Origin of the sequence: Vibrio sp. CUB2, from assembly GCF_001557945.1 — a bacterium.
GTDB lineage: Bacteria > Pseudomonadota > Gammaproteobacteria > Enterobacterales > Vibrionaceae > Vibrio > Vibrio owensii.
This window is the reverse complement of the sequence record NZ_LNRB01000006.1, coordinates 1-115343: the sequence shown is the minus strand read 5'-3', so window position 1 is coordinate 115343 and position 115343 is coordinate 1. Positions and strand designations below refer to the sequence as shown.

Here is a 115343-nt window from a genome sequence, read left to right as displayed (position 1 = left end):
CGCAATGAAGTAGAAGCACTGAAAGAAGCAGGTAAACCTGTCGTGGTTTCAATGTCGAGTCTTGCAGCATCTGGTGGTTACTGGATCTCTATGAGTGCAGATAAGATCGTTGCTCAACCAACGACTCTGACAGGTTCAATTGGTATCTTCAGCGTAATCACGACTTTCGAGAAAGGTTTCAACAAACTTGGCATCAGCACTGACGGTGTTGGCACATCTCCATTCTCTGGTGACGGCATCACGACGGGCCTCTCTACTGGCGCTTCTGAGGCGTTCCAATTGGGTATTGAGCACGGCTACAAACGCTTTATTTCTCTGGTTGGTTCAAACCGAGATATGTCATTAGACGAAGTCGATAAAGTGGCACAAGGTCGCGTTTGGACAGGCCAAGATGCACTGTCGTTCGGTTTAGTCGACCAAATGGGTGACTTCGATGATGCCGTGAAACTTGCTGCAAAACTTGCTGAAGTTGAAAACTACGAAATCTACTGGGTTGAAGAGCCTCTCTCACCGACTGAGCAATTCATTCAAGAATTCATGAATCAGGTGAAAGTCTCTTTAGGCATCGATGCAACAAGCTTTCTTCCAAAGAGCCTTCAGCCAGTCGCGCAACAGTTTGAACAAGACGCTAGCATGATGCAAAGCTTCAACGATCCAAAAGGTCAGTACGCCTTCTGTTTAAACTGCGAAGTGCAATAGCTTTCCCAGCTTAGCCAAAAAGGGGCATCTCTGTGCGAGATGCCCCTTTTTATTAGATGTCATTTCGCTATAATCCCCGCCACTGTTCCCCCTACATGAAATAAAGTAGAACGATGACTAGAAAACACATCTACATCGCTTACACCGGTGGCACCATCGGTATGCAAAAATCGGATCACGGCTACGTGCCTGTGGCTGGCTTTATGGAAAAACAACTAGCCAGTATGCCCGAGTTCCACCGCCCAGAAATGCCGGAATACACCATTCATGAGTACGAGCCTCTGATCGACTCATCTGATATGACACCGGCAGACTGGCAGCAAATCGCAGATGACATCCGTGATAACTACGAGAAATACGATGGCTTTGTGATTCTGCATGGTACTGACACCATGGCATACACAGCTTCTGCTTTGTCTTTCATGTTGGAAAACCTAGGTAAGCCAGTAATCGTAACAGGCTCACAAATTCCTCTAGCAGAGCTGCGCTCAGACGGCCAAGCAAACCTGCTGAATGCACTGCATATTGCAGCAAACTACCCTATCAACGAAGTGACGTTGTTCTTCAACAATCAGTTGATGCGCGGTAACCGCAGCACTAAGTCTCATGCAGATGGTTTTAATGCCTTTACTTCACCAAACCTTCCACCACTATTGGAAGCGGGTATCAACATCCAAATCAGCAACAACATTGCTGTCGGTGAGCAACCAGAAGGTGAGTTCAAAGTACATAACATCACACCTCAACCTATCGGTGTGATCACCATGTATCCGGGCATTTCGCACGAAGTTATTCGCAATACACTTCGTCAGCCAGTTAACGCAATGATTCTACTGACGTTTGGCGTGGGTAATGCCCCTCAAAATCCAGAGCTACTTGGTCACCTAAAAGAAGCGTCTGAGCGTGGCGTTATCGTCGTGAACCTAACTCAGTGTTTGGCTGGTAAAGTTAATATGGGTGGTTACGCAACAGGCTGTGCTCTGGCTGATTCCGGCGTGATCAGCGGTTTTGATATGACACCAGAAGCGGCACTAGCAAAACTTCACTACCTTTTGAGCCAAGATTTGTCTTACGAAGAAATTAAGCAAAAGATGCAAGAAGTGTTGCGTGGCGAAATGAGCCTGTAAACGGTTATCTTCAACATCCGAATACGAAAAAGCCCAATTTACACAATTGGGCTTTTTGCTTTGAAAGAGGTGTGCTGTTTAGTTCAAGTTTGGGTTCACTCGAACGATGTCTTGCTCTTCTCCACTGAATTGTTTCTTCAATTCTTGCTTAGATTTAAAGCTGATTTCACCACCAGCGGCTACCGTCATGTGCTGCGCCTCGGTGTTATGTTTTGATTGATACAACATCACAGCTTGCATACATGAGTCTCGCTGCTCTTGGGAAAGTGGTGTACCCTCAGGCCATCTTCCTGTCTCTACTGCGTAAACCAATCGCTCATAGACTTCTGGAGTTATCGCATTTAATAATTGTTCTGCGTCCATAATGTACCTTCTTATTACATTCTATTTACAGAACATAACGGTATAGAAAGCAGAGTCAAGAGCTCGAAAATGAATTGGTGTAACGGATCACAAGCAAAACCATGAAACGAACATACTGGTTACTCGCAGGCCTTGCCAGCCTGACATTAACAGGTTGCTTCGAAGGCAACGTCACCACTGAAGAATTGTGCCAAAAGAACCCACAGCTTCGTTGTGAAAACTTAAATATGGACGATGGTCAATGTCGCATACCTCGCACCAATTTGGTTTGGCATCGCTTTGAGCTACTCAAAGATCCATCAGAAGCCAATCAAGTCATCGAATACAGGTTAGTTGCTGAGTATCGCAAATGTTTAGAACTCGCGTCACAGATCACTCCGATTGATCAAAGCGCGCTAAAACGTAAAAGATTTGATGCCTTGGTGCACAGCATTGATGAGCTGGATCGTATCGTCAATAACTTAAAAGGCTCTAATGACCCAGCAACACTTTATTTCTTGTGGTCTCAAACGGGTGACGACCAAGCACGTCGTCAGTTTTTACAAATGGAAGGCAAACCAGAGCTCAATACCGCAGAAATGCAGTACGCACTCGCCACCTTCTATACCAACCGCGATCCACAAAAGACATTAACATTACTTCATAATTCGCTATCAATGTCGAACGAAGACAACTTGAAACCAGAAATTTTGAAGTCATTGGCCAGCATTAACCAAGGTCTAGGTAAGAAAGAGCAGGCTTACTTATGGGCCATGGTTGCAAAGCGCTACGATGTCCCGCTTGCTGATGAGCAACAATTGCAGCGCATGTTTAACTTTGCCGACCCAGAGAAATATGAACAATTAGATGATTTGGCTAAATCTATATCTAAGGCAATAGATAAAGGGAATTATTCACCAAGGATGATCCCTAGCGATTTATAAAATAAAAAACTCCCGTTCATGTCGGGAGTTTTTTATTTCTACAGTAACGGTTCAGTATTTTATTAATTGAAAGGATGAAACATTCTTTCTACCAAAACTGGGGTTATTGATCGGATTTGTTGAAAATTAACGACACCGAGTTGACACAAAAACGCTCACCTGTTGTTTGCGGTCCATCTTCAAAAACGTGACCTAAATGGCTGTCACAAGTGGCACATCGAATCTCAGTTCGGACCATTCCGTGACTCAAATCCTTAAGATAACGCACCGCAGAGTCGTTAATCGGGGCATCGAAACTCGGCCAACCACAGCCAGAGTCATACTTGTTATCGGAGATAAATAGAGGGGTGTTGCAACAGGTACAGGCATACACACCTGTCTCTTTATTATGAAGCAGTTTACCGGAGAACGGAGGCTCTGTGCCTTGCTCGCGACAGACGCGAAACTCTTCCTCAGAGAGCTGCTCGCGCCACTGTTCATCGGACTTCGTTACTTTTCTTCCGCTTTGTTCTACCAATTTCTGTTCCTTATTTCTTATTTTTGGCAATGACTTTTTTAGCAAAAAACTTGCTTCTCGTAACAGTTGTAGCACATACTTTCTCACCAGGACACCATGTGTAATTAATTTGATACGAGTTCTTATCTCGAAAGTTATATTACGCCAACTGGAATGTAGAATAACCAGTTAAAAGTTTAAAAAACGAGCATTTGCGAAGAATTGTTAAAAAAAGCGTCGCTTTTTTTTGACTTTAAACAAGTTAAGTCCGATTATCTGTTGCAGATGTTTACTGGATTTTGTAATTTTACTACCAGTTATCTTTAATCAGAAATTAAGTTGTGGAGCAACTATAATGACTATCAAAGTAGGTATTAACGGTTTTGGCCGTATCGGTCGTTTCGTATTCCGTGCAGCGCAAGAGCGCAACGACATCGAAGTTGTAGGTATTAACGACCTTATCGACGTAGATTACATGGCATACATGCTTAAGTACGACTCAACTCACGGCCGTTTCAACGGCACTGTTGAAGTTGAAGGCGGTAACCTAATCGTTAACGGTAAAACTGTACGTGTAACTGCAGAGCGCAACCCAGAAGACCTAAAATGGGATGCTATCGACGTTGACGTAGTAGCTGAAGCAACTGGTCTTTTCCTAACTGACGAGACTGCACGTAAGCACATCACTGCTGGTGCGAAGAAAGTTGTTCTAACTGGTCCTTCTAAAGACGCAACTCCAATGTTCGTTATGGGCGTAAACGATTCAACTTACGCAGGTCAAGACATCGTTTCTAACGCTTCTTGTACTACTAACTGTCTAGCGCCTATCGCTAAAGTTCTTAACGACAAGTTCGGTATCGTATCTGGTCTTATGACTACAGTTCACGCTACTACAGCTACTCAAAAAACTGTAGACGGTCCTTCTGCTAAAGACTGGCGCGGTGGTCGTGGTGCTTCTCAGAACATCATCCCATCTTCAACTGGTGCTGCTAAAGCTGTAGGCGTTGTTCTTCCAGAACTAAACGGCAAACTAACTGGTATGGCTTTCCGCGTACCAACAGCTAACGTTTCTGTAGTTGACCTAACAGTTAACCTAGAGAAAGGCGCATCTTACGAAGCTATCTGTGCAGCAATGAAAGAAGCTTCTGAAGGCGAACTAAAAGGCGTTCTAGGCTACACTGAAGACCAAGTGGTTTCTCAAGACTTCATCGGTGAAGTTCAAACTTCAGTATTCGATGCTAAAGCTGGTATCGCTCTAACTGATAACTTCGTTAAAGTTGTATCTTGGTACGACAACGAAATCGGTTACTCAAACAAAGTTCTAGACCTAATCGCTCACATCTCTAAGTAATTATTACTTAGCTGAAAAGCAATTAGCGAAGCTTGTGTTTGAAACATAAGATTTGAATAAAAGGCGGCTCTAGAGTCGCCTTTTTTGTATCTGGAATTTGAGAGAATGAAGACTCGACGTTGCACTCAATGTGCGAAGCGCGTCTAAAAAAGCTCTCCCTCCCAGCGATAGGAAGCAACACATGGATTTAAAAACTCTCCCAGCTCTAACCGTGCTATCTGATAACGTCACTATCGTCGAAGTTGATCAGGTTAAAGTCGTTCGCGTTATTCATGAGAAAGCTACGGCAGGTATCGCACTACACGGTGGTCATGTCGTGTCGTTCACACCAGCAGGCCAAGAAGACCTAATCTGGATGAGCGAAAAAGCAATCTTTGATGGCAAAGCGGCACTTCGTGGTGGTATTCCTGTTTGTTGGCCTTGGTTTGGCCGCATTGCAGCGCCAGCTCATGGTTTTGCGCGCACAGCAGAATGGGAATTGGTTGAACACCGTGAGAACGACAACGGCGTGATCGTTGAACTTGCTCTCTTCCCAACCGAAGAAACTCACGACATCTGGCCACATATGTTTGATGCTCGTCTTGTTGTTGAAATCAGCGACGAGCTAAAGGTGACATTGAAAGTCACCAATATTGATGATGCAGAGTGGACATTCTCAGGTGCACTACACACGTATCTAAACGTAGGTGATATCAAACAAGCACAAACAACAGGTATGGGCCCAGAGTACATCGACAGCTTAAAAGCAGGTGAAATCTGCCAAGGTGGTGATGTCCTTCAACTAACTGATACGATTGACCGTGTTTACACTCAGCCAGAAGCGAAAATCTTGGTGAAAGACCCTGTGTTAGATCGCACGTTGAGCGTTGAAAACCAAGGCCATAACTCAGCAGTGTTGTGGAACCCTTGGGCACAAGGCGCACAAGGCATGGGGGACATGGCAGACAACGGCTACGAAACCATGATGTGTGTTGAATCGACAGTGCATGCACCAAGTATCGAGCAAGGCAAGACGTTACAGCCAGGTGAGACACATGAACTTATCACTGTGATTTCAGCGCAATAATCCAGTTTAAAGGCCGGTTCACCCGGCCTTTTTTACATTTCCAAAGCACAACACAAGAATCACTCATGCCATACTAAGGCCAACCACAACGAGTCGAGATAATGGTGTAACGATGAAATACCGCATTTATTCAATATCGCTTCTTACGAGCTTATTGTTTGGCTGTGCCAACACTGAGGTCTCGTTACAAGCCGAAAAGAACGTCGCCGAATACAAGCAATTGTCTCCAACACAATATCAAGTCTATTGCCCCACCGGAATCTGCCGCTTCCAAGTTTCCGCGAACCAGAAAACGGCAATAAGCATTGAGATGTTCTATGCCGAAAATAAACCGTTCAAGAAGATTGAAGGGCTGACCTACGACAATCAAAATCAATATCCGACGTCGAATGTTTTTACTCTTCCCGTAAAATCAGACAACGAGAGAATATCTGTGCAAGTCATCGACTATTACAGATAACCCCACTCCGTTATCGCTTTGAATAACGAATAATCGATTCTCGATAAAGTGAAAGCAGTGTATCGCTTTTCACACCGATCCCAACGTTTTGCGCGGAGAAAGCACGCCACTCATCGTCCATGTATTTGCGTTGATCCGTTTTCTGAATCGTCATCCCTTCGGCAGGTCCATCAGTCACTACTCGGACGGCACCACTGCGCAAAGTAAACAGCTCAGGATCAATGACATACGCAATCGCAGAAGGATCATGGACATGGCAACCATCCATTCCAACCTTCTCGGAGTAAAACTTCAAATAGTAGCGGCTCACATCCCAAATGAACTGCCCTACTTCTCCCGCATCCTCTCGCAGTTGGTCTAGATATTGTCCCGTAAAAAAGCTCTCTTCCGTAACATCCAAACCGATGATGACGACTGGCCACGAAGCCGTGAATACCTTATCGGCGGCATGAGGGTCGTCATGAATGTTTGCTTCCGCAAATGGCGTAACATTGCCTCGATGATCGTTCTCACCAAAAGCGCCGCCCATTACAACCACTTCCTTAACCAAGTTAACGATTTCTGGGTCTGCTTCCAAAGCGAGCGCAAGGTTAGTTAAAGGGCCCACGGCCACCAAGGTGATTTCTCCCGGGTCTGCTCTAACGCTGTCGATGATGAACTGATAAGCAGGCGTATCAATGGCACTTACATCCAGTGCGCTCGGCGCTTTCACATCACCAAAGCCAGCTTCCCCGTGCACAACAACCGTTGCTCCAACCGGCGCTTTTACTAAAGGCTTATCCGCACCTTTCGCAACCAATGCTTTCATACCAAACTTCTGTTTTAGGTAAAGGGCGTTTTGCGTCGCGTTGTTTATCGTTGCATTGCCATAAACGGTTGTAATGGCCATAAGGTCGATATCAGGATGGGCTTCAGCAAAAAGAATGGCCATCGCATCATCGATGCCAGGATCTGTGTCTAGGATGATTTTCTTTGTCATAACAGCTTCTATTAAACGCTTGGAAAGCCCCAACAATACCTATAAAAAACAAGGATAAACGTGACCAAAGCCGAAGGTATGAGCTTTCTTTTAGTCGCTGCTCCTTACTATCACTTCAACCAAACAAATGAAACTTTCACCCACTAGCATCCAATTCATTGGTAGCTCAACTTACTCAACCTTATTTGGTCATTTCATTTCTGCAATAAAATCACCCAGTCAGCGGTCATTTGTTATCTAAGCTATTGGTTGCTCTTATTTTTTGACAATTAACTTAATAAATATCAAAAAAACTCGTCATATAAATCGCTAGCATGCCGATACAACATTTATAACATCTATCAATAATCAGGAAAGACACTACATGCTAGACAAATATCGGAATCAAAGTGTCGGTTTCCAGCTCAAACTGGTCATCACACTGTGTCTGCTTATTGCATTTTCAAGCATTGCTGCGCTTGTTTATCAAAACGCTTCAAACGTACTTTTAGAAAACACGCTGAAAGAACATCAATCTAAAGTGGAATCGATGGCAAAAACCATTGCAGGCCAGTTCAATGCTTATCTGCACACGGCAGAAGTTTTGGAATCAACCTTCCGTAATGGTTATTTGGCGGGTGTCTATGTCGAGAGTTACAACGTCGACTTTCAAGGTCACCAAGTACCAAACATCACCCAATACAGCGAAAGCTTGATTGGTGACACTAAGTTAGTTGATAGCTTCACTCGTGACACTGGCGCTGTTGCGACCCTGTTTGCTCCAATGGGCAACGACTTCATTCGCGTCGCTACTTCACTAAAAGATCCTCAAGGTAAAAGAGCACTTGGCACTACATTGGGGCTTAACCACCCGGGTTACCAAAAGCTTAAAAACGGCCAACCTTACTATGCGCAAATCAAACTTTATGGTGAGCGCTACATCACCTACTACGCACCTTTAAAAGACGCGAATGGTAAGGTCAACGGTATCTCATTCATTGGTTTACCTGTTGAGCGCGCGACCCAAGATCTATTCAGCTCGCTACAAAGCGTAAAATGGGGAGACACTGGTTACACCATCATTCTGGATAACGAGAAAGACAACCAAGGTCATTACCTTCTTCACCCTAAACACGAAGAGAGTGATCCACCGATTCAAGAAGTGTCTGACTACAACGGCAATAAGCCTTTCTACCAACTTTTCGAACAAGAAAGTGGCTTAATTCGCTACCCATTTGAATATCAAGGCACCGTGGGTGAAAAGTACCTGGTTTACACTCAAGTTCCGGGTTGGAACTGGAAACTGTTAGGTGGCACTTTCATCAATGAAGTCACCAAAGGCAGCCAAGCTTTACTTCAACTGATTGCAACGATTTCTCTCATTGTGGCAGCGGCCACTTTTGTGGTGCTTACGCTTGTCCTTAACCGAACGCTAAATCCACTCACCATTTTGAATGGCTACATGAACCGTTTGGCAAAAGGTGAAGTGAGTATCGATATTCCTGCTTCGGGTAAAGCATCGAAAAACGAAATCATTAACTTGAACAACGGCGTTGCCAATATGGCGGGACAACTGAACGAGTTGGTTGGTCAAATTCGCTCGACTAGCGACCAAGTTGAAAGTAACTCGACCAGCGTTGTGGATGATGCAAACCGTAACCTGATGCAATCGGGTCTTCAGCAAGAACAGGTAGAGCAAGTGGTAACTGCAATTGAAGAGATGGCTTCATCTGCTCAATCTGTCGCTCAGCAAGTTGAGCAAATTGCCGAAAATGTTCGCTCTGCAAACACTGACAGCCAATCTGGTCTAGAAGTCGTTGAAGGCGTTTGTATTGATGTTGCACAGTTAAATGATCAACTAGACCAATCTGCGGCAGCTATCGAACAAGTGAATCGTGACAGCGAAAGCATCCAAACCGTGACGAAAATGATTGATGAGATCGCAGAGCAAACCAACCTACTTGCGCTTAACGCAGCGATTGAGGCTGCACGTGCGGGTGAACAAGGCCGTGGCTTTGCTGTAGTGGCTGATGAAGTGCGAACCCTTGCTCATCGTACTCAGACCTCCGTGAAAGACGTCGTCGAGATCATCGAGAAACTAAAAGGCTCCACCAGCAATGCCGTAAGCATGATGACCGAGAGCCAGCAAAACGCGAACAAGGTATTGGATAAAGCACAAGAAGCAGGCACCGCGCTAGAAGCCATTGCTGGGCAAGTTCAGTCTATTGCGTCTCAAGCCGATGCTATTGCTGCAACCTCAGAGGAACAAGCACAAGTTTCTCAAGAGATTGCAGCAAACGCACATTCTATTAGTGAATTGAACCGTGAAAGCCGTGATACCAGCGCTAAAACATCGCAAAGTGCAACCGAGCTACAGCAGCAAGCGCAAAACTTGAAACAGCAAGTGGATTTCTTCCACTAACCCTCCAATAAAACCAATGAAAGAGCCGATAATTCGGCTCTTTTTTGTTTCGCTTGCAGCATCCCTTTTTGATAGAATTTGCCGCCCTACTTCCTGTCCAGAGATCGTCATGAACTATCAATGCCCTCTATGTCACCAACCTCTTGAGCTAACAGCAAAGACGTTTAAGTGTGAAAACAACCATCAGTTCGATTTAGCAAAAGAAGGCTACGTCAACTTGATGCCAGCGCACCACAAACGCTCAAAAGATCCAGGTGATAACAAAGAGATGATGCAAGCACGTCGTCGCTTTTTAGAAGGCAATCATTACGATCCGATGCGCCAAGAAGTGGCAAGCCTGTGTGCCAAATACACCGAAGGCACAAGCCATCAATTGTTGGATATTGGTTGCGGCGAAGGCTACTACACAGACCAAGTTCAGCAGTCTCTGCACTCACAAAATGAAGAAGCAACGGTGTATGGTCTAGATATTTCTAAAGTCGCCATTCGTTTCGCGTCTAAGCGCTACCCAAATTGCGATTTCAGCGTGGCATCAAGCCATCGCTTGCCGTTTGCAGAGCAATCTCTAGATGCGATTTTACGTATCTACGCTCCGTGTAAAGCAGAAGAGCTACAACGTGTGATTAAAGACAACGGTGTTGTTATCACAGTCACGCCAGCAGGCCGTCACTTGTACCAGTTCCGTGAACGTATCTACCAAGAGATACGCTTGCACAACGAAGAACCAGAGAACATTGAAGGGTTCGAACTGGAGCATCAACAAAAGCTCAACTACACCATGGACTTAAAAGACGGCGTCGCATTCGACCTACTGCAAATGACACCATTCGCATGGAAAGCCAGCGACGAACTTCGCGAAGAGCTAAAGTCATCTACACTTTTCCAATGTGAGGCTGACTTTATGTTGCGTGTTTACCGTAAGAAATCGATTCAATCTGAGAATGAAGCATAAAATGTAACGCTAATTATTCTCATTACCATTGATTCATTTATCAGCCTCCATTAATATCATTCGGACATTTTTGGAGGCTTTTTAATGCGCTTTTCTACACTAAGTCTGATTTTTGCAGGCTTGCTTACTGGCTGTGCTTCAAATGCACCGACCGCTCCCAACGCCGCAACTGACGACGTAACCAGTTTCTACGACTACCAGCTTCATGCCCCTTCCGGTGAAGCCATCTCAGTCAACCAGCTAACCCCAGCCCTACAACAAGCCGACGTAATTTTGATTGGTGAATGGCACACACACGCTGGTATCCACCGCTTTCAAACCGACATGCTAAAGCAGTTGTCTTCTGCTAGTCGCCCTCTTGCGCTTTCAATGGAGCAGGTCACACGCGACAAGCAAGCAATCTTAGATTCATACCTAAACGGCGAAATTGGTGAGCAATACTTTATGAAGCAAAGTAATGCTTGGCCAAACTACGAAAGCGATTACCGCCCACTGGTTGAGTTTGCAAAGCAAGCTGATATTCCCGTGATTGCCGCAAATGCACCGAAAAATATTGTGCGTTGCATTGGTCGCCAAGGCATCGATTACTTAGATAAGCTCGGCAGCGATGAGCGCAGTTTTGTTGCGGACGAAGTCAACACCGCAAACAGCCCATACAAAGAAAAGTTCATGGCATCCATGCACCATGGCAAGCCAGAGCAGACCGAAAAGCAGTACGCAGCTCAGGTAACATGGGATGAGACCATGGCAGAATCCATCGTCAAATACCTAGAGAAACACCCAGGTACTCAAATAGTTCACGTCGCGGGCAAATTCCATACTGAAGGTGGTTTAGGGACAGCAGCTTCTATCTTGAATCGCAACCCAGATTTAAACGTTGTCGTCATTACCCCTACTGCTGATATCACTTCTGATGGCTCGGATTACCAACTAGAAGTCCTTGCGCCACCGGTACGTTACGTACAAGACGCAAACCGCATGGCTGCGTACAAGCACCTTGCTAAGCGCAATAGCGATCTTCAGTGTAAGTAATCAGAAAAATCTGACTACGCCTTTAGATAAATAGGCCTGCTTTTTGCTTTAGTTTCCGAATAGTGACAGGAAGCGGCAAAAACAGACCTATTTTAGTTCTGATTGATTCAAGAAATAACGTTTGCCGTCGATATAGATATAACTGGTTTTTATACCCAAGTAACCTCGAGATGTTAGGTTCAGCGAGAATGACTTGGTTTGTAGACGCGGCGGCGATTTAAAGGTTTGGTGGGTCCAAATCAAGAATCGACAACAAAGTATACAAGCCAAGTCAACTCGCCCTTCGGGAGCGTGTCATTGACCCAATTTCTGCGTCAAACAACTTGGAAAGAGCGAGCTATTACGCTGCGTTGTTTTCCTTGACCTCGAATCAATGACAACGCTCTGAATCCTGCATCTTGAAGTCACTTGGGTATACCAGCACTCATAAAGGAGTGTCGTTGTTCGAAGGGGTAACAGATGAATCCAGTAGGAAGCAATTCAGTTAATACATACGCCGCTCAACAAAACAAAGTTGAGCAAGCAAAAAAGGCAGATCAAACTACCGACGCAGCGCCACTAAAGGTTGAGCAAAACAAAGTGACGCTTTCTTCTGAAGGAAAAGCGCTGCTTGCCGCTCTACAGCAAATCGACCATGAGAGTAAAAAAGTCGAAGCGGAAAACAAAACCGTTGGCGATAAGGTTGAATCTTTTGCTCATGGCGCTCTCGGTATGGACCATCCAGATACTATCGAAGAAGAGGAAGACGGCTCCTACTCGGCAGGCCAATATCTTTCAGCTGCACTGACCGTTGGCGGCATTATTCTGGCTCTTGTTTAACCTCACCCGCGTTAAGCAAGAGTTTCTTTCGTTACGATAACCATCCTCATTTGAACGCGTTTTTTGCTCCAGTCCATAATGGTCGACGATTCATTATTGGACGATGGACTATGAAAAAGGCTTTTCAATCTTGCCCTTCTTCAACTCAATTTCTCCATTTTCCTATTAAGTACGGCCGATAAGTTCGCGCCCGACGAATCCCAAATTTCACTGAATTATCTCGATTATGCTGCTGCGTAAGGCGAGTTCTGTTTGCTGTTCATCATTTGTCTTTAGAAGGGCAAGAGGAGTTGCCACTCTATTCAGACAAGATGGTGAGAGCAAAACTGACCAAACTTGGTTCTAAAAAGGCTTCCATGCCTTCCTCAATCGAGTTTGCTCATCGTGACCCAAAGCCCTGCCTACGCGGTGTAGCTTTAGCTCATGACTTTCGACTCCTAAACTTAACTCAAAGCCCACTTCTGTGGGCTTTTCTTATTTTAAGGTCTGTTAACCTTTCGAGCTTATTTTGCAGCAGTTTGTAGGTTGTTTATACAAGGCGGACGCTAAGAATAGTTGGGCGTCCCATCCGAACAAAACTCAACTACGAAGGAGCAACAGCCCCTAGACTTAGTGAATGAAAGTGACTTTCACATGAACCTTTTATGACGGTAGCATTTCTGTAATAAATCCTTGTTTTAATTCGAGCGCTTTTATAAATAAGGAATATACAATGAAGCACTTAGTGACCCCAATCGTAACCGCAGTAGCGGCATCCACACTTTCTTTCAATGCGCTCTCTGCAGAAATCAAAAACGTCATCTTGATGATTGGCGATGGCATGGGCCCTCAACAAGTTGGCTTGTTAGAGACCTACGCCAATCATGCACCAAACTCTATCTACAAAGGCGAAACCACCGCACTATACAAACTGGCACAAGAAGGAGTAATCGGCTCCTCTTTGACAAACCCAGAAGACGCCATCGTTGTGGATTCTGCTTGTTCAGCAACCATGCTTGCGACTGGCATTCCGACCGCTTCTGAAGTGATTGGAATCGATAGCCAAGGCAACCACGTTGAAACAATTTTGGAAAAAGCGAAAGCAAAAGGGAAAGCAACTGGCTTGGTTTCAGATACCCGGATGACGCACGCGACACCTGCCGCTTTTGCCTCTCACCAACCTCACCGCTCGTTGGAAAATAACATCGCTGTGGACATGCTAGAGACCGGCGTGGATGTGATGCTTTCTGGCGGCCTTCGTCATTGGATTCCTAAATCGACCAACGACAAAGGCGACACTTACAAGCAACTTGAGCAACTGACTCAAGGCGACGTCTACCTAAAATCAAAACGTAAAGATGAGCGAAACCTTCTGACGGAAGCGCAGCAGCAAGGTTACAGCCTCGCGTTTAACCGCAACATGCTTGAACAAGCAAAGGGGGAAAAAGTACTGGGACTCTTTGCTTATTCCGGCATGAATGATGGCATCGCTTACAGCCACAGCAAAGACGACCCGAAACGCACCCAACCATCGTTAAAAGAAATGACCGAGAAAGCGCTGGATGTCCTTTCAAAGGATAAAGATGGCTTCTTCTTGATGGTGGAAGGCGGCCAAATTGACTGGGCAGGCCACAGTAACGACGCAGGCACCATGCTGCATGAATTGATAAAGTTTGATGAAGCGGTAAATTCAGTTTATGAATGGGCAAAAGGTCGCGAAGACACTCTCGTTATCGTCACTGCCGATCATGAAACTGGCTCTTTTGGATTCAGTTACTCATCAGCAAATTTGCCAAAACCAGAAAAGCGCAGTGGCGAAGCATTTGCGAACCGCGATTACGCACCAAACTTCAACTTTGGCCAGTTTGATATTCTCGATGGCCTCTACAATCAAAAGCAAAGCTACTACGGCATGATCAGTGAGTTCCAGAAACTCGATGAAGCAGCACAGACGCCAGAAAAGTTGGCTGAGATTGTCAACGCGAGCAGCGACTTCTCCATCACACCAGAGCAAGCTGCGCGCGTATTAGCAAGTAAACCTAACCCTTACCGCCTCGCAAGCCACAAGTATTTGAGTGAAGAGAATGTCCCAGCGGTCAATGACTTTGACGCCTTCTTCCCATACAACGACCGTGGCAACTTGTTAGCTCGTGAGCAAGCGACCAAACAAAACACAGTCTGGGGAACAGGTACACACACGCATACTCCGGTAAACGTTTTTGCATGGGGGCCAGCGGGTACTATTCTTCCGGTTTCGAAAATCATGCATCACTCACAGCTGGGTGAATACCTGATTCAACAAATCAAATAATCCGTAATTTGCACTTACTTTCATCTTTTGGTGAAACCTTCACGCCCTCATTAGAGGGCGTTTTTTTACATAGAAACGGTTGACGCCCCGCACTCAACGTTCCAATATCTGCGGGTTATTTATAAATACGATCAATACCATGTGCGAAATATTTGCTAAGCAACCTCAGGAAAACTACCAATTTATCACCCGCTCTATCCGTATCGATGGCCATGCTACGAGCGTGAAACTAGAGTCCAGCTTTTGGCTGATCTTAGAAGAGATCGCTTCTGCACAAGAGATGACGGTGCCGAAGTTCATCAGTACGGTTTACCAAGAAGCGTTGGAGCATAATGGTGAAGTAAACAACTTTGCCTCCTTGTTGCGTTGCGCTTGTTTAACCTATGCACGCCAACCTCAAGAGACCATGGCACAAGCGTTGAACGAACTGCATTAAACAAAACACCCACACCTCCCCCCAACGTTCATTGTCGTACCTGAGTACTACCTATTGCGCGCGAAAACTGACTAGTCTAAGCGCACAATTAAGGAGTACTCATGACAAAAATGATTCATACCATGATCCGCGTAAGCGATCTGGAGCGTTCTCTAAAGTTTTATCACGACGCACTTGAGCTAGAAATCAAAGACCAATACGTATTCGACGGCTTTTCTCTTACCTACTTAGCGAACCCAGAAACAGGGTTTGAGCTGGAACTGACGCACAATCACGACCAAAGTGAACCTTACACACATGGCACAGGTTACGGCCACCTTGCTGTAAGTGTGGAGGATATTGCGGCGACACACCGACGCCTTAACTCATTGGATATTGAAACCAGTGACATCAAAGTCTTTGACCATCAGGAAAAGCACTTAGCAACCTTCTTCTTCATTACCGACCCAGACGGCTACAAAATTGAGTTCTTGCAGCGTCAAGGTCGCTATCTCTGATAGTAAGTTCTGTCCTAACAGGAACGGCCACTATCCCCTTTAATAACAACAAAGAAGCAAACACAACTATGATTCATTTAACTGCTGCATTTCACGCAAAACCTGACTGCATATCTCAACTAAAACAAGCATTAGAAGCGATGCTAGAGCCAACTCGAAATGAAACTGGCTGCGTGCGTTATCACTTGTTCCAAGACAAAAATGACCCAAGCCAGTTCTTGTTTCAAGAGCAATTTGCAGACCAAACCGCGTTTGACGAACACTGCAAAACAGCACATTTCCAGACTCTACTGAGTGAGATTGATGGTTTACTTGCCAGTGAACCAAAAATCACGTTCTTGGATGAGCTGTAATCTTTACTGCTAAACCGATAAAAAAAGGCGCTCAAATTGAGCGCCTTTTTATTGATTTTGGATTCAAGTAAAAGAAGTTTATGCTTCTTTCTTTTCCACCATGTGCAAATGCACATCTTGTTGTGGGAATGGAATCGAAATGCCTTCACGGTCGAAGCGCAGTTTCACTTCTCGGGTCACATCCCAGTAAACATCCCAGTAGTCATCCGTTTTAACCCAAGGACGAACAATGAAGTCAACTGAAGAAGTGTTCAGTGTATGAAGCTTGATCATTGGCTCTGGAGAACGAAGTACTGAAGGGTGAGAAGTCACGATATCTGCCAATACTTCTTCTGCTTTTAGCACGTCATCTGAGTAACCAATACCAAAAACCATATCGACACGGCGAATGCGCTCATGCGTCACGTTCTTAATCACGTCTCCCCAAATCTTGCTGTTTGGCACGATGATGATTTGGTTATCGAAAGTACGGATTGTGGTGTTCACCAAGCTCATATGGCTTACCTTACCGTCTACACCACCTGCATAAACAAAGTCACCGACATCGAACGGACGGTAGATCAGTAGCATCATACCCGCAGCGAAGTTTGATAGCGTATCTTGTAATGCGAAACCGATGATCACACCAGCAATACCGAAACCGGTCAGGATTGGAGCAAGGTTAAGGCCGATTTGAGATAGGCCAACCATGATACCGATGATCCACACGGCTTTGCCTGACATCGAGATAAAGAAGTCTTGCATCAAGTGTGACAGCTTCAAGTTCTTCGATGCCACCGTCTTGCTAACCACTTTACGCGTTAGCTTCGCCAGTGCGCGGGCAATCAGCAGGATCAGAGCAAACACAAACAACTGGAAGATGTGCTGTGGTGCGTTTTCAGCAAACCAATCCACCATTGAGTTCGACCAATGGCTCAAGATAGACAGGATCACTTTGGTGTTCAGCAAATCATGCGTGATGCTACCCGTCACCTCAAAGATCTGACGCTTGTATTCCGATGTTTCTAGGCCAACTTTATCACCAATGGTTATCAGATTGCGTAGGCTCTCTGTCGCGATATTTAGTCGTTGCTTTAGAATCAGTTGGCTTAGCTGCAGAGACGCTTTTTCTGACTCTGGGCTAGAAGAAATTTGTGAGCCGATGATTTCGCTTTGCTGATTCAAGTACTCAATCGACGCAGACAGCAAGCGCATGCGCTTATCAACGTTGTCTTTGAATGCAGCTTCCGCATCTTCATCTTGCACACCTAGTGTTTTCAGCCAGTTAAGGTTCTGCCAGCTTGATTCGTAGCTTACGTCCAAGTACTGCTGCAATTCACGATAGCTGTTGACTAAAGACAGTTTGTCTTCGTCTTTTGCAGTATTGATTTCTTCATTAAGCGTTTTGACTTTGTCATCTAGGTAAACGACCGCGCCTTCAGAATACTTCTCTTGAGTTTGAACAAGCTCAATCAGCTTCTCATGAGGAATAGACTTATTGCTGATTGCTGTCGCAAGGCGGCTGCGCAGCTCTTCATTTTTTTGGAACAGTTGCAGTTGTAGTGCATCACGCTCATCGCCACTGGCTTGTTTCAAGCTTTCAGACAAATCGATGATGTCTTGGTTGATGTTATCAATCGCTTTTTCAGCGGCAGAAACCTTTGGTACTTCTACGACCGTTTCTGTGCTTTCTGTTGCTCGAACCATAAAGGAACTCATGGTCAAAGCAAACGCCATAAATAACACCACAAATGGTGTAAAACGCACTTTTAGGGGGGATAGTAACGTCATTTTTACCTCGTAAGAGACAATCTTGATCGGGGTGACCAAGCGCCGGAATGTAAATCCTTGAAATTAGATGCTCTAAGTTTACAACACGAATCCGCAAACCGAGCAGCATTTAGTAAATTATGCGTCAAAGTTCCTACAGCGGATCCAAATTTTCTTAATCTAAATATGGAGTAGCAGCTGCCACTTCTTCTGTATTCTTCGCTTAACTCAGCACAAAGTCTGTGCGACAACCCAAACAACGAGTCACAAAATCAACGGCTATAAAAATCTCTGCTACGTTTAATTGGCAGTCAAAACTGTCTTATGAACACCAATCACTACTGATAACAAGCGCAATTGTTTCAATAAGATAAGGGATTTCACATGCCTCTTCATAAAAAATCGACCGTCCGTGGCTCTATTCTCGATGACGTGTACTCATCGAAAGATCTTTCCGTTGTTATGCCCAAGTATCGTATTCCAGATGCAGAACACTCGCCGGAACATGCTTACCAAGTGGTGCACGATGAACTGATGCTCGACGGCAACTCTCGCCAAAACCTCGCCACATTTTGTCAAACTTGGGTAGAAGAAGAAGTACACAAGTTGATGGATGAGTGCATCGACAAAAACATGATCGACAAAGATGAGTACCCACAAACCGCTGAAATCGAGTCTCGCTGTGTTCACATGCTGGCAGACCTTTGGCATGCGCCAGACGCTGAAAACCCGATGGGGTGTTCAACGACGGGCTCCAGTGAAGCAGCTATGCTCGGCGGTATGGCTCTGAAATGGGCATGGCGTGAAAAAATGAAGAAACAAGGCAAGCCGACTGACCGCCCTAACCTGATTTGTGGCCCCGTACAGGTGTGCTGGCACAAGTTTGCTCGTTATTGGGATATTGAACTGCGTGAAATTCCGATGCAAGGCGACCGCCTTATCATGACGCCAGAAGAAGTGATTAAACGCTGTGATGAAAACACCATTGGTGTTGTTCCTACTCTTGGCGTGACTTTTACATGTCAGTATGAACCTGTAAAAGCCGTGCATGAGGCTTTAGATCGACTCCAAGCGGAAACCGGGTTAGACATCCCAATCCATGTCGATGGCGCAAGTGGTGCGTTCCTCGCTCCTTTCTGCGACCCAGATTTAGAATGGGATTTCCGTTTACCAAGAGTGAAATCGATCAACGCTTCTGGACATAAATTTGGTCTATCGCCACTAGGCGTTGGGTGGGTGGTTTGGCGAGATGCGGATGCGTTGCATGAAGATCTGATCTTCAACGTTAACTATCTCGGCGGGAACATGCCAACTTTTGCCCTCAACTTCTCCCGTCCTGGTGGCCAAATCGTTGCTCAGTACTACAACTTCCTTCGCCTTGGGAAAGAGGGATATCGAAAGATCCACCAAGCCTGTTACGACACTGCTCGATACCTAGCAGAAGAGGTCGAGAAGATGGGCATGTTCAAGATTATCTACGACGGGCACGGCGGGATACCTGCACTGAGTTGGTCACTCAAAGAAGACGCGAATCCGGGCTTCAACCTCTACGATCTCTCAGATCGCATTCGATCAAGAGGTTGGCAGATCGCCGCTTACGCCATGCCAGCAGAACGCGAAGATCTGGTGATCATGCGCATTTTAGTTCGCCACGGATTTAGCCGCGATATGGCCGATCTTTTGATTGCCGATTTACAACACTGCGTCGACTTCTTTGCCAAACATCCGATTGTTAACGGCAGTGATGCAGACGAATCGAGCAACTTCAATCACGGTTAACGCTCTCACCTTACACGCAAGAGCGAGGAATATGGGTTGTACCTCGCTCTGCCACTCACTAGGTAACAGGTGACACTATGTCTTTTCTCTTTAGTTACTTGTCAGAAAACCCATTCGTTTTTCTCTTTTTATCTCTCGCCATTGGTTATCCGCTTGGCAGATTAACCTTTAAAGGCGTTAGCTTAGGTACAACAGCCGGAACCTTGGTCGTTGGTGTTGCGCTGGCGCTGACTTCCTTTTCTGTTTACGGGCTAAAAATTGAAGAACCAGGCTTGGTGTCAGACATCTTTTTGATGATGTTCATGTACGCCATCGGTATGAAAGTCGGACCACAATTCTTCTCTGGATTAGCACGGGGCGGCATCGACTTTGTGGTCATTGGGCTCATTGTGGTCTTTAGCAACTTCGCGATTGTGGTGATCGGCGCAAAATTAATGGGGCTAGAACCGGGCTATGCGGCTGGCATCATTTCTGGGAGCTATACTGTGACCGCCGTAATGGGCGTTGCACAATCTGCAATAAGCTCGGGAGCCTTTACCCCTCCTGAAGGCATGAGTATTGATCATGTCAGTGCCAACATCGCCGCCGGATACGCAATCAGTTATGTTCTCTCAACTGTTTTAATCATCCTATTTATTAAGTACCTTCCCTCCCTATTTGGTATCGACCCAGTTAAAGCGGGCAAAGACGCCGAAGCGGAATACTCCACTGGAGACGACAACGAAAAATTGCCAAGTACTTTTGGCTTTTCCGATGTCGGCGTACTTCCGATTGATGTGAGAGCCTACAAAGTTTCGCACCAAGAGCTCGTCGGTCGTTCAGTTCAAGAGTTGTATCAGAAGTTCCCTGATGCCGCGGTACTGAAAGTGGTTCGAGGAGACCAAGTCATTGATGCTTCTGACAATCCAACACTTGAGTTAAATGATGTGATTGGCATTCGAGGGGAATATCACGTGTTGATTGCCGAAGGCGAAGCAGACATCGGCAACGAAGTCGATGAACCAAGAGCAAGAAACGTCGATATCGAAGTGGCTGATATCCACGTAGGCAAATCCGAACACGCAGGGAAAACGGTCGCACAATTGCATGCTGAAGTGGGCTTTGGCGTTTATTTCAAAGCAATATTTCGACAAGGCCACCAGCAGCCTTTGTTGCCGCAAACTAAGGTCGAAGTGGGCGATGTTGTACGTATTGCAGGCTCCCAATGGTGTGTCGAGCAAACCGCGTCCAAACTCAATAGCGTTCCGATTGTAGAGAGCACGGTCACTGAAACCTTCTACCTCGCCCTCTCTCTTCTTATTGGCTATGTCTTTGGCCATTTGAGTGTCACGGTTGCTGGGATTCCTTTTGCGTTAGGTACGTCAGCTGGCTGCATGTTAACGGGAATCGTCTTTTCCTTTTTGCGAACCCGTAACCCAAGCTTTGGCGGCCCGATGAGTGAAGGAGCGAGAAGCTTTTTACAAGACATAGGTCTAAACCTATTTGTCGCGGTATTGGCGGCAACCGTTGGGCCGAAAATCTTAGCGTCATTCCAAGGCATCATCGTGATTAAGATTGCACTCTTGGGTGTGACCGCAGCACTCGTACCACCCCTGTTAGCTTGGTTATACGGCTTGTATTTCCGCAAGATGAATCCTGCGATTTTAGCCGGAGCCTGCGCTGGCGGACGCAATAGTACGCCAGCAATGAAAGGGGCTCAAGATGCCAGCCACAGTGACATGCCTGCAATTGGCTACCCTGTACCTTATGCGCTGACCTCTGTATTAGTGTTGATATTAGGTTACATCGCTATGGTCATCAGCTAACCCATCATGCGTTAACCCGTGACAAGTGAACAAAGAGCAGTTTTAGCGGGATGAACTATGATTGAATCGTAACAGTTGCAAACGGATAGCAGATAGCTAACACAATAATGAGTAAGGAGAAATTATGGGCTTTCTATCTTGGATTATTCTAGGTTTGATTGCAGGAGCACTGGCTAAGTGGTTGATGCCTGGCAACGACGGAGGCGGCTGGATTGCCACTATGGTGCTCGGTATTGTAGGCGCTTTCGTTGGTGGTTTCTTAGGAAGCTTTGTGGGCCTTGGCGGTGCAGACGGCGTAAACATCGGCAGTATCGTCACTGCGACTTTAGGTGCTTTCGTTATATTGTTTGTCTATAACCGTTTCTTAAAAGGTTGAGCACTTTTTACTTCATCCATTAACAAACAAGCCTTTCATAATGAAAGGCTTGTTTACATTCGGCTATGGGCGGTTTGGGTGATTCAAAATGTGGTCTTCCCAGTCCACCACATCGATTTCATACACCACTTTGTTTCGTACACTTTCCCCTGCTGCGTGCATGGCAGACTTAGAGCCAGTGATTAATGGGTGCCACTCTGGTAGTGGTTGGTTTTCTGCCAACAAGCGGTATGCACAAGTGTGTGGCAGCCACGTAAAATCATCAATATCTTCACGTGTTAGCTTGGTGCACTCTTCGCCTGAAGTGAAACGGTTCGGGTAGTCTTTACACGAACATGTTTTGCTGTTCAGCCAACTACACGCCACGTTGGTGTAGTAGATTTCGTCCGTATCTTCATCCATTAGCTTGTGCAGACAACATTTGCCACACCCATCACAGAGAGATTCCCATTCTTCTTCTGTCATGTTCTCTAACGATTTACTTTGCCAAAATGGAGTGCTCATACGCTTACTACTTATTTCTTGAATGGGAATGAATTGGGTGCGTTTTATACCCCCCTGACAACAAAAGTTCAAGTTTTGCCGAATTTCGCCCCGTAATACGAACTATTATCAACGTTTGTCCTGCTTCATCAGCAAGGACACTCAACACTGATATTTTTACTAATAGTGATTCCTATCCTATGGTTTTAGCTCATAGTGTGAATAAAGGAATCAATATTATGAAACTCGCAATGATCGCCATTATCTCTCTTGTTTCGTTCGGAGCTGCGGCGAGTACCGATGCAGAACTTTGTCAGCAATACGGCAAGGATATCGCCTCTAATGTTCAAGAAGGTCAAGCAACGTTTCTAACGGAAATGACCGCTCGTACCGAGGCTGGAACGTGGGGTTTAAGCATGCAAGAGTGCAACCGTTATATACAACAGGCTAAACGCGATCAGAATTTTGAAGTCGCCGATTTACTTAATGATGAGTAAAAAGGGTTAAGTTTGTTGGTGTGAATTCACGCACGCCTCTTCCAATCTGGCGAGAAATGTCCATAATGCCCCCTTCATTTTTACGAGGGCTTTTAGATGGATTGTCGATTAGGTTGTGGGGCGTGCTGTATTGCACCGAGTATCTCTTCCCCTATTCCGGGCATGCCAAACGGCAAACCAGCAGGTGAACGTTGCATTCAACTGAATGACGATAACCTGTGCAAGCTGTTCGGAAAACCAGAACGCCCAAAAGTTTGCCACGATTTCAAACCGTGTCCGATCGTATGTGGCAAAACTAATCAGGAAGCTTTGAGCAACATTACCGAGTTAGAACAGCTCACTTAATCGTTACCCAATTCCCTCAGGTAAAGGTAGATCGTATCACGCGAGATACCTAGGTGGTTTGCCACCATCAATACCGCATCTTTGTATTTGAAAATCCCCAAACCTTGTAAGCGTGTCACCAACTCTCGGTTGCGTTTGGAAGGCGTGATTGCCTCATTCGTCCATACTTCTGACTGAACGGTTTCGATCGTACTAATGATGGTTTCGTCGATGTTGCGTGCAAACGTTTCTGGCGAGCTCGCTCCTGTGCAACAAGGGTTCTGCTGCTGTGGCAAGATTGAGCGCAAAAAGTCCTGCATCGGCACATCCATATCCACATTGATACAAAGTAGACCGATAGGCTTGTTTTTTGGGTTACGAACGATGGTGGTAATCGAGTGCAAGGTCTTTCCGCTCGCGGTTTTAGTCAGATACGAGTCTGACACGTCCTTGCCCTCAAGTAGCTTCATTCTTGCTAAGTTGGTAATTGGAGCGCCTTCTCCACGTTCAGTAACATGGCCATTGGCAATTTTGATGATTTCTGGTGCTTCCGCATCAAGACTGTGAAGAACGACTTCAGTATGTTCACCGTACATACGAGCAATGCCATCGACGACGTTCTTCATCGAATTCAAAATATCTAAATCACTTTTGGTGAGTTTCTTAAGCTGCAATTTACTTCCCTTAGCAAAAACTTTGAGGCTAGGCCGACATGATATCGATAATAGATTTGTCAGTATACGGCATACCAAGTCTAACCATAGAGCCTACGTTTCTTATAGTTTGTTCGACTTCGTCGCCTACTATACCTTGATTCTTCACACTGTGGTTACCCATCGCCATCAAATATGAGCGCACCGCCGTAGTTGAAGAAGTGCAGACTTTCATCGCACATGAGGATTTTGCCCCATCGCACACCATGCCCGAACTATCACTGATAACATTTTGAATCGCATAACATGATTGCTCAAACGTGCCACCGGCTAGGTACACCAACGCCATGGATGCAGCCGCACTGGTTACCGTGTTCCCACAGAAAGCTGACAGAGGTGGGTAGTAAGACTTAATGTATATCGCGCCTAAGTGGCTCATGATCAGAGCTCGAGCTAAATGTTCTTCATCATTTTGGAAAGCTTCCGCTGCGATAACCACAGGCACGGTAGCCGCAATGCCTTGGTTACCACTGCCAAAGTTACTCATAGCTGGTAAGGTTGCACCGCCCATGCGCGCATCTGATGCCGCAGACGTCATCATTTGGATTCTGCTCATCAGGTCATTGCCAAGCAACCCCTGTTCGATATTGCCTTTTAATGTGCGCCCGATTTCTAAGCCGTAACCTCGGTCGATACCCTCTTGCGCTAAGGAAGAGTTGAGTTCCGCCGCTTGCAGAATGAATTTGATGTCATCAAATGGCGCTTGAAGGGCAAAGTCATAAATCTGCTTAATGGAGATATCAACCCCTTCGCATACTGATCCTGTCGCGACTCGCTGCTGCAAAGGGGCATGGAACGTCACCGCTCCATTGCGAGTGATCTGGATAATATTAGTGTGTCCACCACTGATGGTCACAGAGACGGTGTCTTCTCCAGCGCTCATGGTGACACTGCAAAAGATAAATTCTTGTGTATCAATGCGAGCAACACTGACTCGCTCTTCATCAATAAGTTGCTGGGCAGCAGTCACATCGTCTTGATTAATTTTAGCGAGTACTTCCAGTTCTGCGTTTGGGTCTCCCGCTAATGCGCCAACTGACGCCGCGATCTTAAGGCCAATTTTCCCAGTGCCGGGAACGTAAACCCCCATTGAGTTTTTAAATAAGTTATCTGAGACACGTACTTCAATCATGTCCGGGGTTTGGCATCCAAGCTCACGCTTTGCAACTGCTGCCGCATATGCAGCAGCAATGGGTTCTGTACATCCGAGGGCAGGTTTTACAACTTGCTTAATGATTTGGATATATTGGTTCCATTGCTGATTCATACTTCTTCTCCGTATTACTTTTTACTAGCAATCGCTTCAACTTCAATCAAAACACCTAGCGGAAGATCTTTCACCGCAAAGCAGCTTCGTGCTGGGCAATCTTTTTGGAAAAACTCTGCATACACTTTGTTGAATTCAGCAAAGTCGCTGATGTTTGCCAAATAACATGTCGTTTTTAGAACCGTATCTAAACTGCCGTTACCCGCTTCAAGCACATGTTTTAAGTTCGTTAGAGATTGATGACTTTGAGCAGTAATCCCTCCCTCTACTACTTTACCTGTCGCACTATCAACTGGGAGCTGGCCAGAAGTAAAAATCAAATCCCCGTAAGTGGTTCCGTGTGAATACGGGCCAATTGCGGCAGGAGCGTGCTCTGAAGCGATCAATTCTTTCATGTTAATCCTCACATAGTTTTTAATTTTAGTCGTAAAACTCAGCTTTCGCTTTCGTTTCAAAGCTATTCTTTCAACTATATGTGAGCAAAACAACCACTCCAGATCACACAAATCGATCTAAACTCAGATTTTATTGAGTAATTTTGCCGAGATCTCAAATTTATCTGAATTTTCCACAAAAAAATTGTTGTTAATCTTTTTCTCAAATAGATTTGAGAAAAATTCATACTAACAAAGAGAAAACGACAATGAGCGTTACTGTACCTACACAAACTCTTCCAATAACTAAAGAACCACCTCACGTTAAAGCCGGTATGACAGCCACAGAATGGAAAGCGGCGACTAAGTTTGATAGCACTGACTGGGGCTGGGTAATCATGAGCATCGGCATGGCAATCGGTGCTGGTATTGTTTTTCTTCCTGTAAAGGTGGGCGTACTTGGCATATGGGTATTTCTTGCCTCCGCGGTGATTGGTTATCCAGCGATGTACTTGTTCCAACGCCTATTTATTAACACGCTTTCCACCTCTCCGAAGTGTCAAGACTATGCGGGGGTTATCTCAGGTTACCTTGGTAATAAATGGGGCGCTTTGTTAGGCGTGCTCTACTTCATCATGTTGGTGATTTGGGTATTCGTATACTCGACAGCAATCAATAATGACTCAGCCTCTTTCCTACACAGCTTTGGTATCACTGAGGGGCTGTTGTCGGAAAACCCGTTGTATGGTCTAGCATTGGTTTGCGCTTTAGTAGCAATCGCATCTCGTGGGGAAAAGATCTTATTTAAAGTCAGTACGGGCTTAGTGCTAATTAAGCTCTGTACCGTTGCCCTGTTGGGTTTCATGATGGTAGAAAAATGGGATTTAGCTAATGTCGGTACCGTACCAACGGCTGGTGCTGGCCTAAAAGATGCGATTGAACTGCTGCCATTCACCCTTACTTCTATCTTGTTTATTCAAAGCTTGAGCCCAATGGTTATCTCTTACCGTTCAAAAGAGAAGTCTATTGAAGTTGCCCGTTTTAAAGCGATGCGCGCCATGAATATCGCTTTTGGCATTTTGTTTGTGACTGTATTTTTCTACGCGATTTCTTTCACGTTGGCGATGTCTCATGAACAAGCAGTTCGTGCAGCAAACGAGAACATCTCTGCGCTTGCGATGGTAGCACAAGGCATGGACGGCACGACGCTTAAACTGCTTAGCCTGATGTTGAACATCTTTTCTGTAATGACAGCCTTCTTTGGTGTTTACCTTGGCTTCCGTGATTCTTGCCAAGGTCTTGCGATGTTGGCATTGAAAAAAGTGATGCCTGAAGAGCAAATCAACAAAGATCTCGTGACGAAAGGCATCATCCTATTCGCGATTTTGATGGCATGGGGCGCTATCGTACTCAACCTACCGGTTTTGAGCTTCACTTCGGTTTGTAGCCCTATCTTTGGTTTGATTGGCTGTTTGATTCCTGCTTACTTGGTGTATCAAGTGCCTTCTCTACATAAATACAAAGGTGCTTCACTATACCTGATCATCGCGACGGGCATCTTGTTGTGTATCTCACCATTTATTGCTTTTAGCTAACGCTTCATCTCGCCTCGGTTATCAAAATCTATAGCGATAGCCGAGGTTTTCCTTTCAACTCATTCACCTACCCTCTCCCTACTCATTTCGTTTCATGTATGAGACAGAAACGCTCATATCTGGCATTTTGGTTAATTTCCGTGCTTCAACTCACACTTTTCTGACAATTCTCTACTATGTTCAGCGGGTAATCTAAATCCGCAATAGGAAACAATATGAATAAATACATGGCAGAGGTTTTTGGTACTTTTTGGTTAGTGCTTGGTGGCTGTGGTAGTGCAGTGTTAGCGGCTGGCTTCCCTGATGTCGGCATTGGCCTGTTGGGCGTTTCTTTGGCGTTTGGTCTTACCGTACTAACAATGGCATTTGCTATTGGCCATATCTCAGGTTGTCACCTGAACCCAGCAGTAACTATCGGTCTATGGGCCGGTGGTCGTTTTGAGACTAAAGACGTAGTGCCTTACATCATCGCGCAAGTGATTGGTGGTGTTATTGCGGGTGGCGTACTTTACGTAATCGCAACTGGTCAAGCAGGCTTTGACGTGGTTGGTTCTGGCTTTGCTGCGAACGGTTACGGCGCGCATTCTCCAGGCCAATATTCAATGGTTGCAGCTTTAGTGACTGAAGTTGTGATGACGATGATGTTCCTAATCGTGATCATGGGTGCAACAGACAAACGTGCACCGCAAGGCTTCGCACCTATCGCTATCGGCCTATGTTTGACACTGATTCACCTAATCAGCATTCCTGTGACAAACACATCGGTTAACCCAGCGCGTAGTACTGGTGTTGCGGTATTTGTTGGCGACTGGGCGGTTTCTCAGCTTTGGCTATTCTGGGTAGCACCAATCGTTGGTGGTATTCTAGGTGCACTTATCTACAAGAACCTTCTAGGTACAGAATCAAACGATTAATCGATTCTCGAACCTAAAGATCAAAAAAGCCGCTGAATTCAGCGGCTTTTTTATTAAATCTTGTGTCGACCCAGAAGGGAGTGTGACAAGGTAGTCCCGTCCACGAGCTCAAGCTCGCCACCTACTGGTACACCGTGTGCAATCCGGCTGGCTTCCACTTGGTGTTCTTTACAAAGTTCTGCGATGTAATGAGCCGTCGCTTCCCCTTCTACCGTTGGGTTGGTAGCGAGAATCACCTCAGAGATATCTCCGCGGCGCAGACGGTAATCCAATACATCTAGACCAATATCACTTGGACCAATTCCGTCCAGCGGTGATAAATGTCCCATTAGTACAAAGTATCGACCCGAGTATTGACCCGTTGCTTCAACTGCTGCGATGTCTGCCGGACTTTCTACCACACAAATCTGACCATTTTCTTGGCGTTTTGGGTTAGTACAAATATGACAAACTTCTTCTTCAGTGAAAGTACGACACTCGGTGCAATGGCCAATTTCTGTCATTGCTTGGCTCAGCGCATCTGCCAGTTGCAGACCGCCTTTTCTATCACGCTGTAACAAATGAAAGGCCATACGCTGCGCCGACTTGGGGCCAACCCCAGGTAGACAACGTAAGGCCTCCATCAATTGTTCCAGCATATGACTGGTACGCATTGAAAATCCGCTTAGTTAGAATTCAGCAGATTAGAATGGCATTTTCATGCCTGGTGGTAGTTGCATACCGCCAGTTACTGAAGCCATTTTCTCTTTTTGAGTTTCTTCAACGCGACGTGCTGCATCGTTGAATGCTGCAGCGATAAGATCTTCTAGCATCTCTTTGTCGTCTTCCATCAGACTTTCATCGATTTCTACACGACGCACACTGTGACTACCAGTGATTGTAACTTTAACTAGACCAGCACCAGACTCGCCAGTTACTTCCATATTCGCGATTTCTTCTTGAAGCTTTTGCATGCGATCTTGCATTTGCTGGGCTTGCTTCATTAGGTTGCCCATACCGCCTTTACCAAACATGTTTATCTCTCTGGTTTAATTAGGTGTTGCATCTGTTAATGGGGTTGTCACTTTGGGTTTTCAACCCCATTCCGTTCAATTTTTAGATAGGGCGTACACTATCTTTATCAAGCTCTGCAGCGAATCGACGTTCGATGAACTGAACGTGTGGATCGTTTTCTAAACTGTTCAGCGCTTGCTGTAATTTCTCTTGGTAGAGTCTATCTCTCAACTCTAGTGGCGTCTCACCACTTTCGCTAACATCAATACTCAGATGACACTCTTCACCCAACACATGGTTCAGTGCACTGTGCAGCTCACTTTGCGCTCTGTCGGTGTTCAAGTGTGCCTGACTGCCTCTTAATTGTAGCGAAACTGTCGAGCCTTCTTTGTTGAAATGCGAGTTTAATGCAAGTTGTTCAACCAACTTAGGCGTATCCATCTTGCTAATCAGGTTCGCCCACTCGCTTTTCTCTAGTGATTCATTAACCAGTTTTTGCGCCATTTCTGGCGTCTTTTCGTGCTCTAGCGCTTGCTTGAGCTGCGTAGGTGTCAATTGCGTATTGGCTTTCTTTTCAACCGGTTTGGTTGGTCGCCAACGGTACGCTTCATCCTCTGGAGCTTGTTTTTCAGCTTGAGGAGCAGACTTAGGCGACACCTGCGCGGAATTGCCATGCAATTGCGCTAGACGGTCAATAACCGATTCTTTTTGTGCAGATGTCGCGTTAGACTTTTTTGGGCCACCACTTTGCGTTGGGGCTTGTTGCTGTCCCTGACGCTGTGAACGTAATTGGTGACGTAGGCCGCTCAAGTTACCACGAGCAGGTGCCGGAGCACTTTCTTGTGGCTGAGCTTGTTGAGGAGCTTGCTGCGCTGGCGCAGGGTTCTCACTCATCGGCGGAGCCATATCGTATTGTGGTGCCATATCGTAGCCACCCTGATACTCAGGTTGGTACTGCGGCGCTTCATTCATCGAAGCCGGAGATTGTGTCGCCGGCTGACTCATCGACTGAACAGGTGCTTGATGTTGCGCTGACGGCGTTGGTCGGCTTTGCATGTGCTGTGCAGGCGCCTGAGCCACTGGGGCTTGTTGCTGCGGTGGTCGTTGTGCCGCTGACTGCGGAGCCGCTTGCGATGATGGGCTCACGCTTGATGTCGGCGCGACTTGAGGCTGTGATGAAGTAGAAATCACGTTCGCGCTATTATTTGCTGACGGACGGAATGCCATCATGCGCAATACGATCATTTCCATGCCGACGCGACCATTTGGTGACAACGTCAGATCTTCACGACCTTTTAAAGCAATTTGGTAGTAAAGCTGAACATCTTGTGGTGTGAGAGCTTTACTCAATAATTCGATTTTTTCGGCATCAGGTTGCGCCTGATCCAAGGTCGATGGCAGAGCTTGGTACATCGCGACACGGTGAAGCTGCGACGCCAATTGTTGCAGCAATCCATCCCACTCGACACCGTTTGATGCAAGTTGTTGGATTTTGTCCATCGCCTGTTGCGGCTGCTTACTGCTGATCGATTCCAGCAAGTGAATCGCTTGGTCTGTATCAATCGTTCCAAGCATGTGACTCACGATATCGGTTTGAATCGTACCGTTGCCTAGAGCGATAGCTTGGTCAGTTAAGCTCAGTGCATCACGCATACTGCCATCTGCAGCGTGCGAGATCATGCCAAGTGCTCTTGCTTCTGCAGAGACTTGTTCTTTTTCCAGAATATGGTCAAGTTGCTGATGAATATCATCAACACTGATTGGCTTAAGATGGAACTGCAAACAGCGTGACAGAATCGTCACCGGCAGTTTTTGTGGATCCGTCGTAGCCAACAAGAACTTCACATACTCAGGCGGCTCTTCCAGCGTTTTTAACAGCGCATTGAAAGAGTGACGCGAAAGCATGTGTACCTCATCGATGAGGTACACTTTAAAACGTCCGCGAGCGGGTTTGTATTGAACGTTGTCTAACAGTTCACGAGTGTCTTCAACTTTAGTACGAGAAGCTGCGTCGATCTCCAGTAGGTCAACGAAGCGACCTTCATCAATCTCACGACAAGTATCACATTCACCACAAGGGTTAGCAGTAATACCTGTTTCACAGTTCAGGCCCTTAGCAAACAGTCGGCCAATCGACGTTTTACCAACGCCTCGCGTGCCGCTAAATAGGTACGCATGGTGTAAGCGATTTTGCGCTAACGCGTTCTCCAAAGCAGTTAAGACATGGCTCTGCCCGACTACTTGATCAAACTTATTAGGACGCCATTTTCGCGCTAAAGCTAAATAACTCATTGAATGTATTAGTGTCCTTCAAACTCGCAAATGCTGTATACGTTCAGACCTAGACCTTCTAGGCGCTTATCACCACCGATTTCTGGTAGGTTGATAACGAATGCAGCGTGCTCTAATTCACCACCTAGTTGGCGGATCAGTTTTGTTGTTGCTTCAATTGTGCCGCCAGTTGCTAGCAGATCATCAACAACCAATACTTTATCGCCTTCTACGATTGCATCAGTATGAATTTCTAGCGTATCAACGCCGTACTCAAGCTCGTAAGATTGAGCGACTGTTGGACGAGGAAGTTTGCCTGGCTTACGCACAGGAACAAAACCTACACCCAGCTCTAGTGCTAGAGGTGCGCCGAAAAGGAAACCGCGCGCTTCTGTACCGACAACTTTCGTGAAGCCCATGTCTTTGTAACGCTCAACCAAAAGGTTAATCGTTGCTTGGTACGCTTTTGCGTCTTCAAGAAGGCTAGTCACGTCGCGGAAAAGAATGCCTGGCTTTGGGTAGTCTTGGATGCTTTTGATGCTAGATTTGATCAGTGAAATTGTTTCTGTAGTCATAATACCGATTTACTTAGATTGGCTCATCGCCCTCTGTTCTTATCGCAGTATATATGAGGGCAACAAACAATAGGTTTTCATCCCTATGAGCTCATTTTCTTAAAAAGTCACAGGCGCTGAAAATACAAACGCCCACTCGAAGAGCGGGCACACTATTCTCTACAATCTTAGTGATTTTCTTCTCGGTCAGCAACCAACTCAGTCACAGGTAGACGCATAAACCAACTCAGTAAAACGATTAGCATCACTAAAAGCGCAATTTTTACCCAAATGATCGGGGCGACAAGAATGGATACGGTAAAACTCAGCACAATAAATACTGCACCACGTTGTTTTACTTTACGGGTAACGGCTCTGTGCTTATGCCAATTATCGAGCATTGGACCAAACGTTTTGTGTTCGTGTAACCAACGATGAAACGCAGGGCTTCCACGCATAAAACACGCGCTTGCCAATAAGATAAAGGGAGTGGTGGGTAATAAAGGAAGAACGATACCGGCGATGCCAAGTATCATGCAGAGTCCACCAGCAATATTGAAAAAGTAACGCTTAATACGAATGGTGGACTCCAGTAAACAATCGCTCGATTAAAAACCTGCGTAACCGTTCATTACGCGAAGCCAGGTTAGCGTTGCAGGTAGAGTTGGGATCAAAAGGACTGCAATGAAACCTAGAAAGTAAAAAATATTATAAGGCTCTTTAAAATCTTTGTCTGCCATGATGCTTCTTCTCACTTGTTGACTTTGCTTCTCCCAACCATGCGTCGTTAAAATATCGTTGCACAAATGGGGCATTATTGTTTTAAGCGCTGACTATACCTTAAACATCAAACGCTAAACACCAACAAAAAGTAAGGTTATAAAGGGAAACAACGAGGGAGATACGGAATGAAAAAACAAAAAAAGCAGCATCGATATGCTGCTTTCATTTAGATGATTTATGTTTACATCAAGCGGTTCAAACGAACGATGTTTAAGCTAAAGCTTGATGTTCCTAAACAGCCAATAGACAGCTGACCACTCGTCGTAATCGGGAGCTCACGAGTGATGAAGTTCTTCATACTGCCATCGCCAAGACGGTTCCCCGCCGCTATATGTTGATTCGTATGACCATCAGACCATTGGCTATCAAGACCCGCCGGTAAAATCGAAACCGTCGAAGACGCTAAATCCGCAACACCAAACACGGCATTTACTGCTCCAGCGCAATCCGAGCATTGAATGCCCTTCTCAATAATCTCGACCATATCTTTCAGATCGGCACTAAAGCTTTTCAGGTTGCGTAAGTAGTCATCAAACAGAGCGCGCACGAGTAATGTCGTCGCTACCCCATCCTCTTCCAGTGATGCTGAATCGACGAGGTAAAACGCAAACTGACCGTTCATCAACCACCGATAATCGAACACCAACGGCATAACATCCGTAGATTGCAATAATCGGTAAGAGCACTTCCAGTCGCCTTGCGATGCATCTTTCTCCGGAAGCAGTGCATGGAGCAAATCACGTGCAGCATTCGGGTTTTGCTGTAAATACTCTAAGTGCCAATGGAGCTCTTGCTCATCAGGCATTTCTCCGCCGTCATCAACTCTAAACCACTGGCTGGAGAAATCCCTATGGTCAGAATAATGGCAGTCGGCTTCCTCAAGCGTGTTATCGATCGCTTGAGACAGATGTTTATAGTTTCCAATTGGTTTTGGTAAGAAGTCTTTAATGCCAAAACGCAGCGCTTTCGCTACATCAGACATTTCGTCGGTGCCCGATACCACGATCAGTGGCATAGATGGATACTCCAGGCTTACCTCTTCTACAAATTCGATTCCGTCTAGGACGGGCATTGATAAGTCACATAAGACAAGATCAGGCTGGCACTCCCTCAGCTGCTGAAGCGCCTCTAGGCCATTTTCAGCTTCTACTACCTTGAAACCCTGACTTTCCAAATAGGCACTAGTTACTCTACGAAATATAGGGTCATCGTCCACCAACATGATGAGCTTGTGATTGACCACTTCCTGCGCCGAGACCATTGCCGTTTGACTGTGAGTCTTAAACATACCTTTACACCTCACAAAGCTCAGTCAAAAAACAAATTCTAAGTTATTATTGTTGTTGTATTCACATCTTACGAAACGTTGTGCAGCAAGACGTCAGGCCCTTTCACCTTGTTATAAACCGTAGCCTGAAATTGACGTTTATACAAATATTCCATTGTTTATCAGTATTTACTAAGAGCCTCCTGCTGTGTTCAAATGACGCAACATGTTGACTTAAAGCAAACTTTGATCACAAAGTTAATTATAAATTAGCCATAAACGGTAGTTTAATGTGTCTGGAAATATGAAATTAGATGATCTAAACCTATTTCGATTGGTTGTCGAAAATGGGAGCTATACCGCAACTTCGCGAAAAACCATGATTCCGGTGGCAACCATCACCCGACGCATTCAAGCGCTTGAAGACTCTGTCAATCTTCGATTGCTGAACCGTCATGCGCGTAAACTTTCTCTGACTGAAGCCGGAGAACGTTTTTACCATGAATGCTCACCTTTACTGCAACGCCTAACCTCGACAGCAGAGGAAATTACGGATGATTGCCGTGGTGCATCGGGCAAGATCAAGATCTCTGCGCCGTACAACTTGACGAAACGCATGATGATGCCGATGTTCAATTCGTTCATGAAACAGTACCCAGATATCAACATCGAACTGACAACGGAAAGCAACGCCGATCAACTTGATCCTACAGAGTGGGATGTGATCTTCCGTGTTGGCCCGCAGCGTGATTCCAGCCTGATTGCACGTAAAATCGGTGAAGTGAAAGACATTCTGGTCGCGAGTCCTGATTACTTGAGCGCAAACCCTGCGCCAAATCACGCTGAAGAGCTTTCTAACCACTCTTTGCTAAAAGGTTCACCACTTATCAAGTGGACGCTGATTAACAGCAAGGGCGAGTCTGTGGTGAACGTAGAGCGTGGTCGTTTTCAAGCAAACGCACTGAACGTTGTTCGTAGCTCTTGTTCGGAAGGTCTTGGCATTACGTTGATGCCTGATGTGATGATCAAAGAGTACATCGAAAGTGGCGATCTCGTGCGCATATTGCCAGATTGGAGCGCAAACCCGCGTGACATCTACATGCTTTACAACCACAAAGATCACCTACCAGAGAAAGTTCGACTATTCATCGACTTCGTGATCGCCTACAACATTCATTAATGTTGAGCACAGATACAAAAAACCAGAGCCGAAGCTCTGGTTTTTTTATGTCTTTAGCAGCGCGATTTAAGCACCTTCGTTGTGCAGTTCTAGGTTTGCTAAATCTTGCTGAATCTCAAGTTGCGTTTTCGCATCATCGTTGCGCAAGCCATCAAGGAAATCTAGATATTGCTGATCGATATCACCTGTCACGTATTCACCGTTAAATACAGAGGTATCGAATTGCGTGATGTCTTGATTGCCAAGACCAACCGCTTCAACTAAATCATCGAGACGTTGATAAATCAGAGCATCCGCACCGATTTGCTTGCAGATGGTCTCGTTATCGCGTCCATGAGCAATCAGTTCTGTCGCACTTGGCATGTCGATACCGTAAACATTCGGGAAACGAACTTCTGGCGCGGCAGAAACCATAAACACTTTGTTCGCACCGGAATCACGAGCCATCTCAATGATCTGCTCTGAAGTCGTACCACGTACGATAGAGTCATCGACTAGCAGGACATTTTTGCCCTTGAACTCAGAGCGGATCGCATTGAGCTTGCGACGTACCGACTTCTTACGTTGCTGTTGTCCCGGCATGATAAAGGTACGACCTACGTAACGGTTTTTCACAAAACCTTGGCGGTATGGCTTATCAATCGCTTGAGCAATTTGCAATGCGATATCGCAAGATGTTTCTGGAATAGGAATAACCACGTCGATGTCTAAATCTGCGTAGTCTTCGCTGATACGCTCACCGAGCTTCTTACCCATTTCAACACGAGCACTGTACACTGAAATCTTATCGATGAATGAATCTGGACGAGCAAAGTAAACGAACTCAAAAATACATGGGTTCAGCTTAGGGTTGTCAGCACACTGCTTAGTGTATAGCTCACCATCGAATGTCGCGTAAATTGCCTCACCAGGCGCCACGTCGCGAACAAAATCGAAGCCAACAGCATCCAGCGCGACAGATTCTGACGCCACCATATACTCGGTTCTGCCGTTTACTTCTCGCTTGCCAAGACAAAGAGGACGAATGCCGTGAGGGTCACGAAATGCAATCATACCGTGACCAATGATCATCGCTGTTACTGCGTATGCACCGCGAATAGTGCGATGCACATTAGTCACCGCGCGGAACACGTCTTCAGAAGTCACGTTACCTTTAACGGTGTCGATTTCATGAGCCAGTACATTAAGTAACACTTCTGAGTCTGAAGTGGTGTTGATATGGCGGCGGTCTTTTTCAAACAGTTTCTGACGAACTTCATGAGCGTTTGTCAGGTTACCGTTGTGGGCAAGTGTAATACCGAAAGGAGAGTTTACGTAGAAAGGTTGAGCTTCTGAGGCGCTTGAACTACCTGCAGTAGGGTAACGAACATGACCAATACCCACCTCACCTTGCAAGCGTTGCATGTGTCTTGCTTCGAACACATCCTTCACTAAACCGTTCGCCTTGCGCAGACGAAAACGATTGCTTTCTATGGTACAAATACCAGCGGCATCTTGGCCACGATGCTGTAACACCGTTAACGCGTCATAAATAGACTGGTTTACAGGCGTTGTGCCCACGATTCCAACAATACCACACATGTCCTAATCCTCGATTTGCGACAGTAGCTGGCACTACTAGATAGTGCCAGACAGAAAACTTGATGTTGCTTTTAAATGCTCGAAGAATGGGGCGATGATACGGCTGAACTCAGGGACCAACTGTGACTCTTTCCACCAATCCGAGCTTGGGAATGCAGTAAACGCATCCATAAAAAACAGCACCGCAGAAACAATCAGTACTCCGCGTAAACCACCAAACACCACACCGAGAATTCGATCGGTTCCTGATAGCCCTGTTTTTTGTACCAGTTGACCAATGACGTAATTCACCACTGCACCAACCACTAGGGTTGCGACGAATAACGCCGCAATTGCGGCTCCGTTTCGAAACATTTCATCTTCGATATTGGTGAAGTACACCGCCAATTTGGCGTAGTAGTTACTGGAGATAAAAAATGCTCCGAACCAAATCACCAAAGACAAAGCTTCTTTAGCAAAACCGCGAACTAAACTGATCAGAGCTGAAAATCCGATCACACCTAAAATGACAAAATCTAACCAATTCATGTTTTCTTCATCTTAAGTTGGCGCGCATTTTAACAGAAAAAATGCTGACGCAAACGTTTTCTTATGGATTTAGTGGCTTAAATTTAAGCAATTGACCTTTTGAGCCTGTAATTTTTTGTAATTCCTTGACCTGTCGTTCAAGTTTACTTTTTGATACATCAGGACCAACAATTACTCGAGTAAAGGTATTCTCTTTTTTTACATGAGCTTGATACCCGCGCTTCTGTAAATCCTCTACCAATGCAACTGCATTCTCATGATTTTTCAGTGCCATCAATTGAATGATCCAAGCCGAATCCTCATATTGATTTTTTTCTTCAACCGGACGAACAGCGACCTCTACCTTTTCAGGCTGCTTGTTCGCGTGTTCAGGTTGAGTAGCAGGCTCTGTTTTTGGTACAGAAACGTCAACTGGAGACACTTCAGATTCATCCACCGTCGCAGTTACCGGAGATTCTGGTAACGAAACGTTGTCTTCTTCAGGTTCCAAGATTTCAAAGTTTTCCACATCGCTATCAAGTTCTGGTTTGATAGGAATGCTGGCAAACTCTTCTTTGTAGTGCAGTTTCTTACCATCTAGGACGTCAGGGAGCACAATGACCCCCACCGCTACTAGAATGATGGTGCCGACTAAACGACTTTGGAATTTACTTGCCATCAAATTACCTTTGATTACTCATTATTTGATTGCCAATGCTCCAACACCTCGCCCACAGTATGGAAGGAACCAACCACCAAAATGACATCGTCGTGAGCTGCGTGAGTCTTCGCGCTCTCAAACGCCTCTACTGGAGCTTGGAACTCAACTTGACCTTGAGGTAAGTATTGGCACAGTTCATCTGCTGTCGCTGCTCGTGGACCTGTCAGCGATGCTGGATACCATTGCGTTGCAATTGGAGTTAATGCTTCGATTGTTGCTTTGATGTCTTTATCGTGCAGCATAGCAACCACAACGTGGATGTTCTTATCCGCGTATTGACGTTTCACCTTCTCAACCAAGTATTCAGCTGAATGAGGGTTGTGTGCAACATCAAGGACGATTTCCGGACCCGTTTGCAAAACCTGCATTCGGCCAGCCAAGCGAGCATTATTCAAGCCATTAACGATATTAATGTCAGTGATTTGCAATTCTGAACAGCCGAGAGCCATTAACGCTGTTGCTGCATTCGGTAACGGTAGAGATGGCAATGGCAGATCTTCTAAATCAAATGCGCCACTGCTCCACTTCCAACCTTTCTCAGTTATCTGGTAATCAAATTGAATACCGACTTGGAAAAACTCAGCTTGAATATCATCAGCATGGGCAGCAACCGTCGCCGGCGGTGTTGGCTGACCACAAATTGCAGGTTTGCCCGCACGGTAAATACCGGCTTTCTCGAAGCCAATCACATTGATGTCATCGCCCAGCCAATCAACATGGTCGATAGCCAAGCTAGTGATAACAGACACGTCATGGTCAGCCACATTAGTCGCGTCTAAGCGTCCACCTAGACCAACTTCTAACAGAACCACATCCACTTTCTCAACTTGGAAAATACGAAGTGCCGCTAACGTACCAAATTCAAACAAACTTAGGCTTATCTCGCCGCGCTGTTTTTCGATGTAATCGAACGCCTCACAGTGTTTGCTATCTTCTGCATCGACGCCATTGATACGTACTCGCTCATTGTAGCGAATCAGGTGTGGTGAACTGTAAACACCGACAGAGTAACCGGCATCTAATAGAATGGCTTCCATCAACGCACATGTTGAGCCCTTGCCATTGGTGCCGGCAACAGTAATCACAGTAGGAGCTGGTTTGGTAAGGTTAGCCTTTTGCGCCACCGCTTGAACGCGGTCTAAGCCAAGGTCAATCGCTGAAGTGTGGAGATTTGTTAAATAATCAAGCCACATCGTTAGAGGAGATGTGGCTTGAGGAATAGAGTTTTGGGTCATCTAACTTTAACCATTAATTTCTTTGGTTTTTATGTTAGTTGATACTTTACCCTTTTTCGTCCGCTTCTGGTACAGAATATGGCTCTTCATTTGGAGATTCGTTAACCGAAACCACCATAGGAGACTTGTGGTTAGTTAGCTTAGCTACTAGACCACCCACACGCTGACGCATTTCACGACGGTCAACGATCATATCGATCGCACCGTGCTCAAGAAGGAACTCGCTACGTTGGAAGCCTTCAGGAAGATCTTCACGTACTGTCTGTTCAATTACACGGCGACCAGCAAAGCCGATAAGTGCTTTAGGTTCACCAATGTTGATGTCACCTAGCATTGCCAAACTTGCTGATACACCGCCCATTGTTGGGTCAGTCAGTACAGAGATGAATGGCAAGCCTTTCTCAGAAAGACGCTCAAGTGCCGCACTGGTTTTCGCCATTTGCATTAGAGACATCAACGCCTCCTGCATACGCGCACCACCACTTGCTGAGAAACAAACAAGTGCACAGTTGTTTTCAATTGCTGCTTCTACTGCTTTTACAAAGCGCGCACCAACAACAGAACCCATTGAACCGCCCATGAAAGAGAACTCAAAAGCACACGCCACTAGTGGCATGCCCAACAATTCACCTTGCATTACGATCAGTGCATCTTTCTCACCACTGCTCTTTTGTGCAGCAGAGATACGCTCTTTGTAGCGTTTAGAATCTTTAAACTTCAGTTTATCTTGCGGCTCAAGCTCAGTACCAAGTTCCACACGGTTACCTTCATCTAGGAATGTTTCTAGACGACGGCGCGCTTTCATACGCATGTGATGGTTACACTTAGGACAAACTTCTAGGTTACGCTCAAGCTCAGCGTGGTATAAAACCTGCTCACAAGAAGTACATTTGGTCCACACGCCTTCAGGAATAGAAGCTTTACGTGAACTTACTAGGTTGCTTTTCTCTAAAATCTTTTCAAGCCAACTCATGGAAGACCTTTTCTCTCAACTCTTCCGCTTCATTGCGAAAGATATAAATTCGGGAATATTGCGGATGGATTAAAACATATCTTGCCGCGACTGTAGATAAAAAACTGGTTGTACCTATTTTTGATATCATTAATAACGCACAGTTTCAGCACGTATCCAGCCTAAAGTACCGATATTTTGAAACAAAATCGCAAATTTAGTTCAAATTATCTGGCAAAAACAACGGACCGATCGGCACAAGTGGCAATCCAAACTCTTCTGGGTAGTCCACATCCACCAAATATAAGCCTTCAGCTTTGGCGGTCGCGCCTGCTAATTTGCGGTCTTTCGCTTCTAGTAGCCATTTTATCCATTCTGGTTTTTCTTCACCACGACCCACTTTGATCAAGCTACCGGTGATGTTGCGCACCATATGATGAACAAATGCATTGGCTTTGATATCAATCACGATGTAGTCACCATGACGAGTTACGTTAAGGTGCATCAAGTTACGGAATGGGCTCAATGATTGGCAATGCGCAGCACGGAATGAGCTAAAGTCGTTCTCACCCAATAGATACTGCCCTGCTTCATGCATTTTCTTCTCGTCAAGTTCACCATGGTAGTGGCTCACCCCAGAATTCAAAATACCTGGACGCAGTGCATGATTGAAGATGATGTAGCGATAACGACGCGCAGTTGCAGAGAATCGAGCATGAAAGTCATCGTTCACTTCCACTGCCCAGCGGACAGCGATATCACTTGGCATGTTTGCATTTGCACCCATAGTCCAAGCCACCATTTTACGACTCACGTTGGTGTCAAAGTGAACAACCTGACCAGTGCCATGCACACCAGCGTCTGTACGACCTGCACACTGAACTTCAACAGGGTGATTCGCTACCACAGACAATGCTTTTTCTAGCTCTTCTTGGACGCTTTTCACTTCTCTTTGACGTTGCCAGCCAAAGTAGTTTGTACCGTTGTATTCGATACCTAATGCGATTCTCATTTTAACCTTCGAACTCTAAAATGGGGCGGGAAGTATATACGTAAGTCCTTCCAGATACAAAAAGGGCAGCGTTTGCTGCCCTTTTAGTTACCTACCGTTAATCGTATCGATGAGGTTTTTAGCCTCTCGGCGAATATCATCTTCTCCGTAGACAATCGCTTCTTCTAGCAACTTAATCGCGCCTTGAGGATCGTTCATCTCAAGGTAGATTTTTGCGAGATCCAGCTTACCTGCAGCTTCTGCATTGGTATCTACATCGACATCACCAATATCACCAATCACGTCAGGAAATTCGTTCAGACCCACATCGAGTTTGAGATCTTGCTCTTCAAACTCGCCACCGTCTTTATCCACTTGCGCCATCAACTCATCAATCGTCATGAATTGATTCTTCTTAGGATCAAAGTCCGTTAAGTCTTCTTGCTCACCCCAGTTTTCTTGCGCGATTTCTGGCTGTGCTAACGCGTCAGACGAACTCCATACTTCACGCTGATCTTCTGGTACCTCTGTTGCTGATGAAGTACTTTCTGGCGACAGTTTAAAGCCGTCCCAGTCATCACCAACATCCAGCATAGTCTCGAAGTCCATACCAGCGCTTGCAATCGTGTCACTATCTAGCTTGCCATCAAAGACCTCAGATTCAGCATTTTCCGATAACAGGTTCGCCATCGCTGATTCTTCGAAGTCATTTAACTCTGACTCAAAGGCATTGTTCGCTTCTGGCTCCACATCGGCACTGAAAGCTTCTGGTTGCGCAAAGACTTCGAACAAAGCATCGTGGTCATTATCAGCTTGCAACACTGGCTGAGGCGTTTCTAAGCGCTCATTCGATGCTTCTGGACTAATAGTGTCAGATTCAGCAGTTGATGGTTCTTCTGCCATTGATGCTAGCGCATCTTCTTCGCTGAATTCAGGAAGCTCTAAGTCGTCGAAGTTGAACTCTTCTTCTGCTTCCGCAACTGGCGCTTCAAGATCGGCTGTTTCCGATTCTGTTAGCGCTGGCTCCTCTGCCATTGACGCTAGCGCATCTTCTTCGCTGAATTCAGGAAGCTCTAAGTCGTCGAAGTTGAACTCTTCTTCTGCTTCCGCAACTGACGCTTCAAGATCGGCTGTTTCCGATTCTGTTAGCGCTGGCTCCTCTGCCATTGACGCTAACGCATCTTCTTCGCTGAATTCAGGAAGCTCTAATTCATCAAAGTTGAACTCTTCTTCTGCGTCCGCAACTGGTGCTTCAGGCTCAGCCATTTCCGATTCTGTTAGCGCTGGCTCTTCTGCCATTGACGCTAGCGCATCTTCTTCGCTGAATTCAGGAAGCTCTAAGTCGTCGAAGTTGAACTCTTCTTCTGCGTCCGCAACTGGTGCTTCAAGATCGGCTGTTTCCGATTCTGTTAGCGCTGGCTCTTCTGCCATTGACGCTAGCGCATCTTCTTCGCTGAATTCAGGAAGCTCTAAGTCGTCGAAGTTAAACTCATCTTCTGCTTCCGCAACTGGCGCTTCAAGATCGGTTGTTTCCGATTCTGTTAGCGCTGGCTCCTCTGCCATTGACGCTAACGCATCTTCTTCACTGAACTCAGGAAGCTCTAATTCATCAAAGTTGAACTCTTCTTCTGCTTCCGCAACTGGTGCTTCAACATCGGCTGTTTCCGATTCTGTTAGCGCTGGCTCTTCTGCCATTGACGCTAGCGCATCTTCTTCGCTGAACTCAGGAAGCTCTAATTCATCAAAGTTGAACTCTTCTTCTGCGTCCGCAACTGGCGCTTCAAGATCGGCTGTTTCCGATTCTGTTAGCGCTGGCTCTTCTGCCATTGACGCTAGCGCATCTTCTTCGCTGAATTCAGGAAGTTCTAAGTCGTCGAGGTTGAACTCTTCTTCTGCGTCCGCAACTGGTGCTTCAACATCGGCCGTTTCCGATTCTGTTAGCGCAGGCTCTTCTGCCATTGATGCTAGCGCATCTTCTTCGCTGAACTCAGGAAGCTCTAATTCATCAAAGTTGAACTCTTCTTCCGCGTCCGCAACTGGCGCTTCAACATCGGCTGTTTCCGATTCTGTTAGCGCTGGCTCCTCTGCCATTGACGCTAGCGCATCTTCTTCGCTGAATTCAGGAAGCTCTAAGTCGTCGAGGTTGAACTCTTCTTCATCGATATTAGATGCAGTTGAGTTAGCTGCGACTGGCTCTTGCTCTGTTTTGCCCTCAGGCTCAATATCATCAACTAGCCAATCTTCCTCTTGAGGAATACCAAATTCATTTTCAACTGTGTTCGGCGTCGGAGTGAAAGCAGGCTCTTCTTCAATATCAGAAGTTGCAATAGATTCACTTTCAGCTTGGTTCACTTGTGGCACGTCGTCTGATGGAAGCTCCGCTGTATCAAGCTGCTCAACAGATTCTTCTTCCACCGCTGGTTCTTCAACTGATGTTTCTGGCTCGGATTCAAGCTCCGCCTCATCCGCGAATTCCGTTTCACCGCCAATCAATGCGTCAAGCTCTGCAGCAAAGTCCGCACCTTCTTGCTCTGCAGGTTTTAGAGCTTCGCTGTCGGTATCGAAGAGATCATCCAGCTCCGTCATTAACGGGTCATGCTTTGGTGAAGCATCTTCTAGGTCACCAAAGAAATCATTGCTGTTGAAATTAACATCGGATTCAGACTGCTCGGCTTCAGCTTCTGTGCTGAGAGGCTCAGTCTGAGGCTGACTTTCAGCCTCTGGTTGGTTGTCACTAAGCAGCGCATCTATATCCAAACCGGAATCTAATCCAAGTGCCGCTTTTTCATCTTCTAAATCTAATGTTGATTCGACGCCAGCAGTAGGTTGAGGAGTCGAAGTTAACGCTTCCTCTTCTACAGGCTCTAAATCATCAAAACCAAGCGAGGCAAGCAGGTCTTCATCATCTTGAATGTTCTCTGGTTCGTCATCTTCACGAATTAGATCATCAAATGGGTCAATTTCACTGTTCGGTTCGCTGTGCGATTCTTCGTTATCGTCATCTAACAGCTCGTCCAACAAATCAACGCTATTTTCATCAATGTCTGCCAGAGCATCGTCATTCTCGAAACCTGATAGTTTTTCTAGCTCATCAAGCGGATCAAAGTCATCGTCGGATGAGTCCTCATCATCAAAGCCAATCAACTCATCGAGTAAATCGGTACTGTCTTCGTCGATCGCAGGCTCTTCGCTCAAGCCCGCGATACCCTCTAGCTCTTCAAGAGGGTCAAGCTCGTTAAGGGACTCACCATCATCTTCGCCGATCAACTCATCAAGAAGCGCCGATGCGTCATCTTCACTTGAGTCGTTTTCTGTTAGACCGGAAAGCGCCTCAAGTTCATCAAATACATCATCATCTGATTCGCTTGATGTTGGTTGCTCGTATTGTGCTAGCAGTTTATCGATGTCATCGTCCGTTGCTTCACCAGCTGAAAATGCGTTCTCAGTTACAGCTGGCTTATCTTCTTCAACGTCCAGATTGAGATCATCACCATCTAGGTCAGCAAACAAGTCGTCCAACATTGCTTGGTCTACGCCATCTGTTTGCAGCTCTTCTGCCGGTTCATCAGCTGCGAGTAATTCAGCAAAAGCATCATCAGACATCGCATCAGAACCATCTTCGTCAGAAAGATCGAAGCCAGCATCATCATCATCTAGCACTTCAAGTTCAGGTGCCACCTCATCCAAGGCGCGCTCCATTTCTTCAAGACCCAGGGCTTTTTCTTCGCCATTAACCTTGATGCCATTGCTAGAGGAATCAAATTCATCAAAGCCAACGTCTAAATCGCCATCGTCACCGATGCCAGCAAATGGGTCCTCGCCATCATCACCTTCAAGATTGAAGTCAAGCTCGTCATCATCAAGGTTCCCGAAGACATCCTCTTCTTCAGTTTGCTGTTCTTCTTGTTCGAATAGGTTTTCAGCTTCGTCATCATCTCCGAACAAGTCGTCGTCAAGGCTCAGCTCTTCGTCTAATTCATCCGCAGCTGCTAAACCAATTGGCGCAGCAAGAGGATCTGTACTTTGCTGCTCTTGCGCAGCCGCTTCTTCCTCTTTCGCTTTCGAGCGACGACCAAGTATCATCACGACTAACAAGGCGATTAACGCACCCGGAATCAACGCAGCAAGACCAACAAGCCAGCCATTCGATAGGATTTTATCCATCGTACTTGGCTGCATACGCTGTTGCTCGGCAACACGCTGACGCTCTTCAGCTAACAATTTTTCAACTTCTGAGCGAATACGCTCTTCGTCATTCAACGATGTTTTCAGCGTTTCAACTTCGCTTTGTACTTCAGAAAGCATCAAACGCAGGCGATGATTCTTTTCTTCCAAAGACTCCAATTCACTTTGCGAGCCTTGCAGCTTGTCTTTCAGTGCACTGACTTGCTTCTCGCCTTCTGGTGAGGTGGTCACTGCAGGCACTGGCGTCTCAGGTTTTACCACTTTTACCAGCTCTGGTTTCGGAGCTTCTGGTTTCGCAGCCTCTGGTTTTGGATCTGGCTTTGCGGTTTCAACCACTGGTTTTGGCGGCTCAACTTTCGGTTTTACAGGTTGAGTAGGCGTTGCTTTTGGCTGAGTGAGTCGAGCTTCATGCGCTTTCATAATGGCAACAGCTTGCGCAGTTGTTGCGCTTTGCACTTGCTCCAGAGAAGGGACACGTAATCGACTACCAGGAATCAGTTCGTGGATATTCTGTTTATCAAACGCTTGAGGGTTGATTCTATAGATGGCGAGCAGCGTTTGTTGTACGGAAACATTTCGAGAAGGTCGCAATTGAGAAGCGATCGACCATAAAGTCTCATTTTGACCTGTCGGGCCAAAGAAGCGCGACGGTTGGTCATTTTTAGGTGGAGCGGGCAACGCTCGTTCAATCTCCTCAGCAAAGCTCGGAGACGCTTGCACTTCACCAGAGGGTCCTACAAGACGAATACCTTCGGCTTGAACCAATGACGATGTCTGAGTCGCGCTCATCAGCACAAGGGCTGCTAACAAACGCTTATAATTTTGACGCATAGAAGGCTCAGTTTGGTGCTAGTAACAATTTGAAATAGTGATCGGTTAAATATATCGGATATAGCCCTCAAAACTATAGCTTTGAGGGTAAAAAATGTGTGGCTCTCACCATATTCGTACTAATCTCACACAATTTTACGCTATTCGAACAAAAAAGCCTCGCATAGTGCGAGGCTTTAAGGTTCTTAACGTGGTCGACTTAGTAGTAATCGCGAATCAGAACTTCTGCAATTTGAACTGCGTTGGTTGCTGCGCCTTTACGAACATTATCGGCAACAACCCATAGGTTCACGCCACTGTGATGGCTGATATCGTTACGAATACGACCAACCATTACATGGTCTTTGCCGCCCGCATCACGAACTTGTGTTGGGAAGTCTTCACCGTGGAATACTTCAATACCATCTGTTTGCTCAAGTAAGTTAATCACTTCTTGTGCATCGATTGGTGAGCGAGTCTCAATATGAACCGCTTCTGCGTGACCATAGAATACAGGTACGCGTACACAAGTTGGGTTTACTGTGATTGATGGGTCGTTAAAGATCTTTTGCGTTTCCCACACCATTTTCATTTCTTCTTTGGTGTAGCCGTTTTCCATCATCTGGTCGATTTGTGGAATACAGTTGAACGCGATCTGTTGAGAGAATTGCTTCTTGTCAGCAGGTAGACCATTTAGCAGCTTCGCTGTTTGACCTGCTAGCTCATCAATACCTGCTTTACCTGCACCCGATACAGATTGGTAAGTTGAAACGTTAATACGTTCAATGCCCACTGCATCATGAATTGGTTTTAGTGCCACCAGCATTTGGATGGTTGAACAATTCGGGTTTGCAATGATATTGCGGTTACGAAATTCTGCAATCGCTTCTGGGTTTACTTCTGGCACAACCAAAGGAATGTCATATTCGTAACGGAAGTTCGACGTGTTATCGATAACGATAACACCTTCATCAGCGGCAATTGGAGCCCATTTTGCTGACAGTTCGCCACCAGCAGAGAACAGTGCGATGTGCGCTTGAGACCAATCGAATTCTTCTACGTTTTGAACACGTACCGTTTTACCATTGAAGCGGTAAGTCTTGCCTTCACTACGCTCACTCGCAAGTAGGAAGATTTCACCTACCGGGAATTTGCGCTCTTGAAGCACTTCCAAAATTGTTTCACCGACCGCACCGGTCGCACCTAATACGGCAACATTGTATTGCTGGCTCATTGACTTACCTCAACCTGAAAACCTAGTTCTGCTAATGGTGCAAGATTGCATGTTTCGTTACCCACTAGCGTGACAGCGCTGTACTCGCGGCGATCCCAGTAGTTTTTACGCATCAGGTCAAAAGAGCCTGGCTTACTGATTTCGCGGCGGAAAAGAGCGTCATCTTTACGCACATCATAGATTAACTGCGTGATGTTGTGCAGCGTTGCTTCATCCCATGCTCTGTCCAATACCATAGTCGGGACAGGCGCGGTCGGCAGTAAATCGCTGGCATGCGCACGTAATTCGTTATTTAAGAACTCACAGTAGCTGTTGAAAATCATCGTCGTACCGCGAGCTTTCCCTTCCAGACCATAGCCTGCAACGTGAGGGGTTGCGAATGCTAGCAGAGGCAGAAGCTCCATATCAACCTCTGGTTCAAATTCAAATACGTCGAGTGCCGCTGTAAAGCCGTCGTTTTTCAGCAAACGCTGCTTCAGCGCTTGGTTGTCCACAACTGGGCCGCGCGCCGCATTAATAAGAATTTGATCGCTACGAAGACCATTTAACACCTTCTCATCAATCAAATGATGCGTTGGGTGTGGACCATCTTTAGTGATAGGTGTGTGCAGCGTGATGATGTCAGAACGTTCGATAAGCTCTGCTAACGGAGTGAAACTGCGAGAATCGCCCTCTTCTTGTTTGAATGGGTCATTGATAAGCACGTTGATGCCCATGCCTTTCAAACATTTCTCAAGGTAACTGCCGACTTGGCCCGCACCGATGATACCAACGGTTTTATCGAAAACAGAGAAGCCTTGCTGTTGTGCTAGCACCATCATAACGCTGAACGCATACTCGGCAACGCCAACTTTGTTACATCCTGGTGCAGCGGTGAAGAAAATGCCCTTCTCTTTTAAAAGCGCTTGGTCAACATGATCCATGCCCGCCGTTGCCGTACCAACGAACTTCAGCTTGTTTGCTTTGCTGATCAGTTCTGCGTTTACTTTGGTAACTGAGCGAATCATTAGTGCATCTACATCGACTAAATCATCGGCTGTCAGTGTACGACCGGGTTTTAGAATCACTTCACCGAGTTGGCTGAATAGCTCTTCAGCGTACGGCATATTTTCATCAACAATAATTTTCATAGCGCCAGCGTTTAACATCCATTTGTATGAGTTCGTTTATTCGCAAGATGCGAAGCTAAAGCGATTGTGCCCTTTTCTTGAAAAATCTCAACAACTATACCCAAGTGACTTTCAAAAGCAGGTTTCAGAAAAGAAAAAGCCCGGCTAAATTAGCCGGGCAAAGTTCCAGAACAAAAGGATCCTATCCCGCTCTCCTTGGGATAGAGTCTGCGTCTGTTCGATCAGTTTGACTGATCAAGCTCTGGAAACTGGTTTGTTGGTCCGTTTACGCCGTATGGGAAACCACAGTGATATTCCGACCAACAAATTCAGTTAGCTTTGGGTCGCTTACGCTTGGTACTTTTTGATTACCAATGTTGCGTTTGTACCACCAAAACCAAAGCTGTTTGACATAACAGTCGTTAGCTCAGCGTCGCGAGCTTCCGTTACGATGTCTAGACCTTGTGCTGCTTCATCCAAGTTAGAGATGTTCACACTTGGCGCAATGAAGTTGTTGTCTAGCATTAGCGTTGAGTAAATCGCTTCGTGAACGCCAGCTGCACCTAGTGCGTGACCTGTCATTGCTTTTGTTGCAGAAATCGCAGGGCTGTTGTCGCCGAATAGCTCTTGAATAGCGCCTAACTCTTTCACGTCACCTACAGGAGTAGAAGTACCGTGTGTGTTGATGTAGTCGATAGCGTCAACATCTTGCATTGCCATCTTCATACAACGAACTGCGCCTTCGCCTGATGGTGCTACCATGTCGTAGCCATCAGAAGTCGCGCCGTAACCGACAATTTCGCCGTAGATTTTCGCGCCACGTGCTAGTGCGTGCTCTAGTTCTTCGATAACTAGCATGCCGCCACCACCAGAGATAACGAAACCGTCACGATCTGCATCGTAAGTACGAGATGCTTTTTCTGGCGTTTCGTTGTATTTAGTAGATAGTGCGCCCATTGCATCAAACATCATAGTTTGAGACCAATCTAGCTCTTCACCACCACCTGCAAATACGATGTCTTGTTTACCAAGTTGGATAAGCTCCATCGCGTGACCGATACAGTGTGCAGACGTTGCACAAGCTGAGCTCATTGAGTAGTTCACACCACGAATCTTAAATGGTGTTGCAAGACACGCAGATACTGTTGAAGACATAGTACGTGGCACCATGTAAGGACCTACGCGTTTTACGCCTTTCGCACGCATCGTGTCAGTTGCTACTGTTTGGTTTAATGCAGAAGCACCACCAGAACCAGCAACGATACCTGTACGATCGTTTGAAACTTGTTCTTCAGATAGACCAGCGTCTTCAATTGCCTGCTGCATTGATAGGTATGCATAAGCAGCCGCATCACCCATAAAGCGCATCTGCTTACGGTCAATAAACTCTGCAGGGTTGATTTTCAGATCACCCCACACCTGCGAACGCAGACCGTTTTCTTTAAACTGCTCAGACGCAGTGATGCCAGATTTGCCCGCTTTAAGAGACGCTAGAACTTCTTCGACGTTGTTACCGATACTTGAAACAATACCCATACCGGTGATTACGACTCGTTTCATTATGACATTCCTATAATTCAAAAATCCGCTAGATAATAACTAAGATAGTCAACAAAAGTGGTCAGCTTTCCCAGAAATTCGTACAATCGCCGAATTCTAACCGCGCCAAATCACATATTTGCACCATTATGACTTCGATTAAAAACGCAGAACTTGGTTGGAACGAAGCTGGTACACCGGTTTCTGACCAATTTGATGATGTTTATTTCTCCAACGTAAACGGTCTCGAAGAGACGCGTTACGTGTTCCTCAAACAAAATCATCTACCAGAAAGATGGCAGGAATTTGACCAAAGACGTTTTGTTATTGGTGAAACCGGATTTGGCACAGGGTTGAACTTCTTAGCCGTGTGGCAATGGTTTACCGAATTTCGTCGCGAATATCCAGAGGCAACGCTAAAAGAATTGCATTTCGTTAGCTTTGAGAAGTACCCACTGAGCAAAGCTGATCTAGAAAAAGCGCATCAATCATGGCCAGAGTTGGCAGAGTTTGCTGAAAAGCTGCAACAACATTACCCAGCTGCAGTGCCTGAGTGTCATCGCATTGTTTTAGAAGACGGCGCTATCACGCTTGACCTTTGGTTTGGCGATATCAAAGACTGTATGCCGCTTGTTCCTTATGCTGAACAAGGCTTGATTGATGCTTGGTTCTTAGATGGGTTTGCACCAAGTAAAAACCCAGAGATGTGGAACCAAAACCTATTCAACGGCATGGCAAAATTGGCGAAACAGGATTGTACGGTCGCAACCTTCACGGCAGCGGGCTTTGTACGCCGCGGCTTAAACGAAGCGGGCTTTGCAATGAAAAAAGTCAAAGGCTTCGGCACCAAGCGTGAAATGATCGCAGGTTCAATGGAACAACGTGAAGCGCATTCAAACCACCTACCTTGGTTCAACCGCACTGCATCGACCAATCATGATTCCATTGCGATTATTGGTGGCGGTATTGCTAGTGCAGCTCTGGCTAAAACGCTGATTCGTCGCGGTCAAAATGTCACGCTTTACTGCAAAGACGCTCAACCTGCAGAAGGCGCATCAGGCAACCGCCAAGGTGCTGTGTACCCATTACTAAATGGTCCACACAAAGGCGTTTCACGCGTGTTCGCTCCGGGCTTTTTGTTTGCCCGTCAGTTTGTTGACCAAGCAGCGCAAGATATCCAATTTGATCACGATTGGTGTGGCATTACTCAGCTGATGTGGGATGACAAATCCGCAGACAAGTTAGAGAAGATGCTCGCTGGCAATTTCACGCCAGAGTTGATTCACAAGCTATCTGCTGAAGAGACGGCGGAAAAAATAGGCTTGCCGATTGATATGGCATCAGTTCATTACCCTCTTGGCGGTTGGTTATGCCCTGCTGAACTGACTCGTGGTTTGATTGCTCAACTAGAAAACACCGAGCTTTTTGAAGCGAAGTTCGAGCATCAAGTCGAGTCACTAGATTGGGATGAAGCGCGTAAGGTTTGGGTATTGAAAGCGAACGATCAAAGCTTTGAACATTCAACTGTCGTGGTTGCTAATGGCAGTGAGTTCCAAACACTAAGCCAAACTGCTGATCTACCAATGGGTCAGGTAAAAGGTCAAGTTAGCCATGCCCCTGCAACTGAAACGCTGTCTAAGCTGAAAACAGTACTGTGTTACGACGGTTACATGACACCTGTTAACCCGAATAATCAGCACTTGTGCATCGGTGCAAGTTACGACCGCAGTCACCTAGACTACGAATTTGACGAAGACGCACAAAAAGACAACGCCGAGAAGTTGGTGAAGTGTTTGCCGAACCAAACTTGGACAAAAGAAGTGGATACCTCTGGTAACTTATCACGACAAGGTATTCGCTGTGTTAGCCGTGACCACCTGCCGTTTGTCGGTAACGTAGGCGACTTTGAAACCATCAAAACGCAATATGCAGATCTGCAAAATCAACAAGAACAAGACGTTGAAGCGATTCACCAGTTCCCTAACCTATTCTGTTTCCTTGGGTTAGGTTCTCGTGGTTTGAGCTCTGCGCCACTAATGGCAGAAGTGTTGGCATCACAAATCTGTGGCGACCCGTTACCACTGCCTGTTGATGCGCTGACTGAGCTGCACCCAAGCCGTATGTGGGTAAGAAAGCTACGTAAAGGTAAGGCGATTACTGAGTTGTAACGCGTTTCGAGTGTGTAAAGAACCCCTCCTAGCCTCCCCTTAAAAAGGGGAGGAACAAATTCTTAACCCCGCTATAGTCCTTCCACCTTTCCAGAAGGAGCACGTTGCGAACTCCGTATTGGTCTTTCCCTTTCTAAGGGGAATTAGAGGGGGTTACAAGTGTTTAATTCAACGCCGCCACGGCCGCTTTCACTTGTTCTGCTATCTCCGCATTACGGAACTCGCCCGCTTCCAAATCAAAGTTATCGTAGAAGCTTGGAATAGATTGCGATGCTTTCACTTCAGCACCAAAGTAAGGCGCAGACCCTGTCGCCGCAGCGAGTACCGTTTGTGCACCACCAGGACCAGGTGAAGTCGCTAAGTACACCGCTGGTTTATTTTGGAATACGTTGCGATCGATGCGTGTCGCCCAATCGAATAGATTCTTATACGCCGCTGGGTAAGAGCCGTTGTGCTCAGCAAAAGAAATCACCAAAGCGTCCGCCGTTGCGATGTCAGCAAGAAACGCTTTTGCGCCTTCCGCCTGACCGATTTCTTTCTCTTTGTCTTCACTAAATAAAGGAACATCGTAGCTATTGAGGTCTAACACTTGAACTTCTGCACCTTCGACAAGGTTAGCAGCGTAAGTTGCAAGGGTTTTATTGATAGAGGTAGAGCTAGTAGAAGCGCCAAATGCGATAATTTTCATGGTTGTAATCCTTTGTTCACGTTTTGTACTAACAAGAGTAAAAGGTGAACGGGTGTGCTACAACCACAAAAATTTTAAGGAGAGATTCGAAAATTTCGAAGAAGTTTATTTCAACTCTTTTTGCTTCAACCAGAAGCTTAGCGCTGCCAATCGAAGCATATATAACTGAATGAGACTTAAGCTTGCGCTTGAAGCTCTTGCCATAGATCACTCACGATCACGCGATCGGCTGGCGTTAGTTCTGAACGTGCTTCTTCAAGACTGTTTTCGATGCGAGATTTAAGCTCAGTTACATCGTTAATGCCTTCCTCTTCACACGCTGCAGCAGACAGAGAAATGTGACCACGTAAATAACCACCAGCAAACAGTTCATCATCCGATGCTGTTTCAATGCGAGCATCAATCAGTTCTAGTAGTTTTTCTTCAAATTCAATAATCATGGCGTTTCTCTGAGGTTATTTAACGATAAAGTCAGATGGTTCCAGCGGCTTGGTTTGGTAAAAGGCACGCAACGCATCCGATAGCATTTTCACGCGAGGCGGAAGACCGTTTTCTAGAATACCCATTACTTCATTGTGCACTTTGTGCATAAAACCAAGACGATCTGGTTCAAAATCGCCGTGTAGATTGTCACAACTGACGTTAAAAGGGAAGTCAGCACTTTTCGCTAGAATCCACTCGTAAGCTTGAGGGCGAATTTCAACTTTTTCGAACTCAGCTTGAACCTCTGCTGTACGACCATCTGGTTCGTACCAGTAACCAAAATCTTCCAGCAAACGACGCTCTGGTCCTGCTACGCACCAATGGGCAATCTCGTGCAGTGCTGACGCGTAAAAGCCACGAGCAAAAATAATCCGATGATGCGGGTGTTCTTCATCTGCTGGTAAGTAAATTGGCTCATCGCCGCCTAGCTCTAACTCGGTGTTAAAAGGCTCAAGAAATGTGTCATTGAAAATAGCGATAAGGTCTTGATATTCGTGGTTCATCATCGATTCTGTACGTCAAATTGATATGCGGTGCGCATTGTCGCTGTTTTTCTTACATAGGTAAAGCCACACAACATGTTTGGTTATTAGCTGAGTTAATCTGAAAGTCGCTTTCTCCATACAATTTCTCATTCGTCACAGATCACATTTCCCACTACACTCACGCCTTATTTTTATGCTTAACGATGGCGACTTCAACGCCACTTGAAGCGAGATTCTTTTTGGGTTTAAGCCTCTCCCCAAGGTTTAAGTCTTGTTGGTAAGTTTTGCTGCTGTTTTCCTTAATCTCAAGGACCATGACAGAGCCCTTTTATTTGAGTGTCCCCTTATGCTGCTAAGTGTGTTGTACATCATTGGTATCACGGCTGAAGCCATGACTGGTGCATTGAGTGCCGGCCGAAGAAAAATGGATTGGTTTGGTGTTATGTTGGTAGCCAGTGCAACGGCTATCGGCGGTGGTACGGTGCGCGACATTCTTCTTGGCCACTACCCATTAGGTTGGGTGAAGAATCCAGAATTTTTGGCAATCACTTGTGTAGCTGGTGTTCTGACGACTGGCTTAGCGAAATGGGTGATTAAATTCAAAGGGCTATTTATCCGTTTGGATGCGCTGGGCTTGATCGTATTTAGCATCATCGGCACCAAAGTCGCGATTGGTATGGGCTTACACCCTGGCATTTGTATGGTATCTGCACTAGTAACCGGCGTATTTGGTGGTTTGCTACGTGATTTGATTTGTCGTCAAACACCGCTTGTGTTGCACGAAGAGCTTTACGCCTCTGTCGCACTTATCGCATCAGGTTTGTACCTAGCGCTACTTGAGTTCAACGTACCAGACGTAACCGCGACGATTGTGACTCTGATTACTGGTTACATGCTGCGAATGGCGGCAGTACGATTCAAATGGCGCTTGCCTTCATTCCACTTGGAAACCGAAGGGTCGATTCACTGATTCGAATCGAAAGCTATTGAAAAGAAATGAAAAAGGCTGCTCACTGAGCAGCCTTTGTGTTTCTATCGAGTTAAGTTTCAAACTTAAATCTTTGGAGTCTCGGTTTGTACGCCATGGTTTTGACCACGATGACGTAGCAAGTGATCCATAACGACAATAGCCAGCATCGCTTCTGCGATAGGCACGGCGCGAATCCCCACACATGGATCATGACGACCTTTAGTGATCAACTGAGTTGGTTCACCTTCTTTAGTGATGGTTTCACCCGGAACCGTAATGCTTGAGGTTGGTTTAAGCGCAATGTTTGCAACAATCTCTTGACCAGTAGAGATACCGCCAAGAATGCCGCCTGCGTGGTTACTACCGAAGCCTTCTGGCGAAAGTGTATCTCGGTGCTCGCTGCCTTTTTGGCTTACCACGTCAAAACCGTCGCCGATTTCCACGCCTTTCACCGCATTGATGCTCATTAGTGCGTGCGCAATGTCTGCATCCAAACGATCAAATACAGGTTCACCAAGACCAACAGGTACGTTCGTTGCCACAACCTGAATTTTTGCGCCAATAGAGTCGCCTTCTTTTTTCAGGTCACGGATAAGTTGGTCGAACGCCTCTACTTTGTCTGCATCTGGGCAGAAGAACGCGTTGTTTTCGATTTCATTCCAATCCACTTTATCGATTGAAACGTTACCCATTTGCGACAAGTAAGCGCGGATTTCGACACCGAACTCGTCTTTTAGGTATTTCTTAGCGATTGCACCAGCCGCCACACGCATTGCCGTTTCACGAGCAGACGAACGGCCGCCACCTCGATAATCGCGCACACCGTATTTTTGGTGGTAAGTGTAATCAGCGTGTCCTGGACGGAACTTGTCTTTGATGTCTGAGTAGTCTTTAGAACGTTGGTCTGTGTTCTCGATCATCAGGCCAATTGAAGTACCTGTGGTTTTACCTTCAAAAACGCCAGAAAGAATTTTTACTTCGTCCGGTTCACGACGTTGGGTAGTGTAACGTGATGTGCCAGGACGGCGACGGTCGAGATCCGTTTGCAGATCTGCCTCAGTGATTTCCAAACCTGGAGGGCATCCGTCTACGATACATCCTAGTGCGATACCGTGACTTTCTCCGAATGTCGTTACTCGGAAATGTTGTCCGATACTGTTTCCTGCCATTACTTCCTCAAGTTCTTGTCGCCACGCTCTCCATGAGCGCAACTGCTTTTCAATTCTTCGTGGAATCATAGTGGCGGTATTACGTTTTGATGTAAAGCCCGATTTGGCGGAAAAAACAAAACAGCCGAAATTTTCCGAGTTCAGTGCGAAGCGGATAAAAAAACACCGAGCACTGGGCTCGGTGTTTTCATTATCTATTCGAATGGTTGATTTCGACAGACTTAGTCTTTGTACAGTTTGAACTCTTCTGCACACTCAACCAATTGGTCACGCGTTAGCATGAATACACCGTGGCCGCCGTTCTCGAACTCAATCCAAGTGAATGGAATTTGTGGGTACTGTTCCATCATGTGAACCATTGAGTTACCGACTTCACACACAAGAATACCGTCGTCTGTTAGGTAGTCTGGTGCGTTAGCAAGAATACGACGAACCAGTTTTAGACCGTCAGTACCAGCAGCTAGACCTAGCTCAGGCTCGTGCGTGAACTCGTCTGGCAGGCTGTTCATGTCTTCTTCATCCACGTAAGGTGGGTTAGACACGATCAGGTTGTATTTCTCTTTAGGAAGATCGCGGAACAAGTCAGAGCGGATTGGGAACACTTGTTGCTCCATACCGTGATCTTGTACGTTTTGCTCAGCTACTTGTAGAGCGTCTGTAGAGATGTCGATCGCGTCAACTTCTGCTTCAGGGAAAGCGTGCGCACAAGCAATCGCGATACAACCAGAACCCGTACATAGGTCCATGATACGCGTAGGCTGTTCCACCAACCAAGGTTGGAATTCCGCTTGAATCAATTCGCCGATTGGAGAACGTGGCACAAGTACACGCTCATCAACGAAGAACTCAAGACCGCAGAACCATGCTTTGTTCGTTAGGTATGCAGTTGGTGTACGCTCGTTGATGCGTTTTACTACGCGCTCAACGATACGCAGACGCTCGCTTGTAGTAAGGCGAGAGTTCAATACGTGCGGAGGCACATCAATCGGCAAGTATAATGTTGGCAGGATAAGCTGAACTGCTTCATCCCACGCATTATCAGTGCCATGACCGTAAAACAGGTTAGCGGCGTTAAAGCGGCTTACCGTCCAACGAATCATATCTTGAAGGGTATGGAGCTCCGATACCGCCTCTTCTACAAAAATCTTATCCAAAATTGCCTCCGAAAAGCGCTACAATACTGCCATAAATTGTAAAAATGAAATTGTTTACCTAATGAGCAAAAAAGACACCGAACACGATGACGATTTCGCCTTGTTTAAGGATGCAGTACAGGGCGTAAAAAAGTTGCGACAGGATACCATAATCCAGCAACCAAAAAAAAATTCTAAACAAAAAGAAATCAAACGCTCAAACCGTGAAGCGAGTGATTCTGAGTTTTACTTTTCTGATGAGTTTGTTCCGCTTCTTAATGAAGAGGGACCAACTCGTTATGCGCGTGACGATGTGTCCACTTATGAAGTGAAACGTCTTCGTCGTGGCGTGTACGTGCCTGACGTCTTCCTTGACATGCACGGCATGACACAACAAGAAGCCAAGCGAGAACTCGGTGCGATGATCGCGTACTGCGTGAAAAACGAAATCCACTGTGCGTGTGTGCAACACGGCATCGGTAAGCACATTCTGAAGCAGAAAGCGCCGCTTTGGTTAGCTCAACACCCAGACGTAATGGCATTCCACCAAGCGCCTCTAGAGTTTGGCGGCGATGGTGCCCTACTGGTGCTGCTGTCCATTCCAGAAAAATAACTCACCGACTTCGACAGTATTTCGCTGACGAGCAAGAACGACAAAGGCAGGTTAACCCTGCCTTTTTGTTTTTCTCGAGCCATCATCTCGAGAGCTATTGTTCTATGGCGTGATATGCCAAAGCACTTCACCGCGTTGTGTTTGCGGGTCAAATTCAATGCACACCAAGCCAGATGTTGGAAACATTGGCGGCGTCATGTCTTTCACAAATTCCGAGGTAAGGTAGCCCACCAGCGGCAAGTGCGACACAAACAGAAGAGAGTCAAGCTTCTCAACTTCAATCAACGCATTAGCGAAATCAAACACTTGGTCGGATTGACCGTAAGGCGTGATGTCTTCACACGTTTCGATGCTCTTAGCCGAAAAGTGTGCGCTGATTTCTTGCCAAGTTTGCTGCGCTCGAATGTACGGGCTCACCAGTACTTTGTCGAATTGAGCAAAACCTTGCTCTTTACATGCTCGGGCAACTGCTTCCGATTCAGTTCTGCCTCTTGGGGTCAGTTGTCTTTCTGCGTCGGTGTTCGCAAAATGCTCTGCTTCACCGTGACGCAAGATAAATATTTTCATGTTATTTCCTAGGGATAGCTAACGCTACCAAAAGGTTGACTGCTATCTTTATACGGATAGCGGGCTAACTTTAATAATGTCGAAACAAAAATACTGATATAATTATCGGTTCATTATACCAATTCGCTTGCTAAAGATAGCGACTTTCTTAACAATCTATTAAAAAGAATATACTCAGTTCATCACATTCTACGATGAAGTTATGAACTCAGTGCATTCCTTCAAATAGCTCGAACCCCATAGCAATTTGCTGATGGGCTTATGCAGTACTCTTACGAATAACAAAAATGCGGCAAGCAGTATTTGTCGAAGCGCAAACTTTGCGCCTCCCCACTCGGGGATCATAATTACTGTAATGCGAAATCTGGAGACGCATCGTGCACCTAAGTCCAAACGATTCAAATCAATACCGCTACATTACATTGAGTAATGCTCTGCGCGTGTTGCTGATTCATTCCGACACGGCTCAACAGTCGGCAGCAGCCCTAGCAGTAAACGTTGGACACTTCGATGATCCGATGGATCGCCAAGGTCTGGCACACTATCTAGAACACATGCTTTTTTTGGGTACGGAAAAATACCCTAAAGTGGGCGAGTTTCAAAGTTATATTAGTCAACATGGTGGCACCAACAACGCTTGGACGGGCACCGAGCACACCTGTTTCTTCTTCGATGTCACACCAACTGCTTTTGAAACTGCGCTTGATCGCTTCAGCCAATTCTTTACTGCACCACTGCTTAACGAAGAAGCGTTAGACAAAGAACGCCAAGCGGTCGACTCCGAATACAAGCTCAAACTGAATGACGATTCTCGCCGTCTGTATCAAGTCAACAAAGAAGTCATCAACCCAGAGCACCCGTTTTCAAAATTTTCTGTCGGTAACTTATATACACTTGGCGACCGCGATGGCAAATCTATCCGCGACGAGATAGTTGAATTTCACCACTCTCAGTATTCTGCTGACTTGATGACGCTGACTTTGTTTGGCCCGCAATCTCTTGATGAGCAGCAAGCATGGGTAGAAACCATGTTTGCCGACATTCCAAATCACCAACTACGCGGCAAGTCGATCGATGTGCCTATTGGTACTGAAGAAAGCACAGGCATCTTGGTTCAAGTCGAGCCAATCAAAGAGTTCCGTAAACTGATTCTCACGTTCCCAATGCCGGGAATGGACGCGCACTATAGCGTGAAGCCCCTCTCCTACTTTGCTCACCTGTTGGGTTACGAAGGCGAAGGCAGTCTGATGCTTCAACTCAAAGAAAAAGGCTGGATTACCTCCCTTTCTGCAGGCGGCGGTGCGAGTGGCAGTAACTACCGCGATTTCACCGTAAGTTGCACACTGACGCCGAACGGCTTGGACCATATCGATGACATCGTTCAAGCGGTATTCCAATATCTCTCCATGATCAAACAAGATGGTATGAATGAGTGGCGCTACTTGGAAAAACAAGCGGTGTTGGAATCTGCTTTCCGCTTCCAAGAGCCATCACGTCCAATGGATTTGGTCAGCCATCTAGTGATCAATATGCAGCACTATCAACCTGAAGACACGGTTTATGGTGACTACAAAATGGCAGGCTATGATGAAGTGCTTCAACGCTCATTACTTCAATATCTTTCGGTTGAAAACGTTCGCGTTACATTGATAGCGAAAGGCTTGGAATACAACCAAACCGCAGAGTGGTACTTCACGCCTTACTCGGTAACGCCGTTTAGCGAAGAGCAGCGCCATTTCTATCAACAAATCGACCCAAGTTGGCAATTCGTTCTCCCAGAAAAGAACCCATACATTTGCTACGAACTCGATCCAAAACCGTTTGAAAACGGAGGCTCATTGCCGGAGTTGGTGGAAGATGTAGAAGGCTTCCGTTTATGGCACTTGCAAGACGATGAATTCCGAGTACCAAAAGGTGTCGTTTACGTCGCTATCGATAGTTCACACGCTGTAGCATCACCGAAAAACATCGTGAAAACGCGACTATGTGTTGAGATGTTCCTCGATTCTCTGGCAAAAGAGACTTATCAAGCTGAAATCGCAGGCATGGGTTACAACATGTATGCTCACCAAGGCGGCGTCACGCTGACATTATCGGGCTTCAGCCAGAAACTACCTCAACTGTTAGAAATGATTCTGCATCGCTTTGCTGCGCGTGAGTTTAGCCCTGCTCGCTTTGAGACCATTAAGCAGCAACTATTGCGCAATTGGCGAAATTCATCGCAAGATCGTCCTATTTCACAGCTTTTAAATGCACTAACAGGCTTACTCCAACCGAACAATCCACCATTCGCAACATTGGTGGAAGCATTGGAAGAGATTGAAGTGGATGAGTTGTCAGTGTTCGTTGAGTCGATTCTGGCTGAGCTACATGTTGAAATGTTTGTTTATGGCGACTGGCAGCGCCAACAAGCTCATGACATGGCAACGACATTAAAAGACGCACTTCGCGTAAAAGAACAACGTTACGAAGAAGCGCTTCGCCCACTCGTCATGTTGGGTGAAAACGGCAGTTTCCAACGCGAAGTGAACTGTAACCAGCAAGACTCAGCTGTAGTGATTTATCACCAATGCGAAGACATCTCGGCGCGTAATATTGCGCTTTATTCCTTGGCGAATCACTTAATGTCGGCAACCTTCTTCCATGAAATCCGAACCAAACAACAGTTAGGCTACATGGTTGGTACAGGGAACATGCCGCTTAACCGCCACCCGGGCATTGTGCTTTATGTGCAGTCACCGAATGCAGCACCAGCCGAACTGGTAACCTCAATCGATGAGTTTTTAAATGCGTTCTACATGGTGCTGTTAGAGCTCAATGAATACCAATGGCACAGCAGTAAACGCGGATTGTGGAACCAAATTGCAACGCCTGACACTACATTACGCGGGCGAGCGCAGCGCCTATGGGTAGCAATTGGTAACAAAGACACCGACTTTAATCAGCGTGAAAAAGTGTTGGAAGAGCTTAAAGAGTTAACTCGCACTGACATGATTCGCTTTGTGGTCAATGAGCTTAAACCTCGTACTGCGAATCGTTTGGTAATGCATTCACAAGGCATCGCTCACGCGGACGAACCCCGTATCAATCTCGGTTTAGAAGTGGGCTCGATTGAAGAGTTTCAACTGCGTCCAAAAGACTTCGGTCTCGGGTGAGAGACTTAAGTATAGAAATGGCATGAAATGGTAAAAGTAGTCATTTCGTTTATGCTGTAATTACCTTGTTCAATAATTACGCAAACACGAGGACTAAATGAAAAAGCTACTTTTACTTGCTGCTGTACTTATGCCACTCGCGCCTGTTGCCCATGCAGACATTACAATTAAGGGTGACGATTTCGAACTGAGTGAAGACTGTTTGCGCCTTGATGGTGATAACGTATCAATAAAGTCCGACGATTGCTCCTCAGGGAAACATGACAAAGACCACAAAGGTAATTCTAGTGTCCACGGTGATAACAACCCAGGCAAAGGTCACGACAAGGACAAAAAAGACAAGAAGAAATAACGTCTCATAATCTCAAACACAAAAAAGGCTTGCATCACGCAAGCCTTTCTCTTTTTAGCGCTAGTCGTTAATCGTAGAAGTTACGACCTTCACCAGCGCGAGTGAGTAAGCCATCACACGGCGCGTAACGATCGCCGTATTTCGATGCAAACTCGTTCATTTTCTCAACCAGCTCTTTCAAACCGAATTGGTCCATGTAACGGAATGGACCTCCTAGGAATGGTGGGAAGCCAATACCAAAGATTGCACCGATATCACCATCGCGTGGAGAACGGATAATACCGTCGTCTAAACAGCGAACCGCTTCGTTGAGCATCGGCAGTACACAACGCAATGCAATGTCGTTGTCGCTCAGCTTGGATTCTGGCGTCAGGTTCAATAGCTTGTACACGGACTTATCGACTTCTTTCTTCTTACCTTTGTAGGTGTAGAAGCCTTTACCACTCTTACGACCTTTACGACCGTCATTCAGTAGTGTGTCGAATACGTCTGGACCTTTAAATCGTTCGCCCAATTCGTTAACCAAGATCGGCATGATCTTAGCACCGATATCCACACCGACTTCGTCCAACAAGGTGATAGGACCTACTGGGAAACCGAAGTCGAGCAGCGCTCCATCAAGCTGTTCGATCGGCTCATTTGCTAGCAAGATGTGTGCAGCTTCGTTCATGTAAGGCGCAAGAATGCGGTTTACATAGAAGCCCGCTTTATCTTTCACTACGATTGGTGTCTTGCCCTGCTTCTTCGCTAGTGCAACAACAGTAGAAATGGTCTCTTCTGACGTAGTTTCATGAGGAATCACTTCCACCAGTGGCATTTTCTCTACTGGGCTGAAGTAATGCAGACCGACGATGTTTTCTGGACGCTCTGCTTTTTCTGCAATTTTGTGAATTGGTAACGAAGACGTGTTAGTCGCAAAGATGGTCTCTGGTTTTGCGTTCGCTTCAATATCTGCAACCATCGTCTGTTTAAGGTCAAGATCTTCAAACACCGCTTCAATAACCACATCAATATGATTGAAGCTTGTGAAGTCAATGCCACCAGACAGTTGCAGCATCTTCGATTGCAGGCCCGCTTTAGAGATAATGCGGCGCTTGCGCTGCTTTTCGAACAACTTGTAGTTGTAGTTCAACGCGTTAAGCACGCCATCATTGCTGACGTCTTTAATACGTACTGGCACTTTCGCCTTCGCAACAGAAACATGGCTGATGCCTGCCCCCATTAGACCACCACCCAACACGCCAACTCTGTTGACAGTTGCAGGCTCGGCTTCCGCACCGTTTTCTTTCTTCATTTCAGTAGTAGCAAAGAAAATAGAACGCAATGCTTTTGATTCTGAGCTCATCACCAATTCGCCAAAGCGCTTCGCTTCAAACTCTTGACCTTGAGCAAAGCCTTTTTCAAGACCGTGCTGAATGACTTCGAGAATCGCAACTGTTGCTGGGTAGTTACCACGGGTCTTCTCATTGGTTTTCTTCGCGGCTTGCTCAAACACAAACTTACGACCTAAACCGCTGCCCGACATCAACTTCTCTTTTGTTGATTGCTTCTTGTTACCTTTGTTCTTCCCTTTTTCGATAAGCTGCTTCGCTACATCAAGAAGGATCGTCTCCGGTACACACGCATCAACAACGCCTAGTTTTTTCGCCTTCTTGGCACGCAGTTGTTTGCCAGTAAGGATGAGGTCTAGCGAAGGCAACAGACCAATCAAACGAGGAAGGCGCTGAGTACCACCAGAACCAGGCAACAAACCAAGTTGCACTTCTGGCAAACCAAGACGCGTTTTATCAGAATCGGTACACACGCGGTAATCACACGCTAGCGCAAGCTCTAAACCGCCACCTAGACATGGGCCGTGAATCGCAGCAACAACCGGATAAGGCAGATCAGACAACTGCTGGAATAACTCTTGACCTTGCTTAGCCAATGCTTCCGCTTCACTCGCTGTTGTGCACGCTTCAAGCATACGAACGTCAGCACCAGCAACAAAGTTATCTGGTTTTAGGGAATGAATGATCATCCCTTTCACGCCGCTGGTGTCTTTTAGTTGAGCGAAAATCTCTTTCATCTCATCTGCAAACGCCGCTTGCAACGTGTTCATTTTCTCGTTTGGCACATCGATGGCTAGCCAAGCAATGTTCTGCTCATCAATCTTTAGACTAAATGCTTTTTGCTCGCTCATTACTCAACCTCCAAAATCATTGCTGCACCAAGGCCACCTGCGGCACATGCGGTATTCAACGCAAGACCACCGCCACGACGTTTAAGCTCACGCAGCGTTTGCGTCATCATACGTGCGCCAGTTGCGGCAAATGGGTGACCGTAGGCAATGGAACCGCCAAGGACGTTGAACTTATCCATGTCGATTTCACCTATCGCTTTCGAGCGACCTAGGTTTTCTTGGGCAAATTTATCAGAAGCAAACATCTTTACGTTCGCCAATGCTTGAGCAGCAAAGGCTTCGTGCATATCGATAAGCGTCAGATCTGAAAGTTCTAGACCTGTGTTCTCCAACACTTTTGCTGTCGCGTATGTTGGTCCCATTAGCATGTCCATTTCCACACCAATGGCTGAGAATGCATAACCGCGAATGTAGCCAAGTATTTCCATACCAAGCTCTTTCGCTTTGCCTTCACGCATTAGCATCACTGCCGCACCACCATCGGTTAATGGCGTACTGTTCGCGGCTGTTACGCTGCCGTATTGACGGTCGAAAGCCGGACGCAGTTTCGCGTAGCCCTCTAATGTCGAGTCATGACGAATGTTGTTATCTTCAGAGATCCACTTTTTGTAAGGTTCTGGGAAAGCGGTCATCACTTCATCTTGAATTTTGCCGTCTTTCCAAGCTTGCGAAGCTAGAGAGTGAGAACGGTGCGCCAAAGCATCTTGCTCTGCACGAGTAATGCCATGTGACTTCGCCATTTGCTCGGCAGTTTGCCCCATTGAAAGACCCGTCGAGTACTCAGCTACCGCTGGCGGTACTGGCATTAAATCTTTAAAGCTGAGTTTTTTAAGAATGTTGAGCTTTTGACCCAGCGTTTTGGTTTTGCTTAGCGCAAGCAAGTTCGCGGCAAGTTTCTTAGAAACACCAATAGGTAGAACAGATGAAGAGTCCGCACCACCCGCGATACCAACATCAATGCTGCCCGCCATAATGCTCTCAGCAACGTTGACTGCAGCTTGGAAGCTGGTCGCACACGCGCGAGTAACGCTGTAAGCGTCAGTGTGGATGTGCATTCCTGTACCAAGCACAATTTCACGTGCAATGTTTGGCGCTTCTGGCATTTGAACGACTTGTCCAAATACCACTTGTTCGATGAGTTTCGGATCGATGTCTGTGCGAGCAAGCATTTCGCTCACTACCATTTTGCCTAAATCGACCGCTGGCACCTGGCTGAACTCAGTGCTTTGACGAGCAAAGGGGGTTCGTAGCCCTGCGACAATAGCAACACGTTCACCGTGGCGTGTTTTCACTTCCTGCTTGCCCATTGTTTCTCCTTAAATACAAGAGGTCTGACCTGGTGCATTGTAATCAGTTTGTTAAATTTATCAAACATGCGTTTAAATAAACGTGAAGCGAGTAGATCTATTGCTCTAGTTCATTGATTCTTAGGCGATTAAGAATGATTAACTATAGTGAGTAAAACAGCGGAGAAGTGTGCGGAAGGTAAAATTGAAGCAAAAAAAAACCACACAAAACTGTGTGGTCGGAATATCTATAAAACAATTAACATACGCCAATTGTAAAATTAATCAGTTTCCTGATTAGGAGAAAGTAAAGTCAGCCTTCAAAAGGAAGTGTCATCTTGCTCAACATGTTAGTCGTCAATGACTAACTAGATGACAAGATGTACTATAGCCCCTTCACTGCGCGAGATTTTGAAATAGATCAATTTTATGGCGATTTTACGGGTTCCCACCGTATCAAAGTTCGAATAACTTCAAATCGCCCCAAAAAAGGTGTAGGAAAGTACCCCATTAAAACGATATAGAATAAATTATCATCACTTCAAATAAGTGCTTGATCGTAGAAGAAGTATATTGTGCTGCTGCTAAACTACATACAGATGTAGTCAAATCGAACTATGACCTCACAGAGCAAGACGGAGGCTCCTGTGGCAATATTTAAAATGTTTGGAAAGAAAAATTCCAACAGTCCGGTCAACTCTGATATGGACAGACAAAGAAAATACGAAGCTCTTGTTCGGGGCTATCACAGAGACTTGTATCGCTACGCTTACTGGTTGTGCAAGGATAAGGCGGTTGCAGAAGATTTGGTTCAAGAAACCTGTCTGCGTGCATGGAAGTCGCTGGATAGTCTTCAAGATGAAAAGGCTGCAAAATCTTGGCTTATTACCATATTAAGACGAGAAAACGCACGCCGCTTCGAGCGTAAACAATTTGATTTGGTTGATATCGATGACTACGGCAATGATGCTAAAGTCAGCGATGACCCACATCATCAACAGGAATGGCTGCAAGCTCAGATCATGAAGCTCGACGTCGAATACCGTGAACCTTTATTTCTTCAAGTTGTAGGCGGTTTCAGTGGAGAAGAAATCGGTGACATTCTTGATTTAAACAAGAACACAGTAATGACGCGCCTATTCCGTGCCCGTAATCAATTAAAAGAGATGTTGGATTCTCAAGATACTCAGAGAGGACAAAAAAATGGATGATTTAGAATTTCGTCGTCGTATTTTGTCGGATCCAAAACAGAAGGATGAAGAGATTCTGCAAGCTTTAGCTGAGAACGACGCTAACAGCAAGTTTGTTGATGACGTTTTGGATCTCGACCTTAAAATCAAGCAAGCCATGAATGTGGATGTGCCTGAAGACCTTGCCGACAAAATTCTGTTTAGCCAAACGTCAAACGCGCTAGATGACGACAAAGTGGTAAGACCGAATTTTGCTCGTAAAGCGATGGCACTGGCGGCATCGGTTGCGTTTACTGCTGGTCTACTTGTAGGTCAAATCAACTGGGGCAATGTTATTGTTTCTCCAGCGCAAGCAAGCCTAGCTGACACCGCAATGAAGCACGTCGTGGCAGAGAAAGAGTTCGTTAACCAATTAGACGAGAATGTTTCTAATAGGCAAGTAAATGCCAAGATGATGCCTTTCCATTATCAGATCAATGGCGACTTCCCTTACCACGTCTACTACCTGAATCATTGTGGCTTTGGTGAATCGAACAATGCCCTTCACATGGTCTTCCAAGGAAAAGAAGGCAAAGTAACCATGTTTGTTACTGACGTGAAGAGTGATCAGAAAGTCGACTTTGATAAAGATGGTATGAGCGGCGTTGTGAAACCAGTAGGTAAAGCAAGCATGATTCTTGTTGGTAACAGCGGTGAAGACGTTGAAGCCATCGCAGCGAAACTCGCTCCTATGATGGAACCAATGTAAGAACTTCATCGAAACCACAATACTAAACAGTAAAAAGCCGCTAAATTTCGAAATTTAGCGGCTTTTTGTTTATAAATTTAAAGCAAAACATTCACCCCGCCTATTGAGTTTAGAGTCAAAACTCTAAATTATGCACTTTAGGTGCAATTTCCCGACATTTAGACATCATTTCTGCAATTTTTATTCAAATTTATCCAATGGTCGGATTTGTATGGTCCACTCTTAATACTACTATCTGCGCCACTGAGCAAAAGCTCAACTTATCGTCCAAAGAGACGAAACTAATAAGGAATAAATAATGACTCAGAATACGCGTCTGTTTAAAAAGACTCTCCTAGCAGTGACGGTTGCAATGGCATCTGGTCAAGCAATGGCAGCTGGTTTCCAGCTAAACGCACAATCAGCGACTGGTATCGGTCGTGCATTCGCAGGTGATGCAGTAATTGCAGATAACGCATCTGTAATGGCTCGTAACCCAGCAGCAATGGCTCTATTTGACAAAATGGAACTGTCGCTAGGTTTTGAAACGATCACTACTGATATCACTGCAAAAAATATGAGCTACAACGGCTCAGCTGCTGAATCTTACGATGATGCAGGCGGCACATCGGTAGCACCTAACATCCACCTCATTGTCCCTGTTAATGAAAAGTTTGCTTGGGGTGTAAACGCATACTCTAACTTCGGTACTAAAACTGAATTCTCGAACAGCCTATCTTGGTCTGAATACGGCGGCCTTACTGATGTAAAAAGTGTAAACGTTGGTGTGGCAGGTTCTTACCGTCTAAACGACCAATGGAGCTTTGGTGCTGGCCTAGACCTAATTTACGGTGCAGGTAAACTGAAACGTAGTGCAGGTACGGGACTGTGTGCTTTCCCTACCCCTATGGGTTGTGCGGGTGGTGAAATTCCACAAGGTACGTCTTTGCTAAATGCTGATGCAACAGGTTTTGGCGTTGGCTTTAACGTGGGTACTGTCTTTGAACTAGACGAGAACAACCGTTTCGGTCTTTCTTACCGTTACAGCCCAGAGATCGAAGCTGAAGGCGACGTTCAATATCTAACAAATTCAGACAGCAACGGTAAGCTACACATGCCTTTGCCAGACATTGCTGAGTTCTCTGGTTACCACAAAATTACAGATACTAAGTTTGCGGTACACTACAGCGTTCAATACATCGGTTGGAAGGCATTTGATAAACTGGATGCAACAATCAATGGTACGACTCAAACTCTGAACGAGTACAACTGGCAAGACGGTTGGCACTACTCTATTGGTGGTACGTACTACATGAACTCTGATTGGACGCTACGCGCTGGCTACATGTACGATACAAGCGCACAAGATAAGACAACTTCTATCTCTGTACCGGATTCAGATCGTCAATGGTTCTCTGTGGGTACCACTTACCACATCGACAAAGAATCTAACATTGATGTCGGCTTCACTTACCTAGTTGGTAAAGACGTAGATGTAAACGAAGTTACTGGTTCAACAGTCCCTGTCATTGGTGATGTAACTCTATCGCAAGTATCTGGTACAACACGTGCGGACGCGATTCTATTCGGCTTACAGTACAGCCGCAGCTTCTAAGCATTACGCGACAAGCTAATATAAGTACTCTCTATATAAAAGGCTGGAATTCCAGCCTTTTTTCTTATCTATTGTTTTCCATTCACCGAGATTGGGCGCACACGTGTAATCAAAAGCCATAATTATGACTCACAGGTGTTCGCTGAATTTTTTTCACACAGCCGTTACAGTTAGATAGATCATCTACATATCTTTATATAAATAGATTATAGGACTAAAAACACTGTTTTATTGGCTTTTCATTTTTAAAGTAATAACTCTAGTCGTAAACTTTCGCTCCACGTTATAAATAACTCAGCGAACATTACAATGAAAACCAACAAGACTCTCCTATCAACAGCAGTGGCATTCGGCCTACTTAGTACTTCAGGCGTTGCAAACGCAGCAGGTTTCCAACTTGCAGAATACTCTGCGACAGGTCTAGGTCGTGCATACGCTGGTGAAGCAGCAATGGCTGATAACGCAAGTGCACAATGGCGTAACCCAGCAATGCTAACTTACCTAGAAGGCACACAAGTGTCTGTTGGCGCTATTTATGTAAACCCTAACATTGATGTAGAAGGCAATGTAGATTTCTATGGTAAGGATATCCCTGCATCTTCAGACGACTTCGCTCACGATGCGATCATTCCAAACTTCTACCTTTCTCACCAATACAACGAGAAGTTTGCGCTTGGTTTAGCATTTGGTACTAACTACGGTATGGAAACAGATCTAGGTAAAGACTTTGGTGCGTCTCATTTTGGTAACGAAGCAAGCGTAACAACGATGGAAGCAAACCTAAACGCGGCTTACAAACTAAATGATGCTTTAAGCATTGGTGGTGGTATTCGCTACATCATAGGTGAAGGTAGCTTTGGTGCGACAGCTCCAAAAGTAAATGCCCTAAAATTGCCTCAAGGCACCACTTTAAAATATATGGAGGGCGATGATACGACATGGGGTTGGCAAGTTGGTACAGCTTGGCAGGTTAACCAAGATAACCGTATTGGTTTCACCTATAAATCAGAAGTTGATCTAAAGCTAGAGGGTTACGCAGAAGGTCTGGGCTTTGGCCTAGCATCTCGTGATAACGGCTACATGAACCTAAGTTTGCCTGCAACAGCAGAATTGGCGAGTTTCCACAAACTAACTGACCAATTGGCATTGCATGCAAGCATCAACTGGACCGATTGGAGCTCTTTTGAAAAGCTTGAAGCCCATATGGAAACTGCTGGTACCCAAATGGTTAAAGTTGAAAACTGGGAAGATAACTACCGCTTTGCTATCGGTGCAACTTACCAGCTTCAGCCTAAGCTAGCACTTCGCACAGGTATTGCGTACGACACTTCTGCTGTGAGCGACAAGAACCGTACTATCACTATTCCAGAAACCGACCGTACATGGTTAAGCATTGGTGCAACTTACGATTGGACTAAAGACTTCAGCTTAGATGCTGGCTTTACTTACATTATCGCGAAAGATGCGCCTATCACCGAGTCTCGCGGTTACGAGTCTGACGACAAAGCGGAAGATATTGGCGGTAAATTTGTTGGTGAAACAACAGGTAACGTATGGCTAATCGGTGTTCAAGCGAACTACACGTTCTAATCTGAACGCTATTTATCGATAAAAGAAAGTGACCGATAAAAAGAAAGGCTTGGTGAAAACCAAGCCTTTTTGTTTTGCTATTTGCTGAAGCGATTAGAAGTCTTCTTCTAAGTACTCGTCCAAGTATGCTTCTTCGTCTTCATCCACTTCATCAACATTGTTGATTTCCGCTTTGAAATCTTGACGCTGTAAGTAGACATCACGTGTTAGCACATATGGATCTGGAGATGCTTCAAGCTGTGCTTCTTGTGGAACCAATAGCGCACGTTTCTCCATGCCCTCTAGTGCCCACTTACCAAGACCAGCCCAGAAGTTAAGGTAAGACAAGGGTACATACATACCATCTACAGTATCTGTCACTTCACGTAGCGTATATGGACCATAACCAGGAATCATAAAGTATGGGCCGTTACCAACGCCATAGTGTCCGACTACGCTGCTGAATTCTTTGTTGTCGTACTTAGTAATACCTGCGGCCGTTGCAATATCGAACAAACCGAAAATACCGAACGTGGAGTTAATCCAAAAACGGTTAAAGTGATCAACGGCTTTAGTGCCATTACCCATAACAAGGTTGTTTACCACACTTGCTGGCTCATCTAAGTTTGCTAAGAAATTAGCAATACCAGAACGAACCGGCACTGGTGTGTAATCCACGTACGCAAGAGAGATCGGACGAACCAAATACGGGTCTAAGTAATCGTAGTTGATGTCCCACATTGCGCGGTTGAAGCCTTCTAATGGATCATAAGCATCAGAAGTCGTTTGATTAGTTTCGTTTTCTTCAGTTACTGCCTCCTCGGGCGCACTTGAACAGCCAACCAGTCCAACTGCGAACAGTAACAAGAAGATGGATTTACCCTTGTTATACATTCTTCGTTCCATAACGACTATTAATATACCTAAGCAACCTTTTGATATAAGTACGGAAAGCACCGAAAGAAAAGTCACTTGGGTATATAAATAAAGGCCAGCAATCGCTGGCCTTTTTCATTCTACTCGATAGTTGCTAGTCATACCACAAAACAGAGATGACAATCACTAAGTGTCAAATATCAGAGACGATTATGCTTATTGATACTGCTTATCGATCATCACTTCAACTGGCTGACCGAAATCAACCACGGCGCTCTCACCGTGCCAATCTTGGTCGCGAGTCGCCACGTTGCCATCAGAGTCGACACGAACGCGAACCATCAGCTTCTCTAGAGAAGAAAGCTTCTGTCCGTCCATCATCGCATTACCATCATCCAGTACCACTGTACGAGGGAATGTACCTAATGGGTAGCGAGCTGCTGCAACTGGCATCGGAGAACCGTCTGCACGGTGGATTGAAACGATCAATACCGCGTTTGGATCCAACTGAGCTTCTGGCGCAACGTTAATTGTCACCGCCACACTCTTGTCTGGAGAAACCGCTTCGCCCATTTGCTTGCGCGCGCTTTCGATACTGCGGCCTAGCATTTCGTAGCGGCTGTCTTCTGGACCAATCATTTGCTGCATGATCCCCCAGTATTTAATTGCCGCCGGGAAGTCTTGACGCTCAAATGCATCAAACGCTAGTAGCGAGAATACACGTAGATCAACGTAATCCTGCTGCATCAGTTTACCAAGCAGAGAACGAGCCGTTGCTTGATCCATCTCGTCTTGAGAAAGCATCAGTGCCTGTGCATAACCAAGTTGAACATCTGGGTCTTTTGGCTCTAGCTTGTACGCTTTTTCCATCGCATCGATAGAAGTCGTCACGTCACGGTTAGCCAAAGCGATACGACCTAGTAGCAACCAACCCGTTGAATCTTCAGGCTGGTAATGCAGACGAGTACGCAGTGCTAAAGATAGGTCAGCCATTTCATCTTCACTCAAAGGTTCAGATGACGCAGACATTAGCTTTTTAGAAAGCTCTGGTAGGTTCTCGTTGACTTCTTGCCACTTGATCACATCTTGAGATGCACCAAATTTGTAGTATAAACCGTAGCTTAAAACTACTGTCAGAATGACTGACGGGATTAAGACTGCAATAGGAGAAACCTTGGTTTCTTTTTGCGCTTTATCACCCGGAATATCGTCAAGTAGAGACTGCTTTAGATCTGAAATCAGATCGTCTTCGCTTTCCACCAGACCTTCGTCTGTTTCTTCAGCAAGCTCAGATAGACGGTCTTTATAGAACGCCTTGTTTAGCTCATCACGTAACACTTCATCGTTGTTGGCTTTTTGCTTTAGCAGTGGCAATGCAATCAATGCGCATGCCACAAGCGTAAGAACAACGGTTGAAACCCAAAATAGTGTCATTATTTCTTATCTCCGTTGTTCTCTTCATCAAGTAATGATTTGAGGCGCGCTTCTTTCTCTTCGTCCCATTGCTCATTGCTTGCTTGAACTGCTTTTGCTTTGGATTTACGGCTACGTAGCACAATCAAACCAAAACCGCCTAATACCACTGCTAGTGGGCCTAGCCACAAAATTGCAGTCGCAAAGGTAAACGGAGGATTGTAAGTTACGAAGTTACCGTAACGAGCAATCATGTAGTCTACGATCTCATCCTTCGACTTACCTTCTTTGGTCATTTCGTACACCTTGTGGCGTAGGTCTTGAGCCAATTCCGCATTCGAATCTGAGATAGTGTTGTTCTGACATTTTGGACAACGCAGAGTATGGCCTAGCTCTTTGAACTGCTGCTCTTGCTCTAGGTTATCAAACTCATAAACTTCAATCGCTGCGTGGGCAGCAAGAGAGAATGTCATTGCAGCCAATGCCGCTAAGATAAACTTTCTCATTGCTTCGCCTCCTCAACCAACTTGGTGTAAAGCGGCTCTAGTTTTTCCGCCCAGTTGCGAGGGTTTACGTCACCTACATGGCGGTAACGAATCACGCCATTTGCATCGATGATAAATGTTTCGGGAGCGCCGTATACGCCAAGGTCTAGACCTAGCATGCCGCTGCCATCAAATAAGCTGATTAGGTATGGGTTGCCTAGGTCGTTTAGCCAACCCACTGCTTTGTTGCGATCATCTTTGTAGTTCATACCGATGATCTTCACACCTTTACCAGCAAGCTCGTTTAGGTATTTATGCTCTGCATAACACGTTGGACACCAAGTCGCCCAAACGTTAAGTAGCAAAGGCTCACCTTTGAAGATCGATTGATCGTATTGCTTGCCCGGCTCCGCCAAATCTTCCAGATGGAACTCAGGTACAGGCTTACCTACTAGTACTGATTCCAATTTTGTTGGATCGTCACCCTCTTGGTTACGAACCAACTGAGTTGCGAAGATACCCGCCAGTACCATGAACGCCACCAACGGGATAAATAGGACTTTCTTATTCATTTCTTATGCCTCCTTCTCCGCTAGCTTTGACTTTTCGTCTTTCTTAGCCGTTTTGCGGAAGCGGTAACGTCTATCAGAAATAGCAAGCGCACCACCTAAAGACATGATCAATGAACCAGCCCAGATCCAACGAACGAATGGTTTGTAGTAAATACGTACTGCCCAAGAACGGTTGTCATCTAGACGCTCACCCATTGCAATGTATAGGTCGCGAGTGATGCCACGGTCGATAGCCGCTTCTGTCATCATTGACTTCGCCGTACGGTAGAAACGTTTTTCAGCGTGTAGCGTGTTCACGTACTTACCGTCATTGGTGATTTCAAAGTCCGCGATGTAACCATCGTAGTTTGGACCGTCTTTGTCACGTAGACCTGAGAAGTAGAAATCGTAACCGTAAATCTTGAAGTGCTCACCTGGCGCCAAACGCACGTCACGTTCGATGCTGTAGTTTTGCACCATCGCAATACCAATCACAGTAACGGCTAGACCGATGTGACCAAGCATCATTGCCCAGTGGCTACGTTGAAGTTTACGAACACCTTCACCAAAGCTGTGACGGTGAGTAGCACGCTCGTACAACTCAAAACCATGCATTGCAATGATCCAGATTGCCATTACCCAACCGATGTAAGCCATCGCTGAGAAGAAGTCTGCGAACAGGAATACGCACACTGCACCTAGTGTGAAAGCAAGCACACCAGAAACAACCATTGGCTTAATAAGCTTAGATAGATTGTCGCGCTTCCAACGAATCATAGGACCAATACCCAATAGGAAGGCGAACGGCATCATCAGCCATGCGAACAGCATGTCGAAGAATGGTGCACCGATAGATACTGAACCAAGACCAATTTGCTTGTGAACCAATGGCAACAAGGTACCAACCAATACGACGACTAGCGCAGCAATCAGAAGCACGTTGTTAGCAAGCAGCGCGTTCTCACGCGACACCAAATCGAAATTACCACGTACGCGAACCGCTGCCCCTTTCACTGCGAATAGTAGGAGTGAGCCACCGATTACGAAGACTAGGAAACCTAAGATAAACATACCGCGTGATGGATCAGACGCGAACGCGTGCACCGATACCAAGATACCGGAACGAACCAAGAAGGTACCCAATAAACTTAGTGAGAATGCCGAGATCGCCAGTAGTACTGTCCAAGCTTTAAATGTACCGCGTTTTTCGGTTACCGCTAGAGAGTGCATCAGCGCTGTACCCGCTAGCCAAGGCATGAATGATGCGTTTTCTACTGGATCCCAGAACCACCAGCCACCCCAGCCAAGTTCATAGTAAGCCCACCAAGAACCTAGTGCGATACCTAGCGTTAGGAATACCCAAGCTGCGGTTGTCCAAGGGCGAGACCAACGAGCCCAAGCCGTATCAAGACGACCAGTCATCAAAGACGCAATTGCAAACGAGAATGCAACCGAGAAGCCTACGTAACCCATGTAAAGCATAGGTGGGTGAACGATCAAACCCGGGTCTTGAAGAAGAGGGTTCAAGTCACGTCCATCGACCGGGAAGAACGGCAACGTGCGTAGGAATGGGTTCGAAGTCAGGATGATAAACAGTAGGAAGCCCACTGAGATCATGCCCATTACCGCAAGTACACGTGCAACCGATTCTTGTGGCATGCCACGACTGAAAGTAGCAACCGCTACTGTCCATGCTGCTTGGATAAGTACCCAAAGCAATAATGAACCTTCGTGCGCACCCCAAACCGCAGTTAGACGGTAGTACCAAGGTAATTGACTGTTTGAGTTACTTGCTACGTATTGCAACGTAAAGTCGTTGGTGTAGAAACCCCAACACAGAATAACGAAAGAGAAAAACAGCATGATGAACATCGACCACGAAAGCGGTCGTGCTGTGTTCATCAGCATGGTGTTGTTGTTTGATGCACCCCATAGCGGCAATACGCTGAGCAACAATGCCATTGCTAGCGAGAGTATGAGGGCAAAGTGACCGATTTCAGCAATCATTGGCCGCTTCCTTGTTTTTGTTCAGTTGTGTACTGCAAAGGCTCATGAGTCTTCTTCATTGCTTCTGCAATCTCAGGTGGCATGTATTCTTCATCGTGTTTTGCCAACACTTCAAAAGCTTTTACGGTTGTTGCATCTTCAAGAACACCTTGAGCAACGATACCTTGACCTTCACGGAATAAGTCAGGAAGGATACCTTCATAAACGATGGTCACTTCAGGACCGACATCGTGCAGTTCAAAGCTTACTTTTAAAGATTCAGGATCACGACGAACTGAACCTTCAACGACCATACCACCAATGCGTAGACGCTGGCCTACCTCAGGCTTTGTGCCATCTGGCTTACCGTTTACCAATTCCGTCGGCGTGTAGAATAGATCCATGTTTTGGTTCAGTGCGTAAAGCATCAAACCGATGGTTGCACTAATACCGATAAAGATCGCTAAAACAATGCCTAGCCTCTTTTTACGTCTCGGGTTCATAACGTGTTCTCCATATTCTTCGCCGCGTCGATACGCGCTTGACGATCAATTTTCGCTTTCACTTCTTTTAACAACGCATCCCCACGGCGGATACTCGAAATCAAAAGAATGAGCATAGATAAGAAAGTAATACCAAACGCGCTCCATACGTAACCTGCGTAGCCACCCATGGCAAATAGTTCGCTCAGAGAATCAAAATGCATTATCAATTACCTCACTGAGTTTTTTCAGCTGCGAGTTTTTGCACCCAAGGGCGATGACTCTCTTTGCTGATAATTTCGTTACGGAAGCGCACCATCGTTACCGCGCCAAAGAAGAACGCAAAACCAAAAATGTTCAGCAACAAAGGCCAAAGCATGTTGGATGAGATCGATGGTTTTTCAAATTTGGTGATAGTCGCACCTTGATGAAGCGTGTTCCACCACTCAACTGAGAAGTGGATAATTGGTAGATTCACCACACCAACGATAGCCAAAATACCTGCGGCTTTTGCGGCGGTCTTTTGGTCATCAAACGCGTGGTAAAGTGCAATAACACCAAGGTACAAGAATAGAAGAATTAATTCGGAAGTAAGGCGTGCATCCCATACCCACCAAGTACCCCACATAGGTTTGCCCCAAACGGCACCCGTTAGTAGAGCAATAAAGGTGAATACTGCACCGATCGGCGCCATAGCCAATGCTGCCATGTCAGACAGGCGCACTTGCCAAACCAAGCCGATAAACGCGGCAATGGCCATCGACATGTAAACACCCATCGACCAAATAGCCGAAGGTACATGGATGTAGATAATTCGGAAACTGTCACCTTGTTGGTAATCCGAAGGCGCAAATGCAAGGCCCCAGACAGTACCAACTGTTAGGCATACGAGGGCCAATACAGAAAACCAAGGTAGGAACTTACCACTCAGGTGATAAGCTGCTTCAGGCTTGGCATAAGGATGTAGCCATTTCCACATGTTAAGTTCTCACTCTTACTTCAGGGACACTGTCCAGAGGGCCGAGACCGTAGCAGTGCTTTAATAATAATTCTTTGATCAAACGTCGCTTAAATCGCATTTATTGAGTTAGTTAACACTAACTCGCAGTGCTGCGCTGATAGCAAACGGTGTGAGGGTGACAGCCCCCATCAACATTGCGCCTAAAATCGCCAGTTGTCCGTTATACGCCATACCTAGTGCTGCAGCATCAATCGCGGACGTAGCGAAAATCAGAATTGGGATGTAGAGCGGAAGAATGAGCAAACTCAAAAGAACGCCGCCTTTTTGCAACCCAACCGTCAGTGCCACACCAATGGCACCGATAAAACTCAACGTCGGCGTACCAATCACTAAAGTCAGTACGACAGACAGCCAAGTGTTGAAATCAAGAGAAAGCAGAATTGCCAACAATGGGCTGATTAAAATCAGAGGCAATCCCGTTAGCAACCAGTGAGCTATGACCTTAGAAATCACAACAAGTTGCAATGGAATTGGCATTAGCATCATTTGCTCTAGTGCGCCGTCTTGAAAATCATCACGGAATAGACGCTCTAATGATAATAAGGCGGACAGCAGAGCAGCAACCCAAACAATGCCAGCTGCAATACGTGCTAACAAATTAGGCTCAGGACCGATGCTAAGAGGGAAAAGTGTGATCACAATGATGAAGAACCACAATGGGTTCAAAATGTCTGCTTGACGGCGAAATGCGATCAGAAGCTCACGGCGAATAATGGTTGTCATGGCCGAAATCATATCAATCACCCAGTTTTATTTTTCTAAGTTTCGGGCTGTCTGCAAACATATCTTGGTGCGTGGTTAGCACGACGATGCCGCCATTGTCAGCATGGCTAACAAACAGTGCCTCTAGCACTTTCACGCCTTGTTTGTCGATTGCAGTTAAAGGTTCGTCCAGAATCCATAGGATTTGATTGCTTAGCCAAAGCCTTGCCAACGCCACACGACGCTGTTGGCCAGCAGAAAGCTGTGCTACAGGCACATCTTCTCGACCCGCAAGCCCTACCTGGGCTAAAGCAGCAAAGATTTCTTCATCGGAGGAGCGATTATTATGGATAGATTGGTAAAAGCGCAGGTTTTCAAACGCGGTAAGTTCGCGTTTAACGCCAGTTTGATGCCCTAAGAACAGAAGGTCTTGATGGAAAACGTCACGAGATTTTTCAACCTCCTCGCCTTTCCATTTAATGGTGCCTTCTTCTCTGTCCCCTAACCCTGTAACGATACGCAGCAATGTGGTTTTGCCTGTGCCGTTGCGTCCTTCAATCTGGACCAATTCACCAGGCTTGATTTCGAATTGCAGGTTTTCAAACAGGACCCTGTCATCACGGATCGCAGTTAGGTTAGAGACTTCTAACATAGGGCTTCAACTAAAAAATGAACGAGCCGCTATATTAGCACAGCTTAGTTGTGACAAAACAGGATAAGAAAGCGATGATGTATGTAAGTTCGTGAGTTTTTGTTAACTTATAGTCACATTTTGATAAAAATAACCATAAGTGATTATAAGTTTTTATTTTAAAAATAAAAAAAGAAGCCGAAGCTTCTTTTTTAATCTTTATCGACGTCTTCCACGGGGTGGATAAGTCGGGTCATCAGAGGGTTGACTGCTTAGCGGTGGGATTTTCTCTTTCCCTGCCAGTTTTTTCTGCAGCGAAAGCATCAATTCTGCTTCTGCTTTTGGCAATTCACACTCTTCAATCAACTCATTGATGTCGGCACCAAGTTGAACCATTTTCGAAGCGCGGCTGTACAAACGTCCGTCTGTATCTGCGTGTTCAAGTTCACGAATGCGTTCATTAAGATGTTGAATCACATCTTGTTGTTCAGTCACTTTTTGACCTAGGCCTACCACCACTGAACGCACTTCCAACAGTTGCTTGTTTAGTTTTTGTGTTTCTTTGTCAGCATGGCGTGACTGTGCACGTTGCTGATCCATCTGCTTTTGCAAACCCGCACGCACGCGCAGTTGAAGCAAAAGCAGCACTAAGAATACAAACGCTAGGCCACCCAATATGAGCGGCAAAGATAGCAAGGTTTCTTCAGCCATGAATCATCAGCCAATTATAGGTGAGCCATCTCATCCCATTCGTCATCAGTTAGCAGCTTGTTCAAATCAACAAGGATAAGCAGTTTACCGTCACGGTTGCTTACGCCTTGGATGAACTTCGCGCTTTCGTCAGTACCTACAGAAGGTGTTGTATCGATCTCAGAAGAACGTAGGTAAACCACTTCAGCAACGCTGTCTACTAGAATACCGATAACTTGACGCTCAGACTCAATCACGATGATACGCGTGTTGTCTGTTACTTCGCCTTCCATTAGGCCAAAACGTGAACGTGTATCGATAACCGTTACAACGTTGCCACGTAGGTTGATAATACCTAGCACGTAATCTGGCGCACCTGGAACTGGAGCGATTTCTGTGTAGCGAAGAACTTCACGAACTTGCATTACGTTAATGCCGTACGTTTCTTCTTCTAGTTGGAACGTCACCCACTGAAGAACTTCGTCGTTCGATGTATCTTTCTTCACTTCTACTTCAAAAGCTTGAGACATAGTTAATCCTCGTTAATGTCGTTCCCGACCAAAAATCTAATTCAGTGATTTTACATCTAAACCCGCGTTTAGCATGTCTATAAGTGCTTGGACATGAATTAAAGCACACATTTTTTCTTTCACCATGCCCGCTAGCCAAGGGCGTTTGCCCGCTTGTTCACGCCAACGGACTTTGTCGATATTGAGTGTTTCAGTACCCATCAATTGGTTACTGGCTAACCCCCACATGCTTTCACCAAGCATGACGACGTATTGGTAGTTATCTTTGTAGTTTTCGTCGCGAAGCTTATCCGCCATCACCCACTTTGCAGTATCAACGACATCAAATTGTTGCTCACGACTGGTTTGCAAACCTAAGTACCATGCAGGGCGGCCAATCAAGTGGTTCAGCTCTGTGATGCGGTGAATACCACCTAACTCATCAAGCGGCACAGCAAAAGTCACACCATTTACATCAAAGTAAAGTACTTGAAAGTCAGCGCTACGCTGCGTGCTCTCCCAAGTGTTGGGTAACTTTGCACCCGCTTCGGTTTCCAGCTCTGTTTCTGTCTCAGTGTGCTGCTCAGTCTCCACTTCAACATCAACTGTGGGTTCAACCATTTCAATTTCTGGTTGCTCCCAAACTGGCTCAGGTTGTTCAACCTCAACAGTCGGTGCCGGCTCTTCGTCGATCACCCACTCTTGAATTTCTTCAACGGTTTCCACCGCGGTTTCGACTTCAACTTCTGGTTCCATAGATTTTGCTTCAATCGCAATATCAATGGTGTTTTGTTCCAGAATGTCATCGATATCCAACTCTGCCACCACGTTGGTGGACTCAAGTTGGCTAAGCAATCGCTGAACGTCTTCCAGATTAGGCGCTTCTAATTCTGGCGAGTACGAATCACTGTATTGATACGACTCCGGTTCTGCGTATTGCAGCTGTAATTTTGGCTCTGGCTCTGGCTCTGGCTCTGGCTCTGGCTCTGGCTCTGGCTCTGGCTCTGGCTCTGGCTCTGGCTCCGTAGATGATAGTTCTTGAGCGAGCAAGTCAAGCTCTTCTTCTTGCTCAACAACTTCGACCTCTTCGCCAAGCAAAGCACTGAAGTAATCATCAAGTGCTTGTTCACTGGAAAGTACGTCGTTATTGCTCATCGAACGCTAACCTCTCCAAGTAAATCAGCAGTTGCTTGTAAGCAAACACGCCACGACTACCAGAAGCAAAATGCGAAGCTGGCAGATGCTTTAAGCTCGCATCGCGGAATTTGGTGTCAATTGGCACCGCTGAAGTCCAAACCTGATTCGGGTAATCCTTCTTAAGCTGAGTCAGTGTCTGCAACGAGGCTTTCGTGCGCTTATCGTACATAGTCGGAACGATAGTCACTTTGAAACCACCCGGACGAGACTTTTGCATAATGGTCAGAGTGCGAATCATGCGCTCCAAACCCTTCATCGCAAGGAATTCAGTTTGAACCGGAATCAAGATGCGGTCACTGGCTGCTAATGCGTTAACCATCATCACACCAAGAATCGGCGGACAGTCAATCAAGACATAATCGTAGTCTTGCGCAACCGCTTGTAACGCACGCTTCAAGATCAAACCCATTCCGCTACGGTTGCCCATTACGCGGTCTAGCGTAGCAAGCGACATGTGCGCAGGAATGATATCCATACCTTCAAGATCCGTTTCTAAGATCAACGGCTTTACCGTCTCACGTGAAAACGTCTTCAGCTGAAAAAGATCGAACAAGCTTGTTGTTACGGCATCCGGATCATAACCAAGATAAGTCGTCAGCGACGCGTGCGGATCGGTATCCACCATCAACACTCGGTGACCTTTTTGGCTCAATAGACCAGCTAATGTCACGGTTGATGTGGTTTTACCTACTCCACCTTTTTGGTTTGCTACACTCCAAACGATCATGATCTTTCCTACGCTAAGCCCACTTCCACCAGCATGCGCTCTGCAATGCGTTCAAGTGGTAAATCTTCAGTAGAGATGCCCGCTTTCGCAACCGCTTGTGGCATACCATAAACGACGCAACTTTCTTCGTCTTGAGCCCAAATGGTGGAACCTGCTGATTTCAGCATACGTGCACCTTCACGACCATCAGCGCCCATGCCTGTCAGTACCATCGACAACACTTTGTCGCCGTAGACTTTTGCAGCAGAACCGAAGGTTACATCGACACACGGTTTGTAGTTCATGCGATCGCCGCCATCGATAATACGAAGACGAGCAGCACCAGCACGACCGTCAACCATCATCTGTTTGCCGCCTGGGGCAAGATAAGCCACACCCGCTTGCAACACATCACCATCTTGCGCTTCTTTCACTTGGATTTTGCATAGCGTATTTAGACGGCTTGCAAATGCCGCAGTGAATGTCGCTGGCATGTGCTGGATAAGCACGATTGGATGTGGATAGTTAACTGGCAAACGAGTCAGAATTTTTTGTAGCGCGACAGGGCCGCCAGTCGACGTACCAATCGCTGTTAGCTGATACTTCTTACCTGATGCGCGGAATTTCGCTGCCATCGGACGGCTTGGCGCAGATGCAGTCGGCGCAGAAGTGCGAGAAGCCAAAGGACGTGCTGTCGAACTGGTCGCTGCAGTCGCTGGTCGCGCAATTGGACGACGCATAAACGCGCGCTTAGACGCAATTTGAATCACTCGCTGTTGAAGCAGAGAAACGGCTTCATCACGGTTACGAGCAATGTCTTCGAACTTTTTCGGTAAGAAATCCAACGCACCCGCATCTAGTGCGTCAAGCGTTGCTTTCGCCCCGTCGTGAGTCAGGGACGAAAACATCAGGATTGGCGTAGGAGACGCAGCCATGATTTCACGAACGGCAGTGATACCATCCATGACTGGCATTTCAATATCCATCGTGATGACGTCAGGCTTGAGCGTTTTGGCTTTCTCAACCGCTTCTCTGCCGTTAACCGCAACGTCAATCACTTCTAGGCGCGATTCTGAGTTGATGATTTCGCTAACGCGACGACGGAAAAAACTCGAATCATCAACGACTAGTACTTTAATCGCCATTTTATTCCTTTTATCGACTCCAGCTTCGCTTAGATGCGCGAAGCTGCAGCGTATTGCTTAAGTAGGTCTGGCACATCAAGAATCAATGCGATGTGGCCATCACTGGTGATCGTCGCACCTGCCATACCTAGCGTGCCTTGCAATAGGTTATCTAGCGGCTTGATCACCACTTCTTCTTGGCCGATCAATGTATCCACTACAAAACCAACACGTTGGCTACCGATCTGTACGATAACAACATGACCGTGGCCTGTACGCTCTTGTACACGTGGAGACTTAGAAGCCAACCAATTTTGTAGGTAGAACAGGGGGATAGACTTATCACGTACGATAATCGTCAACTGACCATCGACCACGTTAGTGCGGCTTAGATCTAGGTGGAAGATCTCGTTCACCGACGCCAATGGCAGAGCAAACGGATGACCGCCTACACCAACCATCAGTGTTGGAAGGATCGCCAGTGTGAGTGGAACTTTAATGGTGATCTTAGTGCCCTTGCCTAGCTCAGAGTCAATATCGATAGAGCCGTTTAGGGTGTTGATCGCGGTTTTAACCACGTCCATACCGACACCACGACCAGAGATATCTGAAATCTTCTCTTTACTTGAGAAGCCTGGCGCAAAGATCAAGTTGAAGCACTCTTTATCTGACAGGCGTGCTGCCGCATCTTCGTCCATCATGCCGCGTTTCACCGCGATGCCACGAAGTTTGTTCGGATCCATACCGCCGCCATCATCAACGATAGCCAGTTCAATATGATCGCCTTCTTGTGATGCAGACAGGATCACTTTACCAGTACGAGATTTACCTGCTTTCGCGCGGTCGTCTGGCATTTCGATACCGTGGTCAACCGAGTTGCGCACCAAGTGGATCAATGGATCCGCAAGCGCCTCTACTAGGTTTTTATCTAGGTCGGTTTCTTCACCGCGCATTTCAAGCACGATGTCTTTATTTAGGTTACGCGCCAAGTCGCGAACAACGCGTGGGAAACGGCCAAATACTTTCTTGATTGGCTGCATGCGCGTTTTCATCACTGCACCTTGAAGGTCTGCAGTCACGACGTCTAGGTTTGCTACCGCTTTCGACATTTCTTCGTCGTTGCTGTTCAAACCAAGGCTTAGTAGACGGTTACGCACCAATACAAGCTCACCAACCATGTTCATGATGGTGTCTAGTGTCGAAGTATCAACACGTACAGTTGCTTCTGCTTGTGGCTTCTTAACCGCTGGCGCTTTCGCTTCTTCTTTTACCGCAACCGGTTTTGCTTCTGGCTTAGGAGCTGGAGCTGGTGCAGGAGAAGGCGCAGCCGCTACTAGAGCAGGTTTAGGCGCTGGTGCAGGTTCTGCTTTTGGCGCTTCTGGTGCCACGTTTGCCGATGCGGGTTTGGTTGCAAAGTCTAACTCTTCAAGAGTCGGTCCTTTACCAGCACCGTGTAGTTCATCAAGTAACTTCTCAAACTCTTCATCCGTCATTAAGTCGCTGTCGTTTGAGAATGAAGATGCCGCTGGTGCAACCGGCTCTGGTGCTTTTGGTGGTTCTACTGGAGCAACATCTGATGCTGATGGGCTTTTGCCTACACCGTGTAGCTCGTCCAATAGACGTTCAAATTCATCATCAGTAATGTCGCCGCTATCTGCCGCAGGCGCACTTGCTTGAACAGGCGCAGCTGGAGCTACTGGCGCTGATGCAGACGCACCTGGAGCAGTACCTTTACCGTGCAGCTCGTCCAATAGCTTTTCAAATTCGTCTTGAGTGATTTCGTCAACAGAGCCAACACTTGAAGATGCAGGAGCAGGCTCAACTGGCGCAGCAGGTTGTTCGATGACTGGCTCAGGAATCACAGGTTCTGGTGTTACGACTAGCGCTTCAACAGCAGCGACCACTTCGTCTTCAGACTCTGGTTTGCATAGGCGGTGAAGCTCTTCTAGCAACGCAGGATCCGCCGCATCTAGTGGCTCACGATCTTGAACCGCTTGGAATTGATGGTTAACCGTATCAAGCGCTTTCAGCATGGTGTCCATTAGGCTTGGCGTCACTGAACGTTGGCCGTTTCGCAACACGTCGAACACGTTCTCAGCGCCGTGACAGGTATCAACCAGTTCTGCCAATGATAGGAAACCAGCACCACCTTTCACCGTGTGGAAACCGCGGAAAATCGCGTTTAGGAGATCTTTGTCTTCTGGATTATTTTCCAGTTCAACTAACTGCTCAGACAGCAGCTCAAGGATTTCCCCAGCCTCAATTAGAAAGTCCTGAAGAATATCTTCGTCTAAATCGTAGCTCATACGTTACCTTTAAAATCCAAGACTGGACAACAAGTCGTCGACTTCGTCCTGCGACGAGACCGCATCTACCCTTTGCTCAGGGTTAAGAATTGGGCCTTCTGCTTCGCTTGATTGTTTAATCTTTTTATCTGACGGTTCTGGCAAAACTTGAGTCTGTTCTTCTGGTTTATTGCCAGAAAAGACGGTCAAGATCTCAACCAGGCGATCTTCCACTTCATTGACAAGCGTGATCACGCGGCGAATGATTTGACCCGTTAAGTCTTGGAAGTCTTGTGCCATAAGAATTTCGGTCAGCTGACCGCGCAATTCAGTGCTATCACCTTCGACTTGAACTAACAGCTCGTCGATACGATGGCAAAGCGCTTTGAAATCGCTTAATTCAATGCGTCCGTGCATGAGTTCGTTCCATTGAGGGCGAACTTGTTGAAGGCACTCATGCAGGTTATCGGCGATAGGCAAGCAGCACTCAACCGCATCCATCGTTTTATTTGCTGCTAACTCAGTTTTATCAATCACATATTGCAGACGGTCTCTTGCATCAGGGATTTCCGCCCTGGCAATTTCTGTCATGCGTTGATCGATGTTGAAGTGCTTAAGTGAATCATGAAGGTCGCGGGTTAATGTTCCGATTTCTTTTAACATCGGATTCCCATCGCTTTCATATATCGAGGCAACAAGCGCATTAGCTTGGTCCTGTTCCCCGTTTTCTAGCATCTGAACGAGCGACTTCGCCTGCTCTAGTGAGATCATCCTGAATAGACCCTTTTTTACGTTTAGTTCTTTCTTTTCGCTTTTTTAGCGTCAAACGAGCCACCCTTTAGTATTAGGTATTAGGAGTGATGACTCGATTAACAAAGAGAAAGAGAGAGTTATAAACGTTCGAAAATTTTATCTAATTTTTCTTTTAGTGTTGCAGCAGTAAACGGCTTAACGATGTAACCGTTAACGCCTGCTTGAGCTGCTTCGATGATCTGCTCACGCTTTGCTTCAGCTGTGATCATTAGAACAGGTAGGTGCTTAAGTTCAGCATCCGCACGGATGTGTTTAAGCAGGTCGATGCCTTGCATACCTGGCATGTTCCAGTCAGTTACAACAAAGTCGAAGTCACCTTTTTTCAGCATAGGTAATGCAGTTAAACCATCGTCCGCTTCTTGAGTGTTATTGAAACCCAAGTCACGAAGCAGGTTTTTAACAATACGGCGCATTGTTGAGAAATCATCAACAATAAGGATCTTCATGTTTTTATTCAAAATTGCCTCCACTGAATCGTAAAATCAGTGTGTTTAGTCATTTTGTGTCCACGCACTGAGCTTGGTGCGTAAACGTTGCATCGATTGACTCAGTATTTGACTTACGCGAGATTCGCTTACGCCCAACACATCGCCAATCTCTTTCAAATTGAGTTCTTCGTCATAATAAAGCGAAAGTACTAGCGCTTCACGCTCTGGAAGCTGTTTTATTGATTCAACCAGTGCTTTTTTGAACGATTCATCAGCAACACCCTTAAATGGATTGCTGTCATCGGTTTCATCAGCCGGTGAAATCACATCATCAGAGACGCCTAAATCTTCAATTCCCACCAGTTTTGAACAGTTTATGTCGGTAAGCGCACTATGATATTGGTCTAGTGTCATGCCGAGATGTGCTGCTACTTCTGAGTCCGATGGGTCACGATTTAGTACACCTTCCAGCTCTGCGATCGCTTGGTTAATTTCGCGGTTGTTCTTATGAACAGAACGAGGTACCCAGTCGCCTTTGCGAATGTCATCCAACATTGCACCGCGAATTCGGATACCTGCATAAGTTTCAAAGCTCGCACCTTTAGAACCATCATAATTCTGCTGAGCTTCGATAAGGCCGATCATGCCGGCCTGAATTAAATCTTCTACCTGAACACTCGGCGGTAAACGGCCTAACAGGTGATGAGCAATACGCTTAACCAACACCGAGTAACGTTCAATGAACGCCTGCTGGCTATTAAATTTGCCATGTTGGTCATAGGTAATCGCTTTATTCACCAAAAGGGTCCTCTGCCAATTCAGTACGATTTAGCAACCTTTCAACGAAAAATTCTAGGTGTCCACTTGGTGTCTTTGGCAGTGGCCACGTCAGTGCTTTGTTCGCTAATGAGCTGATCGCTAAAGCCGCAGGAGAGCGAGGGAAGGCATCCACAACGATCTTCTGTCTTTTCACGGCTTGACGTACTTTGTCATCCAATGGAATACATGCTACGAGTTCGAGGCTGACATTCAAGAAGCGCTCTGTGACTAGAGTCAACTTTGCGAATAATTCTCTGCCTTCACGGTAGCTTCTGACCATATTTGCAACAACTTTGAAGCGCTGAACCTGGTGTTCTTTACTCAACAGCTTGATTAATGCGTAGGCATCGGTGATTGAAGTCGGCTCATCGCAAACCACAACCACAACATCTTGAGCTGCACGTGAAAAGCTAATTACCATGTCAGAAATGCCCGCTGCTGTATCAATCAGCAGTACGTCCATTTCTTCTTCAAGACTACCAAATGCACGGATGAGTCCAGCATGTTGAGCGTGAGACAGCTCGGTCATGCTTTGTGTGCCAGAAGTTGCAGGGACTATCTTTATACCATAAGGGCCTTCAACAATCGCATCTTTTAGCTCACATTCACCCGCAAGGACATGCCCTAGGTTACGTTTTGAACGGATTCCGAGCATAACGTCCACATTCGCCAGACCTAAGTCCGCGTCGAGAACCATCACCTTTTTGCCTTGGCGCGCCATACAAATCGCCAGACCCAGTGTTACGTTTGATTTACCCACACCACCTTTACCGCCAGTAACAGCAATTACCTTAGTCAATGATGGTTGTGTTAAGCGACGGAGGCCGCTTGCTTGATCGTGTATCATATTCTCAGTCATAGTAGTCCGCCGCCCTAGAGTCCTTCGCTGTCACTGTTCCAAAAGTGAGGTTCGTTCTCTGTCGACTTCTCTAACAGTTCATTTGCTTTCGCAATCATGTATTTTGGTTGTGCTATCACAATGTCTTCTGGTACGCGTTGACCATTGGCAATATAAGCCACTGGCATCGCGTTCTGAATCACCACGCTGATGAATTCGCCAAGACTTAATGATTCATCAAGCTTAGTCAAAATACAGCCCGACAGCGGAATGCGTCGGAAATGATCCAGTGTTTCTTGTAGAACACGACGTTGTGCGGTAGCTGGCAAAACAAGGTAGCTGTGAATCACTTCTCCGCTCTCTTGCATCAGGGTATCGAGCTGCTCAGAGAGTCTTACGTCTCGCTGCCCCATCCCTGCCGTATCGACCAAAATCAGTCTTCTGTTTCTTAGCTGATATATAACATCGGCTAACTCGTTAGAATCTTTAGCAACTCTTACAGGACAACCCATAATTCTTCCGTAAATTGAGAGCTGCTCATGTGCACCTATGCGATATGTGTCTGTTGTCACAAGGGCGACATTGTCGGCACCAAACTCCATTGCCGCACGCGCTGCAAGCTTTGCAACCGTGGTGGTTTTACCAACACCTGTCGGGCCAAGCAGTGCAACCACACCACCACGCTTCAAGATGTCTTGTTTTGGAATGCTGATTTGATCCGCCACGAGAGAAAGCAGTGCCTTCCACGCTCGCGCCGGCTTAGTGTCTTCTGGAATGTAGCAAGCCATTTGATCTGCCAACTCCGGCGAAACGCCCATTCGCTCTAGACGCTTAATCAGCATCGCGCGCAATGGTTCACGGCGTTCAACCTCTTGCCACATCAAACCGGAAACTTGGTGCTCCAACAAACGACGAATTGATGTCATCTCTTCGCGCATGTTCTCTAATTCACTACTAGAGTCTTCTCGCTCATCCGATGGACGACGACGGTCATAGCGTGTTGGATCCAACTTAGGTGTTGGGCGCTCAAATCGGTTGTCTTGTGCAATCAACTTCGCCAGTGGCGAATCGGGTTGATATGGCGCTGGCTTTTCTTGGTTATAGCTTTCACGATGCTTGTTTTGGCGCTGCAGTAATGCCGACAAAGAATCTTCGTTCTCTGCCACATGGTCATCTGACTCAGCAGCACCATTGCTGTATTGCTTGAGCATGTTCGCGAAACGTTGCGTCATTGAGCCTGATTTTTCATTGTTCGCGTTTAGGCTAATTCTGTCTTCATCCAAACGGCGATCTTGATAACGCTCTGCTGCAGATGACGGCAATTGACGTTGTTCGCTATAACGATTTGGTTGAGCTGCGCCACGGTTAGGAAGAGAGTGCGCCTGTGAAGTCGGAGCTGCATTGGACTCGCCGTCGATTGCCGCTACGATCTCTACACCGCCTGCCACTTTCTTGTTCGACATGATCACTGCTTCTGCACCAAGCTCTTCTTTCACTTGGAGCAGCGCTGTTCGCATGTCTTTGGCAAAAAATCGTTTAATTTTCAAACTATAAATCCATTAATGATGCGCAGGCTTAGTTGCCCACGGCTTGCACAATTCTGATCTGCTTTTCGTCCGGTATTTCTTGGTAAGACAGTACGCGGAGGTTCGGTATTGTGTTCTTAACGAACTTCGCTAATGTGGAACGCAATACGCCAGATGTCAGCAGAACCGCAGGCTCGCCTTTCAGTTCTTGCTCTTGTGTCGCTTGGCTCAGAGAGGACTGAAGTCGCTCAGCTAATCCCGGTTCAATACCAGCGGATTCGCCGCCTGAAGCCTGCATGGTTTGATGCAAGATTTGTTCCAGCTCAGGAATGAGTGTTATCACTGGTAGTTCAGGCTCTATACCATTGATTTCCTGAACAATTAGACGTTTCAAACTGATACGAACTGCGGCAGTCAAAATGTCAGGTTCTTGACTCTTACTCGAGTACTCCGCCAAGGTTTGCACGATGGTTCGAATATCGCGAATTGGGATAGCTTCGTTAAGCAGGTTCTGCAGCACTTTCACCACCACGCCAAGTTGCAACTGATCAGGAACAAAGTTCTCCACCAATTTAGGCGCGCTACGGCCGAGCATTTCCAATAGGTTCTGTACTTCTTCATGACCAATCAGTTGTGACGCGTTGTTGGTCAGCAGTTGGCTCAAGTGGGTAGCTAGTACCGTGGATGAGTCCACTACGGTGTAGCCTAATGCTTGGGCATGTTCACGCTGCTCTTCACGAATCCAAACCGCTTCTAGACCGAATGCAGGGTCCATGGTCGGCTCGCCTTCAATCATGCCGTAAACCTGACCTGGGTTAATCGCCAGTTCTTGATCTGGACGAATCTCGGCCTCACCAACAGCAACACCCATCAAGGTGATGCGGTAGCTGTTTGGCGTCAGTTCTAGGTTGTCACGGATATGAACCGCAGGAATAAGGAAACCGAAGTCTTGAGAAAGCTTTTTACGCACCCCTTTCACACGCTCAAGCAACTCACCACCTTGGTCACGATCCACCAACGGGATCAAGCGATAGCCTACTTCTAGACCAATGATATCGACGGGTTGCACGTCATCCCACGACAATTCGCGTTGAGAAATTGGTTCACTGCCATCTTCCGCTTTGGCGGGTAACGCGGGTTCTTTGGCTTTTTGTTTTTGCTTCTTGTCGAGCCAGTAAGCTGCACCACCAGCGATAACCGCTAATGACAAGAATGAGAAATGAGGCATACCCGGCACGATACCCATCACACCAAGAATCGCGGCGGTGATCATGAGGGCTTTCGGGTTGTCGAACATCTGGAAAATCAGCTGCTCGCCCATGTCTTCATCAGTATTTTGACGCGTTACCATCATCGCAGCCGCGATAGACAATAATAGCGATGGAATTTGTGCCACCAAGCCGTCACCGATGGTCAGCAAGGTGTAGATTTGCATAGCTTCAGAGAAGCCCAAACCGTATTGCGCCATACCAATCGATAGACCACCGATGATGTTGATAAACAGGATCAAAATACCCGCAATCGCATCACCTTTTACGAATTTAGACGCACCGTCCATTGAACCGTAGAAGTCGGCTTCTTTAGTCACTTCAAAACGGCGTAAACGCGCTTGGTCTTGGTCAATCAAACCGGCGTTCAAGTCCGCATCGATCGCCATCTGTTTACCCGGTAAGGCATCCAAGGTGAAGCGAGCACTTACCTCAGAAATACGACCCGCACCTTTGGTTACAACCATGAAGTTAATGATCATCAAGATAAGGAAGACCACCAGACCGACGGCGTAGTTACCACCGATAACAACGTTACCGAAGGCTTCGATTACGTTACCGGCCGCATTGCCCCCTTCATGACCGTACAGAAGTACCACACGGGTTGAAGCAACGTTCAACGCCAAACGTAATAACGTCGCGATAAGCAGAACGGTTGGGAACGCAGCAAAGTCGAGTGGACGACGTGTGTAAACGGTCACTAACAACACCACCATAGCGAGGGCGATGTTAAAGGTGAAGAATAAATCCAACAGGAATGCAGGTATAGGTAGCACCACCATTGCAAGGGTGGCCAATACCATAACAGGCGCACCAATGGCGGGCATGGAACGCTGTGGAATTTTGGGTAATTTATCTGCAAATGGCAGGCTTAACTTCATACTGCGAGGTGTCTCAATCGGTCTGGATCATCACGTAACAGAGGCATGTAAGTACACACATGTAACTAGTATTACGCGACAGCTTTCGCCTAAAAGTTTAGGTATTGTTGTTGATTAACGCGATTTAAGCAATGTGTGTACCATGATTAACGCCAAAATAATGACTAGTTGCTCAAAGAAATCACAATCCTTTGATCTAATGTGAATTTTTGTCTAATCACACCATGCAATTATTTTCATTAGTGACGATGTTCAGGTGGGATTGGTAGGTCGTAGTCCTGAATTTTCGGTCGTTGACCGCCACGTTTACGATACTGCTTAAGTTGGAAAACGAACGCCAGAACTTGCGCTACAGCGGTAAACAAGCCGTCAGGAATTTCCTGCTCCAACTCTGTGGTGTGGTAGAGCGCACGTGCCAATGGCGGAGCGGGTACGATAGTAATATCGTGTTCGCGCGCTACTTCTCGGATCTTCATTGCCATATGGTCAGTACCTTTGGCAATCACCACTGGCGCACGGTCGGTTTTCTGCTTATAGCGCAGTGCGACAGAGAAGTGCTCCGGGTTGGTAATAATAACGTCGGCCTGCGGCACATCGGCCATCATTCGACGCTGAGCCGCTTCACGTTGCAACATACGAATACGACCTTTCACTTCAGGCTTACCTTCAGTCTCTTTGTATTCGTCTTTGATCTCTTGTTTGGTCATCTTCAGCTGATCAGCGTGTTGCCAAATCTGGAACGGAATATCGATAGCCACAACGATGAGCAAAGAACAACTGATCAGCAGGATGAAGTTGAGCAAGATATCCAAAGCATGGAAGATGTTTTGCGGATACACATCCATGCTTAACTGAATCAAATCCGCTTGCGACGCTTGGATAAGGTAAATCGCCATCCCCGTTACTAGCGCGACTTTTAAAATCGATTTGATCAGTTCGACCCAACTTTGCATGCCCACCATGCGCTTTAGACCACTGAGCGGGTTCATCTTGGAAAGCTTTGGCATTGCCGCTTCGGCAGAAAAACTGATGCCCCCCACCCCTGCGGCTCCAATCATGGCGGCAACAAACAAAGTGATAAGAATAAGAAACAGTGGGAACAGCAGGTCCGTCATTGCACCAAACGCAATGTCGAATAACTTAGCAGTATCGAAGATTTCATCGCGTTTGAGATCAAACAAACGACTCATGATGGAAAACAGCGAGCGCGCCAAAGACTCGCCAAACCACATTAAGGCGATAGCCCCCACAATCAGCACTGATGCCGATGCGAGCTCTTTTGACCGAGCAACTTGCCCCTTTTCTCTGGCTTGTTGTAACCGTCGGGGCGTGGCTTCTTCGGTGCGTTCCTGACCGTCTGACTCTGCCAATCCAGCCTCCTAGCAATCCAAGCGAATGAGGTTACAAATCTGTTCCTCACCCACTGCCCAGAACAATTCATAATGACTGTACAAACCAGCCAGAATGTACCAACAAAGTAACAAGCCCACCATCAAGGCAAAGGCAAAACCAAGCGAGAAGATATTTAGCTGTGGTGCGGCACGTGTCATTACACCGAATGACAAGTTAATCGTGAGCAGCGCGATAATGCCCGACAACGACATACTCAATGCCGTCTTAAACATGATGCCAAGCCAACTCGCCATTTCACGAAAATCGACCGCATTAAGCGAGCCAGACCCAATCGGCAAGGTCTTGAAACTGAACACCACCAATTGCAACATTTTTAAATGCCCATCGGTAGCAAGGAAGAACATGGTCGCCAAGAACATAAATAGCTGACCAAGCAAAGGGGTGTTTTGGCCGTTAGCAGGGTCCACCATAGAGGCGAAACCCAAGCTAGATTGCATACCTAAGATCTGACCTAAAAGTACAAACGTCTGGATCATAAACTGAGTCACCATGCCCATCGCAACACCAATAATGATTTGCTCGGCAATGGTCATGAAACCACGGAAAGAAAGCAGCTCAATATCTTGAGGCACAGCAGGAATCGCAGGCGCAACCGCAAAGGTAATGGCTAAACCGAGGTAGAGACGAATTCGAGGTGAGACAAAGCGTGCCCCGGTTACCGTCATCACCATCAACATGGCAGAAATACGGGTATAGGGCCAAAAGTAGTTTGCGATCCAGTCGAGGACGATATGGGTCGGATACTCCATACGCGCCTCTAGTAGAGCACCTGTGGTAGGCGTTCAATCAGGCCGAAGAAGTATTCCATCAACATTTGGGTCATCCAATGGCCGAACAACATTAAAGCCAACAAGGTAACAATCAAACGCGGTAAGAAACTCAGCGTTTGTTCGTTGATAGAGGTTGCCGCTTGGAAAATAGCGACGACAAGACCAATAAGCAAACTTGGGATAATGATGGCACAGACCATGATCAGCACCATCCACAGTGCATCACGGAAAAGCTCGACAAACATTTCTGGAGTCATGTCTTACCCTCTTCTCTCTGTGCCAATCTAAAGGGCAAAACTGCCGGCGAGTGTCGACAATATCAAGTTCCAACCATCCACCAGCACAAACAGCATCAGCTTAAATGGTAACGATACGATCATTGGCGAGAGCATCATCATACCCATTGCCATCAACACCGATGCGACAACCAAGTCGATGATCAAAAACGGTAGGAATAACATGAAACCGATCTGGAACGCAGTCTTAAGCTCTGAGGTAATGAAAGCAGGAATCAACACCGCCATCGAAACGTCTTCTGGGTTTGTTACCTCTTCGCCAGACATATTGACGAACGTTTCCAAATCTTTAATTCGAGTCTGTTTAAGCATGAACGCTTTCATCGGTGCTTGCGCCGCATCAAAGGCTTCACGTGCTGTCACTTGCTCGTTCAAATAAGGTTGTACCGCTTGATCGTTAATTTCATTCAAGACAGGCGACATGATAAAGAACGTCAAAAATAGCGCGATACCAATAATGACTTGGTTAGAAGGCGTTTGTTGTAGACCCATTGCCTGTCGCAAGATAGACATCACCACCACGATACGGGTAAACGACGTCATCAAAATAACCATGGCTGGCAAGAAGCCAAGCATGGTCATCAGCGCAAGAATTTGTAGTGTAACCGAGTAGTCTTCGCTGCCATCGGCATTGGTCGTCATGGTAAAGGCGGGAATCCCTCCACCATTGCCCACTGACATACTTCGGCTTGAGCCCGATTCGTTTTCCATCGCCTGAACCGTCACACTATCACCTTGTGCAAGGTTAGAAGGCAATGGCGATTCCTCTGCCTGCGCAAACGAAAGTGAAGAAAACAGCACGCCAACGAGCAGCATAAAAGTGCTCAGCATTAGGCGGATTGAATTATCCTTTGTCATGTTTTTTTATCAGTTGGCTAAATTGACTCGCGAAGGCACTGGTCGCCAACTCTTCCTCTTTCAATGGCTTTTCAAGCTTGGCTAGGGTTTGGATAGATTGGCTGGTAATGCCCACCAAAAACTGCTCTTCACCGACTTGCACAACCGCAATGCGCTCTTTGGTACCGACTGGTAACTGGCTAACAATTCGTAGCCCTTTTTGTTGACCCATTGCTGGTACTTGCATGCGCTTTAGCAACCAAGCCAGAAATAGAATCACACCAATAACCAGCACTAAAGAACCTAACGTGGTCGCAAGGTCCAAACTCGTTGGCGCGGCAGCAAATGCATAAGGAGCACTCAGCATTAAGCCGAGTGCTCCTGTAATTTGCTTCAATCGCGTTTTGATTGAACTGCTCATATTAACGCAGCTTTTTGATGCGTTCAGTTTGGCTGATCACGTCAGTTAGACGAATACCAAACTTATCGTTGACGACAACGACTTCGCCGTGCGCAATCAAAGTACCGTTAACCAGTACATCGAGCGATTCACCCGCGAGGCGATCAAGCTCTACAACCGAACCTTGGTTCAATTGCAGTAGGTTACGGATACTGATTTGTGAGCGCCCTACTTCCATCGAAATGGTCACTGGAATATCCATGATGGTGTCGAGCTTACGACGCTCATCTTCCGTAATTGGAGCAGAGGTGTCTTTTAACTCTTCCAGTGGCGCTGCCAATATTTCATCAACATCAATTGAAGGTGCAGACGGGTCTTCGCCAAGAGCGGCTGCCCATTCGTCTGCTAGCTTTTGATCGTCACTTGGTTCCATTTTTCTGTCCTGTGTTAAACCTTACTGCGCCATACTTCTGGCTTCATTCTTTGTTGTCGATAACAGAGAACAAAGCGAGGCGATTGTAATGAGTAAGGGTTTTAATCGTCTGTATCGTCGTCGTTTTCAAGTTCAGACATGATGTCTTTACCCAAGAACGCTAAATCTGTTTTTACTACGTGTGGGCGTTCGATCTCTTCAGAGATCTGCACTGCCATCTTGTCTTCGGAGCGACCCATTTTCACACGGTAAGTTGGTAAGTCTTCGATGAACATGGTTGCGTGTTCTGGCATTTCAATCGGGATCACGTCGCCCGGTTGCAGCTCCATCAAATCACGCAGAGAGATGTCCTTCTCTAGCAGATTCACACGGAAATTGACTGGGCAATCCATGATCTCTTCACGCAGTGCCGAGCTCCAACGTACGTCAGTTTCCATCTTGTCGGATTGAACACCCGCATCAAGCAGTTCGCGGATTGGTTCCACCATCGAATAAGGCATGACCACGTGGAAATCACCACCGCCGCCATCGACTTCAATATGGAATGAGCTCACGACGATCACTTCGGTCGGGCTGACGATGTTTGCCATGCTTGGGTTTACTTCAGAATCGAGGTATTCAAATTCCACACCCATTACTGGCGACCACGCTTCTTTGTAGTCTTCGAAAACAATTTTCAGCAGAAGCTGGATGATGCGACGCTCAGTTGGGGTAAATTCACGACCTTCAATTTTTGCGTGGAAACGACCATCACCACCAAAGAAGTTCTCTACCAGAATAAACACCAAGCGTGCTTCCATGGTGATCAGCGCCGTACCTTTGAGTGGACGGAAGCGCACCATGTTCAAACTTGTCGGAACGTACAGGGTATTTTGGTATTCACCAAACTTCATCATCTGCACGCCGTTGATCGACACTTCAGCGGTTTTACGCAACATGTTAAACAGGCTGATTCGCATGTGTCGGGCAAAACGCTCATTGATAAGTTCGAGCGTCGGCATTCGACCACGGACAATCCTGTCTTGAGACGAGAAATCGAAACTGACGGCACCCTCGGTGTCGTTATCTATGGGTTCATCGACGTCATCAACATCGTCAACCCCATGCAGAAGCGCATCAATCTCGTCTTGGCTTAATAGATCGGTCACGTTATACCTATTGAATTACAAAATCTGTAAACAGTACTTTCTCAATCACTGGCTTACCAACAGCGGCATTCAATGCAGCTTTGATATCATCAGAAGCGCGATCACGCAGTTCAGTTCGTCCTGTTGGAGAACGAAGTTGCTCCACGGTCGCTGACGCAAATGTCGATAGCAGTGAACTCTCTATCAGTGGAGAATGGTAACGAGCCAATTGCTCATTCTCGCTGCCACGCACCATCAGTTGCGCTTTGATTTGTACCAGTCTATCGCGACGATCTCCCGTCACGTTAAAAATAAACGGTTGTGCAATGTTCACGTACGCAATTGGCGCTGCTGCCGTTTGCGCTTGTGCCTGCTCGGTTTGTGCTGCTTGCGCAGGTTCATCAGAACCCATTAAAAAGAAAGCTGCCGCACCACCACCGATAAGCAAAACCACCACTGCGATAATGATGATCAGTAACTTACTTTTTCCTTTTGGTGCATCCGCACCCTGTAGCTGTTCTTCTGCCATTACTGTCTCTTATTGTTCTGCTTTTTTAGGCCGCTATTTTATGCGTAAAAACTAATTCCATCACGCTTTGAAACCACATTCAAATCAAGATTCGTGTCGGCATCAAAGTTTTCATCTGACTGACCAGAAAATCCACGACCTTGAGAGCTTTGACCGTTTTGTTCCGCATTCGCGTAGCCACTTTGTTGCTGACCACTGCTCTGTTGCTGAACCGACGAATCCGCCAATTGCATACCTTGCTGAGCCAACATCTCTCTCAGGCGAGGTAAGGTTTGTTCAATCAAGTCACGCGCTTGCGGGTTTGCCACCGTAAAGTGCACATTGGCAAGGTCGTTGTTCATTGTCATGCGGATCTGCATACGACCAAGTTCAGGCGGGTCTAGACGGATATCGAGGTTCTTTAAGTTCTTCGACATCATCATTTGTACTTTCTCTGCCACTTGGTCATTGGCCAGTTCTTTGGTTAGTTGCAACGGTAACTGTGCCTGCTGCGCAGCATCTACTCGCGCCTGTTGCTGAGCCGCCACGCCTTGTTGACCTGCTGCCGCTTGAATTTGTCCCGCTAAACCATGTTGTGGTTCCGGTTTATCTTGCTTACTTGAAGCACCCTTCAATGCGCCTGCAGCAAGACCAGCATTCATCACTTTCTTACTCAGTTCTGCACTAGAAGCAGCTTGCGCCGCTGGGTTTAGATTTGCAGCCACTAGCGCTTCTGGCATGGCAGATAACGCGGCTTTGTCAGCATTTGGGGATACGGCTGTCTGCGCACTCGCTTGAGCTGCAGCGTGCTTCATGTCCTGCGTGGCTAGCTGATGAGCTTGTTGAGCCGTCACTGAAGACGCCGCAACACGAGTTTGGCTAGAAGCGGCTTGATGCTCTGCTATCGCCACTTTTACATCGCTTGGTAAAGCCGCGAATTGCGCTAATTCTTGCACAGGAATATCCGCAACCAGCTCACCCGTTTTTAGCCCTTCAATCACATCAAGTTCTTGTTGTGAAAGAGGCTTACCCTGCGCTAACTTAGTATCAATGATGTGCAGCTCATCAAGAGAAACACGTTTTACTTCAGAGATTTCGGTATCGATCGGAAATGCCGTTTGCAATGCTTCTCCACCAACCATCGACTGAGCACCTTGAGCCACAACTTGACCATTAACCGCGGCTTGAGTTGTCGCATTCACCGTAGCTTCTGCGTGAACAGCTTGAGTACTTGGCGAGTTCCAATCAATTTGCGCGGCAACGGGAGCCGCTTGATTTGTGTTTGCTGCTTGTGCGCTCGAGGCTGATTCCGTTGTCAATACAACGGGTTTGCCATTGGCATCCAACGTTACTTTGTCACTGCCAACAGGTTGCGCCGCGCCGCTTTGTAGGCCGGATTGCTTAGCAGAAAGCATCGCTTGTTGTTCTGGAGTCAGCGGGGTGTCTTTTTCCTGTTGAGTAACGCGTTGCGCCAATACTGCCTCAGGTGGCAATGCTTTGCCGCTATCAACTAATTGCTCATTAGGCTTAAGCGTTTGGTTTGCTTGCTCAATACGACCCAACAATTGTTGGCCTTCACCCATCGCACTTTTCACTTGAGCATTAGGCGCCGGTTCAGAAGCGTCTACATTATTAGGCTGCGTTTGGTTTGCTATCGCGCCCTGTGTAACTTGGTTTGAAGCACCATTTGCTGCTGACTGGGTTGCATCGCCTTCTGATGAACTTGCTTGTTTAACACCGCTAGAAGCCGAGTCGTTATCTGAAAGCTCACCCGCTTTGCTGCTCGCAACTTGTTTACCGTCGTCTTGAGCAAGTAGCTCATCGGTTGATTCTGCAGATGCCACTTTCTCGCCATCCACAGCTTCAGCGACTTTTTCTTGGCTCTCACCCTCTGACTTTGCCGATGCGACTTTTGTCGCCTCATTTGTGTTTTCTGCCGATACGTCTGGCGCATCAGATTTTGCCACCGCTTTTTCGGCTTTTTGTGAATCAGTAAATACCCCGGCTAAGGTTTCAAAAAAACCTTTGCTTTCAGGGTTTTCTGCAGCAACTTTATTTGAAGAGTCGGAAACCGACGTCTTATTGGTTGCAGAAACATTGGATAAATTCACATTCATATAGAAACTCTCGTCATCGGCAGCGTTGAGCAACTCGCTGCCGGATTGCACAAAGGCGGCAAACTTAGGTCAAAAGACCCGATACTGACGGCTAAATTGCAAAAATCACGCCAACGCATAGTGTGGAATTTCTGACGGTTAAGTGAGGCAACATCAGTGGAACAAAGATCAACTTTGCGATATCCCCAAACAACATCAAAGATGCGTAAACCATCATCATGATTTGACTATTCATTGGTGGGAGCGTAAACAGAAACCTTGCCCAACCAATAAGGAATCGCTTTGAAAGTCACAGAACTCCGCCAATATAAAATTAAAACTGGCAAAACAGAGCAATGGTTAACATGGATGAAAGATGAGTTGCTGCCCTACCAACGCTCCAAAGGCATGCATGTCTTAAACACCTATGTTCACACGGGTGAAGATGGGTATGATTACTTTGTCTGGTTACGTGAGTTCGACAGTGAACAAGCGCGACAAGCGATATATGCAGAGACCTACAATGAATGGTGGATTCGCGAGATTCGACCAAAAGTGTTTGAATTGATAGAGCAAGACTCGGTGAAAGTAACTTTGCTTGAATCAGTAGAGATGTAGCAAACGCACTAACGCGATATAACGATGAGAAACGCTTAAAAACGTTGCGGTTTCCGGCTATACAGCAAGGTAGAAAACTCATCCATCTGCTTTTGCTCACGCTTCGCTTCCGCAATTTGCTTTTCTTTCTCGCGCTTTTCAATCATCCACTCGTAAGACATCCGTTCTTTACGCATGTTTAACCAGTAATCTTGGCAGTTCACCACCTGTTCTTTAAAGTGGTTTTCTGCCTGTTTTTGCTTGGAAAGCGTTTCATCAAGCTGGGTTAAGAAGCGGTTTAAGTGGCCGTATTGGCTTGCAGTAAGTCCTGCCATACCACGGTCTACCAACTGCTGACAGTAATCTAAGCGGTACTTTTCAATTTGCTCAACTTGGCGGTAGTAATCTTCAAGCTCCGAGCGAGCTTTATTGAGCGCTAATACAGCTTGGTCTTCGCGTTCTTTTGCCTGCTCAAGTAGGAACTCCATGGCGTTATTCATACGCTATTACCCACCCAAGATGCTCTTCAACATGTTGACACACATGTCATAAGGCACAGACTCTTTCATGCGCTGCTGCAAGTATTCGTCCAGTTTTGGCTTGAGGGTGAATGCGCCATCGATAGCAGGGTCAGTCCCCGGTTTATAAGCGCCAATCGACACCAGATCTTGGTTCTTGCGGCAAATCGACAACACCTGACGCACCGCTTTCGACATCAACACGTGTTCTTCTGTGGTGATTTGCGGCATAACACGGCTCACCGATTTCTCAACATCGATGGCTGGGTAGTGACCTGCATCTGCCATTTCACGAGATAAGACAATGTGACCATCGAGAATCGCACGTGACGCATCGGCGATCGGATCTTGCAGATCGTCACCTTCGGTCAGAACGGTAAAAAACGCGGTGATCGAACCTTGATCATCACCACCGTTACCTGCACGTTCCACCAAGGCAGGCAATTTAGCAAATACCGAAGGCGGATAACCTTTGGTTGCAGGCGGTTCACCCACAGACAATGCAATCTCACGCTGCGCTTGAGCAAAACGCGTCAGAGAGTCCATCAGTAGAAGAACATCTAATCCTTGGTCACGGAAGTATTCGGCAATCGTCAGTGCAGTTTGACAGCCCTTCAAGCGCATCAAAGGCGAAGCATCGGCAGGTGCAGCCACCACCACAGAACGGCGGCGTCCATCTTCACCCAAAATCTCTTCAATGAATTCTTTTACTTCGCGTCCACGTTCACCAATCAGCCCAACGACAACAACTTGTGCCGTCGTGCCTCGCGTCATCATGCCAAGGGTGACCGATTTACCCACACCAGAACCCGCAAACAGACCGATACGTTGGCCTTTACCGACCGTCAACAAGCCGTTGATGGCTTTTAAACCCACATCAAGTGGCTCAGAAATAGGCTTACGCGCTAGTGGGTTAATTGGCTCAGCGTTAAACGAAGCGCGGTGATCGGTATAAAGCGGGCCGAGGCCATCAAGTGGGTTACCCACACCATCAATCACACGCCCAAGCAGTTCCATACCAACGGGCAAACCTGCTTCGCTGGTTAAAGGCGTCACTTTCGCGCCCGGTAAGATGCCCGTGATTTGCTCACTCGGCATTAAGAAAAGGTTATCACCAGAAAAGCCCACCACTTCCGCTTCCATATGACCGGACATGGTTTCGACCAAACATAAACTGCCAATCGGAGCACGACAACCTGTCGCTTCCAGGGTTAAGCCAACAACACGCACAAGCTTACCTGAAGCAACTGGACGCGTAGTTAAGCCTTCAACTTTGTAGTTTTTTAAACGGTCGGCCAAGGCTTGCATGGACTACTCGCCCCCTTGATGACGATTCGCGCCACAGAAGCTGTTCAGCACGCTTTTCACGCGCTCTTCCATGCGGTAGCTAATGCTCGATTCGCCAGCAGCAATTTGTACATCACCGCGATTTAATGCTGGCTCTGCAACCAATGTCCAATTACGACAATCAAGTTCTTCTTCGCCGTATGCAGAGCGGATGATCGCCACATCGTCTGGGTTCAGATGCAAGGTAATTGGATGGCCAGAAATTGGCAGCGCTTCAACAGATTGTTTTACTGTATCGAGAATAATTTGAGGGTTGGTTTGCACTTCTACATGCACAACTTCTTTGACTAGACACAGCACCATGTCCACCAGCTGCTTTTCAACCTGAGCGTTCATCAGCTCTAAAGGTTGAGCAAACTGGTTAGCCAAGTTCATGAAGGTTTCCACCTGCTGCTGGATGTACTCTTGCCCAGCGGTAACACCTTCCGCTTTACCCAGCTCAAGACCTTCTGCATGGCCTGCTTGAATGCCTTCTTCTTTGCCTTTGTCGTAGCCTTGTTTAAAGCCTGCTTCTTGACCTTGATACAGACCTTCTTGATAAGCGCCCTGCTTGATCAACTCAATCTGTTCTTCTGTCAGTTCAAGCGCTTGCTCTTCTTCCGGTTCGTCAAAGTTTGGCACCCAACCTGGATCGTAGTTAAACGCTGTTTGCTTGGCTTGCTTTGCTTTCGGCTCACCATAATCAGGCAAACCCCAGCGCTGCGGTTCGATCATCGCATCGTCTTCATCAGGACGGATAAATCCACGTTTTCTATCGCCAGCCATGCTTAACCTACAATCTGTCTATGTTGAAATTGATATTAAAATAAAGTGCTTTGAAAAATGTGCGACTAAGGAAGTGCATTCCTCCCACTTAAGCAGGAGGAATAAAAAAGGATTATAAGAACTCGTCTGCGCCGCCAGACAGCATGATTTCGCCAGCGTCTGCCATACGACGAGCAATCGCCAAGATTTCTTTTTGTGCCGCTTCCACGTCTGCAACACGAACTGGTGGCATTGCCTCGATATCGTCACGCATCATCTCAGCGGCACGCTTAGACATGTTCTTGAAGACTTTCTCACGTAGAGAGTCGTCGGCACCTTTAAGTGCACGTTGCAGAACGTCTTGAGGAACGTCACGCAGCAATTTCTGAATACCTTGGTCGTCCACTTCCACCAAGTTCTCGAATACGAACATGAGATCTTGGATTTGTGTTGCCATATCTTCGTCTTGGTCGCGGATTTGCTCCATCAAGATACCTTCGACGTTGTTGTCCAGGTAGTTCATGATTTCTGCTGCTGCCTTCAAGCCGCCAATCTTCGCTGCTTGTGCACCCGCTTGACCTGCGAATTGTTTCTCCATGATTTCGTTCAGCTCTGCCAGTGCCGATGGCTGAACTTCTTCTAGGTTGGCAATACGCATCATCAGATCCAGACGCACACGCTCTGGGAACTGAGAAAGGATTTCTGCCGATTGGTCCGCTTCCAAGTACGAAAGTACGATGGTTTGAATCTGCGGGTGTTCGTTGACAATGATACTTGCCACTTGGCGAGGATCCATCCACTTGAGTGAATCCAGACCTTTCGAGCCAGTACCCAATAGGATTTGGTCGACCAAGTTGTTTGCTTTGTCTTCACCCAGAGCAGCCACCAGCGCATTACGCATGAAGTCTTCGCTGCCCATACCGATGTTGGTGTATTTCTGGATGTCTTCTAAAAACGCACGATGCACACCAGACACTTTGTCTTGGCTCAGATCTTTAGCGCGCGCCATTGCACTACCAACCCGTTGAACCTGCTTTGGTTCTAAGTGACGGATGATGCCAGCAGCGTCGCCTTCGTTCAGGCTTAGTAGCAAAATCGCCGCTTTTTCTTCACCTGTCATGCTAGAGACATCAAACTCCGCAGGAACACCTACGCCATTTTCATCTTGAGGTACGATATCGTTAGCCATTTTCGTTCATCCAGTTTTTCACAACTTGAGCAGCAAGTTCTGGTTCGTTTGCCACCAGAGCACGTACTGCTTTGAGTACATCTTCATCTTTGTGAAGGTTTGGCAAATCAATGCTTGAACCAAACTCAAACAGTTCACCGCTTTCGATGTCGCTACCAATTAGGCTGGTTTCACCATCCGCACCAATTGGCAAGCCATCTGGTCCGTACATTTCGTCTTCGTCGGTGCTCGCAGGGTTAAGCAGTTTCTTCATTGCTGGGCGAACCAGAACCAAGATAACCACGATGATCACCAACGCACTCGCGAACCAACGAACCCAATCGTTGAAGTTTGGATGTTCCCAAATTGGTGGATCAACCATTTGCTCAAGCTCTGGCTCAGCAAACTTCACGCTAAGGACGTTTAGCAAGTCACCACGGTTTTGATCAAAACCAACGGTACCAATCAGCACTTGGCGAATGGCGTTAATTTCTGATTCTGACAGCGGCGTATAAGTCACTTCGCCCGTATCTGGGTTTACGGTGCGACGGTCTTTGATCGCCACCGAAACGGTTTGACGCGCCAATGTGCCCGTTTGCTTGCGCTCGTGACTGATAGTGGTGTCGAGTTCAAAGTTACGCGTTGATTCTTTACGGACTGAACCTTGCCCAGTCAGCGAACCGTCTTTCATCTGCGCCACATCTTGAGGAATCGACGCATCGGCTGGCGGTTGGTTACTTAGAGCGCCAGGAATGCCCGCAACCATATTGCCGTTGTTGTAATCTTCTAGCGCGTATTCACTGCGCGTTGCTGGAGTATTCGGATCGAAGTTCTTACGAGTTTGCTCAACAGTGCTGAAATCCATTTGGATATCGACCTGAGCGGTGTAGTTACCAAAACCTAGGATTGGTAGAAGAACAGAATCGATCTTCTCGCGCAGCGCTTGCTCTTGGCTACGCTCTAACTCTTGTTCTTTACGACGCGCAGCAGACGCAGGGTCTTGAGAACCTGAGCTAAGCAGACGGCCGTGTTGGTCCGTTACCGTAATACGAGAGGTCTTCATGCCCGGAACGGCACTTGCCACCATATCAACGATGGAATCCACTTCTTGCTGTTTTAGGTTTGCGCCTGTAGAGAGCGTCAAAAATACTGAGGCAGACGCTTCTTGATTGTGACGAACAAACACACTGTGTTTTGGCAGAGCAAGCAACACACGCGCTTTACGCACCTGCTTCATCTCTTCAATCGCTTGTGCAAGTTGGCGTTCACGGCTGAGCTTCAAACGTTCTTGTTCCAAACGTTGTGATACACCAAAGCCCATGTCTTGCAGCAGAATGTCATCGCCTGCCGCTGTCGCTTGGTTCACACCCGCACGCACCATGCCCAGTTTTATCGAGTTGTAATCACTCGATTCCACAGAAATGGTGTTGCCATCTAGCTTGTAATTGATTTTTTGCTGGTCGAGGTAATCCAGCACTGGGATCAGTTCTTCGGTTTCGTATGCACCAAGCGGGCGCATTTCCGGTTCTTTCACCCAGAAGAAAAGCATCACAATTAACGCAACACAGATAGAGATAGACAGCACTAACACAACCTGACGAAGTAAATCGAGGTCGCCTACTGCCATATCGAATTTTGACGCACTGCGCTCTTCAAGATCTGGGTTTTGGCTATCCACATCCAAATCTGAGCCAGCGATCAGTGCACCATCTGCGCCGCCATCAGTGACGGTTAAATCTGTAGACTTGTCTGCCACACTTATTACCTAAAATTACACTGGCATGTTCATGAGATCCTTGTAGGACTCAACGAGCTTATTGCGGATTTGTACAGTGGCATCAAATGCGACACTGGACTTGTTACGAGCAATCATAACGTCAGAAAGGGAAACATCGGCATCACCCCGGTCGAAACGCGTTTGCAGATCGCCCGATGCTTTTTGAAGTGAGTTTACGTTATTGATGGCTTTCGTTAGGAGATCACCAAAATCTGCCCCAACTTTCGCACCTGTTGCAACGGGAGCGGTGTTGGTCGCTTCCACCATCATGGCGCGCATTTCTGCCTGAATACCATCAACTTTCATTGTCACCTCTAAGCCAAAAGTTTGACTATTAAATAAAACTGATTATTGACACAGCAATTACTGTGCCATAAGACAATAGTGCCGTAGTGTACCCACACTTTTGTCCTATGGCTATTTATGTGAATACTAAGCCGGAATATCGATACCAGCGTCACGCATTTTGGCGAGTTTGTAGCGCAAAGTACGTGGACTGATGCCCAATTTCTCTGCCATTTCTTTACGACGACCGTTACATTCGATCAGCGTTTCCAAAATGATCGCGTATTCTTGGTCACGCAGTTCACCACCGAGTCCTTCACCACCAGCGGCAACACGGTTGATAGATTCTGCTTGCGCGACTGGCTTAACATCTGGCACCACCACTTCTGCATTTTGTACAACACGTTGCAGGCTGCTGGCATCTTGCCAATCTACACCTTCTAGCAAAATGTGTTCTGCATCAATGTCACCGTTTTCACTCAAAATCAGAGCACGTTGAACCACGTTATCCAACTCACGAACGTTACCCGGCCATGGGTATTGAAGCAGCTTATCTAATGCGACTTGAGAGAACTTAGGCACTGGCATACCCATTTTACTGCAATGACGTTCAGCAAGGTGTTGCGCAAGTGGCGAGATGTCGCCTTTACGCTCACAAAGTGCTGGCCATGAGATTGGGAATACGTTCAAGCGGTAGTACAAGTCTTCACGGAAGTTGCCTTCTGACACGTACTGCTTAAGGTCACGGTTACTGGTTGCTAATACACGAACGTCCAGCTTGATGCTCTTACGGCTACCCAAACGCTCCACTTCACGCTCTTGAAGAACGCGCAGCAGTTTCGCTTGTAGGCTCAAATCCATTTCACTGATTTCATCCAGCAAAATGGTGCCGCCTTGGGCTTGTTCAAACTTACCTGGACACGCTTGAACCGCGCCAGTAAACGCGCCTTTCTCGTAACCAAATAGTGTCGCTTCCAACATGTTGTCTGGAATCGCCGCACAGTTAATCGCAACAAAAGGACCGTCTTTACGGTTTGAAGCATTGTGGATGTAGCGAGACATGACTTCTTTACCTGAGCCGCTTGGGCCCAAGATCATTACGTTAGCATCCGTGCGTGCCACTTTGTCAGCTAACGCAAGTAGGCGTAGACTTTTCTCGTCCGCAACGACTGCATCACCGTTGTCATCACTTTTGATTGGTGCGTAGCGGCTCACCATGTTCAGCAGAACTTCTGGTGCAAATGGCTTCGCCATGTAATCAATCGCACCTTCTTTCATTGCCGACACTGCGTCTTCAATGTTTGCGTAAGCCGTCATAAGAAGAACTGGCAAGTTTGGCCAATTCTGTTTGATATTACGTAGCAGAGCCAAACCGCCCATGCCGGCCATTTGTACATCAGAAACCACGATGTCCACCGCGTTCGACTTCAGCTTCACTAAAGCGTCTTCTGCACAATCGGCTTCTAACCACTCGTACCCTGCCAGAGCCAGAGTATCCACTAGGGCTTCACGAAGACCTTCATCGTCTTCTACGATCAGCACTTTGCTTTGCGCCATTATGATTCTCCAGTAATTGTTATCGACAAAAGCCGCTTATTGCGCTTCTGCTTGCACTCGCTCTAGCGGAATGCACATGGTAAAGCAGGCTCCATCACCCTGCTCTGAAATAAGTTCCAATCGACCGTCATGGGCACGGCAAACCATTTGAACCACAGCGAGCCCTAACCCGGTTCCTTGAGAACGCGTGGTAAAGAATGGCTCCATAATTTTTGCTTGCAGTTCTTTTGGTACACCCGGACCGCTGTCTTGCACAGAAATGCGCAGTTCACCGTTCACCGGGCGGAAAAAGACATCTATTTGCGATTCCTTTCCAGACATCTGAATCGCATTCATCACTAAGTTACTCAGTGCTGAAGCAATGGCGTTAGCGTTGCCTAACAGCTCAGTGTTCTCTTCTTCGACTTCTAGGAAGTAGTCGATGCTGTTGTTCTTCAGCGCGGTTTCCACCATCGGCTGATATTCGGCAACAAGCTGAGCAATGTTAAAAGGCTTAATGACTTTATTATCACCACCTTTGGCAAAAAGCAGCATATCATTAACCTGCTTCTCCAAATCGTGCAGTCGATCCATTAATTTGCTTTGGAATCGCTCTCTTGTCGCCGGAGGGAGATTTGGCGCACCTAAATTGGATGCATATAGCATAGCGCTCGATAACGGCGTTCTCACTTGGTGAGCCAAAGAAGCCACCATGCGACCAAGCGATGACAAGCGCTGCAAGTCACTCACGCGAGATTGCAGCAAACGCGTTTCTGTTAGGTCGGTGATCAGGATAAGTTGACCCGTCGCAGAGGCCGAGATCGCCAAACGGACCTTACGGCCATTACGCAGTGAGACTTCATGACCATCATCTTCGCGCGGATCAAATACCACTTGGATGATGTTGAACCATTTCTCGTTGACCAGTGGGATTTCAAGGATACGGTGCGCTTCTGGGTTGGCTTCTCGTACCACACCGTGTGTATCCAATAAGATCACACCTGCGGGCATCACATCCAAAACCTGCTTATAACGTTCGACCTGATTCTCTACCGAGTCTAAATGGGATTGGTTGGTATTATTGTCCATTCACTGCCTGTCGAAATATCGCCATTTAAAAACTAAAATAGCTTGGCAAGCAATTAGCGTACCAAGCTATTTTCTATATTTATCATAGCATTATACTAACGACAAGAAGTTGACACTAGGAAAAGTGCGCTTTTCTTGTCGGAAAAGACAACAAGCACAATGGAAAGTGCTTACTTTTGATGTCAGATAAAACCTAGCGTTGTAGGTTGTATTTGCGCATTTTCTCAACCAAAGTCGTGCGTCGCATACCTAGCATGTCAGCAGCTCTTGCTACAACACCACCTTGTGCTTCTAACGCTTGGCTGATCATGTTGACTTCCATATCGGCTAGAAGCTCTTTCAAGTTCACGCCTTCTGGCGGTAAAGCTTGAGGAGCATTCATGTTGTGGTCCAGATCGCTTTGATCTTCAAAACTGAAGTTCTCAGAGAAGATGTCTTGGAACACGTCACGCTCTTGTTCTTCAACCGAAGTAAACGGGTTACCTTCTGGTTGGAACTCAGGAATATCACTGTAACGGTACTTGGTCGGCAGATGGTTTACGTCGACCAAACTGTTTGGGTAGAGAATAATCATGCGCTCAACAAGGTTGGCAAGTTCACGAACGTTACCCGGCCAGTTGTGTTCCATCAGCGAGTTAATCGCACGAGGAGTGAAGCAAATTGGTTGTCCGCCTTCTGCTTCCAAGCGCGTCATTAGCTCTTGTAGCAACAAAGGGATGTCTTGCTTACGTGCTTTTAGCGCAGGCATCTCGATTGGGAAAACATTCAAGCGGTAGAAAAGGTCTTCACGGAACGTGCCGTCGTCGATCATGGTTTCTAGATCGCGGTGCGTTGCAGCTACAACACGCACGTTTACTTTGATCGTGGTGTTGCCACCTACGCGCTCAAAACAACGCTCTTGCAGAACACGCAGCAACTTCACTTGCATCGACATTGGCATATCACCAATCTCATCAAGGAAGATCGTACCACCCTCGGCTAGTTCAAAACGGCCTTTACGTGAGGTCAACGCGCCAGTGAACGCTCCTTTCTCATGACCAAACAGCTCACTTTCCAGAAGCTCTGGTGGGATCGCGCCACAGTTGATTGGCACAAACGGACCATTACGATAGGCAGAATGGTAGTGAATGTTACGTGCGACTACTTCTTTACCCGTGCCAGACTCACCCAAGATCAGCACATTTGCTTCTGTGCCCGATACTTGTTCGATCAAATGACGAACTTCTTGAATGCCTCGGCTTTGACCAACAAGGCTACGGAAAAGGGTATTTTTACGCGCACTTGCGACTACATTAACGCCTTTGCGACCAAGGAAGTCTTTGCAGTGACGTAACGCTTCGCTAAGTTGCGGGTAGTTTAAAGGTTGTTCTAATTCACCGACAAAATTTGGCAAGTCATCAACAGGCAGTGGGAAAGAACCCAGAACCAGAAGGGGGATATGGTACGCTTCGTTGAGGTGGGTCATCACCGCTGTCGCAGCACGACCTGCAGAGATGTTACCAACAATGCAACCTGACCAAACGCTAGACCAGTCTACATCGCCTAGCTGATCAGAACTGACAGCTTCGCAACTTTCTCCAACAAATTCCAATATATTGCTTATATTCAAACGACTTGGTGCATCGTCATCGATTACAAGCAGCTTTGCCAAACCTTGCATAAGTAAGAATGATTGCCTTTATTATGGGTGTGTTGCGGCCAGACCTTGATTTGCGCAATTGAGTGTCAGAAAGGTGGGACCACTCTCAATTAACGATAGACAAAATAGGAAAATCAGCAACAAAAAAAAGCCATTAGGGGCCACTAATGACTTCTATTTTATTTGAATAAAAAAATAAGGCAACCAAGCAATAAAGAGGTGTGAGCTTGATTGTAACTTTACTGAACGACTTTCTGTGCAATCAGACACAATACCCTACCAAATAAGTAAGGTATTGTTTTATCTATTAAATGCCTACTTCCGCAGCCGTTAAGTTGTGAAACTCAGTTGGGATCTGGTCCCAAGCTGATTTGATCTCACGAATAATGTCGATAACATCGTCGATCGGTTGAGGATCGTTTTGGTGGTTCGCTGCCGAGATCTGAGTGATCATGAACTCGTAAAGTGAATCTAAGTTTGATGCAATATCACCACCGTCGTCCATAGACAGACAGCTGCGCAGTGCGATGATGATGTCCAACGCTTTACCCAGACGCTCACCTTTTGCAGGAATGTTGCCTGCTTGCATTGCTGCTTTACCTTGGATCAGACGCTCAATTGCACCCGCCATTAGCATTTGAATGACTTTGTGCGGAGAAGCCGCGCTCAATTGGCTGTCGACTGATACCTTTTTGTATGCTTGCAAAGAACCGCGCATAGTATTCCTCTTTTATATAAATTTTTTGTACTGCTGAAGCGAACGTTGACCATAACGGAACTTATGAAGCTCTTTACCAACATTAGTGGTCTCGTTTTGCATCAGCTCTACAGTTCTTTTGGTACGAATGAGCAAGTCTTGCCACTCTGCTTCCTGCTTAACCGATGGATTGCTTTCAACAATGGTTAACAGGTTTTGCAATAACTGTTCCCTGATATCGACCAAACGTTGAATTTCTTCAGCGTTAAAGTCGACTTTTTCCAGTTCTTGCGTAATTAGTTGATCAATATCACTAATTTCAATGAGTTCGTTTTTCATCTATTGACCCAACGCGTTCATCAACGCCCCCAACTGTCCTTGCATCTTGCCTGTGGCATCTTGCATTGCAGCGAATTTTGCGTGGGTACGTTTTTCTAAACTGTCCATGCGGCGATCTAATGCCGCTTGGTCGTCGCCCAATCTATAGTTCTGTTCTGTCAGGCTCTTTTCACGAGTACGGATGCTGCCAGTGAAGCCCGTGATGCCTTGAATCGCATCTTCCACACGTTTGGCAAAACCGGTGTTGCCGCCGAAGAACTTCTCTAACTCGTTAAAGTTGTTGTTCAGTTGGCGATCTAACATGTCGTAATTGATTTCCAACGAACCTTGGCGTGTGGTGGTAATACCGAACTCAGTTAAAGATTTCAGGTCTTCTGGGGCTTTTTCAATGGATGTTGAGAACACCGATTTCAGGCGCGCATCAGCGTTACGTACTGTGCTATCGCCCGCGAGCGGCCCTTTCTGGCCTGTTGTCGGATCGACACTGGCGAGCGCTTTTGAGGTTTGGTAGAACGAGTTGTATGCTGAAACAAAATTTTCGATGTCTGCACGAACGCTTTGGCGATCGTACTCTACGCCAATTTCAGCTGGCGGTTTACCCAGTTCGGATTTGCCTTTCAACGTGAGGTTTACACCTTCAATGGCGTCTTCAATCACGTTGTTATGGCTCGACAGTTGTGCAACGCCATCAAGCATCACTTGCGAATCCTGACCCGCTTGCACTTCAGTCATGCCTGAATACACTTCAAAGGCTTTTTGCGCCTCTGAGATCTTTGCCTCTGCGACATCAATTTTCTCAAGACGCTCACGCTCTTCAGGCTCGAGCTTGGCACGATGGATTTGTTTCGCTTGCTCTTCTGTTAACTCGCCACGCTCAACTTTTTGGTCAAGCTCTTGCTTTTCATCGGCAATCTTTTGCTCGATTTCAGCTTTCTCTTGTTCGAGCTGTTGTTTAGCTTCTTTGGTCGTCACGTAAGAATCGGTCAGTGTGCCAGAGACAGCATTGTTCCAACCCGGTACGTCTGGAGCTTTAGCAATGGCTTCTTCGTCCAACTCTAATTCTGGCGGACGGTAAGAGTCGAGGAGTGTGCCTGAAGCAGTTTCAGTCCAGCCAGGGATACTGTCTTGCGGACGCATACCCGCTCGTTTATTGGCAGCATCAATTGCTTCTTGCCCTGCTTTCGCCGCAGCGGCACCAGCTGCAGAGATCGGTTCATCCGCTGCGCCATCTTGCGCATTCTCTGCCGCTTTTTGTTCTTCAGGAGGTATAGGATTGCCGTCTGCATCCACCTGTTCAGGTTGGTCTGCATCGGTCTTTGACTCTGGTTCTTTCAGAGGTCCAAGTACGGCTTCTGCCGCTTCACGAGCTTCTTCAAGCGCGTTCACTCGGTCTTCCAGAGTTTTGTATTCGAAATGTTTCAGAGGGTTACCGGCTTCGGCTTCCACACTGACTTTAATTTGATGGTCCTTGCCTGAAAGGTTTGAGGCAAGGATCAAACGCGGCCCTTCTACGTCGTTAATCACGGAAGCACGTACGCCAGGGTTATCCTTAGCGCCGTTAATTCCACGAACGACATCAACTAGCTTGGAGCTAGAACGGACATTAACGTCGAAGGTGTCATCACCAAGAGAAATCTGCAGCTTACCAGCCCCAAACTTGGCGTCTTCTGGCAAAACGTCAGAAGCCACTTTATGGCTCTGTGCAAGCTGCAACACATCGATAGCATACTTACCGGCTATAGCGTCAGTAGTTGCGGTTGCGGATACGATTTTATCATCGGTGGTTTCTACCGTACGAACGGCAAAAGCCTTCTCCTGACGAAAATTCGCCATGAGATTTTTCATCGTATCCAACGATTCTCTGAGTCGCCCATAGGCACTGATGCTGGCGTCAATTGTCATACGCTCGTTGTCGATGCGTTGCTGCTTTGGCACACGCTCGGCATCTACAATTTTGCTGACCATGGAATTGATATCCATGCCGCCAGACATCCCCAAAGGGCCTAAACTCATCAAATCACCTCAAAAACGACTTACACCTTTTCAACTAACAAACCGCGGTTAGCTGTGTGCTCAGCTAGGCGACGCAATACCACGAGCATTTCTTCATCAGGGATCTGACGAATTACGTCACCGGTTGTGGCTTCGTAAATCGTCACAACGTCTCGGCCCGATTCTTCATCGACTCGAAACGCTACCCCTTTATTCATGGCGCTCACAAATTCATTCATTTGCTCGACCATTTTTTCGCGTTCTTCTTTGTTCAACTCTTGGCGGGACTCCGCCATTTCAATCGCAGCTTGAACAGAGAGATCACGTTCGGCATCGTTCGGTTTTTCAATGGGAACGGTGCCGTTAGAACTTGCTGTGCTAGGCGTGCCTATGCCATTTTCTTTAGCAACTTTTGTGCCACTCGGTGTGCCGTAAGGCTGGATGTTCGATGCGTAGGAGGATATTTCCATTACAATCTCCCTTCCACCTTATGAGCTAACGATTAGGTCTATCGCTTTGGTGATGGTATCACTAGGCTGAGTCGACCCAATTAGCCCAACAAGCTCAGCGCTGCAGATGGTGACTGCTTCGCTTGTGCCAAGATTGAAGTACTTGCTTGTTGAAGGATTTGCGACTTAGTCATTGCTGTCGTTTCCTTCGCGTAGTCAGTATCTTTAATACGGCTGTTAGACGCGTTAACGTTCTCGTTAATGTTGTCTAGGTTGCTGATAGCGTGGTTGAAACGGTTTTGGAATGCACCAAGAGACGCACGTTGGCTGTCTACTGATTTTAGTGCGCCATCAATGATAGCTACCGCTTCTTGAGAACCTGCAACTGATGTTACGTCGATGTCTTTAACTGTTACGTCTTTTGCGTCGCCGAAACCAATTTCACCTGCTAGGTTGCCAGAGAACTCAACATCGCCAGTTACTTTTTGAGAAGCAGCAAATACTTGTAGTTTACCGTCTTCGCCTACTGATGCTTTCACATCGTCGCTCTGACCGTTGATGTAAGTTGCTAGCTGCTCGATATCATCGCCTTGTTTCGCGTTGATAGTCAGCTCTTTCTCTTCACCTTGCTTGTTGGTGTAGCTCATCTTAAGTTCAGTTTTGTCACTTACTGTCCAAGACGCGTCTTTACCGTCTTCTGCTGCGTAGCTCTTACCGCCCATTGCAGAAGTATCAGAACGTAGGTTACCCATAGAAAGCATTACTGCTTCACCAGAGTCCGCACCGATTTGGAAAGATTGAGTACCGTAAGTACCGTTAAGAAGCTTGTTACCACCAAATGAAGTTGTTTCAGCGATACGGTTTAGTTCGTCGTTAAGTGCTGTCACTTCTTCTTGGATCGCTACACGTTCTGATTTTGAGTTCGAACCGTTCGCAGATTGAAGCGATAGGTCACGCATACGTTGTAGGATGTTGGTAGATTCATTCATTGCACCTTCAGCAACCTGTGCAATAGAAATACCGTCGTTCGCGTTTTTCACAGCCATGTCCAGACCACGGCTCTGTGCGTTCAAACGGTTAGAAATCTGTAGACCGGCAGCATCGTCTTTCGCGCTATTGATTTTATAACCCGAAGACAAACGCTCCATTGATTTTTGTTGACCTTCAGCCGCTTGGTTTAGGTAACGCTGTGCGGTCATCGCAGAAACGTTAGTATTAACGTTAATCGCCATAGTTGATCTCCTTAAGGCTTTAGTTGATGCACCGTCGTGTCTCTCACCTCACTTAGGTACATCTCATTTCTCTCAGTCCCTTTAACGGCGGCCTATAAATATCCTTTAGGAGAAATTTTCAATTTTTTGCGATTATTTTCTTTGGCTTACTGAAGTGTGATGAATCTCTAATATTGTAACTGGAGGTAACCCAAGCTTATCCAAACCTAAAAAACGGGCATAAAAAAACCCAGCCGAAGCTGGGTTTACTCGCTCATCTCTCACCACGAGCCAATGAGGTTCTTGTCTTAGGTTAGAAATTAACCTAGAAGACTTAGCGCTGAGTTAGGCGCTTGTTTCGCTTGCGCAAGGATTGAGCTTGACGCTTGCGATAGAATTTGTGACTTGGTCATTTGAGTCGTTTCTTTCGCGAAGTCTGTATCTTTGATACGGCTCTTCG

Annotated in this window: 111 protein-coding genes (1 of these 111 running past the window's edge); 32 read left to right on the top strand and 79 right to left on the bottom strand. The window is 46.5% G+C overall.

Translation table 11 applies throughout. The annotated features are described in order from the left end of the window. Positions 1-699, top strand: the end of a protein-coding gene (sppA, locus tag ATB78_RS11610) for a signal peptide peptidase SppA (RefSeq protein ID WP_009707309.1). The gene continues 1152 nt to the left of window position 1, outside the view; only the last 699 of its 1851 coding nucleotides appear in the window; the start codon falls outside the window, past its left edge; its stop codon occupies positions 697-699. Between the two features lie 113 nt (positions 700-812). Continuing rightward, on the top strand, positions 813-1826 hold the full coding sequence (gene ansA / locus ATB78_RS11605; protein WP_005439732.1) for an asparaginase: 1014 nt from the start codon (positions 813-815) through the stop codon (positions 1824-1826). A gap of 78 nt (positions 1827-1904) precedes the next feature. On the opposite strand, the gene ATB78_RS11600 is transcribed toward ansA, so the two are convergent. Then, complete coding sequence (locus ATB78_RS11600) at positions 1905-2189, bottom strand: DUF1315 family protein (RefSeq protein WP_009707311.1); 285 nt, start codon at positions 2187-2189, stop codon at positions 1905-1907. Positions 2190-2290: 101 nt separating this feature from the next. Between ATB78_RS11600 and ATB78_RS11595 the strand changes: the two genes are divergently transcribed. Continuing rightward, positions 2291-3112 carry a DUF2989 domain-containing protein gene (locus tag ATB78_RS11595; protein ID WP_041057980.1) on the top strand — a complete coding sequence of 274 codons (822 nt, stop codon included), beginning with the start codon at positions 2291-2293 and terminating at the stop codon, positions 3110-3112. Between the two features lie 103 nt (positions 3113-3215). Here ATB78_RS11595 and msrB read toward each other — a convergent pair whose 3' ends face one another. Then, the gene (msrB, locus tag ATB78_RS11590; protein ID WP_005439736.1) at positions 3216-3629 is read right to left on the bottom strand and encodes a peptide-methionine (R)-S-oxide reductase MsrB; all 414 of its coding nucleotides are present in this window, start codon (positions 3627-3629) and stop codon (positions 3216-3218) included. A gap of 334 nt (positions 3630-3963) precedes the next feature. Between msrB and gap the strand changes: the two genes are divergently transcribed. The 3 genes from gap (at position 3964) to ATB78_RS11575 (ending at position 6485) form a co-directional block, all read left to right on the top strand. Then, positions 3964-4959, top strand: coding sequence for a type I glyceraldehyde-3-phosphate dehydrogenase (gap, locus tag ATB78_RS11585; RefSeq protein WP_038871258.1), 996 nt, complete (start codon positions 3964-3966; stop codon positions 4957-4959). A gap of 181 nt (positions 4960-5140) precedes the next feature. Continuing rightward, a complete protein-coding gene (locus ATB78_RS11580; RefSeq protein ID WP_061008730.1) occupies positions 5141-6025 on the top strand; it encodes a D-hexose-6-phosphate mutarotase in 885 nt (294 codons plus the stop codon). A gap of 112 nt (positions 6026-6137) precedes the next feature. Then, the gene (locus ATB78_RS11575) at positions 6138-6485 is read left to right on the top strand and encodes a hypothetical protein (RefSeq protein WP_061008729.1); all 348 of its coding nucleotides are present in this window, start codon (positions 6138-6140) and stop codon (positions 6483-6485) included. A gap of 10 nt (positions 6486-6495) precedes the next feature. On the opposite strand, the gene ATB78_RS11570 is transcribed toward ATB78_RS11575, so the two are convergent. Continuing rightward, positions 6496-7464, bottom strand: a complete 969-nt coding sequence (locus ATB78_RS11570) for a nucleoside hydrolase (protein WP_061008728.1) — start codon at positions 7462-7464, stop codon at positions 6496-6498. 364 nt (positions 7465-7828) lie between these two features. Between ATB78_RS11570 and ATB78_RS11565 the strand changes: the two genes are divergently transcribed. The 8 genes from ATB78_RS11565 to ATB78_RS11530 all read left to right on the top strand — a co-directional run bounded on the left by ATB78_RS11565 (position 7829) and on the right by ATB78_RS11530 (position 16244). Then, on the top strand, positions 7829-9865 hold the full coding sequence (locus ATB78_RS11565; RefSeq protein ID WP_061008727.1) for a methyl-accepting chemotaxis protein: 2037 nt from the start codon (positions 7829-7831) through the stop codon (positions 9863-9865). Between the two features lie 109 nt (positions 9866-9974). Beyond that, positions 9975-10817, top strand: coding sequence for a 23S rRNA (guanine(745)-N(1))-methyltransferase (gene rlmA, locus ATB78_RS11560; RefSeq protein ID WP_061008726.1), 843 nt, complete (start codon positions 9975-9977; stop codon positions 10815-10817). 84 nt (positions 10818-10901) lie between these two features. Next, a complete protein-coding gene (locus ATB78_RS11555) occupies positions 10902-11849 on the top strand; it encodes a ChaN family lipoprotein (RefSeq protein WP_061008725.1) in 948 nt (315 codons plus the stop codon). Between the two features lie 459 nt (positions 11850-12308). Beyond that, a complete protein-coding gene (locus ATB78_RS11550) occupies positions 12309-12668 on the top strand; it encodes a hypothetical protein (RefSeq protein WP_005439760.1) in 360 nt (119 codons plus the stop codon). 712 nt (positions 12669-13380) lie between these two features. After that, on the top strand, positions 13381-14958 hold the full coding sequence (locus ATB78_RS11545) for an alkaline phosphatase (protein WP_061008724.1): 1578 nt from the start codon (positions 13381-13383) through the stop codon (positions 14956-14958). A 139-nt stretch (positions 14959-15097) separates the two neighbouring features. Beyond that, entirely contained in the window at positions 15098-15394 is a 297-nt protein-coding gene (locus tag ATB78_RS11540) for a ribbon-helix-helix domain-containing protein (RefSeq protein ID WP_005439764.1), read from the top strand. Positions 15395-15495: 101 nt separating this feature from the next. Next, positions 15496-15891, top strand: a complete 396-nt coding sequence (locus ATB78_RS11535; RefSeq protein WP_009707321.1) for a VOC family protein — start codon at positions 15496-15498, stop codon at positions 15889-15891. A 68-nt stretch (positions 15892-15959) separates the two neighbouring features. After that, on the top strand, positions 15960-16244 hold the full coding sequence (locus ATB78_RS11530) for a putative quinol monooxygenase (RefSeq protein ID WP_061008723.1): 285 nt from the start codon (positions 15960-15962) through the stop codon (positions 16242-16244). Positions 16245-16322: 78 nt separating this feature from the next. Here the strand turns inward: ATB78_RS11530 and ATB78_RS11525 are convergent, their stop codons facing one another. Then, positions 16323-18014, bottom strand: coding sequence for a mechanosensitive ion channel domain-containing protein (locus ATB78_RS11525; protein WP_039986855.1), 1692 nt, complete (start codon positions 18012-18014; stop codon positions 16323-16325). Positions 18015-18377: 363 nt separating this feature from the next. Here ATB78_RS11525 and ATB78_RS11520 point away from each other — a divergent pair, with 363 nt between their 5' ends. From ATB78_RS11520 to ATB78_RS11510, 3 genes are all read left to right on the top strand, one after another. After that, a complete protein-coding gene (locus tag ATB78_RS11520) occupies positions 18378-19772 on the top strand; it encodes a glutamate decarboxylase (protein ID WP_061008722.1) in 1395 nt (464 codons plus the stop codon). Between the two features lie 77 nt (positions 19773-19849). Further along, positions 19850-21577, top strand: coding sequence for a transporter (locus ATB78_RS11515; RefSeq protein WP_020195702.1), 1728 nt, complete (start codon positions 19850-19852; stop codon positions 21575-21577). 124 nt (positions 21578-21701) lie between these two features. Beyond that, positions 21702-21953, top strand: coding sequence for a GlsB/YeaQ/YmgE family stress response membrane protein (locus tag ATB78_RS11510; protein ID WP_005439775.1), 252 nt, complete (start codon positions 21702-21704; stop codon positions 21951-21953). Between the two features lie 63 nt (positions 21954-22016). Here ATB78_RS11510 and ATB78_RS11505 read toward each other — a convergent pair whose 3' ends face one another. After that, complete coding sequence (locus ATB78_RS11505; protein ID WP_009707325.1) at positions 22017-22457, bottom strand: YcgN family cysteine cluster protein; 441 nt, start codon at positions 22455-22457, stop codon at positions 22017-22019. 218 nt (positions 22458-22675) lie between these two features. On the opposite strand from ATB78_RS11505, the gene ATB78_RS11500 reads away from it, so the two are divergent. Next, on the top strand, positions 22676-22933 hold the full coding sequence (locus ATB78_RS11500; RefSeq protein ID WP_061008721.1) for a hypothetical protein: 258 nt from the start codon (positions 22676-22678) through the stop codon (positions 22931-22933). A 96-nt stretch (positions 22934-23029) separates the two neighbouring features. Further along, the gene (locus ATB78_RS11495; protein ID WP_009707328.1) at positions 23030-23278 is read left to right on the top strand and encodes a YkgJ family cysteine cluster protein; all 249 of its coding nucleotides are present in this window, start codon (positions 23030-23032) and stop codon (positions 23276-23278) included. Here ATB78_RS11495 and ATB78_RS11490 read toward each other — a convergent pair. Genes ATB78_RS11490 through ATB78_RS11480 form a run of 3 tightly spaced genes read right to left on the bottom strand, consistent with a single transcriptional unit; the run spans position 23275 to position 25632 of the window. Then, entirely contained in the window at positions 23275-23931 is a 657-nt protein-coding gene (locus ATB78_RS11490; RefSeq protein WP_009707329.1) for a PAS domain-containing protein, read from the bottom strand. The two genes, ATB78_RS11495 and ATB78_RS11490, sit on opposite strands and share 4 nt — an antisense overlap. Positions 23932-23959: 28 nt before the next feature. After that, positions 23960-25237, bottom strand: coding sequence for an L-serine ammonia-lyase, iron-sulfur-dependent, subunit alpha (locus ATB78_RS11485; RefSeq protein WP_061008720.1), 1278 nt, complete (start codon positions 25235-25237; stop codon positions 23960-23962). 14 nt (positions 25238-25251) lie between these two features. Beyond that, the gene (locus ATB78_RS11480; RefSeq protein ID WP_005432926.1) at positions 25252-25632 is read right to left on the bottom strand and encodes a RidA family protein; all 381 of its coding nucleotides are present in this window, start codon (positions 25630-25632) and stop codon (positions 25252-25254) included. Between the two features lie 314 nt (positions 25633-25946). On the opposite strand from ATB78_RS11480, the gene ATB78_RS11475 reads away from it, so the two are divergent. Together ATB78_RS11475 and aqpZ are read left to right on the top strand one after the other, a co-directional pair. After that, positions 25947-27206: an amino acid permease gene (locus tag ATB78_RS11475; RefSeq protein WP_033006068.1), complete on the top strand. Its 1260-nt coding sequence runs from the start codon at positions 25947-25949 to the stop codon at positions 27204-27206. Positions 27207-27421: 215 nt separating this feature from the next. Then, positions 27422-28120, top strand: a complete 699-nt coding sequence (gene aqpZ / locus ATB78_RS11470) for an aquaporin Z (RefSeq protein WP_009707332.1) — start codon at positions 27422-27424, stop codon at positions 28118-28120. 53 nt (positions 28121-28173) lie between these two features. Here aqpZ and recR read toward each other — a convergent pair whose 3' ends face one another. From recR to ATB78_RS11440, 7 genes are all read right to left on the bottom strand, one after another. After that, a complete protein-coding gene (gene recR, locus ATB78_RS11465; protein WP_005432989.1) occupies positions 28174-28773 on the bottom strand; it encodes a recombination mediator RecR in 600 nt (199 codons plus the stop codon). Positions 28774-28803: 30 nt separating this feature from the next. After that, positions 28804-29133, bottom strand: coding sequence for a YbaB/EbfC family nucleoid-associated protein (locus tag ATB78_RS11460; RefSeq protein ID WP_005432961.1), 330 nt, complete (start codon positions 29131-29133; stop codon positions 28804-28806). 82 nt (positions 29134-29215) lie between these two features. Continuing rightward, on the bottom strand, positions 29216-31405 hold the full coding sequence (gene dnaX / locus ATB78_RS11455) for a DNA polymerase III subunit gamma/tau (protein WP_061008719.1): 2190 nt from the start codon (positions 31403-31405) through the stop codon (positions 29216-29218). Positions 31406-31413: 8 nt separating this feature from the next. After that, positions 31414-31959 (bottom strand): adenine phosphoribosyltransferase, encoded by a 546-nt coding sequence (gene apt, locus ATB78_RS11450; RefSeq protein ID WP_005452085.1) that lies wholly within the window; start codon positions 31957-31959, stop codon positions 31414-31416. Between the two features lie 167 nt (positions 31960-32126). Continuing rightward, positions 32127-32531, bottom strand: a complete 405-nt coding sequence (locus ATB78_RS11445; protein ID WP_033006063.1) for a YbaN family protein — start codon at positions 32529-32531, stop codon at positions 32127-32129. A gap of 15 nt (positions 32532-32546) precedes the next feature. Further along, on the bottom strand, positions 32547-32678 hold the full coding sequence (locus ATB78_RS30265; RefSeq protein ID WP_005380608.1) for a hypothetical protein: 132 nt from the start codon (positions 32676-32678) through the stop codon (positions 32547-32549). Positions 32679-32902: 224 nt separating this feature from the next. Further along, a complete protein-coding gene (locus ATB78_RS11440) occupies positions 32903-34009 on the bottom strand; it encodes a response regulator (RefSeq protein ID WP_038896106.1) in 1107 nt (368 codons plus the stop codon). Between the two features lie 283 nt (positions 34010-34292). Between ATB78_RS11440 and ATB78_RS11435 the strand changes: the two genes are divergently transcribed. Continuing rightward, the gene (locus ATB78_RS11435; protein ID WP_005439791.1) at positions 34293-35168 is read left to right on the top strand and encodes a LysR family transcriptional regulator; all 876 of its coding nucleotides are present in this window, start codon (positions 34293-34295) and stop codon (positions 35166-35168) included. A 66-nt stretch (positions 35169-35234) separates the two neighbouring features. On the opposite strand, the gene purF is transcribed toward ATB78_RS11435, so the two are convergent. The 10 genes from purF to fabB all read right to left on the bottom strand — a co-directional run bounded on the left by purF (position 35235) and on the right by fabB (position 50053). Continuing rightward, positions 35235-36749, bottom strand: coding sequence for an amidophosphoribosyltransferase (gene purF, locus ATB78_RS11430; RefSeq protein ID WP_061008718.1), 1515 nt, complete (start codon positions 36747-36749; stop codon positions 35235-35237). A gap of 36 nt (positions 36750-36785) precedes the next feature. Then, positions 36786-37277, bottom strand: a complete 492-nt coding sequence (locus ATB78_RS11425) for a CvpA family protein (protein WP_005432921.1) — start codon at positions 37275-37277, stop codon at positions 36786-36788. A gap of 61 nt (positions 37278-37338) precedes the next feature. Beyond that, positions 37339-37935 (bottom strand): SPOR domain-containing protein, encoded by a 597-nt coding sequence (locus tag ATB78_RS11420; protein WP_005452093.1) that lies wholly within the window; start codon positions 37933-37935, stop codon positions 37339-37341. Positions 37936-37949: 14 nt separating this feature from the next. Next, on the bottom strand, positions 37950-39212 hold the full coding sequence (folC, locus tag ATB78_RS11415) for a bifunctional tetrahydrofolate synthase/dihydrofolate synthase (RefSeq protein ID WP_061008717.1): 1263 nt from the start codon (positions 39210-39212) through the stop codon (positions 37950-37952). A 46-nt stretch (positions 39213-39258) separates the two neighbouring features. Next, positions 39259-40185, bottom strand: a complete 927-nt coding sequence (gene accD, locus ATB78_RS11410) for an acetyl-CoA carboxylase, carboxyltransferase subunit beta (RefSeq protein ID WP_005452095.1) — start codon at positions 40183-40185, stop codon at positions 39259-39261. 196 nt (positions 40186-40381) lie between these two features. Further along, positions 40382-41176: a tRNA pseudouridine(38-40) synthase TruA gene (truA, locus tag ATB78_RS11405; protein ID WP_009698551.1), complete on the bottom strand. Its 795-nt coding sequence runs from the start codon at positions 41174-41176 to the stop codon at positions 40382-40384. 87 nt (positions 41177-41263) lie between these two features. Further along, the gene (locus ATB78_RS11400; RefSeq protein ID WP_061008716.1) at positions 41264-46171 is read right to left on the bottom strand and encodes a FimV/HubP family polar landmark protein; all 4908 of its coding nucleotides are present in this window, start codon (positions 46169-46171) and stop codon (positions 41264-41266) included. 199 nt (positions 46172-46370) lie between these two features. Continuing rightward, entirely contained in the window at positions 46371-47384 is a 1014-nt protein-coding gene (locus ATB78_RS11395; protein WP_005448028.1) for an aspartate-semialdehyde dehydrogenase, read from the bottom strand. Continuing rightward, positions 47381-48514, bottom strand: coding sequence for a 4-phosphoerythronate dehydrogenase (locus tag ATB78_RS11390; RefSeq protein WP_045415632.1), 1134 nt, complete (start codon positions 48512-48514; stop codon positions 47381-47383). The genes ATB78_RS11395 and ATB78_RS11390 overlap by 4 nt, the downstream gene beginning before the upstream one ends. Positions 48515-48841: 327 nt before the next feature. Then, positions 48842-50053 carry a beta-ketoacyl-ACP synthase I gene (fabB, locus tag ATB78_RS11385; RefSeq protein ID WP_005433116.1) on the bottom strand — a complete coding sequence of 404 codons (1212 nt, stop codon included), beginning with the start codon at positions 50051-50053 and terminating at the stop codon, positions 48842-48844. Positions 50054-50181: 128 nt separating this feature from the next. On the opposite strand from fabB, the gene mnmC reads away from it, so the two are divergent. Beyond that, positions 50182-52200, top strand: a complete 2019-nt coding sequence (gene mnmC, locus ATB78_RS11380) for a bifunctional tRNA (5-methylaminomethyl-2-thiouridine)(34)-methyltransferase MnmD/FAD-dependent 5-carboxymethylaminomethyl-2-thiouridine(34) oxidoreductase MnmC (RefSeq protein WP_061008715.1) — start codon at positions 50182-50184, stop codon at positions 52198-52200. Positions 52201-52363: 163 nt separating this feature from the next. On the opposite strand, the gene ATB78_RS11375 is transcribed toward mnmC, so the two are convergent. The 3 genes from ATB78_RS11375 to ATB78_RS11365 all read right to left on the bottom strand — a co-directional run bounded on the left by ATB78_RS11375 (position 52364) and on the right by ATB78_RS11365 (position 53874). Beyond that, complete coding sequence (locus ATB78_RS11375; protein WP_020197100.1) at positions 52364-52888, bottom strand: NADPH-dependent FMN reductase; 525 nt, start codon at positions 52886-52888, stop codon at positions 52364-52366. A gap of 176 nt (positions 52889-53064) precedes the next feature. Next, entirely contained in the window at positions 53065-53328 is a 264-nt protein-coding gene (locus ATB78_RS11370; protein ID WP_005433127.1) for a YfcL family protein, read from the bottom strand. A 15-nt stretch (positions 53329-53343) separates the two neighbouring features. Next, on the bottom strand, positions 53344-53874 hold the full coding sequence (locus tag ATB78_RS11365) for an elongation factor P hydroxylase (RefSeq protein WP_020197099.1): 531 nt from the start codon (positions 53872-53874) through the stop codon (positions 53344-53346). A 328-nt stretch (positions 53875-54202) separates the two neighbouring features. Here ATB78_RS11365 and ATB78_RS11360 point away from each other — a divergent pair, with 328 nt between their 5' ends. Beyond that, positions 54203-54826: a trimeric intracellular cation channel family protein gene (locus tag ATB78_RS11360; RefSeq protein WP_009707348.1), complete on the top strand. Its 624-nt coding sequence runs from the start codon at positions 54203-54205 to the stop codon at positions 54824-54826. Between the two features lie 83 nt (positions 54827-54909). Here the strand turns inward: ATB78_RS11360 and aroC are convergent, their stop codons facing one another. Together aroC and prmB are read right to left on the bottom strand one after the other, a co-directional pair. Further along, entirely contained in the window at positions 54910-55995 is a 1086-nt protein-coding gene (aroC, locus tag ATB78_RS11355; RefSeq protein WP_033005857.1) for a chorismate synthase, read from the bottom strand. Between the two features lie 221 nt (positions 55996-56216). Further along, complete coding sequence (gene prmB / locus ATB78_RS11350) at positions 56217-57149, bottom strand: 50S ribosomal protein L3 N(5)-glutamine methyltransferase (RefSeq protein WP_061008714.1); 933 nt, start codon at positions 57147-57149, stop codon at positions 56217-56219. 61 nt (positions 57150-57210) lie between these two features. On the opposite strand from prmB, the gene smrB reads away from it, so the two are divergent. Further along, positions 57211-57741 (top strand): endonuclease SmrB, encoded by a 531-nt coding sequence (gene smrB / locus ATB78_RS11345; RefSeq protein WP_017817810.1) that lies wholly within the window; start codon positions 57211-57213, stop codon positions 57739-57741. Between the two features lie 102 nt (positions 57742-57843). On the opposite strand, the gene sixA is transcribed toward smrB, so the two are convergent. Beyond that, positions 57844-58308: a phosphohistidine phosphatase SixA gene (gene sixA, locus ATB78_RS11340; RefSeq protein ID WP_005447999.1), complete on the bottom strand. Its 465-nt coding sequence runs from the start codon at positions 58306-58308 to the stop codon at positions 57844-57846. A 377-nt stretch (positions 58309-58685) separates the two neighbouring features. On the opposite strand from sixA, the gene ATB78_RS11335 reads away from it, so the two are divergent. Together ATB78_RS11335 and ATB78_RS11330 are read left to right on the top strand one after the other, a co-directional pair. Continuing rightward, positions 58686-61463: an insulinase family protein gene (locus tag ATB78_RS11335; RefSeq protein ID WP_061008713.1), complete on the top strand. Its 2778-nt coding sequence runs from the start codon at positions 58686-58688 to the stop codon at positions 61461-61463. A gap of 97 nt (positions 61464-61560) precedes the next feature. Further along, complete coding sequence (locus tag ATB78_RS11330) at positions 61561-61815, top strand: hypothetical protein (RefSeq protein WP_041057922.1); 255 nt, start codon at positions 61561-61563, stop codon at positions 61813-61815. A gap of 67 nt (positions 61816-61882) precedes the next feature. On the opposite strand, the gene fadJ is transcribed toward ATB78_RS11330, so the two are convergent. Both fadJ and fadI read right to left on the bottom strand, forming a co-directional pair. Continuing rightward, on the bottom strand, positions 61883-63997 hold the full coding sequence (gene fadJ / locus ATB78_RS11325; RefSeq protein WP_061008712.1) for a fatty acid oxidation complex subunit alpha FadJ: 2115 nt from the start codon (positions 63995-63997) through the stop codon (positions 61883-61885). Beyond that, a complete protein-coding gene (fadI, locus tag ATB78_RS11320; protein WP_005433092.1) occupies positions 63997-65304 on the bottom strand; it encodes an acetyl-CoA C-acyltransferase FadI in 1308 nt (435 codons plus the stop codon). Before fadI ends, fadJ begins: the two co-directional genes overlap by 1 nt. Positions 65305-65900: 596 nt before the next feature. Between fadI and ATB78_RS11315 the strand changes: the two genes are divergently transcribed. The 4 genes from ATB78_RS11315 (at position 65901) to ATB78_RS11300 (ending at position 70405) form a co-directional block, all read left to right on the top strand. Beyond that, entirely contained in the window at positions 65901-66494 is a 594-nt protein-coding gene (locus ATB78_RS11315; protein ID WP_078608327.1) for a sigma-70 family RNA polymerase sigma factor, read from the top strand. Then, positions 66487-67221 carry a DUF3379 domain-containing protein gene (locus tag ATB78_RS11310; RefSeq protein ID WP_020197091.1) on the top strand — a complete coding sequence of 245 codons (735 nt, stop codon included), beginning with the start codon at positions 66487-66489 and terminating at the stop codon, positions 67219-67221. The genes ATB78_RS11315 and ATB78_RS11310 overlap by 8 nt, the downstream gene beginning before the upstream one ends. A gap of 298 nt (positions 67222-67519) precedes the next feature. Further along, positions 67520-68815 carry an outer membrane protein transport protein gene (locus ATB78_RS11305; protein ID WP_045480627.1) on the top strand — a complete coding sequence of 432 codons (1296 nt, stop codon included), beginning with the start codon at positions 67520-67522 and terminating at the stop codon, positions 68813-68815. A gap of 309 nt (positions 68816-69124) precedes the next feature. Next, positions 69125-70405: an outer membrane protein transport protein gene (locus tag ATB78_RS11300; protein WP_061008711.1), complete on the top strand. Its 1281-nt coding sequence runs from the start codon at positions 69125-69127 to the stop codon at positions 70403-70405. Positions 70406-70498: 93 nt separating this feature from the next. Here ATB78_RS11300 and ATB78_RS11295 read toward each other — a convergent pair whose 3' ends face one another. From ATB78_RS11295 to ATB78_RS11145, 31 genes are all read right to left on the bottom strand, one after another. After that, the gene (locus tag ATB78_RS11295; RefSeq protein WP_009707358.1) at positions 70499-71278 is read right to left on the bottom strand and encodes a VacJ family lipoprotein; all 780 of its coding nucleotides are present in this window, start codon (positions 71276-71278) and stop codon (positions 70499-70501) included. A gap of 198 nt (positions 71279-71476) precedes the next feature. After that, positions 71477-72694: a c-type cytochrome biogenesis protein CcmI gene (ccmI, locus tag ATB78_RS11290; RefSeq protein WP_005438757.1), complete on the bottom strand. Its 1218-nt coding sequence runs from the start codon at positions 72692-72694 to the stop codon at positions 71477-71479. Further along, positions 72694-73179 carry a cytochrome c-type biogenesis protein gene (locus ATB78_RS11285; protein ID WP_005433110.1) on the bottom strand — a complete coding sequence of 162 codons (486 nt, stop codon included), beginning with the start codon at positions 73177-73179 and terminating at the stop codon, positions 72694-72696. Before ATB78_RS11285 ends, ccmI begins: the two co-directional genes overlap by 1 nt. Further along, positions 73176-73730 carry a DsbE family thiol:disulfide interchange protein gene (locus ATB78_RS11280; protein ID WP_005433114.1) on the bottom strand — a complete coding sequence of 185 codons (555 nt, stop codon included), beginning with the start codon at positions 73728-73730 and terminating at the stop codon, positions 73176-73178. Before ATB78_RS11280 ends, ATB78_RS11285 begins: the two co-directional genes overlap by 4 nt. A 3-nt stretch (positions 73731-73733) precedes the next feature. After that, the gene (locus tag ATB78_RS11275) at positions 73734-75716 is read right to left on the bottom strand and encodes a heme lyase CcmF/NrfE family subunit (RefSeq protein ID WP_038896122.1); all 1983 of its coding nucleotides are present in this window, start codon (positions 75714-75716) and stop codon (positions 73734-73736) included. Then, positions 75713-76198 (bottom strand): cytochrome c maturation protein CcmE, encoded by a 486-nt coding sequence (ccmE, locus tag ATB78_RS11270; protein ID WP_005438749.1) that lies wholly within the window; start codon positions 76196-76198, stop codon positions 75713-75715. The genes ATB78_RS11275 and ccmE overlap by 4 nt, the downstream gene beginning before the upstream one ends. After that, a complete protein-coding gene (gene ccmD / locus ATB78_RS11265; RefSeq protein WP_005433154.1) occupies positions 76195-76401 on the bottom strand; it encodes a heme exporter protein CcmD in 207 nt (68 codons plus the stop codon). Before ccmD ends, ccmE begins: the two co-directional genes overlap by 4 nt. 11 nt (positions 76402-76412) lie before the next feature. Next, on the bottom strand, positions 76413-77156 hold the full coding sequence (locus ATB78_RS11260) for a heme ABC transporter permease (RefSeq protein WP_009707361.1): 744 nt from the start codon (positions 77154-77156) through the stop codon (positions 76413-76415). 108 nt (positions 77157-77264) lie between these two features. Beyond that, positions 77265-77933, bottom strand: coding sequence for a heme exporter protein CcmB (gene ccmB / locus ATB78_RS11255; RefSeq protein WP_005438746.1), 669 nt, complete (start codon positions 77931-77933; stop codon positions 77265-77267). A 1-nt stretch (position 77934) separates the two neighbouring features. Beyond that, positions 77935-78552, bottom strand: coding sequence for a cytochrome c biogenesis heme-transporting ATPase CcmA (gene ccmA, locus ATB78_RS11250; RefSeq protein ID WP_020197085.1), 618 nt, complete (start codon positions 78550-78552; stop codon positions 77935-77937). Positions 78553-78750: 198 nt separating this feature from the next. Further along, positions 78751-79242, bottom strand: a complete 492-nt coding sequence (locus ATB78_RS11245) for a DUF2802 domain-containing protein (protein ID WP_005438735.1) — start codon at positions 79240-79242, stop codon at positions 78751-78753. Between the two features lie 14 nt (positions 79243-79256). Further along, positions 79257-79751: a chemotaxis protein CheW gene (locus tag ATB78_RS11240; RefSeq protein WP_005438733.1), complete on the bottom strand. Its 495-nt coding sequence runs from the start codon at positions 79749-79751 to the stop codon at positions 79257-79259. Between the two features lie 36 nt (positions 79752-79787). Next, entirely contained in the window at positions 79788-80885 is a 1098-nt protein-coding gene (locus ATB78_RS11235) for a chemotaxis protein CheW (RefSeq protein ID WP_061008710.1), read from the bottom strand. Next, the gene (locus ATB78_RS11230; RefSeq protein WP_005438728.1) at positions 80875-81654 is read right to left on the bottom strand and encodes a ParA family protein; all 780 of its coding nucleotides are present in this window, start codon (positions 81652-81654) and stop codon (positions 80875-80877) included. Before ATB78_RS11230 ends, ATB78_RS11235 begins: the two co-directional genes overlap by 11 nt. 8 nt (positions 81655-81662) lie before the next feature. Continuing rightward, positions 81663-82778: a chemotaxis response regulator protein-glutamate methylesterase gene (locus ATB78_RS11225; RefSeq protein WP_061008709.1), complete on the bottom strand. Its 1116-nt coding sequence runs from the start codon at positions 82776-82778 to the stop codon at positions 81663-81665. Between the two features lie 29 nt (positions 82779-82807). Next, a complete protein-coding gene (locus ATB78_RS11220; RefSeq protein WP_061008708.1) occupies positions 82808-85063 on the bottom strand; it encodes a chemotaxis protein CheA in 2256 nt (751 codons plus the stop codon). Positions 85064-85072: 9 nt separating this feature from the next. Then, entirely contained in the window at positions 85073-85813 is a 741-nt protein-coding gene (locus ATB78_RS11215; RefSeq protein ID WP_061008707.1) for a protein phosphatase CheZ, read from the bottom strand. Between the two features lie 119 nt (positions 85814-85932). Continuing rightward, complete coding sequence (gene cheY, locus ATB78_RS11210; RefSeq protein ID WP_017635949.1) at positions 85933-86301, bottom strand: chemotaxis response regulator CheY; 369 nt, start codon at positions 86299-86301, stop codon at positions 85933-85935. Positions 86302-86346: 45 nt separating this feature from the next. Continuing rightward, positions 86347-87081 (bottom strand): RNA polymerase sigma factor FliA, encoded by a 735-nt coding sequence (locus ATB78_RS11205; RefSeq protein ID WP_005438709.1) that lies wholly within the window; start codon positions 87079-87081, stop codon positions 86347-86349. Next, positions 87074-87961, bottom strand: a complete 888-nt coding sequence (locus ATB78_RS11200; protein WP_005438708.1) for a MinD/ParA family protein — start codon at positions 87959-87961, stop codon at positions 87074-87076. The genes ATB78_RS11205 and ATB78_RS11200 overlap by 8 nt, the downstream gene beginning before the upstream one ends. A 14-nt stretch (positions 87962-87975) precedes the next feature. Next, on the bottom strand, positions 87976-89487 hold the full coding sequence (gene flhF, locus ATB78_RS11195) for a flagellar biosynthesis protein FlhF (RefSeq protein WP_033005852.1): 1512 nt from the start codon (positions 89485-89487) through the stop codon (positions 87976-87978). 28 nt (positions 89488-89515) lie between these two features. Then, positions 89516-91615: a flagellar biosynthesis protein FlhA gene (gene flhA / locus ATB78_RS11190; protein ID WP_005438706.1), complete on the bottom strand. Its 2100-nt coding sequence runs from the start codon at positions 91613-91615 to the stop codon at positions 89516-89518. Between the two features lie 239 nt (positions 91616-91854). Next, positions 91855-92985 carry a flagellar biosynthesis protein FlhB gene (gene flhB / locus ATB78_RS11185; RefSeq protein ID WP_038896138.1) on the bottom strand — a complete coding sequence of 377 codons (1131 nt, stop codon included), beginning with the start codon at positions 92983-92985 and terminating at the stop codon, positions 91855-91857. A gap of 9 nt (positions 92986-92994) precedes the next feature. Continuing rightward, the gene (gene fliR, locus ATB78_RS11180) at positions 92995-93777 is read right to left on the bottom strand and encodes a flagellar biosynthetic protein FliR (protein ID WP_005438703.1); all 783 of its coding nucleotides are present in this window, start codon (positions 93775-93777) and stop codon (positions 92995-92997) included. Positions 93778-93785: 8 nt separating this feature from the next. Further along, on the bottom strand, positions 93786-94055 hold the full coding sequence (gene fliQ / locus ATB78_RS11175) for a flagellar biosynthesis protein FliQ (protein WP_005433008.1): 270 nt from the start codon (positions 94053-94055) through the stop codon (positions 93786-93788). Between the two features lie 27 nt (positions 94056-94082). Beyond that, complete coding sequence (gene fliP / locus ATB78_RS11170) at positions 94083-94952, bottom strand: flagellar type III secretion system pore protein FliP (RefSeq protein WP_032802991.1); 870 nt, start codon at positions 94950-94952, stop codon at positions 94083-94085. Then, positions 94939-95352, bottom strand: coding sequence for a flagellar biosynthetic protein FliO (gene fliO, locus ATB78_RS11165; protein WP_005438699.1), 414 nt, complete (start codon positions 95350-95352; stop codon positions 94939-94941). The genes fliP and fliO overlap by 14 nt, the downstream gene beginning before the upstream one ends. 1 nt (position 95353) lies before the next feature. Beyond that, positions 95354-95764 carry a flagellar motor switch protein FliN gene (gene fliN / locus ATB78_RS11160; protein ID WP_005438697.1) on the bottom strand — a complete coding sequence of 137 codons (411 nt, stop codon included), beginning with the start codon at positions 95762-95764 and terminating at the stop codon, positions 95354-95356. Between the two features lie 101 nt (positions 95765-95865). Beyond that, positions 95866-96912 carry a flagellar motor switch protein FliM gene (fliM, locus tag ATB78_RS11155; protein WP_005438695.1) on the bottom strand — a complete coding sequence of 349 codons (1047 nt, stop codon included), beginning with the start codon at positions 96910-96912 and terminating at the stop codon, positions 95866-95868. A 7-nt stretch (positions 96913-96919) separates the two neighbouring features. Continuing rightward, positions 96920-97420: a flagellar basal body-associated protein FliL gene (gene fliL, locus ATB78_RS11150; RefSeq protein WP_005438693.1), complete on the bottom strand. Its 501-nt coding sequence runs from the start codon at positions 97418-97420 to the stop codon at positions 96920-96922. Positions 97421-97458: 38 nt separating this feature from the next. After that, entirely contained in the window at positions 97459-99516 is a 2058-nt protein-coding gene (locus tag ATB78_RS11145; RefSeq protein WP_061008706.1) for a flagellar hook-length control protein FliK, read from the bottom strand. A gap of 282 nt (positions 99517-99798) precedes the next feature. Between ATB78_RS11145 and ATB78_RS11140 the strand changes: the two genes are divergently transcribed. Next, positions 99799-100113 (top strand): NIPSNAP family protein, encoded by a 315-nt coding sequence (locus ATB78_RS11140; protein ID WP_061008705.1) that lies wholly within the window; start codon positions 99799-99801, stop codon positions 100111-100113. Positions 100114-100148: 35 nt separating this feature from the next. Here ATB78_RS11140 and fliJ read toward each other — a convergent pair whose 3' ends face one another. The 15 genes from fliJ to ATB78_RS28365 all read right to left on the bottom strand — a co-directional run. Continuing rightward, entirely contained in the window at positions 100149-100592 is a 444-nt protein-coding gene (fliJ, locus tag ATB78_RS11135) for a flagellar export protein FliJ (protein ID WP_038896140.1), read from the bottom strand. A 6-nt stretch (positions 100593-100598) separates the two neighbouring features. Next, the gene (fliI, locus tag ATB78_RS11130; protein ID WP_005433019.1) at positions 100599-101918 is read right to left on the bottom strand and encodes a flagellar protein export ATPase FliI; all 1320 of its coding nucleotides are present in this window, start codon (positions 101916-101918) and stop codon (positions 100599-100601) included. 3 nt (positions 101919-101921) lie between these two features. Then, complete coding sequence (fliH, locus tag ATB78_RS11125; protein WP_061008704.1) at positions 101922-102722, bottom strand: flagellar assembly protein FliH; 801 nt, start codon at positions 102720-102722, stop codon at positions 101922-101924. Positions 102723-102834: 112 nt separating this feature from the next. Continuing rightward, positions 102835-103890, bottom strand: coding sequence for a flagellar motor switch protein FliG (gene fliG / locus ATB78_RS11120; protein ID WP_005438679.1), 1056 nt, complete (start codon positions 103888-103890; stop codon positions 102835-102837). Then, entirely contained in the window at positions 103883-105625 is a 1743-nt protein-coding gene (gene fliF, locus ATB78_RS11115) for a flagellar basal-body MS-ring/collar protein FliF (protein ID WP_005438677.1), read from the bottom strand. Before fliF ends, fliG begins: the two co-directional genes overlap by 8 nt. 15 nt (positions 105626-105640) lie before the next feature. After that, complete coding sequence (gene fliE, locus ATB78_RS11110; RefSeq protein ID WP_005438670.1) at positions 105641-105952, bottom strand: flagellar hook-basal body complex protein FliE; 312 nt, start codon at positions 105950-105952, stop codon at positions 105641-105643. A 126-nt stretch (positions 105953-106078) separates the two neighbouring features. After that, positions 106079-107488 carry a sigma-54 dependent transcriptional regulator gene (locus ATB78_RS11105; RefSeq protein ID WP_041057872.1) on the bottom strand — a complete coding sequence of 470 codons (1410 nt, stop codon included), beginning with the start codon at positions 107486-107488 and terminating at the stop codon, positions 106079-106081. Between the two features lie 36 nt (positions 107489-107524). Further along, the gene (locus ATB78_RS11100; protein WP_005438668.1) at positions 107525-108556 is read right to left on the bottom strand and encodes an ATP-binding protein; all 1032 of its coding nucleotides are present in this window, start codon (positions 108554-108556) and stop codon (positions 107525-107527) included. Positions 108557-108749: 193 nt separating this feature from the next. Then, the gene (locus tag ATB78_RS11095) at positions 108750-110216 is read right to left on the bottom strand and encodes a sigma-54 dependent transcriptional regulator (protein WP_005438666.1); all 1467 of its coding nucleotides are present in this window, start codon (positions 110214-110216) and stop codon (positions 108750-108752) included. A 286-nt stretch (positions 110217-110502) separates the two neighbouring features. Continuing rightward, positions 110503-110913, bottom strand: coding sequence for a flagellar export chaperone FliS (gene fliS / locus ATB78_RS11090; RefSeq protein ID WP_005438665.1), 411 nt, complete (start codon positions 110911-110913; stop codon positions 110503-110505). 12 nt (positions 110914-110925) lie between these two features. Next, positions 110926-111231, bottom strand: coding sequence for a flagellar protein FliT (locus ATB78_RS11085; RefSeq protein WP_061008703.1), 306 nt, complete (start codon positions 111229-111231; stop codon positions 110926-110928). Continuing rightward, positions 111232-113244, bottom strand: a complete 2013-nt coding sequence (gene fliD, locus ATB78_RS11080) for a flagellar filament capping protein FliD (RefSeq protein WP_061008702.1) — start codon at positions 113242-113244, stop codon at positions 111232-111234. Between the two features lie 20 nt (positions 113245-113264). Then, on the bottom strand, positions 113265-113693 hold the full coding sequence (flaG, locus tag ATB78_RS11075; protein WP_061008701.1) for a flagellar protein FlaG: 429 nt from the start codon (positions 113691-113693) through the stop codon (positions 113265-113267). Positions 113694-113773: 80 nt separating this feature from the next. Then, positions 113774-114904: a flagellin gene (locus ATB78_RS11070; protein ID WP_038896146.1), complete on the bottom strand. Its 1131-nt coding sequence runs from the start codon at positions 114902-114904 to the stop codon at positions 113774-113776. A 299-nt stretch (positions 114905-115203) separates the two neighbouring features. Then, positions 115204-115343: flagellin (locus ATB78_RS28365; RefSeq protein WP_258184934.1), on the bottom strand; the 140-nt coding region annotated here is incomplete at its 5' end.

Coding starts and splice junctions, on each gene's coding strand:
- ATB78_RS11545 (WP_061008724.1), top strand. CDS start 13,381: ATGAAGCACTTAGTGACCCCAATCGTAACCGCAGTAGCGGCATCCACA.
- ccmI (WP_005438757.1), bottom strand. CDS start 72,694: ATGACACTATTTTGGGTTTCAACCGTTGTTCTTACGCTTGTGGCATGC.
- ccmB (WP_005438746.1), bottom strand. CDS start 77,933: ATGATTTCGGCCATGACAACCATTATTCGCCGTGAGCTTCTGATCGCA.
- ATB78_RS11095 (WP_005438666.1), bottom strand. CDS start 110,216: ATGCAAGGTTTGGCAAAGCTGCTTGTAATCGATGACGATGCACCAAGT.
- ATB78_RS11215 (WP_061008707.1), bottom strand. CDS start 85,813: ATGATCTCACTAGAGCAGGCGAAGTCGCTCGTTCAGATGCTAGAAAAC.
- rlmA (WP_061008726.1), top strand. CDS start 9,975: ATGAACTATCAATGCCCTCTATGTCACCAACCTCTTGAGCTAACAGCA.
- fliR (WP_005438703.1), bottom strand. CDS start 93,777: ATGGAGTATCCGACCCATATCGTCCTCGACTGGATCGCAAACTACTTT.
- ATB78_RS11100 (WP_005438668.1), bottom strand. CDS start 108,556: ATGGACAATAATACCAACCAATCCCATTTAGACTCGGTAGAGAATCAG.
- fliJ (WP_038896140.1), bottom strand. CDS start 100,592: ATGAATAACGCCATGGAGTTCCTACTTGAGCAGGCAAAAGAACGCGAA.
- ATB78_RS11390 (WP_045415632.1), bottom strand. CDS start 48,514: ATGAAAATTATTGTTGATGAAAATATGCCGTACGCTGAAGAGCTATTC.
- ATB78_RS11145 (WP_061008706.1), bottom strand. CDS start 99,516: ATGAATGTGAATTTATCCAATGTTTCTGCAACCAATAAGACGTCGGTT.
- ATB78_RS11595 (WP_041057980.1), top strand. CDS start 2,291: ATGAAACGAACATACTGGTTACTCGCAGGCCTTGCCAGCCTGACATTA.
- sixA (WP_005447999.1), bottom strand. CDS start 58,308: ATGAAAATATTTATCTTGCGTCACGGTGAAGCAGAGCATTTTGCGAAC.
- ATB78_RS11225 (WP_061008709.1), bottom strand. CDS start 82,778: ATGGCGATTAAAGTACTAGTCGTTGATGATTCGAGTTTTTTCCGTCGT.
- fadI (WP_005433092.1), bottom strand. CDS start 65,304: ATGGGCAAGCAGGAAGTGAAAACACGCCACGGTGAACGTGTTGCTATT.
- ATB78_RS11400 (WP_061008716.1), bottom strand. CDS start 46,171: ATGCGTCAAAATTATAAGCGTTTGTTAGCAGCCCTTGTGCTGATGAGC.
- ATB78_RS11555 (WP_061008725.1), top strand. CDS start 10,902: ATGCGCTTTTCTACACTAAGTCTGATTTTTGCAGGCTTGCTTACTGGC.
- ATB78_RS11395 (WP_005448028.1), bottom strand. CDS start 47,384: ATGAGCCAGCAATACAATGTTGCCGTATTAGGTGCGACCGGTGCGGTC.
- ATB78_RS11485 (WP_061008720.1), bottom strand. CDS start 25,237: ATGAATCAGCAATGGAACCAATATATCCAAATCATTAAGCAAGTTGTA.
- ccmD (WP_005433154.1), bottom strand. CDS start 76,401: ATGCATTTTGATTCTCTGAGCGAACTATTTGCCATGGGTGGCTACGCA.
- ATB78_RS11310 (WP_020197091.1), top strand. CDS start 66,487: ATGGATGATTTAGAATTTCGTCGTCGTATTTTGTCGGATCCAAAACAG.
- smrB (WP_017817810.1), top strand. CDS start 57,211: ATGAGCAAAAAAGACACCGAACACGATGACGATTTCGCCTTGTTTAAG.
- fliP (WP_032802991.1), bottom strand. CDS start 94,952: ATGACAAAGGATAATTCAATCCGCCTAATGCTGAGCACTTTTATGCTG.
- ATB78_RS11440 (WP_038896106.1), bottom strand. CDS start 34,009: ATGTTTAAGACTCACAGTCAAACGGCAATGGTCTCGGCGCAGGAAGTG.
- ATB78_RS11260 (WP_009707361.1), bottom strand. CDS start 77,156: ATGTGGAAATGGCTACATCCTTATGCCAAGCCTGAAGCAGCTTATCAC.
- ATB78_RS11240 (WP_005438733.1), bottom strand. CDS start 79,751: ATGTCTCAAGCTTTTGAAGTAGAAGTGAAGAAAGATACATCGAACGAC.
- ATB78_RS11280 (WP_005433114.1), bottom strand. CDS start 73,730: ATGAATAAGAAAGTCCTATTTATCCCGTTGGTGGCGTTCATGGTACTG.
- fabB (WP_005433116.1), bottom strand. CDS start 50,053: ATGAAACGAGTCGTAATCACCGGTATGGGTATTGTTTCAAGTATCGGT.
- ATB78_RS11070 (WP_038896146.1), bottom strand. CDS start 114,904: ATGGCGATTAACGTTAATACTAACGTTTCTGCGATGACCGCACAGCGT.
- ATB78_RS11330 (WP_041057922.1), top strand. CDS start 61,561: ATGAAAAAGCTACTTTTACTTGCTGCTGTACTTATGCCACTCGCGCCT.
- aroC (WP_033005857.1), bottom strand. CDS start 55,995: ATGGCAGGAAACAGTATCGGACAACATTTCCGAGTAACGACATTCGGA.
- ATB78_RS11535 (WP_009707321.1), top strand. CDS start 15,496: ATGACAAAAATGATTCATACCATGATCCGCGTAAGCGATCTGGAGCGT.
- truA (WP_009698551.1), bottom strand. CDS start 41,176: ATGAGAATCGCATTAGGTATCGAATACAACGGTACAAACTACTTTGGC.
- ATB78_RS11520 (WP_061008722.1), top strand. CDS start 18,378: ATGCCTCTTCATAAAAAATCGACCGTCCGTGGCTCTATTCTCGATGAC.
- ATB78_RS11285 (WP_005433110.1), bottom strand. CDS start 73,179: ATGAGAAAGTTTATCTTAGCGGCATTGGCTGCAATGACATTCTCTCTT.
- ccmE (WP_005438749.1), bottom strand. CDS start 76,198: ATGAACCCGAGACGTAAAAAGAGGCTAGGCATTGTTTTAGCGATCTTT.
- ATB78_RS11435 (WP_005439791.1), top strand. CDS start 34,293: ATGAAATTAGATGATCTAAACCTATTTCGATTGGTTGTCGAAAATGGG.
- ATB78_RS11550 (WP_005439760.1), top strand. CDS start 12,309: ATGAATCCAGTAGGAAGCAATTCAGTTAATACATACGCCGCTCAACAA.
- gap (WP_038871258.1), top strand. CDS start 3,964: ATGACTATCAAAGTAGGTATTAACGGTTTTGGCCGTATCGGTCGTTTC.
- ATB78_RS11420 (WP_005452093.1), bottom strand. CDS start 37,935: ATGGCAAGTAAATTCCAAAGTCGTTTAGTCGGCACCATCATTCTAGTA.
- ATB78_RS11230 (WP_005438728.1), bottom strand. CDS start 81,654: ATGATCGTTTGGAGTGTAGCAAACCAAAAAGGTGGAGTAGGTAAAACC.
- fliN (WP_005438697.1), bottom strand. CDS start 95,764: ATGGAACCAAGTGACGATCAAAAGCTAGCAGACGAATGGGCAGCCGCT.
- ATB78_RS11425 (WP_005432921.1), bottom strand. CDS start 37,277: ATGAATTGGTTAGATTTTGTCATTTTAGGTGTGATCGGATTTTCAGCT.
- apt (WP_005452085.1), bottom strand. CDS start 31,959: ATGACTACAGAAACAATTTCACTGATCAAATCTAGCATCAAAAGCATC.
- ATB78_RS11375 (WP_020197100.1), bottom strand. CDS start 52,888: ATGAAAATTATCGCATTTGGCGCTTCTACTAGCTCTACCTCTATCAAT.
- ATB78_RS11475 (WP_033006068.1), top strand. CDS start 25,947: ATGACAGCCACAGAATGGAAAGCGGCGACTAAGTTTGATAGCACTGAC.
- ATB78_RS11300 (WP_061008711.1), top strand. CDS start 69,125: ATGAAAACCAACAAGACTCTCCTATCAACAGCAGTGGCATTCGGCCTA.
- mnmC (WP_061008715.1), top strand. CDS start 50,182: ATGACTTCGATTAAAAACGCAGAACTTGGTTGGAACGAAGCTGGTACA.
- ATB78_RS11510 (WP_005439775.1), top strand. CDS start 21,702: ATGGGCTTTCTATCTTGGATTATTCTAGGTTTGATTGCAGGAGCACTG.
- fliG (WP_005438679.1), bottom strand. CDS start 103,890: ATGGCTAACGATATCGTACCTCAAGATGAAAATGGCGTAGGTGTTCCT.
- ansA (WP_005439732.1), top strand. CDS start 813: ATGACTAGAAAACACATCTACATCGCTTACACCGGTGGCACCATCGGT.
- ccmA (WP_020197085.1), bottom strand. CDS start 78,552: ATGTTAGAAGTCTCTAACCTAACTGCGATCCGTGATGACAGGGTCCTG.
- fliL (WP_005438693.1), bottom strand. CDS start 97,420: ATGGCAGAAGAACAGCTACAGGGTGCGGATGCACCAAAAGGAAAAAGT.
- ATB78_RS11500 (WP_061008721.1), top strand. CDS start 22,676: ATGAAACTCGCAATGATCGCCATTATCTCTCTTGTTTCGTTCGGAGCT.
- accD (WP_005452095.1), bottom strand. CDS start 40,185: ATGAGTTGGCTTGAAAAGATTTTAGAGAAAAGCAACCTAGTAAGTTCA.
- ATB78_RS11530 (WP_061008723.1), top strand. CDS start 15,960: ATGATTCATTTAACTGCTGCATTTCACGCAAAACCTGACTGCATATCT.
- fliH (WP_061008704.1), bottom strand. CDS start 102,722: ATGGCTGGCGATAGAAAACGTGGATTTATCCGTCCTGATGAAGACGAT.
- ATB78_RS11540 (WP_005439764.1), top strand. CDS start 15,098: ATGTGCGAAATATTTGCTAAGCAACCTCAGGAAAACTACCAATTTATC.
- flhA (WP_005438706.1), bottom strand. CDS start 91,615: ATGAAGTTAAGCCTGCCATTTGCAGATAAATTACCCAAAATTCCACAG.
- ATB78_RS11460 (WP_005432961.1), bottom strand. CDS start 29,133: ATGTTTGGTAAAGGCGGTATGGGCAACCTAATGAAGCAAGCCCAGCAA.
- fliS (WP_005438665.1), bottom strand. CDS start 110,913: ATGCGCGGTTCTTTGCAAGCATACAAAAAGGTATCAGTCGACAGCCAA.
- ATB78_RS11235 (WP_061008710.1), bottom strand. CDS start 80,885: ATGAGCAATAACGACGTACTTTCCAGTGAACAAGCACTTGATGATTAC.
- ATB78_RS11275 (WP_038896122.1), bottom strand. CDS start 75,716: ATGATTGCTGAAATCGGTCACTTTGCCCTCATACTCTCGCTAGCAATG.
- ATB78_RS11085 (WP_061008703.1), bottom strand. CDS start 111,231: ATGAAAAACGAACTCATTGAAATTAGTGATATTGATCAACTAATTACG.
- ATB78_RS11565 (WP_061008727.1), top strand. CDS start 7,829: ATGCTAGACAAATATCGGAATCAAAGTGTCGGTTTCCAGCTCAAACTG.
- recR (WP_005432989.1), bottom strand. CDS start 28,773: ATGCGTACCAGTCATATGCTGGAACAATTGATGGAGGCCTTACGTTGT.
- ATB78_RS11600 (WP_009707311.1), bottom strand. CDS start 2,189: ATGGACGCAGAACAATTATTAAATGCGATAACTCCAGAAGTCTATGAG.
- ATB78_RS11365 (WP_020197099.1), bottom strand. CDS start 53,874: ATGAACCACGAATATCAAGACCTTATCGCTATTTTCAATGACACATTT.
- fliE (WP_005438670.1), bottom strand. CDS start 105,952: ATGAAAGTTGATGGTATTCAGGCAGAAATGCGCGCCATGATGGTGGAA.
- ATB78_RS11480 (WP_005432926.1), bottom strand. CDS start 25,632: ATGAAAGAATTGATCGCTTCAGAGCACGCTCCTGCCGCAATTGGCCCG.
- fadJ (WP_061008712.1), bottom strand. CDS start 63,997: ATGAGCGAGCAAAAAGCATTTAGTCTAAAGATTGATGAGCAGAACATT.
- cheY (WP_017635949.1), bottom strand. CDS start 86,301: ATGAAGATCCTTATTGTTGATGATTTCTCAACAATGCGCCGTATTGTT.
- ATB78_RS11570 (WP_061008728.1), bottom strand. CDS start 7,464: ATGACAAAGAAAATCATCCTAGACACAGATCCTGGCATCGATGATGCG.
- ATB78_RS11525 (WP_039986855.1), bottom strand. CDS start 18,014: ATGACGTTACTATCCCCCCTAAAAGTGCGTTTTACACCATTTGTGGTG.
- fliO (WP_005438699.1), bottom strand. CDS start 95,352: ATGAGCAGTTCAATCAAAACGCGATTGAAGCAAATTACAGGAGCACTC.
- ATB78_RS11105 (WP_041057872.1), bottom strand. CDS start 107,488: ATGGCGCAAAGCAAAGTGCTGATCGTAGAAGACGATGAAGGTCTTCGT.
- ATB78_RS11580 (WP_061008730.1), top strand. CDS start 5,141: ATGGATTTAAAAACTCTCCCAGCTCTAACCGTGCTATCTGATAACGTC.
- ATB78_RS11200 (WP_005438708.1), bottom strand. CDS start 87,961: ATGACTGAGAATATGATACACGATCAAGCAAGCGGCCTCCGTCGCTTA.
- ATB78_RS11305 (WP_045480627.1), top strand. CDS start 67,520: ATGACTCAGAATACGCGTCTGTTTAAAAAGACTCTCCTAGCAGTGACG.
- dnaX (WP_061008719.1), bottom strand. CDS start 31,405: ATGAGTTATTTAGCTTTAGCGCGAAAATGGCGTCCTAATAAGTTTGAT.
- flaG (WP_061008701.1), bottom strand. CDS start 113,693: ATGGAAATATCCTCCTACGCATCGAACATCCAGCCTTACGGCACACCG.
- aqpZ (WP_009707332.1), top strand. CDS start 27,422: ATGAATAAATACATGGCAGAGGTTTTTGGTACTTTTTGGTTAGTGCTT.
- ATB78_RS30265 (WP_005380608.1), bottom strand. CDS start 32,678: ATGGCAGACAAAGATTTTAAAGAGCCTTATAATATTTTTTACTTTCTA.
- purF (WP_061008718.1), bottom strand. CDS start 36,749: ATGTGTGGTATTGTTGGAATCGTGGGCACAACGCCTGTAAACCAGTCT.
- ATB78_RS11505 (WP_009707325.1), bottom strand. CDS start 22,457: ATGAGCACTCCATTTTGGCAAAGTAAATCGTTAGAGAACATGACAGAA.
- ATB78_RS11295 (WP_009707358.1), bottom strand. CDS start 71,278: ATGTATAACAAGGGTAAATCCATCTTCTTGTTACTGTTCGCAGTTGGA.
- ATB78_RS11515 (WP_020195702.1), top strand. CDS start 19,850: ATGTCTTTTCTCTTTAGTTACTTGTCAGAAAACCCATTCGTTTTTCTC.
- ATB78_RS11370 (WP_005433127.1), bottom strand. CDS start 53,328: ATGATTATTGAATTTGAAGAAAAACTACTAGAACTGATTGATGCTCGC.
- ATB78_RS11575 (WP_061008729.1), top strand. CDS start 6,138: ATGAAATACCGCATTTATTCAATATCGCTTCTTACGAGCTTATTGTTT.
- ATB78_RS11360 (WP_009707348.1), top strand. CDS start 54,203: ATGCTGCTAAGTGTGTTGTACATCATTGGTATCACGGCTGAAGCCATG.
- ATB78_RS11495 (WP_009707328.1), top strand. CDS start 23,030: ATGGATTGTCGATTAGGTTGTGGGGCGTGCTGTATTGCACCGAGTATC.
- ATB78_RS11245 (WP_005438735.1), bottom strand. CDS start 79,242: ATGGCTGAAGAAACCTTGCTATCTTTGCCGCTCATATTGGGTGGCCTA.
- folC (WP_061008717.1), bottom strand. CDS start 39,212: ATGACCCAAAACTCTATTCCTCAAGCCACATCTCCTCTAACGATGTGG.
- ATB78_RS11220 (WP_061008708.1), bottom strand. CDS start 85,063: ATGAGCTACGATTTAGACGAAGATATTCTTCAGGACTTTCTAATTGAG.
- fliQ (WP_005433008.1), bottom strand. CDS start 94,055: ATGACTCCAGAAATGTTTGTCGAGCTTTTCCGTGATGCACTGTGGATG.
- ATB78_RS11315 (WP_078608327.1), top strand. CDS start 65,901: ATGACCTCACAGAGCAAGACGGAGGCTCCTGTGGCAATATTTAAAATG.
- fliI (WP_005433019.1), bottom strand. CDS start 101,918: ATGCAAGCCTTGGCCGACCGTTTAAAAAACTACAAAGTTGAAGGCTTA.
- fliD (WP_061008702.1), bottom strand. CDS start 113,244: ATGAGTTTAGGCCCTTTGGGGATGTCTGGCGGCATGGATATCAATTCC.